At 64.9% G+C, this 108,630-nt stretch carries 120 protein-coding genes and 2 pseudogenes (2 of these 122 only partly in view); 54 read left to right on the top strand and 68 right to left on the bottom strand.

Annotated elements, in window-relative coordinates:
- A protein-coding gene (locus EN786_RS04645) for a DUF982 domain-containing protein (protein ID WP_245478377.1) crosses the window boundary here: on the top strand, positions 1–231 show its 3' portion. The gene continues 99 nt to the left of window position 1, outside the view; the window shows 231 of its 330 coding nt (coding positions 100–330); its start codon lies beyond the left edge, outside the window; its stop codon occupies positions 229–231.
- A 17-nt stretch (positions 232–248) separates the two neighbouring features.
- Here EN786_RS04645 and EN786_RS04650 read toward each other — a convergent pair whose 3' ends face one another.
- Positions 249–569 carry a hypothetical protein gene (locus EN786_RS04650; protein WP_127311066.1) on the bottom strand — a complete coding sequence of 107 codons (321 nt, stop codon included), beginning with the start codon at positions 567–569 and terminating at the stop codon, positions 249–251.
- Positions 570–729: 160 nt separating this feature from the next.
- Between EN786_RS04650 and EN786_RS04655 the strand changes: the two genes are divergently transcribed.
- Positions 730–1,047, top strand: coding sequence for a hypothetical protein (locus tag EN786_RS04655; protein ID WP_127311067.1), 318 nt, complete (start codon positions 730–732; stop codon positions 1,045–1,047).
- A 104-nt stretch (positions 1,048–1,151) separates the two neighbouring features.
- Here EN786_RS04655 and EN786_RS04660 read toward each other — a convergent pair whose 3' ends face one another.
- Together EN786_RS04660 and EN786_RS04665 are read right to left on the bottom strand one after the other, a co-directional pair.
- Positions 1,152–1,373 (bottom strand): hypothetical protein, encoded by a 222-nt coding sequence (locus EN786_RS04660; protein ID WP_127284199.1) that lies wholly within the window; start codon positions 1,371–1,373, stop codon positions 1,152–1,154.
- A gap of 218 nt (positions 1,374–1,591) precedes the next feature.
- The gene (locus EN786_RS04665) at positions 1,592–1,891 is read right to left on the bottom strand and encodes a DUF1236 domain-containing protein (RefSeq protein WP_127311068.1); all 300 of its coding nucleotides are present in this window, start codon (positions 1,889–1,891) and stop codon (positions 1,592–1,594) included.
- A gap of 225 nt (positions 1,892–2,116) precedes the next feature.
- On the opposite strand from EN786_RS04665, the gene EN786_RS04670 reads away from it, so the two are divergent.
- The 4 genes from EN786_RS04670 (at position 2,117) to EN786_RS04685 (ending at position 5,121) form a co-directional block, all read left to right on the top strand.
- Positions 2,117–2,872 carry a DUF1236 domain-containing protein gene (locus tag EN786_RS04670; protein ID WP_127311069.1) on the top strand — a complete coding sequence of 252 codons (756 nt, stop codon included), beginning with the start codon at positions 2,117–2,119 and terminating at the stop codon, positions 2,870–2,872.
- Positions 2,873–3,046: 174 nt separating this feature from the next.
- Positions 3,047–4,048, top strand: coding sequence for a diguanylate cyclase (locus tag EN786_RS04675; protein ID WP_127311070.1), 1,002 nt, complete (start codon positions 3,047–3,049; stop codon positions 4,046–4,048).
- A gap of 229 nt (positions 4,049–4,277) precedes the next feature.
- Positions 4,278–4,574: a GYD domain-containing protein gene (locus EN786_RS04680; protein ID WP_127284195.1), complete on the top strand. Its 297-nt coding sequence runs from the start codon at positions 4,278–4,280 to the stop codon at positions 4,572–4,574.
- Positions 4,575–4,794: 220 nt separating this feature from the next.
- Complete coding sequence (locus EN786_RS04685; protein WP_348627101.1) at positions 4,795–5,121, top strand: exopolysaccharide production repressor protein; 327 nt, start codon at positions 4,795–4,797, stop codon at positions 5,119–5,121.
- A 211-nt stretch (positions 5,122–5,332) separates the two neighbouring features.
- Here EN786_RS04685 and EN786_RS04690 read toward each other — a convergent pair whose 3' ends face one another.
- The 6 genes from EN786_RS04690 to EN786_RS04715 form a co-directional block, all read right to left on the bottom strand.
- On the bottom strand, positions 5,333–5,740 hold the full coding sequence (locus EN786_RS04690; protein ID WP_127311071.1) for a hypothetical protein: 408 nt from the start codon (positions 5,738–5,740) through the stop codon (positions 5,333–5,335).
- A 217-nt stretch (positions 5,741–5,957) separates the two neighbouring features.
- On the bottom strand, positions 5,958–6,794 hold the full coding sequence (locus EN786_RS04695) for a hypothetical protein (RefSeq protein WP_127311072.1): 837 nt from the start codon (positions 6,792–6,794) through the stop codon (positions 5,958–5,960).
- Between the two features lie 297 nt (positions 6,795–7,091).
- Positions 7,092–7,499 carry a TadE/TadG family type IV pilus assembly protein gene (locus tag EN786_RS04700; protein ID WP_127284192.1) on the bottom strand — a complete coding sequence of 136 codons (408 nt, stop codon included), beginning with the start codon at positions 7,497–7,499 and terminating at the stop codon, positions 7,092–7,094.
- Positions 7,489–7,929, bottom strand: a complete 441-nt coding sequence (locus tag EN786_RS04705) for a TadE/TadG family type IV pilus assembly protein (RefSeq protein WP_127284191.1) — start codon at positions 7,927–7,929, stop codon at positions 7,489–7,491. Before EN786_RS04705 ends, EN786_RS04700 begins: the two co-directional genes overlap by 11 nt.
- 5 nt (positions 7,930–7,934) lie before the next feature.
- Positions 7,935–9,179, bottom strand: a complete 1,245-nt coding sequence (locus tag EN786_RS04710) for a pilus assembly protein TadG-related protein (RefSeq protein ID WP_320254381.1) — start codon at positions 9,177–9,179, stop codon at positions 7,935–7,937.
- A 147-nt stretch (positions 9,180–9,326) separates the two neighbouring features.
- The gene (locus EN786_RS04715) at positions 9,327–9,563 is read right to left on the bottom strand and encodes a hypothetical protein (protein ID WP_127284190.1); all 237 of its coding nucleotides are present in this window, start codon (positions 9,561–9,563) and stop codon (positions 9,327–9,329) included.
- A 302-nt stretch (positions 9,564–9,865) separates the two neighbouring features.
- Here EN786_RS04715 and dinB point away from each other — a divergent pair, with 302 nt between their 5' ends.
- Positions 9,866–11,125 (top strand): DNA polymerase IV, encoded by a 1,260-nt coding sequence (gene dinB / locus EN786_RS04720; protein ID WP_127284189.1) that lies wholly within the window; start codon positions 9,866–9,868, stop codon positions 11,123–11,125.
- Between the two features lie 16 nt (positions 11,126–11,141).
- Here the strand turns inward: dinB and EN786_RS04725 are convergent, their stop codons facing one another.
- The 3 genes from EN786_RS04725 to EN786_RS04735 all read right to left on the bottom strand — a co-directional run bounded on the left by EN786_RS04725 (position 11,142) and on the right by EN786_RS04735 (position 13,313).
- Positions 11,142–11,393, bottom strand: coding sequence for an excalibur calcium-binding domain-containing protein (locus tag EN786_RS04725; protein ID WP_245478311.1), 252 nt, complete (start codon positions 11,391–11,393; stop codon positions 11,142–11,144).
- A gap of 334 nt (positions 11,394–11,727) precedes the next feature.
- The gene (locus EN786_RS04730) at positions 11,728–12,171 is read right to left on the bottom strand and encodes an SRPBCC family protein (protein ID WP_127284187.1); all 444 of its coding nucleotides are present in this window, start codon (positions 12,169–12,171) and stop codon (positions 11,728–11,730) included.
- 155 nt (positions 12,172–12,326) lie between these two features.
- Positions 12,327–13,313 carry an EamA family transporter gene (locus EN786_RS04735; protein ID WP_189340539.1) on the bottom strand — a complete coding sequence of 329 codons (987 nt, stop codon included), beginning with the start codon at positions 13,311–13,313 and terminating at the stop codon, positions 12,327–12,329.
- A gap of 228 nt (positions 13,314–13,541) precedes the next feature.
- Between EN786_RS04735 and EN786_RS04740 the strand changes: the two genes are divergently transcribed.
- Complete coding sequence (locus tag EN786_RS04740) at positions 13,542–14,273, top strand: class I SAM-dependent methyltransferase (RefSeq protein ID WP_127310502.1); 732 nt, start codon at positions 13,542–13,544, stop codon at positions 14,271–14,273.
- Positions 14,274–14,316: 43 nt separating this feature from the next.
- Here EN786_RS04740 and EN786_RS04745 read toward each other — a convergent pair whose 3' ends face one another.
- Complete coding sequence (locus EN786_RS04745) at positions 14,317–14,598, bottom strand: hypothetical protein (protein ID WP_127310501.1); 282 nt, start codon at positions 14,596–14,598, stop codon at positions 14,317–14,319.
- Positions 14,599–15,010: 412 nt separating this feature from the next.
- On the opposite strand from EN786_RS04745, the gene EN786_RS04750 reads away from it, so the two are divergent.
- A complete protein-coding gene (locus tag EN786_RS04750; protein WP_127310500.1) occupies positions 15,011–15,451 on the top strand; it encodes a hypothetical protein in 441 nt (146 codons plus the stop codon).
- 101 nt (positions 15,452–15,552) lie between these two features.
- Here the strand turns inward: EN786_RS04750 and EN786_RS04755 are convergent, their stop codons facing one another.
- Together EN786_RS04755 and EN786_RS04760 are read right to left on the bottom strand one after the other, a co-directional pair.
- A complete protein-coding gene (locus EN786_RS04755; protein WP_127286807.1) occupies positions 15,553–16,620 on the bottom strand; it encodes a glycosyltransferase in 1,068 nt (355 codons plus the stop codon).
- Positions 16,621–17,051: 431 nt separating this feature from the next.
- On the bottom strand, positions 17,052–18,719 hold the full coding sequence (locus tag EN786_RS04760; RefSeq protein ID WP_127286808.1) for an outer membrane beta-barrel protein: 1,668 nt from the start codon (positions 18,717–18,719) through the stop codon (positions 17,052–17,054).
- Between the two features lie 294 nt (positions 18,720–19,013).
- Here EN786_RS04760 and ade point away from each other — a divergent pair, with 294 nt between their 5' ends.
- Positions 19,014–20,723: an adenine deaminase gene (gene ade, locus EN786_RS04765; protein ID WP_127310499.1), complete on the top strand. Its 1,710-nt coding sequence runs from the start codon at positions 19,014–19,016 to the stop codon at positions 20,721–20,723.
- Positions 20,724–20,750: 27 nt separating this feature from the next.
- Here the strand turns inward: ade and EN786_RS04770 are convergent, their stop codons facing one another.
- The 4 genes from EN786_RS04770 to EN786_RS04785 all read right to left on the bottom strand — a co-directional run bounded on the left by EN786_RS04770 (position 20,751) and on the right by EN786_RS04785 (position 24,633).
- The gene (locus tag EN786_RS04770; RefSeq protein ID WP_127285193.1) at positions 20,751–22,130 is read right to left on the bottom strand and encodes a pyridoxal-dependent decarboxylase; all 1,380 of its coding nucleotides are present in this window, start codon (positions 22,128–22,130) and stop codon (positions 20,751–20,753) included.
- Positions 22,131–22,205: 75 nt separating this feature from the next.
- Entirely contained in the window at positions 22,206–22,934 is a 729-nt protein-coding gene (locus EN786_RS04775; protein WP_127285194.1) for a GNAT family protein, read from the bottom strand.
- Positions 22,935–22,948: 14 nt separating this feature from the next.
- Positions 22,949–23,683 carry a class I SAM-dependent methyltransferase gene (locus tag EN786_RS04780; protein WP_187331177.1) on the bottom strand — a complete coding sequence of 245 codons (735 nt, stop codon included), beginning with the start codon at positions 23,681–23,683 and terminating at the stop codon, positions 22,949–22,951.
- Positions 23,684–23,715: 32 nt separating this feature from the next.
- A complete protein-coding gene (locus tag EN786_RS04785; protein WP_245478298.1) occupies positions 23,716–24,633 on the bottom strand; it encodes a 2-dehydropantoate 2-reductase in 918 nt (305 codons plus the stop codon).
- 286 nt (positions 24,634–24,919) lie between these two features.
- Between EN786_RS04785 and EN786_RS04790 the strand changes: the two genes are divergently transcribed.
- The 3 genes from EN786_RS04790 to EN786_RS04800 all read left to right on the top strand — a co-directional run bounded on the left by EN786_RS04790 (position 24,920) and on the right by EN786_RS04800 (position 27,547).
- Positions 24,920–25,117 (top strand): hypothetical protein, encoded by a 198-nt coding sequence (locus EN786_RS04790; protein ID WP_135908026.1) that lies wholly within the window; start codon positions 24,920–24,922, stop codon positions 25,115–25,117.
- 433 nt (positions 25,118–25,550) lie between these two features.
- On the top strand, positions 25,551–26,906 hold the full coding sequence (locus EN786_RS04795) for a sensor histidine kinase (protein WP_127285203.1): 1,356 nt from the start codon (positions 25,551–25,553) through the stop codon (positions 26,904–26,906).
- Positions 26,903–27,547, top strand: coding sequence for a response regulator transcription factor (locus tag EN786_RS04800; protein WP_127285197.1), 645 nt, complete (start codon positions 26,903–26,905; stop codon positions 27,545–27,547). Before EN786_RS04795 ends, EN786_RS04800 begins: the two co-directional genes overlap by 4 nt.
- A gap of 129 nt (positions 27,548–27,676) precedes the next feature.
- On the opposite strand, the gene EN786_RS04805 is transcribed toward EN786_RS04800, so the two are convergent.
- A complete protein-coding gene (locus EN786_RS04805; protein WP_127310471.1) occupies positions 27,677–28,150 on the bottom strand; it encodes a hypothetical protein in 474 nt (157 codons plus the stop codon).
- A 519-nt stretch (positions 28,151–28,669) separates the two neighbouring features.
- Complete coding sequence (locus EN786_RS04810; protein ID WP_127285204.1) at positions 28,670–29,143, bottom strand: hypothetical protein; 474 nt, start codon at positions 29,141–29,143, stop codon at positions 28,670–28,672.
- A 611-nt stretch (positions 29,144–29,754) separates the two neighbouring features.
- Here EN786_RS04810 and EN786_RS04815 point away from each other — a divergent pair.
- A complete protein-coding gene (locus tag EN786_RS04815) occupies positions 29,755–29,859 on the top strand; it encodes a putative RiPP precursor (RefSeq protein WP_127285199.1) in 105 nt (34 codons plus the stop codon).
- 23 nt (positions 29,860–29,882) lie between these two features.
- Here the strand turns inward: EN786_RS04815 and EN786_RS04820 are convergent, their stop codons facing one another.
- Together EN786_RS04820 and EN786_RS04825 are read right to left on the bottom strand one after the other, a co-directional pair.
- Positions 29,883–30,770: a DMT family transporter gene (locus EN786_RS04820; RefSeq protein ID WP_127285200.1), complete on the bottom strand. Its 888-nt coding sequence runs from the start codon at positions 30,768–30,770 to the stop codon at positions 29,883–29,885.
- A 111-nt stretch (positions 30,771–30,881) separates the two neighbouring features.
- Positions 30,882–31,226, bottom strand: coding sequence for a low affinity iron permease family protein (locus EN786_RS04825; protein WP_127310472.1), 345 nt, complete (start codon positions 31,224–31,226; stop codon positions 30,882–30,884).
- A gap of 126 nt (positions 31,227–31,352) precedes the next feature.
- Between EN786_RS04825 and EN786_RS04830 the strand changes: the two genes are divergently transcribed.
- From EN786_RS04830 to EN786_RS04855, 5 genes are all read left to right on the top strand, one after another.
- Entirely contained in the window at positions 31,353–32,348 is a 996-nt protein-coding gene (locus EN786_RS04830; RefSeq protein WP_348627074.1) for a YihY/virulence factor BrkB family protein, read from the top strand.
- 556 nt (positions 32,349–32,904) lie between these two features.
- On the top strand, positions 32,905–34,044 hold the full coding sequence (locus EN786_RS04835) for an acyltransferase (protein WP_127310469.1): 1,140 nt from the start codon (positions 32,905–32,907) through the stop codon (positions 34,042–34,044).
- A complete protein-coding gene (locus EN786_RS04840) occupies positions 34,041–35,150 on the top strand; it encodes a glycosyltransferase (RefSeq protein ID WP_135908028.1) in 1,110 nt (369 codons plus the stop codon). Before EN786_RS04835 ends, EN786_RS04840 begins: the two co-directional genes overlap by 4 nt.
- A gap of 313 nt (positions 35,151–35,463) precedes the next feature.
- A complete protein-coding gene (locus EN786_RS04850) occupies positions 35,464–36,456 on the top strand; it encodes a glycosyltransferase (RefSeq protein ID WP_127311656.1) in 993 nt (330 codons plus the stop codon).
- A complete protein-coding gene (locus tag EN786_RS04855) occupies positions 36,453–38,231 on the top strand; it encodes an ABC transporter ATP-binding protein (RefSeq protein WP_189340665.1) in 1,779 nt (592 codons plus the stop codon). Before EN786_RS04850 ends, EN786_RS04855 begins: the two co-directional genes overlap by 4 nt.
- 67 nt (positions 38,232–38,298) lie before the next feature.
- Here EN786_RS04855 and EN786_RS04860 read toward each other — a convergent pair whose 3' ends face one another.
- From EN786_RS04860 to minC, 4 genes are all read right to left on the bottom strand, one after another.
- On the bottom strand, positions 38,299–39,714 hold the full coding sequence (locus EN786_RS04860; protein WP_127286994.1) for a hypothetical protein: 1,416 nt from the start codon (positions 39,712–39,714) through the stop codon (positions 38,299–38,301).
- Positions 39,715–40,194: 480 nt separating this feature from the next.
- Positions 40,195–40,467: a cell division topological specificity factor MinE gene (gene minE, locus EN786_RS04865; protein ID WP_127286476.1), complete on the bottom strand. Its 273-nt coding sequence runs from the start codon at positions 40,465–40,467 to the stop codon at positions 40,195–40,197.
- A complete protein-coding gene (gene minD / locus EN786_RS04870; RefSeq protein ID WP_127286477.1) occupies positions 40,464–41,279 on the bottom strand; it encodes a septum site-determining protein MinD in 816 nt (271 codons plus the stop codon). The genes minE and minD overlap by 4 nt, the downstream gene beginning before the upstream one ends.
- Positions 41,280–41,394: 115 nt before the next feature.
- Complete coding sequence (gene minC, locus EN786_RS04875; protein WP_127310578.1) at positions 41,395–42,153, bottom strand: septum site-determining protein MinC; 759 nt, start codon at positions 42,151–42,153, stop codon at positions 41,395–41,397.
- A gap of 368 nt (positions 42,154–42,521) precedes the next feature.
- Here minC and EN786_RS04880 point away from each other — a divergent pair, with 368 nt between their 5' ends.
- Positions 42,522–42,977 carry a hypothetical protein gene (locus EN786_RS04880; protein WP_127310579.1) on the top strand — a complete coding sequence of 152 codons (456 nt, stop codon included), beginning with the start codon at positions 42,522–42,524 and terminating at the stop codon, positions 42,975–42,977.
- A 21-nt stretch (positions 42,978–42,998) separates the two neighbouring features.
- Here EN786_RS04880 and EN786_RS04885 read toward each other — a convergent pair whose 3' ends face one another.
- Positions 42,999–43,511: a phasin gene (locus tag EN786_RS04885; protein WP_127310580.1), complete on the bottom strand. Its 513-nt coding sequence runs from the start codon at positions 43,509–43,511 to the stop codon at positions 42,999–43,001.
- A gap of 410 nt (positions 43,512–43,921) precedes the next feature.
- Here EN786_RS04885 and EN786_RS04890 point away from each other — a divergent pair, with 410 nt between their 5' ends.
- Positions 43,922–45,079 carry a sulfite oxidase gene (locus tag EN786_RS04890; protein WP_127310581.1) on the top strand — a complete coding sequence of 386 codons (1,158 nt, stop codon included), beginning with the start codon at positions 43,922–43,924 and terminating at the stop codon, positions 45,077–45,079.
- A 126-nt stretch (positions 45,080–45,205) separates the two neighbouring features.
- Here EN786_RS04890 and EN786_RS04895 read toward each other — a convergent pair whose 3' ends face one another.
- The 3 genes from EN786_RS04895 to EN786_RS04905 all read right to left on the bottom strand — a co-directional run bounded on the left by EN786_RS04895 (position 45,206) and on the right by EN786_RS04905 (position 46,434).
- Complete coding sequence (locus tag EN786_RS04895; protein WP_127286481.1) at positions 45,206–45,631, bottom strand: globin family protein; 426 nt, start codon at positions 45,629–45,631, stop codon at positions 45,206–45,208.
- Between the two features lie 133 nt (positions 45,632–45,764).
- Positions 45,765–45,950: a hypothetical protein gene (locus tag EN786_RS04900; RefSeq protein WP_127310582.1), complete on the bottom strand. Its 186-nt coding sequence runs from the start codon at positions 45,948–45,950 to the stop codon at positions 45,765–45,767.
- 34 nt (positions 45,951–45,984) lie between these two features.
- Positions 45,985–46,434 (bottom strand): hypothetical protein, encoded by a 450-nt coding sequence (locus EN786_RS04905; RefSeq protein ID WP_127286483.1) that lies wholly within the window; start codon positions 46,432–46,434, stop codon positions 45,985–45,987.
- A 561-nt stretch (positions 46,435–46,995) separates the two neighbouring features.
- Between EN786_RS04905 and EN786_RS04910 the strand changes: the two genes are divergently transcribed.
- The 4 genes from EN786_RS04910 (at position 46,996) to EN786_RS04925 (ending at position 48,434) form a co-directional block, all read left to right on the top strand.
- Positions 46,996–47,541, top strand: a complete 546-nt coding sequence (locus tag EN786_RS04910; RefSeq protein ID WP_127310583.1) for a group 1 truncated hemoglobin — start codon at positions 46,996–46,998, stop codon at positions 47,539–47,541.
- A gap of 208 nt (positions 47,542–47,749) precedes the next feature.
- Positions 47,750–47,935: a DUF3606 domain-containing protein gene (locus EN786_RS04915; protein ID WP_127310584.1), complete on the top strand. Its 186-nt coding sequence runs from the start codon at positions 47,750–47,752 to the stop codon at positions 47,933–47,935.
- Complete coding sequence (locus EN786_RS04920) at positions 47,932–48,117, top strand: hypothetical protein (RefSeq protein ID WP_127283931.1); 186 nt, start codon at positions 47,932–47,934, stop codon at positions 48,115–48,117. Before EN786_RS04915 ends, EN786_RS04920 begins: the two co-directional genes overlap by 4 nt.
- Positions 48,114–48,434 (top strand): hypothetical protein, encoded by a 321-nt coding sequence (locus EN786_RS04925; RefSeq protein WP_127310585.1) that lies wholly within the window; start codon positions 48,114–48,116, stop codon positions 48,432–48,434. Before EN786_RS04920 ends, EN786_RS04925 begins: the two co-directional genes overlap by 4 nt.
- A 14-nt stretch (positions 48,435–48,448) precedes the next feature.
- Here the strand turns inward: EN786_RS04925 and EN786_RS04930 are convergent, their stop codons facing one another.
- The 5 genes from EN786_RS04930 to EN786_RS04950 form a co-directional block, all read right to left on the bottom strand.
- A complete protein-coding gene (locus EN786_RS04930; RefSeq protein WP_127283929.1) occupies positions 48,449–48,670 on the bottom strand; it encodes a KTSC domain-containing protein in 222 nt (73 codons plus the stop codon).
- Between the two features lie 26 nt (positions 48,671–48,696).
- Positions 48,697–48,846, bottom strand: a complete 150-nt coding sequence (locus EN786_RS04935; protein WP_127283928.1) for a hypothetical protein — start codon at positions 48,844–48,846, stop codon at positions 48,697–48,699.
- Between the two features lie 46 nt (positions 48,847–48,892).
- The gene (locus EN786_RS04940) at positions 48,893–49,177 is read right to left on the bottom strand and encodes a PRC-barrel domain containing protein (RefSeq protein WP_127283927.1); all 285 of its coding nucleotides are present in this window, start codon (positions 49,175–49,177) and stop codon (positions 48,893–48,895) included.
- 120 nt (positions 49,178–49,297) lie between these two features.
- On the bottom strand, positions 49,298–49,492 hold the full coding sequence (locus EN786_RS04945) for a hypothetical protein (RefSeq protein ID WP_127310587.1): 195 nt from the start codon (positions 49,490–49,492) through the stop codon (positions 49,298–49,300).
- A 219-nt stretch (positions 49,493–49,711) separates the two neighbouring features.
- Positions 49,712–50,035 (bottom strand): DUF2934 domain-containing protein, encoded by a 324-nt coding sequence (locus EN786_RS04950; RefSeq protein ID WP_127283925.1) that lies wholly within the window; start codon positions 50,033–50,035, stop codon positions 49,712–49,714.
- 247 nt (positions 50,036–50,282) lie between these two features.
- On the opposite strand from EN786_RS04950, the gene EN786_RS04955 reads away from it, so the two are divergent.
- Complete coding sequence (locus EN786_RS04955) at positions 50,283–51,506, top strand: acyltransferase (protein ID WP_135908030.1); 1,224 nt, start codon at positions 50,283–50,285, stop codon at positions 51,504–51,506.
- Between the two features lie 143 nt (positions 51,507–51,649).
- A complete protein-coding gene (locus tag EN786_RS04960) occupies positions 51,650–53,032 on the top strand; it encodes an FAD-binding oxidoreductase (protein ID WP_189524270.1) in 1,383 nt (460 codons plus the stop codon).
- 83 nt (positions 53,033–53,115) lie between these two features.
- Here EN786_RS04960 and EN786_RS04965 read toward each other — a convergent pair whose 3' ends face one another.
- Positions 53,116–53,724, bottom strand: coding sequence for a TetR/AcrR family transcriptional regulator (locus EN786_RS04965; RefSeq protein ID WP_189340697.1), 609 nt, complete (start codon positions 53,722–53,724; stop codon positions 53,116–53,118).
- A gap of 216 nt (positions 53,725–53,940) precedes the next feature.
- Here EN786_RS04965 and EN786_RS04970 point away from each other — a divergent pair, with 216 nt between their 5' ends.
- Positions 53,941–55,065, top strand: coding sequence for an alpha-hydroxy acid oxidase (locus EN786_RS04970; protein ID WP_245494496.1), 1,125 nt, complete (start codon positions 53,941–53,943; stop codon positions 55,063–55,065).
- A gap of 8 nt (positions 55,066–55,073) precedes the next feature.
- Here EN786_RS04970 and EN786_RS04975 read toward each other — a convergent pair whose 3' ends face one another.
- Both EN786_RS04975 and EN786_RS04980 read right to left on the bottom strand, forming a co-directional pair.
- Positions 55,074–55,781, bottom strand: a complete 708-nt coding sequence (locus tag EN786_RS04975) for a BA14K family protein (protein WP_127283920.1) — start codon at positions 55,779–55,781, stop codon at positions 55,074–55,076.
- An 89-nt stretch (positions 55,782–55,870) separates the two neighbouring features.
- Positions 55,871–56,965 carry a KamA family radical SAM protein gene (locus tag EN786_RS04980; RefSeq protein ID WP_245478491.1) on the bottom strand — a complete coding sequence of 365 codons (1,095 nt, stop codon included), beginning with the start codon at positions 56,963–56,965 and terminating at the stop codon, positions 55,871–55,873.
- 468 nt (positions 56,966–57,433) lie between these two features.
- Here EN786_RS04980 and EN786_RS04985 point away from each other — a divergent pair, with 468 nt between their 5' ends.
- On the top strand, positions 57,434–57,643 hold the full coding sequence (locus EN786_RS04985; protein WP_127283918.1) for a cold-shock protein: 210 nt from the start codon (positions 57,434–57,436) through the stop codon (positions 57,641–57,643).
- 45 nt (positions 57,644–57,688) lie between these two features.
- Here the strand turns inward: EN786_RS04985 and EN786_RS38245 are convergent, their stop codons facing one another.
- Positions 57,689–57,922, bottom strand: coding sequence for a hypothetical protein (locus tag EN786_RS38245; RefSeq protein ID WP_189340710.1), 234 nt, complete (start codon positions 57,920–57,922; stop codon positions 57,689–57,691).
- Between the two features lie 164 nt (positions 57,923–58,086).
- Between EN786_RS38245 and EN786_RS04995 the strand changes: the two genes are divergently transcribed.
- Together EN786_RS04995 and EN786_RS05000 are read left to right on the top strand one after the other, a co-directional pair.
- Positions 58,087–59,022, top strand: a complete 936-nt coding sequence (locus tag EN786_RS04995; protein WP_127283916.1) for a hypothetical protein — start codon at positions 58,087–58,089, stop codon at positions 59,020–59,022.
- A gap of 95 nt (positions 59,023–59,117) precedes the next feature.
- Positions 59,118–59,453 (top strand): hypothetical protein, encoded by a 336-nt coding sequence (locus tag EN786_RS05000; protein ID WP_127283915.1) that lies wholly within the window; start codon positions 59,118–59,120, stop codon positions 59,451–59,453.
- Between the two features lie 122 nt (positions 59,454–59,575).
- On the opposite strand, the gene EN786_RS05005 is transcribed toward EN786_RS05000, so the two are convergent.
- Both EN786_RS05005 and EN786_RS05010 read right to left on the bottom strand, forming a co-directional pair.
- Positions 59,576–60,643 (bottom strand): cyclic nucleotide-gated potassium channel, encoded by a 1,068-nt coding sequence (locus EN786_RS05005; RefSeq protein ID WP_127310945.1) that lies wholly within the window; start codon positions 60,641–60,643, stop codon positions 59,576–59,578.
- Between the two features lie 170 nt (positions 60,644–60,813).
- Positions 60,814–62,370: a serine hydrolase gene (locus EN786_RS05010; RefSeq protein WP_127310946.1), complete on the bottom strand. Its 1,557-nt coding sequence runs from the start codon at positions 62,368–62,370 to the stop codon at positions 60,814–60,816.
- A 164-nt stretch (positions 62,371–62,534) separates the two neighbouring features.
- Here EN786_RS05010 and EN786_RS05015 point away from each other — a divergent pair, with 164 nt between their 5' ends.
- Both EN786_RS05015 and EN786_RS05020 read left to right on the top strand, forming a co-directional pair.
- Entirely contained in the window at positions 62,535–64,202 is a 1,668-nt protein-coding gene (locus tag EN786_RS05015; protein ID WP_127310947.1) for an acyl-CoA synthetase, read from the top strand.
- Positions 64,203–64,296: 94 nt separating this feature from the next.
- Complete coding sequence (locus EN786_RS05020; RefSeq protein ID WP_127310948.1) at positions 64,297–65,190, top strand: hypothetical protein; 894 nt, start codon at positions 64,297–64,299, stop codon at positions 65,188–65,190.
- Between the two features lie 34 nt (positions 65,191–65,224).
- On the opposite strand, the gene EN786_RS37595 is transcribed toward EN786_RS05020, so the two are convergent.
- Complete coding sequence (locus EN786_RS37595; protein WP_189340588.1) at positions 65,225–65,398, bottom strand: hypothetical protein; 174 nt, start codon at positions 65,396–65,398, stop codon at positions 65,225–65,227.
- Positions 65,399–65,511: 113 nt separating this feature from the next.
- Between EN786_RS37595 and EN786_RS05025 the strand changes: the two genes are divergently transcribed.
- Positions 65,512–67,050, top strand: a complete 1,539-nt coding sequence (locus tag EN786_RS05025; protein ID WP_189340589.1) for a FlgO family outer membrane protein — start codon at positions 65,512–65,514, stop codon at positions 67,048–67,050.
- Between the two features lie 187 nt (positions 67,051–67,237).
- Positions 67,238–69,865: an EAL domain-containing protein gene (locus tag EN786_RS05030; RefSeq protein WP_135908034.1), complete on the top strand. Its 2,628-nt coding sequence runs from the start codon at positions 67,238–67,240 to the stop codon at positions 69,863–69,865.
- Positions 69,866–69,940: 75 nt separating this feature from the next.
- Here the strand turns inward: EN786_RS05030 and EN786_RS05035 are convergent, their stop codons facing one another.
- The 5 genes from EN786_RS05035 to EN786_RS05055 all read right to left on the bottom strand — a co-directional run bounded on the left by EN786_RS05035 (position 69,941) and on the right by EN786_RS05055 (position 73,999).
- A complete protein-coding gene (locus EN786_RS05035; RefSeq protein WP_127310621.1) occupies positions 69,941–70,291 on the bottom strand; it encodes a hypothetical protein in 351 nt (116 codons plus the stop codon).
- Between the two features lie 97 nt (positions 70,292–70,388).
- On the bottom strand, positions 70,389–72,011 hold the full coding sequence (abc-f, locus tag EN786_RS05040; RefSeq protein ID WP_127284968.1) for a ribosomal protection-like ABC-F family protein: 1,623 nt from the start codon (positions 72,009–72,011) through the stop codon (positions 70,389–70,391).
- Between the two features lie 179 nt (positions 72,012–72,190).
- Positions 72,191–72,934: a 2OG-Fe(II) oxygenase gene (locus EN786_RS05045; protein ID WP_127310614.1), complete on the bottom strand. Its 744-nt coding sequence runs from the start codon at positions 72,932–72,934 to the stop codon at positions 72,191–72,193.
- Between the two features lie 104 nt (positions 72,935–73,038).
- Positions 73,039–73,563 carry a hypothetical protein gene (locus tag EN786_RS05050; protein WP_127310615.1) on the bottom strand — a complete coding sequence of 175 codons (525 nt, stop codon included), beginning with the start codon at positions 73,561–73,563 and terminating at the stop codon, positions 73,039–73,041.
- Between the two features lie 13 nt (positions 73,564–73,576).
- Positions 73,577–73,999 (bottom strand): OsmC family protein, encoded by a 423-nt coding sequence (locus EN786_RS05055; RefSeq protein ID WP_127310616.1) that lies wholly within the window; start codon positions 73,997–73,999, stop codon positions 73,577–73,579.
- A 184-nt stretch (positions 74,000–74,183) separates the two neighbouring features.
- Here EN786_RS05055 and EN786_RS05060 point away from each other — a divergent pair, with 184 nt between their 5' ends.
- Positions 74,184–74,855, top strand: coding sequence for a phytochelatin synthase family protein (locus EN786_RS05060; RefSeq protein ID WP_127310617.1), 672 nt, complete (start codon positions 74,184–74,186; stop codon positions 74,853–74,855).
- Between the two features lie 89 nt (positions 74,856–74,944).
- On the opposite strand, the gene EN786_RS05065 is transcribed toward EN786_RS05060, so the two are convergent.
- From EN786_RS05065 to EN786_RS05075, 3 genes are all read right to left on the bottom strand, one after another.
- Positions 74,945–75,394, bottom strand: coding sequence for a hypothetical protein (locus tag EN786_RS05065; RefSeq protein WP_127310618.1), 450 nt, complete (start codon positions 75,392–75,394; stop codon positions 74,945–74,947).
- Between the two features lie 42 nt (positions 75,395–75,436).
- Entirely contained in the window at positions 75,437–76,927 is a 1,491-nt protein-coding gene (locus EN786_RS05070) for an AMP-binding protein (protein ID WP_127310619.1), read from the bottom strand.
- Between the two features lie 82 nt (positions 76,928–77,009).
- Positions 77,010–77,834 carry a p-hydroxycinnamoyl CoA hydratase/lyase gene (locus EN786_RS05075; RefSeq protein WP_127284963.1) on the bottom strand — a complete coding sequence of 275 codons (825 nt, stop codon included), beginning with the start codon at positions 77,832–77,834 and terminating at the stop codon, positions 77,010–77,012.
- 103 nt (positions 77,835–77,937) lie between these two features.
- Between EN786_RS05075 and EN786_RS05080 the strand changes: the two genes are divergently transcribed.
- From EN786_RS05080 to EN786_RS05090, 3 genes are all read left to right on the top strand, one after another.
- Entirely contained in the window at positions 77,938–78,390 is a 453-nt protein-coding gene (locus EN786_RS05080; protein ID WP_127284962.1) for a MarR family transcriptional regulator, read from the top strand.
- A 296-nt stretch (positions 78,391–78,686) separates the two neighbouring features.
- Positions 78,687–79,889, top strand: coding sequence for a cytochrome-c peroxidase (locus tag EN786_RS05085; protein ID WP_245478320.1), 1,203 nt, complete (start codon positions 78,687–78,689; stop codon positions 79,887–79,889).
- 147 nt (positions 79,890–80,036) lie between these two features.
- Positions 80,037–80,267, top strand: coding sequence for a hypothetical protein (locus tag EN786_RS05090; protein ID WP_127391949.1), 231 nt, complete (start codon positions 80,037–80,039; stop codon positions 80,265–80,267).
- On the opposite strand, the gene EN786_RS05095 is transcribed toward EN786_RS05090, so the two are convergent.
- Positions 80,240–80,836 (bottom strand): dihydrofolate reductase family protein, encoded by a 597-nt coding sequence (locus tag EN786_RS05095; RefSeq protein WP_135908036.1) that lies wholly within the window; start codon positions 80,834–80,836, stop codon positions 80,240–80,242. The genes EN786_RS05090 and EN786_RS05095 overlap by 28 nt on opposite strands.
- Before the next feature lie 108 nt (positions 80,837–80,944).
- Here EN786_RS05095 and EN786_RS05100 point away from each other — a divergent pair, with 108 nt between their 5' ends.
- Both EN786_RS05100 and EN786_RS05105 read left to right on the top strand, forming a co-directional pair.
- On the top strand, positions 80,945–81,361 hold the full coding sequence (locus tag EN786_RS05100; RefSeq protein WP_127311242.1) for a helix-turn-helix domain-containing protein: 417 nt from the start codon (positions 80,945–80,947) through the stop codon (positions 81,359–81,361).
- 126 nt (positions 81,362–81,487) lie between these two features.
- Positions 81,488–82,213, top strand: a complete 726-nt coding sequence (locus EN786_RS05105) for a 3-keto-5-aminohexanoate cleavage protein (RefSeq protein WP_127311243.1) — start codon at positions 81,488–81,490, stop codon at positions 82,211–82,213.
- A gap of 25 nt (positions 82,214–82,238) precedes the next feature.
- Here the strand turns inward: EN786_RS05105 and EN786_RS05110 are convergent, their stop codons facing one another.
- Positions 82,239–82,745, bottom strand: a complete 507-nt coding sequence (locus EN786_RS05110; RefSeq protein WP_246688717.1) for a GFA family protein — start codon at positions 82,743–82,745, stop codon at positions 82,239–82,241.
- A 124-nt stretch (positions 82,746–82,869) separates the two neighbouring features.
- On the opposite strand from EN786_RS05110, the gene EN786_RS05115 reads away from it, so the two are divergent.
- Positions 82,870–83,340 (top strand): nucleoside deaminase, encoded by a 471-nt coding sequence (locus tag EN786_RS05115; RefSeq protein ID WP_127311244.1) that lies wholly within the window; start codon positions 82,870–82,872, stop codon positions 83,338–83,340.
- A gap of 50 nt (positions 83,341–83,390) precedes the next feature.
- Here the strand turns inward: EN786_RS05115 and EN786_RS05120 are convergent, their stop codons facing one another.
- Positions 83,391–84,449 carry a Gfo/Idh/MocA family oxidoreductase gene (locus EN786_RS05120; RefSeq protein WP_127311245.1) on the bottom strand — a complete coding sequence of 353 codons (1,059 nt, stop codon included), beginning with the start codon at positions 84,447–84,449 and terminating at the stop codon, positions 83,391–83,393.
- Between the two features lie 169 nt (positions 84,450–84,618).
- The gene (locus EN786_RS05125; RefSeq protein ID WP_127311246.1) at positions 84,619–85,404 is read right to left on the bottom strand and encodes a ThuA domain-containing protein; all 786 of its coding nucleotides are present in this window, start codon (positions 85,402–85,404) and stop codon (positions 84,619–84,621) included.
- Between the two features lie 278 nt (positions 85,405–85,682).
- Here EN786_RS05125 and EN786_RS05130 point away from each other — a divergent pair, with 278 nt between their 5' ends.
- The gene (locus tag EN786_RS05130) at positions 85,683–86,438 is read left to right on the top strand and encodes a DUF4239 domain-containing protein (protein WP_127311247.1); all 756 of its coding nucleotides are present in this window, start codon (positions 85,683–85,685) and stop codon (positions 86,436–86,438) included.
- 2 nt (positions 86,439–86,440) lie between these two features.
- Here the strand turns inward: EN786_RS05130 and EN786_RS05135 are convergent, their stop codons facing one another.
- The 6 genes from EN786_RS05135 to EN786_RS37600 all read right to left on the bottom strand — a co-directional run bounded on the left by EN786_RS05135 (position 86,441) and on the right by EN786_RS37600 (position 93,393).
- A complete protein-coding gene (locus EN786_RS05135; protein WP_127311248.1) occupies positions 86,441–87,688 on the bottom strand; it encodes a glycosyltransferase in 1,248 nt (415 codons plus the stop codon).
- Between the two features lie 291 nt (positions 87,689–87,979).
- A complete protein-coding gene (locus EN786_RS05140) occupies positions 87,980–89,452 on the bottom strand; it encodes a tlde1 domain-containing protein (protein WP_246688718.1) in 1,473 nt (490 codons plus the stop codon).
- Between the two features lie 491 nt (positions 89,453–89,943).
- Positions 89,944–91,188 (bottom strand): NAD(P)/FAD-dependent oxidoreductase, encoded by a 1,245-nt coding sequence (locus EN786_RS05145; RefSeq protein WP_127311585.1) that lies wholly within the window; start codon positions 91,186–91,188, stop codon positions 89,944–89,946.
- Positions 91,185–91,904: a methyltransferase domain-containing protein gene (locus tag EN786_RS05150; protein ID WP_127311584.1), complete on the bottom strand. Its 720-nt coding sequence runs from the start codon at positions 91,902–91,904 to the stop codon at positions 91,185–91,187. The genes EN786_RS05145 and EN786_RS05150 overlap by 4 nt, the downstream gene beginning before the upstream one ends.
- A complete protein-coding gene (locus EN786_RS05155; RefSeq protein ID WP_127311583.1) occupies positions 91,901–92,968 on the bottom strand; it encodes a type III polyketide synthase in 1,068 nt (355 codons plus the stop codon). The genes EN786_RS05150 and EN786_RS05155 overlap by 4 nt, the downstream gene beginning before the upstream one ends.
- A 263-nt stretch (positions 92,969–93,231) precedes the next feature.
- Positions 93,232–93,393 (bottom strand): hypothetical protein, encoded by a 162-nt coding sequence (locus tag EN786_RS37600; RefSeq protein ID WP_189340653.1) that lies wholly within the window; start codon positions 93,391–93,393, stop codon positions 93,232–93,234.
- Between the two features lie 242 nt (positions 93,394–93,635).
- Here EN786_RS37600 and EN786_RS05160 point away from each other — a divergent pair, with 242 nt between their 5' ends.
- Together EN786_RS05160 and EN786_RS05165 are read left to right on the top strand one after the other, a co-directional pair.
- Positions 93,636–95,144: a multicopper oxidase family protein gene (locus EN786_RS05160; protein ID WP_135908040.1), complete on the top strand. Its 1,509-nt coding sequence runs from the start codon at positions 93,636–93,638 to the stop codon at positions 95,142–95,144.
- Entirely contained in the window at positions 95,141–95,707 is a 567-nt protein-coding gene (locus tag EN786_RS05165) for a cytochrome c (protein ID WP_127311826.1), read from the top strand. The genes EN786_RS05160 and EN786_RS05165 overlap by 4 nt, the downstream gene beginning before the upstream one ends.
- Positions 95,708–95,725: 18 nt before the next feature.
- On the opposite strand, the gene EN786_RS05170 is transcribed toward EN786_RS05165, so the two are convergent.
- The 3 genes and pseudogenes from EN786_RS05170 to EN786_RS05180 form a co-directional block, all read right to left on the bottom strand.
- Positions 95,726–96,439, bottom strand: a complete 714-nt coding sequence (locus EN786_RS05170) for an ABC transporter permease (RefSeq protein WP_127311825.1) — start codon at positions 96,437–96,439, stop codon at positions 95,726–95,728.
- 97 nt (positions 96,440–96,536) lie between these two features.
- Positions 96,537–97,493 (bottom strand): annotated as a pseudogene (locus EN786_RS05175) (cation diffusion facilitator family transporter); the annotation flags it as partial.
- A gap of 11 nt (positions 97,494–97,504) precedes the next feature.
- On the bottom strand, positions 97,505–97,771 hold the full coding sequence (locus EN786_RS05180) for a metal-sensing transcriptional repressor (RefSeq protein WP_127286125.1): 267 nt from the start codon (positions 97,769–97,771) through the stop codon (positions 97,505–97,507).
- 113 nt (positions 97,772–97,884) lie between these two features.
- On the opposite strand from EN786_RS05180, the gene EN786_RS37605 reads away from it, so the two are divergent.
- From EN786_RS37605 to EN786_RS05200, 5 genes and pseudogenes are all read left to right on the top strand, one after another.
- Positions 97,885–98,031, top strand: a complete 147-nt coding sequence (locus EN786_RS37605; protein ID WP_189523004.1) for a hypothetical protein — start codon at positions 97,885–97,887, stop codon at positions 98,029–98,031.
- 78 nt (positions 98,032–98,109) lie between these two features.
- Positions 98,110–98,565 carry a hypothetical protein gene (locus EN786_RS05185; RefSeq protein ID WP_127311823.1) on the top strand — a complete coding sequence of 152 codons (456 nt, stop codon included), beginning with the start codon at positions 98,110–98,112 and terminating at the stop codon, positions 98,563–98,565.
- A 125-nt stretch (positions 98,566–98,690) separates the two neighbouring features.
- Positions 98,691–99,257: pseudogene (locus EN786_RS05190) on the top strand (dihydrofolate reductase family protein).
- A 30-nt stretch (positions 99,258–99,287) separates the two neighbouring features.
- On the top strand, positions 99,288–100,247 hold the full coding sequence (locus EN786_RS05195) for a squalene cyclase (protein ID WP_127311357.1): 960 nt from the start codon (positions 99,288–99,290) through the stop codon (positions 100,245–100,247).
- A gap of 581 nt (positions 100,248–100,828) precedes the next feature.
- Entirely contained in the window at positions 100,829–101,533 is a 705-nt protein-coding gene (locus tag EN786_RS05200; RefSeq protein ID WP_127311356.1) for an SOS response-associated peptidase, read from the top strand.
- Between the two features lie 31 nt (positions 101,534–101,564).
- On the opposite strand, the gene EN786_RS05205 is transcribed toward EN786_RS05200, so the two are convergent.
- Entirely contained in the window at positions 101,565–101,885 is a 321-nt protein-coding gene (locus EN786_RS05205) for a hypothetical protein (RefSeq protein WP_127286629.1), read from the bottom strand.
- A gap of 100 nt (positions 101,886–101,985) precedes the next feature.
- Here EN786_RS05205 and EN786_RS05210 point away from each other — a divergent pair, with 100 nt between their 5' ends.
- Positions 101,986–102,162: a hypothetical protein gene (locus EN786_RS05210; protein ID WP_127311355.1), complete on the top strand. Its 177-nt coding sequence runs from the start codon at positions 101,986–101,988 to the stop codon at positions 102,160–102,162.
- Complete coding sequence (locus EN786_RS05215) at positions 102,159–102,368, top strand: hypothetical protein (RefSeq protein ID WP_127286627.1); 210 nt, start codon at positions 102,159–102,161, stop codon at positions 102,366–102,368. Before EN786_RS05210 ends, EN786_RS05215 begins: the two co-directional genes overlap by 4 nt.
- 58 nt (positions 102,369–102,426) lie before the next feature.
- On the opposite strand, the gene EN786_RS05220 is transcribed toward EN786_RS05215, so the two are convergent.
- The 3 genes from EN786_RS05220 to EN786_RS05230 all read right to left on the bottom strand — a co-directional run bounded on the left by EN786_RS05220 (position 102,427) and on the right by EN786_RS05230 (position 106,630).
- A complete protein-coding gene (locus EN786_RS05220) occupies positions 102,427–103,866 on the bottom strand; it encodes an FAD-binding oxidoreductase (RefSeq protein WP_127311354.1) in 1,440 nt (479 codons plus the stop codon).
- A 213-nt stretch (positions 103,867–104,079) separates the two neighbouring features.
- On the bottom strand, positions 104,080–105,012 hold the full coding sequence (locus EN786_RS05225; protein ID WP_127311353.1) for a dimethylarginine dimethylaminohydrolase family protein: 933 nt from the start codon (positions 105,010–105,012) through the stop codon (positions 104,080–104,082).
- A 31-nt stretch (positions 105,013–105,043) separates the two neighbouring features.
- A complete protein-coding gene (locus tag EN786_RS05230; protein WP_128274496.1) occupies positions 105,044–106,630 on the bottom strand; it encodes an amidohydrolase in 1,587 nt (528 codons plus the stop codon).
- A gap of 82 nt (positions 106,631–106,712) precedes the next feature.
- Here EN786_RS05230 and EN786_RS05235 point away from each other — a divergent pair, with 82 nt between their 5' ends.
- Both EN786_RS05235 and EN786_RS05240 read left to right on the top strand, forming a co-directional pair.
- Positions 106,713–107,609, top strand: a complete 897-nt coding sequence (locus tag EN786_RS05235) for a LysR substrate-binding domain-containing protein (protein WP_126055475.1) — start codon at positions 106,713–106,715, stop codon at positions 107,607–107,609.
- Positions 107,610–107,737: 128 nt separating this feature from the next.
- On the top strand, positions 107,738–108,630 hold the 5' portion of the coding sequence (locus EN786_RS05240; protein WP_127311732.1) for an ABC transporter ATP-binding protein. It continues 202 nt past the right edge of the window; only the first 893 of its 1,095 coding nucleotides appear in the window; the start codon lies at positions 107,738–107,740; its stop codon lies beyond the right edge, outside the window.

The raw sequence follows: 108,630 nt of genomic DNA on the forward strand, positions 1-108,630 counted from the left end.
AAAGAATGGCCGCCTGCCGAAGACACACGGCTGCAGAAGATCGCTATCAAGGCGTGCGAGGCGGCGCGGGCCGGACACGTGACCATCGAGCAGACGCGACGCGCCTTCATGGCTTTCGCCAAGGCCGCGGGCATCGTCTGGACCGGCGTCGATCCGGTGACGACGCTGCGCCGGGCCAAGGTGCGGACGATCCGCGCGGCGCGCGCGCCGCACGAGCGTCATACGCGCTGAGCCGAGCCTCCCAATCACTATTGCTTCGGCGGCTGCGGCGGCACTTCGCCGGGCTTGATCACCGGCATGTTGCCTTCCTCGGGCGCCGGCTGGGCCATGCCCTGGTCGCCGGTCGGCGGCGGCTGCAATACACCGCCGCAAGGCTTGAGCTTGCCGGTCAGGCCATTGTCGCTGCCGCTGTCGGCGGCCGGTTTCTGCTCAGCGCTGCCCTGCCCCTGCGGCTCGGCCTGGCATGGGCCGGCGGACGCTTTGGTCTGGTCGGGGTTGTCCTGCGCGGCCGCCGGACCGGCCAGCGCCATCACCAGCAGCGCGCATGGCGCAAAGGCGAAAGGTTTCATGGTCTGGCTCCTTCCTTGTCCGGGAAAGAACGCCGGGGCCGATTGGTTCCCTGGCGGACCGGGGCGCCGCGCTGCAGCCGGTCGGGCGGGAACCGGTGGCAAGGCGGCGAGTTCAACCTTCGGAACAGATTTTCAGGTGCCAGCGCCAAGGAGGCCAGTCATGGAACCGCGCAAGAGACCGAACGACGAGGTCGAACCGTCAACGGCCGACGACCGGACGCCAAACGACGAGGTGGAGGCGCCCACGCCAAGACAGCAGGATTGGGACGCGGTGAAGGGCGCGAGGATCCTTCCCGACGAAAGCCTGCCGGAAGCGGATGTGCCGGAAAGCGCCGGCATCGAGAAGGAGGGCGAGTTACCGGAAGAGGACGACGACAACCCCTACCAGGAGAGCGACGAGGCATTGCCGGACGATGCCGAGGAAGCCGCCATCAAGCGCGACCCGGCAAGGCGTGGCGGCCCCTTCGACGAGGTATGAGGCTCGCGCCGACAGGCACGAGCGCACGCTCTCGCCCGCGAGGGCGGAACGGATAGGTTGGATGCTGACAGGGTGATGCTGGACCGGCCCGCGGCCGGCGGCGGTCAGTTCGGCGCGCTGTCGCCCACCGTCTCGGCGACGAAAGAAGCGGCGATCAGGTCGTCGGCATCGATGCTTAGAGAGCCGTCGGCGCCCCCCATGATGGCCGCGACCTTCTGGAAGGTCTTCATCTCATGTTCGGTGATGCTCGCACTTCGCATCCTGGCCCGCAGGTCGGCGACACGCATCCCCAATGCCGGGGATGTTCCGATTTCGCGCTTCGACATGGTAGCTGTGCTCCGTTCCCCGACCCGTTTCTGGTTGCCGCCGATTCGTTTGCCCGATCTGCCTCGCACAGCCTGCCTATTATTGAGGCAACACGAAGTCAGACGCGGCAACGCGTGGTGAGAGGGAAAGGTTCCTGCATGTATCGGCATATATTAGTCACGAAATAATACGAGCTGGCCCGCCCGCCGCTCTGGCAAGCGGCGGGCGCCATTTCAGGTCACTGGATGATCTTTACGATCTTGCGGGTGCCCGGATCGACAAGCACGGTCTGATTGTCGACGACCACATAGCGATATTTCACGTTGGGAACTTCGCGGAGTTCAACGGTGTCGGGAAGTGCGGTGCCGATATTGAGCTCCACGCCCGGAAGCTTGACCGAAGCGAGCGGCTGCTTGTGCACATACTCCCGGATGATGGTTTCCTGCTGCGGCTCGATGATGACGTCCTGAGCGGCCGCGGCGCCCATGCCGGCGAGCAGCAACAGGCCTGCGGCAGCTGTCTTGAGATGCAGTCTCATGATCGTCTCCTGTCTTTACCGACGACCTCCTCCACCACGCGCACAATGCCGTCCGCAGCCGGGCCGCCTCGGTCGTTAACGCCACCGCACAGGCCTTGTTCCTGGATTTTTTTGACTGGGTGGCCGATCCGATTTGGTCATGGAATCCCGCCCAATTTGCTTCGGAACAAAGGCTCCGAGCCGAAGTTACCCCAACGAAGGGACGACACTTCGAGGAGAGTTCTTATGAAACATATTCTGATGACCAGCATGCTCGCGCTCGGTGTCGGCTGTGGCGCCGCGATGGCGCAGGCACAGGCGCCGGCCGAGGTCCAGCCAAGCGGTGACAACAATTGCGCCGCCGGCACCGCCGATTGCCAGAAGGGCGGCAAGGCAGGCGAGCAGGCCCAGGGCAAGGCCAAGATGAAGACCGACGAGCAGGCGCAGGGCAAGGCCAAGGCGAAGACCGACGAACAGGCGCAGGGCAAGGCCGGCGCCACCACCGACGAGCAAGCCCAGGGCAAGGCCACGGTGAAGACCGACGAACAGGCGCAGGGCAAGGCCGGCGCCACCACCGACGAGCAGGCCCAGGGCAAGGCCAAGGTGAAGACCGACGAGCAGGCGCAGGGCAAGGCCGGCGCCACCACCAACCAGCAGGCCCAGGGCAAGGCCACGGTGAAGACCGACGAACAGGCGCAGGGCAAGACATCGACGCAGCCGGATCAGGGCTCGACCGCGTCCATCACCAACGTGACGGTCGAACAGAAGACCGAGATCACCAACGTGATCCGCGAGACGAAGATCACGCCGGTTGACCGGGTCGATTTCGACATCTCCGTCGGCATCGAAGTGCCGCGGCACAAGGTGCGGCTGCATCGCCTGCCGCCGCGCATCGTCAAGATCGTTCCGGCCTACGAGACCTACGAGTATTTCGTGCTGGCCGACGGCAGGATCGTCATCGTCGATCCGGACACGCTGAAGATCGTCATCATCCTGACCTGACGTTCACGAGCGTCACCAGGCCCGCCGCGCCGTATGGCATGGCGGGCCTCTCTCGTTCGCGATGCAGGAAACCGGCACAAGAGGGCCGCGACCGGCAGCGCGTTAATCCGGCGGCAATCCTTTCATATTAGCGTCACTGAATATTCCGGGGATTGCTGAGGGGGTCAGCGGCCGATGGCGATGGCATCACGTGGCGCGGCGGGCGCATTGGAAGCAAGCGTGCCGGCAAGCCCCGGCACGGCGGGCCTCGCCGAAGCGATCGGCCGGATGGCGCAGCTGGTCGAGCATTCGCGCGAACGGATCCGGTTGCTGGAGGCAGTGATCGAGAATTTCCCTGGCGGCGTCTCGCTGTTCGACCAGGACCTCAACATGGTCATCTGCAACCAACGGCAGCGGACCTTGCTCGACTATCCGGACGACCTCTTCGCCAACGGCTATCCGTCGATGGAGATGCTGTTTCGCTTCAACGCCGAGCGCGGCGAATACGGGCCGGGCGAAGTCGAGTTGCATGTCGCGCGCCGGCTGGCGCTGGTCAGGCAGCGCGAGGCGCATGTCTACGAGCGGACCCGCCCGAACGGGACCATCGTCGAGGTGCGCGGCATGCCGATCGATGGCGGCGGCTTCGTCACCACCTATTTCGACGTTACCGAGCAGCGCCGCGACCAGGCGACGATCGCCCACATGGCACATCACGACGCGCTGACCGACCTGCCCAACCGCATGCTGTTTTCCGACCGGCTGCACAGCGCGGTGGCGCTCGCCAGGCGCGGCGCGCTGATGGCCGTGCACTATCTCGACCTCGACAAGTTCAAGCCGGTCAATGACGGCTTCGGCCACAAGGCCGGCGACAGGCTTCTGATCGACGTCGCCGCACGGCTACGCGGCGCGGTGCGCGACCACGATACGGTGGCGCGGCTTGGCGGCGACGAGTTCGCGATCGTGCAGACAGGCATCGCTGAAAAGACGGATGCGGCCGCTCTTGCATCGCGCATCATCGACCGCTTCCGGGAACCGTTCACGGTCGCCGGCACCCCGTTCGTCCTCGGGCTCAGCGTCGGCATCGCGCTGGCGCCCGGCGATGGCGTGACGAGCGACGACCTGCTGCAGAAGGCGGACATGGCACTCTACCGCAGCAAGTCCGGCGGACGCGGAACATTCCATTTCTTCGAGGCCTAGACCCGCGGACTCCAGGGAAAACGGCTTTCCCAAATATTCGCCGGTGCTAATATGCCGCCGCGCGGGGAGAACACCCAATCTTCGCGTGGAGTGCCGGCAGAGTCTCCGTAAGCTGCCTCGGCCGGCATTCCTTCTCGCGTGCCGCCTGAACGGCACGATCTCGTCGGGAGAAACAACGGCCGCGGCGGAGACGCTTCCGCACGCCCCCCGACCGCGATGGGAGGAAATCATGTCGCATTACGTCATACTTGTGAACTTCACCGAGCAGGGCGCCAAATCCATCAAGGACACGGTGAAACGGGCCGAAGCATTCAAGTCGATGGCCGCCGATAGCGGAGTGAAGGTGAATTCGCTGCTGTGGACCCTTGGCCAGCACGACGTGGTAGCGGCCGTCGAGGCCAATGACGACATCGCGGCTACGGCCCTCAGCCTCTCCGTGGCATCGCTTGGCAATGTGCGCACGCAGACGTTGAAAGCCTTCGACGCCGCAGACATGGCGAAGATCATCGGCAAGATGGCGGTCTGACTGCAAGGGTGCCCGGCGATGCGTCACGCCGGGCACGCCAAAGGCGGCGCGCCTCAAATGCCGGTGCAGCAACCAAGACAACTCTTGCGCCGGGCGGCTCAAGGTCCTAAGTCCTAAGACATAGGTCGCATACAACTGGCCGAAAGGCAGAACAGAGCGCGGCACTGGTGCCAACTTGCGACCATGCGTGAAAGGTGCAACGCTCGAATAGGGTAGAGACATGGGCGGGCATTCCGGACCGCAACAAGATCCGGAGCGTTCGATCGGGCAAATGTATTTTCCGCAGTTTCTTGTGGGAATGTCGGCAACAATTCTCGTGGTCCTTGGCTGGACCTACGCGGACACGGGATCGTTGTGGCAAGCGCTGGGCTGGACATTTGTCGCCGCCCTGGTGCTGCAGGTGGGCTACTTCATCGCCGTGCTGCTCATCATCTACGGCCGCGCCTCGTCGGCCGCCAAGACCACCGAAAGTTCGCTGCCCGCCAAGGTGCCCGGACCGTTCGAGCGCGACGGCATCATCCACACCTTCCTGTCGCGACTGCTGTAACCGGCGATTGGCGAAAGCCTGAGACAGGCTCTTCTCCCGTGGGGAGATGGTCGGCAGACCAGAGGGGCGCTGTCCCGCCGGCCTGTCAGCAACTGTCCGGATCATTGAAGCTGATTGTGCAGGGGGCGGATCACGCCGAAGCTGGTGATCGTTCGCCCCTCTGTCCTGCCGGACATCTCCCCCACAAGGGGGGAGATTGGCAGTTTCGCCCTCAGCGAGGCGCCGACTGCAGGCCGGAGGCCGACGGCACCGGCTCGGGCGAGAACACCACAACGGCGAAGAGCAGGATGGCCGCGGCGACGATCAACGAGCCGCCGGCGACGATCGGCTCCAGTGCCGGGTTGCCGTGCAGCAGCAGGTAGAGCGCAGGCAGCATGATCACTAGGCCGAGCGTATAGAGACCGTAGTGGATCATCGCGATGCGCCGCGCCGCCTTGGCTGGATTGAGCGCGTAGTAGCCGCCGAATATCGCCGAGGTGACCCAGCCCAGCAGATTGATGTGGGCATGCGCGGGGAACGCGCCATGGTCACCCGATATGGCCATTTCCAGGCCGGCGGCGACGCCCAGAATGAGAAACACGATGGCTGTCTTGAAGAAGAGCTCCGAAACCCGTGGCATGTTCTTGTCCTCCCAATGCCTTTGAACCCCTAGACGCAGGAGATTACATTGGGAAGCGAAGATTTGCCATGCCGAACATGGGGTTAGCGGTGGTTTTCCCCGTCGGGATGAACGGAAGCGGGTAGTGAATAGGGAATTGGGTAGCAAGCGGTATACGGACGGGGCTGGCGGCATGCCGCCAGCCCCTACTATTTGCTACTCACTCGTCCCTACTCACTCATTCCGCCGTCTCGGTTTCCGTTTCCTCATCGGCCGGGTCGGTGGTCGTGTCGTCGGTCGTCGCCGCGGCGGCGTCCTGCTCCGCCAGCTTGGCGGCTACCTGGTCGATCTTGTCGTCGAGCACGCCCGTGGCCCATTCTGTGACCTCGTCGTCGACCGGCTTGTTAGCCATCTCGGCAAGCGCATCGTCGAGCGATGGGACGTCGGCAACGGCTTCGTCGGCCTTGGCCTGGGCATCGATGACCGCCTGGTTGGCGTCGTCGAGCGCGGCCTGCGCTGCATCGAGTTCGTCCTGGGTCGGGACCTCGTCGGGCGGAGTGGTCGGGTCGGCCGCCTTTGCATTCAGCGCGTCGAGTGCGGCCTGGGCGTCGATGACTGCCTGATTGGCGGCTTCGACCGCGGCCTGGGCGTTCTGGGCATTCGCGGAGGCCATCACATAGGCCTGCACTGCGGCGAAGTTCTTGCTCTTGGAGTTCATGTAAGCGTTGATGTTGCGCTGCAGAGAGTTGAGCCGGCCGAGCTTGGCGTGGAGGTTCTTCTCCTTGGGCGTGGCCGCGACTTCGACGTCATCGACGGTGACCGTCGCTGACTTCTTGCCCGACTTCGCCGACGCCGACTTGCCATGCGTGCTCTTGCCGGATTTGCTCTGGCCGGAATTGCCGTGCGTGCCGCTCTTGCCGGAATTGCCGCCGCCACTATTGCCATGGCTGCCGCCGCTATTGCCATGGCTGCCGCCATTGCCGTTGCCGCCGCCATTGCCGTTGCCGGCCAACGCGGGAGTGGCCAGGAGAGCGAACGCGGCCACCGCCGCCAACAGGGTTTTTCGGGTTGTCATAGTACCTCCTCGGGGATTCGCCACCTCGCCTACCCGCTATAACGCCGTCGTATGCAAATTTGCTAATTCGAAGAAGTAAACTTTAGACAAATATAGTAGCGATGCGCGACCGACGCGCCGGGTGACACAGATAAGATACTGAAATCAAAGACGATTATCGCGGACAGATGCCGGCTGAGCCCTTTGGGCCGCAGAAGCCCTATACTGATCAGACCTTAGTCCTAACTGATCGGGAGACGCAGTTACGCCAGCAACATCTTGCAGAACATCAAGTGAAACCTTTTGGCGGCAAGATGCTCAGCTTGCAACCAAGGGTACAGTGACTGTCGTTGCGTAACTGATCGGATACTGGTCGAAATACGGGAACTCGATGACGAAGGCATAGCTGGCGGTCAGATGCGCCATCTTGAAGCCGCCGCTGGCCGGATCGGTCGCTATCGTCACGACGACGTTCTTCAGGCCCAGCGCCAGCAGTTTCTGCGTGGCGATCGCCTGTATCTGGCTCTGCGTTAGCGTGTTGTTGAGCTGCAAGGCACGGGCCGAGGTTTCCAGCGTGTAGCGGACGGTCGAAGTGGCATTGAACGACCAGCCGAACGCGAAGATCCCGAACAGCAGCATCACCAGGAACGGCGCGATCAGCGCAAATTCCAGCCCGGCGCCGCCGGACCGGTCGCGGCGCCATCTGGCGATCCGTTCAGCGGACACGGATGACCTCCTGATGGGTCATCACGCGCGGATCCGGAAAGACGCCGAAATTGAACGGCGGCACCCAGGTGCCGGTGGCCGAGATCTGGACGAAGACATTCGGCAGCTTGGTACCGCCGCAGATCGTGGTCTCATCCACCACCGTGGTGCCGCATTTGTAGGATCTGACCAGCACGACCGCCGCATCTTCAGGCTTGTTGTTCCAGCTCGACAGCGCGACCGCCTGCGTTCCCGTGTCGTTGGTCGCGCCGGCCATCACCAGATTGGCCGCGGTTTTGACGCCAGCGCGCATCTGCAGGTAACTCGACACGTAGGACCAGCCGTCGGCGATGCCGAGGCAGACGAAGCACAGGATGGGCAGCACCATGGCAAATTCCACGGCGGCTATCCCGGCCTTGTCCCGGAAAATGCGCAGGGTCCGCCCAACCATGCGCGCTACTCGACGAGCTGAACGGACTGCGTCGCCGGAATGTCCTTCATCCCGAGACTGGTGCAGTCCTGCTTGATGGTCGTGCTGCCCGACCATTGGATGGTGTCGGCGACGACCTGGGTGCAGCCGCCGCTGCCGGAGAAGTTGCCGAGGTAGTTGACCTGCTGCTTGGGGAAATAGATGGCGCCGGTCAAGAGCGACGTCGCCGTGCCGTTGAAGGTGCTCTGCGCCGCGGTCCCCGTCCTGTCGCCATAGAACAGCATGCCGGAATAGGTACCTGAGGTCGGCGCGCTCAGCGTCACCGTGGCGGTGCCGTTCATGCTGACGGTGTTGCTGCCCGCCATGAAGATGGTTACCCCGCTGCCGGCGACGACTGCGTTTGCGTTGATCTTCATACCGCCCTGCACGACATAGACGCCGGGCTGCAGCGTTACGTTGCCCTTGAGATCCATGCCGCTGCAATAAGTGCCAGGCTGAAGCGTTTGCGACGTCTTGTTGCCGTTGACGTTCTTGCACGGGTTGCTCGCCGCGGGCGTCGGCAGGCTGGAGAACGGATCGGATGCGGGCAGGGCCTGGGTGAGGTTGGAACTGCAGGTCGTGGTCACCGGATTGTTCAGCACCATGCCGCCGACCGTGATCAGGCAGTCGGCCTTGAGCGTCGCCGATCCCTGCGTCCTGATGGCGTCCGCAGCAACCGAGTCCGACATGACGGAGCAGCCGGTGAGGTTGACGGTGGTGTTGCCGGAAAAGAGCGCAGCCTGGACCGCCGAAGGACTGAGCGCCAGCACGCAGGCCTTCGAGGCGTCGGTGATGCGCGCCACCGCCCTCGCCTGCTGCGGAACCGGGGTGCTGTTGAAAATGGCCGTGAAGTAGCGATCGAGGTTGTGCTTGACGATGACCTCAACCGCCTTCTTGGCGGTGTTCGGGCCGGACAATGGCGGCGTGTTGACCTCTATCGTGCCCGGCGCGACAAAGTCGTTCGAGGTCGCCGACTGCGTGGCGGCGGCGACGATGGTCGGGTTGTCGGAACCCGCGATCTTCTCGAGCGCGCCGGCATAGGCCGCGGCATCGGCCACCGCCTGCAGCTTCAGGCTGCTGTAGTACCAGAGCGAGGTCTCGACACCGAGGCCAGCGCCACCGACGACGACCGGTAAGGCGAATGCGAAGATGACGGCGACGTTGCCGCCCGCGCCGCTGGCTCCCAGCAGGCGGCGAAAGTTCCCCATGAAAAAACGGGTGCGCGATGCCATGCTTCCATATGAGCAAGCATGCATAAACGAATGGCTAAGATTTTCGCTCGACTTGTCACTTGCCGGGCCTGAAAGCCCAATTTTTCAATAAGTTGTGATGGACGCCACCCCCGAGCGGCGCCCAACATATAGCAGCGTATATCGGACTTACGGCGCCCTGAGGATGTCAGCGCCAGGCTGCTCGTCGAACAGCACAGCGCAACCGCGCTCGAGCGCCACGGCCGACAGTTCGTTCGCCGCCACCTCGTCCGGCGAGATGAAATCGCCGGTCAGCACACGCAGTTCCTCCACCGCCCGTGCCATCGACACGAGCCGCCCGGCGGCCCTTCCGGTGGCGCAAGCATCGACGATATAGACGAGGTCCGTGATCTCGAACTGGCCCATGTCAGGCCTCCCGCAAACGGCGTCCCTACCACGCAGTAACGCCGTCGGCCGGACGATGTTCCTGCCTCTCGGCATCGACCTTGGTCGATGCTGCACGTGCGCTCCCGACGCGTGCTCGACGTGGCAAAAAACGAGATTCCGGCTGGATCCCGCATCCTTGTGACAGGTCGCAGATCCCACCGTCGTCGGCGGTCCGATGCCGCTTGACAAGAGACCCCGTTTGTTCTCTTTTTGTTCGAGAACAATTCCTTCGAACAGATGTTGCTAATGCTGCAACGCCGCAAGGTGAATTGGCGCCACGGATGACGCAAAGTCAGGCGACAGCGGCCACCATCCTGCATGCCGATCTCGACGCCTTCTATGCCTCGGTCGAGCAGCTGCTCGACCCGTCGCTCAGGGGCAAGCCTATCGCCGTCGGCGGCGGCGTGGTGCTTGCGGCTTCCTATGAGGCCAAGGTTTTTGGCGTTCGCGGCGGCATGCCCGGCCGCAAGGCGCGCGAACTCTGCCCGCACCTGATCTTCGTCGGCGGCCGCTTCAGCGAGTACCAGCGGCTCGGCGACGCGGCGATCAAGGTGCTCGACGATTTCACGCCGCTGGTCGAACGCATCTCGATCGACGAGGCCTTCGCCGACGTCGCCGGCTGCACGCATCTGTTCGGACCGCCCGACGAGATCGCCCGCGCCATCCGGCGGCGGGTGAAGGCCGAGCTCGGCCTGCCAATCTCGATCGGCGTCGCGCGCACCAAGCACTTGGCCAAGATCGCCTCGCAGGTCGCAAAACCCGACGGGCTGGTGGTGGTCGAGCCCGGCACGGAGATCGCCTTCCTGCACGACCTGCCGGTATCGCTGATGTGGGGCGTCGGCCCGGCGACCCGGGCGCGGCTCGCCGAGATCGGCGTCGAGACCATCGGGCAATTGGCGCGCAGCCATGGCGGCGCGCTGAAACGCCTGCTTGGCCCGGCCGCCGGCGAGAAGCTCGCCGCCCTCGCCTGGAACCGCGACCCGCGCCGGCTGGAGACGCACCGGCGGGCACACTCGGCCGGCGCGCAGTCGGCGCTTGGCCGCAAGCCGGCGGAGGCGCGGGTGTTCGTGCCGACGCTGCTGCATCTCGCCGATCGTGTGGCGAGCCGCCTGCGCGCTAAGGCGCGGCCCGGCCGCACGGTTACGGTGCGAGTGCGCTTCGCCGACATGCGCGCCGTTACCCGCTCCGTGACGCTGGAGCAGCCGATCCAGGCAACAGCGATGCTGGCCGAGATCGCCGAAGAGCTGGTGCGCGGCGTGCTCGCCGCCAACCGGCATGAGCGGGAAATCTCCCTGCTCGCGATCTCCGTCTCGCATCTGGAGGAAAGTGCGGAGCTGCAGCTCGAACTGCCGCTCGGGCTTGCCGACGAGAGACTGAAGCCCGGCAGCCGCAAGGGCCTCGCCCGCTTCGGCGCCGACCGCGCGATAGACAGGATCCGCCAGCGTTTCGGCAAGGAGGCGGTCGGCTACGGCGCGGCGGCGCTGGAGGCGGCGCGCTCGGTGCCGGATGAGTTCCGCGAACTGGCGGAGAAGGAGCTGTAGTTGGCCAATTCCCACCCTACCGGCGACCGGTGCTCCAGTAGCGGTGGACCCTGACACCGCCGGCGCTTCCGCCGCGCCATGGCTCGCAGGCGATCCCGTCGCGGTCGGCGTCGTGCGTCGACCAATAGCCGGGTTGTCCGCGGCGCGCCGGAGCCAGACCAACGAAGCGAGCGGCGGTACAGTTCGGGAAAGCGGCAAGGTGCCTGAGGGCTGTCACCGGCGAGTCGATCCGGATGCCGACAAAGCCGTAGACGACGTAGCCGGACAACAGGATGACGGGTGCAAAGAGAGCTATCCATCTCAGCCTGCCCAGACCGTGATGGTGACGAGTTATAGGCCAACGCAAGAATGGCAAAAGCATTCTTGGCACGCCCCTGGTTAGTGCCCCAGAAAAGCCTAACCTAAGCCGCCCGCAGCGACAATGATGTCAAATCAGGCGCCACCCATGCGAGGTGTGCGGAGGCAGCGATCCCTTCTATGCTGGCGGGACAGCGCCCCCTGGTCTACCGACCATCTCCCCCACAAAGGGGGGAGATCAGCAGTTTCGGCCTCGGCGCCATCAATTCTTCTTTCCAGCTTTCGTGCCCGGCGGCTTTAAGCGCCTACTGATTGATCTCGGGCTCAACGAGCTTTGCCAGGTTGCGGAGCGACTCCTGCCAGCCGAGATAGCAGGCCTCGACCGGGATGGCGTCCGGGATGCCGGCCTGCGTGATATCGAGATCGGTGCCGCACGATACCTTCTTCAGGATCACGGTGACCTGGATCTCGCCCGGAAGGTTGGGATCGTCGAACCTGTCGGTGTAGCGCAGGCGCTCGCCCGGAACGAGTTCGAGATACTCGCCGCCAAATGAATGACTGTCGCCCGTCGTGAAGTTGCGGAAGGACATTTTGAACGTGCCGCCGACCTTTGCGTCGAAGCTGTGCACCGTGCAGGTGAAACCGTTCGGCGGAAGCCATTTCGCCAGCGCGTCCGCTTCCGTGAATGCGCGGTAGACCTTCTCCGGCTTGGTCGCCAGAACGCGGTGCAAACGTACGGTGCTCGGCATATCGAATGTCCTTTCTGATTGCTGTCCGATGCCCCAAGGACGGGCGGGGCCCGGCCAGTCCGACACAGGCTATCAGATTTTTTGAGGCGCGGGCCGCCGCCACCTATGCGGGCGGGATCGGCTTGGGTTTTGCGCGATTGCGGACCGGAACCGTCTCACGCCTTTCTTGGAATTGCGCCGGTTTTGACCACGGTGGCGAGCACGATCCCGGCTACGATGAAGGCCGCGCCAACGAGATCGTAGTCATGCAGGCTCTCGCCGAGCAGCAGGTAGGCGAGTATGGCGACGAACACGGTTTGCAGGTAGAGCAGCATGCTCGCCCTGCTCGCGCCGAGCGTTTCCACGCTTCGGTTGTAGAGATAGTACATCAAGGCGCCGCCCGGGCCCGCCAGATAGGCAAGCGCCAGCAAGCCGTCGCCATTCATGGCGGAGCGTTCGTCGTTGAACAATTCCCACAAATGGAAAGGCAAGGCGACCAGCGCGCCTGCCCCCAACAGGAGCACGACCAACGGCAGGAGCTCGATGCCGAATTTGGCGCGCCGCACGAGCACGGTGTAGAGGGCCCAGCAGAACGCGCTGCCGACGATCCACAATTCGCCGGGGCTGAAGCTCAGGCGAAGCAGCGCCGTCAGGTCGCCATGCGCGACGATGACCAGCATCCCGCCAAGGGCGGCCAGCGCGCCAAGCGACTTCCAAAGCCCGAGCGGCTCGCCAAGCACGAAACGGGCGAGCACCATCGTCATGACCGGCGACAGCGCCATGATGATGCCGGCGGTGCTGGCATCGGTCTCGTTGAGGCCGCGATAGATCATGCCCTGGCAGAGCGTGAGGCCGATGGCGCCGACGGCGACGATCTCCAGCGACCGCGCCCGCAGCAGCGCTATCATCGCGCCGTGGTGGCGATGCACGATCGGCAGCAGGATGGCGCAGGCGAGCGTCAGCCGCCAGAAGCAGAGCCCCCAGGGCGGCATTTCCGGCGCCACCCATTTGGCCGCGATATAGACGCCAGCCGACAGAAGCCAGCACAGCACGGCGGCCGGATAGCCGGTAAAGGATGACAAGGTCGGGGAGGATCCGGTCAGGGAGGATATGGTCCCGACCGCAGGTTGCTCCCCCGGATGCGATATCGGCACTGCCTGCATGTCGTGCCCCCTTCCACGAACGTCCGACCAAGGACGCGGCAGCAATATATCTCAATCTTGGGATGTTACATATGTCCGAGCATCGACGGCGATCGCGGAGATGCTTCTCTCACATGAAGTCCAGACTTCAAATGCGGGGAAGCACCTGGCGAATTTCCACGGGAACGCGAGGCTTGCCGGAGGCGTTGCACATCCTTGCGGGGTGCGGCGGTTACCGGAGAATACGACATGGAAGGGTTCAGGCCTGAAGACAGCTTTCGCGGCGACGTTGCGAAGCGCTACGACGATGAGCTGCGCGGCGACGAGGATGAGACCGTTCAATTCCTGAAGGAGATCGCGGGTGGACGCGACTGCCTGGAGCTTGCGGTCGGCACAGGACGGATCGCCCTGCCGCTGGCAGCCGTCGGCCTGAGGGTCGACGGCATCGAACTTTCGCCCGACATGATCGAGGTACTGCGGGAGAAGCCGGGCGGATCGGAGATCGAGGTCGTCAATGGCGACATGACGGCGGTCGACATGGGTCGCCGCTACGGCGTCGTATATCTCGTGTTCAATTCGATCGGCAACGTGATCACCCAGGACGGTCAGGTCAAGTGCTTCGAGAATGCGGCCCGGCACCTTGATGAGGATGGCGTTTTCCTGCTCGAATGCCGGGTCCCCACGGCGCCGAAGCGGGACGACGGCGGCTTCGTCGAAGTCTCACATCCCGGCACCGGATCGGTCCACATCGCGGCGTGCAGATATGATCCGGTCAGTCAGGTGCTCGACCTGTCACACATCGATATCGGCAATGATATGGTCCGCATGGTTCCGCTCAGGCTGCGGCTGGCCTATCCGCCCGAATTCGACCTGATGGCGAGATGCGCCGGGCTGAAGCTCGAGCAGCGATATGGCGGCTGGAAGCGCGAACCGTTTGACGCCCGCAGCTGGCGCCACATCAGCGTCTACCGGAAGAGATAGCCCGCAGGCGGCAGAGCCGGCATCGACACCGGCCTGGTCGAGATCAGTGCGATGCGCCGCTGGACGGGTGCAAAAGTTCCCAGGTCAAACCAATCCGGCCATGGAACTGCGATGCAAATCGTTCGGCTTCGACGTTCTCCAGGCCATCGTCGACGAGAGCCTCGATGCTTCGCCGCATCAAGGCGAGCTGCATCGCCCGCGCGTGCGCGGCGTCCGTCTCCCGCATGATTTCCGTGACATGGTAGGCGACGACCGGCTGGCCGAGACAGGACAGAAGCGCGCTGGCGTCGGCTGTCGCTGCACTGACTGCTTCTTCGATCTGCATTTGGCGCTCCTCATCAACGCTGATGATGGCGCCTCCCCGGGAGACAACGGTGTTCCGCTGCTTTTCTAGTTCCTCATCTCGCGCACCGACAAAGTGACAGTCGCGCTTGAGGGGCAATCGCTCTCTTGTTCGCTACCAAAACAGTATGCTCCAACATCCAATTAAAGGCGACCGGATAGTTAATCGATGGTTAACAAGGGCGGTCACATCTTAAGCGTTTCTTAGACGAGACGGCGCGGACCAGCGCCGCGCCTTCCTGTCTGGGCCGGTTAGCCGTGGCCGACCGCTCGCAGCCAGATTTAGGCGGCGTGCCTGGAACCAATGAGGAGCGAGACTGTTCAGCAGTAACCTTGATACGACGCTGACGAGCCCGGTCCGGCCGGGCAAGCGGCGATCATGAGGAGTTCTCATCATGAACATTTCGTCCGGAATTCGTTCAGTCGCGGTTGCCGTCATCGCCGCCGGGGCAGTCAGCGTCGCCAGCGTCGCGCATGCCGACAACGGCACGATCCGCTTCGCCATCTACAAGGCGGCCTTCTTCATCGGCGGTGCCGGAGGCGAAGGCACCCTCACCTTCCATGGTCGCCGTTATCCCATCTCGGTCGGCGCTGTCTCGGGCGGCCTCGCCTTCGGGGCTTCCAAGACCTATTTCCACGGCACCGTGCGCCACACTCGCCGCGCCCGGGACGTGACCGGAGTCTACGGTGCGGCAGGCGGTGGCGGGGCGCTCGGCAAAGGCGCCCAGGTCATCGTCATGACCAATGACAGGGGCGCCCAACTCGAACTCTCAGGCAAGCAGGTCGGCCTGCAAATCAATGCCGATCTCAGCGGCATGAGCATCGCGCTGAAGTAAGGGCCGTCTGCCGCCGCCGCGGGTCTTGCCAGATCAGCGACAGCACGCCATGTGGGCCGCAGAACCGCCGGCATGATCTTGCCGCGCCGTTTCTGCCGCCCCTACCCCATCGCCTGGCGGATGGTTTTGGCGAGGCGCGCCAGGAAGGCCGGCCTCGAGGCGGCGTCGAGCTTCCAGGACAGCACGGCGAGCGCCATCTTTCCGGGCAGCATGCCGACGGACAGGAACCAGGCGGCGAGCATGGCTCGGCGCCTGAGCGAGGCCGTCATTTCGAGGCTGGCGACGGCGCCGTGCGCGGCAAGCGCCAGTTTGGAATCATTGGCCACCGGGTGCCGGTCCCTGTCGGCGCAGAGCGAGGCCAGCCGCTCCTCCAGATGAAGCGTATCGTGAAGGACGGTCTCGGACGGCTCGACCGCCAGGCCGACGCCGGAGACCTGGCCGGACAGCGCCGCCATGCGGTGGAAATCATGCGCCACCCGCCAGCGCGCCCGCTCGGCAAGCTTGGCGCCGAAGACGGAATGGTTGGCGCCGTGGATGCGGTAGGCGCCGACGCATTCCTCGATCGACTGTACCTGGCCGTAGAGCGGGGCCAGCGTCGCCAGATAGCCATCGGCGCCCTGGCGGAAATCGGCTTCGGGAATCGGCATGATGGTCTCCAGCGTCGAGCGGTCGAAGGCGAGCCCGCTGGTCACCGTCGTCTGGTAGCGCCCCTTGTGCAGCAGCTTCGGCACCACGTCGCCGTCGTCGAAGGGAAGTTCCGGCGGCGGGAAGACATCCTTGACGTGCTGTTCTTCGTCGACGATGTGCAGCCGCGACTGCACTTGGGCGGTCGCCGGATCCCAGGCGTCGACGATCCTGGAGACGGCGTCAGGGTAGAGATAGTCGTCGGCGTCGAGGAACAGCACGATCCTGCCCGAGCTTGCCGCAAAGCCGGTGTTGAAGGCGGCGGCATGGCCGCCATTCCTTGGCCGCAGGCAGGCGCGAATGGAGTCGCCATAGGATTCTATGACCGCCGCCGAACCGTCGCTCGATCTGTCGTCGACGACGATGACCTCGACATCGTCATGGTCCTGGCCGAGCGCGCTGTCGACGCTGCGTTCCAGGAAGCGCGCGTAGTTGTAGTTCGGGATGATGATGGACACCGGAATCCGGCTGGGCATCGGATGCATCGCGTTTGACCTCGCGTCTTGCTTTGGTTTCAGCGGAACCCGCAGGAACAGGCCTCTAGCCCCACGAGTTTCCCGGGGGCAAAGCTTGCGCTTGCCCGGGGAGACGGGTTGCGTTGCGACGTCAGCTGAGCGGCCGCGATTGCCTTCGAGGGTCATCCGCCGCAGACATCGGCAGCGGCGCGAGGCGGTCGGGGATCCGGTCAGGCCGGCATGGCATGGCGGCCGGCCTCGACGGGAATTGTCCGTCATTCGATTTGGGACGGTCCGTCGCGCGCCCCGAAGGCATGGCCGGAGTGTGACCGCGAAATGCGGCCGCAACAAGCCCCGCGCGTCAATTGCGCCCGCCTTTCCGGCTGGAGCGGCGCGGCTCCAGTATTTGACTTACACAATTCCGGACGGAAAACCGCTACGCACTTTTCCTGGTATTGCTTCTAGAACTGATAGATGGCCGTCAGTCGCACTGTCTGGTTGGACATGTCGACCTTTGTGCCGGGGCTGACGAAGGAGTTGGTGGTGATGTCGCCGATGGTGCCACCGAAGCCGGCGCCGCCGACGGCGATGTCCAGCGACTTGTACTTGTCGTAGAGATATTCGCCGCGCAGTCGCAGGTTCTCGCTCACCTTCATCTCCAGGCCGCCGCCGATCGAGGCACCGTAGACGGTCTCGGCCATGTTGGATCTAAGCACGGTGGCGGCGCCAAGCAGCGGCGAGCTCGGCGAGTTGGCGACGAAGCCGAAGGCGCCGGCGCCGATCTGGTCGGGGCTCCTGCCAATGGCCAGGCCACCCGAAACGAACGCCATCAGGGCGGGCGTGACCTCATAGCCCGCCTTCAGCCTGACATGGCCGAGCGACTTGACGTCGGAGAAGATCAGCTGGGTGCCGATACATTCGGCATGGCCCGAGCCGAGCTGCTGGAAATTGATGAGCTGCGTCAGGCAGGCCGGGCCACCGGGGCCCCTCGGGTGATCGAAGACGTTGTTCAGCTCGACGTCGCCCTCGGCGCCGAAGATGAAACGCCCGAACTGGTGCTGGTACCCGGCGAGAAGATGGCCGCCGGTCGAATCGCCCTCGAATTCGTTGGACGGCTCGACCCGCAGCGAGCCCTGTGTGACGTTGTTGGTCATGTTGAGGAAGTTGGTGGCGTCGGGGAAACCCACCTTGTGGCGGCTCATCGAGAGGCCGCCGCCGAAATAGGCGCCCGACCAGTCGCTCTTCAGATAGTCGGGCTGCTCGGCCGGATCGTCGGTTTCCGAGAAGGAATAGATGGCCGCCAGACGCACCGTGTGGCTGGAATAGTCGACGCGGTTGCCGGGACTGGTGAAGGAGTTGGTGGTCAGCTCGCCGATGGTTCCGCCGAAGCCGGCACCGCCGACGGCGATGTCGTGCCCTTTGTACTTGTCGTACATATATTCGCCGCGCAGCCGGAAGCCGTGCCCGACCTTGACCTGTAGGCCGCCGCCGATGGTCCAGCCATAGATGGTCTCGGCCATGTTGGACCTCTGGACGGTGGCGGCACCGATCAGCGGCGTGCTCGGCGGAGAGGCCATCATGCCGCCGGCGCTGGCGCCGATCGTCTCCGGGCTCTTGCCGATGGCGAGGCCGCCGGCGACGAAACCGAGCAGGCTCGGCGTGATCTCGACGCCGGCGATGCCGCGCACATGGCCGAGCGTCTTGACGTCGTCGAAGAAGGTCGAGAGACCCACGCAGCCGAAATGGCCGGTGGTGAAGACGGGCTCATTGGCACAGGCCGGGATGCCTGGCGTGCGACCGTCCGAGAAGCTGGACCCGATCTCGTAATCGGCCTCGGCACCGAACACGAAGCGGTCCTTCTGGAAGAGATAACCGCCCAGCACATGCCCGTCGACCGTATTGCCCTCATGGGAGAGATCGGGGGTCTTCTCGAAATGCCTGATGCCCGGCGCGGTGGTGTCGTCCATGATCACCCGGTCCATGCCGTTCGGAAAGTCGACCTTGTGCTTGCGGAAGGACGCGCCGCCGCCGACATAGAAACCCGACCAGTCGCTGGCCATGGCTGGAAGCGCCACGCTCGCGAGGCAAGCAGCAGCAAACGCGGCTTTCGCCGACGATACGAAATGCATGAGATCCCCCCGGACCAATATTAAAGGTAGCTAATATCGGAGTAGCTGATATCACGTATTCGTGAACAGACGTATGGCCGAAATGCAACAGGCCATTGCATTTTGCGCGTCAAAAGGTTGCTTCCGGTTGCATCAGGATCACTACGGCCAGCCTCATGGCAGCGCTCTGCGCAGGCCTCAGCCTTCCATATGACAGACCTGCTCATCGTCATGTCCGCGTTCTGCTGATCGGCCCTTGACCGCTTCAGCACTTCAGCCGAGCGTGGACGAGCATCCCACCCGAGCGAGCACCCGATGGATTCGAAGACACTGCTGACCCGCATGATCCGCGCCGGCTCCGGCGAGGTGCCCGCCGATCTGGTGGTCCGCAACGTGCGGCTGCTCGATGTCGTCACCGGCACGGTGAGCGAAACCGATATCGCCATCGTCGCCGACCGCATCGTCGGCACCCATGCGCGCTATCAGGCGGCCGAGGAAATCGACGGTCGCGGCCGCTTCGCCGTGCCCGGTTTCATCGACACGCATCTCCACATCGAATCCTCGCTGGTCAGCCCGCTCGAATTCGACCGCTGCGTGCTGCCGCATGGCGTCACCACCGTGCTTTGCGACCCGCATGAGATCGCCAATGTGCTGGGAGTCGAAGGCATCCGCTATTTCCTCGACTGCGCAGAGCGGACCATCCTCGACGTGCGCGTCAACCTGTCGTCCTGCGTGCCGTCGACGACGTTCGAGACCTCAGGCGCGCGGCTGGAGGCGGAGGACCTCGTACCCTTCCGTTCCCATCCCAAGGTGGTCGGCCTCGCCGAGGTGATGAATTTTCCCGGCGTGCTCGCCGGCGACGAAGGCATGATCGCCAAGCTCGACGCCTTTTCCGACGGCCACATCGACGGCCACGCGCCGCTGCTCAGGGGCCAGCGGCTCAACGGCTATCTGGCGGCGCGCATCCGCACCGACCACGAGACCACGACCGCCGCCGAGGCGCGCGAAAAACTCGCCAAGGGGATGGCGATCCTGATCCGCGAGGGCTCGGCCTCCAAGGACCTTGACGCGCTGGCCGAGATCCTCGACGCCGACACGTCGAGCTTCGTCGCGCTCTGCACCGACGACCGCAATCCGCTCGACATCGCCGAGGAGGGCCATCTCGATTCCTCGATCCGGCGGCTGATCGCCAAGGGCCGGCCGCTGCATCACGTCTACCGCGCCGCCAGCCATTCGGCGGCGCGCATCTTCGGCCTCACCGACCGCGGCCTGGTGGCACCCGGCTGGCGGGCCGACATCGCGTTGCTCGACGACCTCGAGGACTGCCGCGTCAGCGACGTCATCGCGGGCGGCCGGCTGGTGAACCCGGCGCTGTTCGAGACGCGGCGGACGGTGGCGCCGGTCGGCCTCGGCTCGGTGAAGGCGAGGCCGGTCACGGCGGACGCCTTCCGTGTCGAGGCCAGGGCCGGCCGCAACCAGACGCCGGTGATCGCGATCAAGCCCGGCCTCATCATCACCTTCCGCGAGGACGCCGCCCTGCCCGTCCTCGACCAGTCCCTGCAGGCCGATCCCGAAGCCGACATCCTCAAGGCCGCCGTGGTCGAGCGCCACGGCAGGAACGGCAATATCGGCAAGGGTTTTGTGCGAGGTATCGGCCTCAAGCGCGGCGCCATCGCCTCCTCGATCGGCCATGACTGCCACAACATCACCGTGGTCGGCGCCACCGACGCCGACATGGCGGTGGCGGTCAACCGGCTTATCGCGATGGGCGGCGGCATGGCGGTGGCCGACAATGGCGTCATCACCGCCGAGCTGGCGCTGCCGCTGGCCGGGCTTATGAGCCTCGACTCCTTCGAGACCGTCACCCATGCACTGCACCAGTTGCGCGAGGCCACACGCGCGATCGGCTGCACGATCCCTGAGCCGTTCCTGCAGGTGGCGTTCCTGGCGCTGCCGGTCATCCCGCATCTCAAGCTGACCGACATGGGCCTGTTCGACGTCGACAGGTTCGGCTTCGTCGAGTGACATTTTGGCCGACTGGCGAACCTTACCTCAGTCGTTAACTTCGCCGGCCGCCGCGATCACCTCCGAGACGATTTCGAGCACATTGCCGTCCGTCGTGCGGTGGTTGACGAAGCACGCCCTGAGCGCGAACTGGTCGCGGACCGTCGCGTTCGACAGATAGACGCGACCGCGGGCATTCACGCGTCTCAGGATCGCCCTGTTGTCCTTGGCACGATGGCGAAAACAGACCGCGCTGAGCGGCACCGGCGCCAGAAGCTCCAGCTCCGGATGCGCCTCGACCGCCTCCGCCAGCAGCCTTGCATGGCGCAGGTCCTCGGCGATCGCGTCGCGAAAGGCGCGGCGCCCGTGATATTGCAGCGACAGCCAAAGCTTCAGTGCGCGGAAACGCCGCGACAGCTCGAACGATTCCTCGAAGAAGGCGAAACCTTCCGTCGGATCCTGACTCAGCAGGCCGACATAGTCGTCGCTGTGCGAAAACGTCTTGCGCGCGATGTCCGGGTGGCGATGCAGCAGGCAGCCGCAGTCCAGCGGCTGATAGAGCCATTTGTGCGCGTCGAGCGAAAGCGAATCCGCCAGCGCCAACGAATTGAGCTGTTGCGGCAGGGCCAGGGCGGCCAGTACGCCATATGCGCCGTCGACATGCAGCCATAGGCCCTCGCGCCCGGCGATGTCGGCGATCTCTGGCAGCGGGTCGATGGCACCGGAGACGATGGTGCCGACCGTGGCGACAATCGCGATCGGGTTTCGTCCGGCCGCGCGATCGGCGGCGATGGCTACCTGGAGGGCATCTGGCCGCATCCGGAACTGATCGTCGACGGGTATCAGGCGCAGGTTCGCCCTGCCGATGCCAATGAGCGCCACCGCCTTCGGAATGGACATGTGCACCTGCTCAGACGCGTAGATCACGCCGCCGCGCACCCCCGTCTCGTTGGCCGGCAGCTTAGCCTCGCGCGCCATCGCCAGCGCCATCAGGTTTGCCGCCGAGCCGCCGCCACAAAGGCTGCCTGTGAACCCGGCGCAGCCGACCGCCTGCGCCAGCCACCCCACGACGGCGTGCTCGATCGACGTCGCCGCCGGAGCCGATCGCCACGAGGCGACGTTCTGATTGAGCACCGAGGCCAGCAACTCTCCCAGCGCCCCGACCGGCTCGCCCGAGCCGAAGACATAAGCGAAGAACCTGCCGGCGGACGGTCGCGCACGCGCGGCGATCAACTCGAAGTCTTTGAGGACGTCGCGGCCCCTGCCCTCCTCGGCCCAGGGCCGCGAGAAAAGCTCGGTCGTCTCTTTGCCGCTGGTCGACGGATAGGCCGGTCGATCGTCAAGCGAGGCCCAGTAGGTCCGGGCGAGGTCCATCGCCTCATCCGCAAGCCGCGACAAGTCCTGGTTGGAGATTTCGAGCGCCCTCATAGGCCTGCCCCCTGCATGCGAAACCGCTGAGTTGATTAGCACGAAACCGGCATCGCTACCGGCAAGGGTTTTCGGTCAGAGCGGCAGCGGCGGATCCGCCGGCTCCCCAGGATCATGGCCGGCAGCCGCACGTATTTCGGTTAGCGACCAGATTTGCCGCCCATCGCGGAAGTTCGCGGGATCGAGCCAGGCCTCGAAGGCGGCGCGGCGGGCCGGCCATTCGCTGGAAAGCATCGAATACATGCAGATGTCGCGCGGCTCGCCCTTCAGGAACAGGCCCTCGCGCAGCATGCCTTCATAGACGAAGCCGAGACGGTCTGCCGCCCTGCGCGAGCGCTGGTTGGTCGAGGTGCAGGTCCATTCCAGCCGCCGGTAGCCGAGATCGTCGAAGACGTGGCGCAGGATGAGATAGAGCGCCTCGGTGGCGAGCCGGGTGCGCTGCAGCGGCGGCGTGTAGAGCACGTAGCCAAGCTCGATGACATGATGCGCGGGCCTTGCCTCCATCAGGCAGAGCCAGCCCAGTGGCCCGCCGTCGAGCCCGTCGACGGCGAAGAAGGCGCGCTTCGGATCCGCCACCAGGGCGGCGACATGCTCGGCGAAAACTCGTTCGGTGGCGAACGGCCCCACCTTCATGTCGATCCAGGTGGCCCGCGTGTGCTCGTCATGCGAGAGCGGATAGAGCCTTGCCGCGTCGCGCGCGGCGTCGAGCGGCCGCAGCCGCCCCCAGCGGCCGACAAGCTCGATTGCCGAGGGAACCGGCGCATCACCCGGTTCAATGTCGTCCGGCTTCAGTTTGGATGCCATGATCGCGCCCTTGGTCAGTTCCAGTACCGGAACATCCTACCCATTCTGTTCGGCATCACGAATATTTCCTCCGCATGGGAAAAGCCGGCTTCGCGCCCCATGCCGAGCCATCTCGCTGCGGTTTCCGGGAAATCGGCCAGAAGCATGTGCCGTTCCATGGCGGCGAACTCCTCGTCGGAGACGGCCGACCATTCATCGCGCAGCAAGGAAAAGCGCGCGAGCCAGGCAGCGCGATCCTCTCCCTCGAACAAAGCGGGCTCCCAGATGACGAACAGGCCCATCCCTCCCAAGGCCCTGCGGACGTTGCGCATCAGCCGGGCCTTGCCCTCGCTCGACAAGTGGTGCAGCGACATGCCGATCCAGATCACGTCGACGGGTTCCGACCACTTCGCCATCGCATGCACGAAATCGCTGCAGCGCAGCTCGACGGGGCAAGGCAGGACATCGAGCTCTCGGGCCGCAAGCCGCAGCGATGCTTCCGACAGATCGATGCCGACATAGTTGCCGATCGTGGTCGTCCTCAACGTCGCGGCCGAGGCGCCGGCATCGCCGCAGGCAATGTCGAGAAACCGGAACGACGCAGGCGCAAGCTCCGTGAGCACGTCGCGCAGCAGGCGATAGACCTCGCGATGGAACATCAGGTTCGCCGCCACGATCCTGCGGTAGGTCTCGAGCTCCTGGTTGAACATATTTTGGGAGCCTGTTGCCTCGCTCCCAGTCGTCACTGGCATGCCTTCGCTCGATGTCATGACGCCCTCCATGGAAGGTCGATGGGATGCCGTTAGGGGACGGCACCTGCTGCGCGGAGATGCAAGGCGCGGAAGACCGCCGTGTGGCCAGGGGTCGCGATGCCGAACTTGATGCCCAGTTCGTGCATCCGCCCGGACAGCCAGGCGACCTCGATCGGTTTCCCTCTTTCGAGATCGTTGGCCATCGACGATTTCACATGCGGGGGGAATGCGGACCATCTGGTCGTGACGCGTCCTTCGAACCCCTCGGCCAGCGGATGGCCGGCCGCTGCGGCAATCGCCATTCCCTCGTCGCGCAGCTGTTCGATGAAGACACGCGCCTCGGGGTCGTCAAGGATCGGACCGATGCCCGAGCGCATCAGCGACGTTCCGCCGGAGAAGGCAGCCAATGTCACGAACTTCTCCCACAGCACATTGTCGATGTCGGCAACCGGCTTCAGCTCCAGCCCGATAGCCCGATCGCATAGCGCCTGAAGATCCTTGATGAGAGGATCGCCATGCCCGCCGACGAGAATGTGAGGCAGCCCGCCGGCGTGGACGACTTCTCCGGGCTGCTTGATGAAGCCGGATAGATAGGTGGCGCCACCAATGACGCTGTCGCCGGGAATATGGCGGCGGAGAATGCCGACGCTGTCGATGCCGTTCTGCAGCGTCACGACGCGCGTTTTCCCGCTGACGAGCGGTCCGAGCGCGCCGGCGGCCTTCTCGCTGTCGTAGAGCTTGACCGCGAAGATCACGAGATCGACGGGACCGATATCGGCCGGCGAGTCGCTCGCGCACACATCGGCCAGAAAGACGTTGCCGATGTCGCTTTGAATCCGCAGGCCGCCCTCGCGCATTGCCTGCAAATGGGCGCCGCGAGCAATGAAGCTGACGTCGCCTCCCGCCTCGGCGAGCCTGGCGCCGACATAGCCGCCGATGCCGCCCGCACCTATCATTGCGATCCGCATGCCGTCCCCTCGACGGCAACCGCCGCCACTGGCCGCGCGAAGCTGCAAATGCTTGCATCGGCGCGATCAATATTAGCATTTCCTTGAGGACCCAGCCAGCCGGACCGGGCGGATGTCCGGCGGCAAGCAGATCGCACCGAGCCATCCGGCGCGGCCAACGGTGAGTGATACCGGCCCACGGGACGTAATTGCACCCAAAAGAAGTCAGGACATGCGCTTGAAAGCCCCAACTCGCGGGGCATATGAAAGATATAGAGAAGTATATGACTCGCTTCCGGGGGTAGCGGTGGCGCGCAATCAGATATCGGACAACAAGCGGCTTTCGGCCTTCGACCTCGACCTTCTGCGCGAGGCTTTCCAGAAATCGGCCCGTGAGCATGGCGTCACGGCGGCCGATTGGGCCGAACATGCCAAGCTGTTCATCGAGCGAACGGCACAAAGCGAACCCGGCAAGGAATTCACTGGGCGAAGCACCCCGCCATAATGGCCGGCGCAGCTTGGGGCTTGGGCTTCGGGGGGCAAGCCGCACCGGCCACTGCGGGTTCGGGTGTCGCACGCCCGCCGCGCCACGGACCCTACAAACATATTAGCAATCACTCAATTAAGCCTGAGTGCGTAGCCCACGAAGGGATGAGCCGGCATGCCAGCCATCGGCCTGTCTCGTCCATTTGACGGACGTCACCTCCCGGGGCTTCCCGAACCGTTTCGCCAGCGCCCGGTGCGGAAGCTGAAGCAGCCCGGAGTGACCGCATTGCGTCGCACCAAGAGACTGCACGATGCCAACGGGTGGCTCCCAGTGGCCCACACCAAGGTCGATGTCGCAAACGCCGGACTAAGTCTATAGTCTTCGCAGCCAGGGGAGAGGTGTGCGATTGTTCGGGACTTTCTTGGGGGGATTTTTGCGGCGATGGGGCAGGTTGTCGCTGGCGCTGCAGTTCTTCATTGCCAGCGGCGTCGGGTTGCTGGCCGCGATGCTGCTGGTCGGGCTTTGGGTGACTTCGCAGATCCGGGACGGCGTCATGCGCAATTCCGCCGCCACCACGGCGCTCTATGTCGACAGCGTGATCGCGCCGCTCTTGCCCGACATGCGCAAGAGCCGCGAGCTCAGCGACACCGTCAAGCGGGCGCTGGACGAGACGCTGGGCCAGGGCGCGCTCGGCAAGCGGCTGGTCTCGTTCAAGCTTTGGCGGCGCGACGGCATGATCCTCTATGCCGACGACGCCGAGCTGATCGGCAAGACCTTCCCGCCCAACCACAACCTGATTTCGGCTTTCGCGGGCAATGTCATGGCCGAATACAACGACCTCGACGACGACCCGGAAGCCGGTGAGGAGAAAACGGTGAACGCGCCGCTGTTCGAGATCTACAATCCGGTGCGCGAACCCTGGTCGGGCGAAGTCGTCGCCGTGTCGGAGTTCTACGAGATCGCCGACGACTTCCAGGAAACGCTGAACGCGGCGCTGTGGTCGACCTGGCTGGTGGTGGCTGGCGCCACGGCGGCGGCATTGGCGCTGTTGTCCGGAATCGTCTTTCGCGGCAGCCGCACCATCGAGACGCAACGCACGGCACTCGAGGCGAAGGTGACGGAATTGCAGTCGGCGCTGTCGCAGAACTCATCGCTGCGCCAGCGCGTGCAGCGGGCCTCGCGCCGCGCCACCGCCATCAATGAACGCTATCTCAGGCGAATCGGCGCCGACTTGCATGACGGGCCGGCTCAGCTTGTGGCGCTGGCCGCGCTCAGGATGGACAGCCCGCTGCTGCTCGATCCAGCCGCCTCGAGCGAATTGCGCGAGGCCGAGATATCGGGCATCCACAAGACGCTCGGCGAAGCGATGCGCGAGATACGCGGCATCTGCAACGGCCTGGTTCTGCCGCAGATCGAGACGCAGGCCGTAGTCGACATCCTGACGTTGGCGGTGAAGGAACACGAGCGGCGCACCAGCAGCAAGGTGGCGCTGACGCTTCCCGGCCGCCTGCCGGAACTCGGCACTTCCGAGAAGATCAGCATTTACCGTTTCGTACAGGAAGGGTTGAATAATGCGTGGCGGCATGGAAAGGGCAAGGATCAGGCGGTGCGGGCCGGCATGAAAGGCGGCAGGCTGATGGTGGAGGTGATGGACGGTGGTCCTGGCTTCGATCCCAGCAGGAGCGAGGGGCTCGGGCTCGCGGGCCTGAGGGAACGCATCGAAAGCATCGGCGGACAGTTCGAAACACTGTCCGGCCCGCAAGGCACGCGATTGGTGATCACACTATCTGTCGAGGAGCAGCCGTGACCGCATCCATCCGTATCGCCATTGTCGACGACCATCCGCTGTTTCGCGAGGGCGTGGCGCGCAGCCTCGGCGAGATCGGCGGGTTCGCGGTGGTCGGCGAAGGCGCCAGCGCCGACGACGCCGAAAGGCTGGTGCAGACGACCGCACCCGACATCCTGCTGCTCGACATCAGCATGCCGGGCGGCGGGCTCAACGCCGCGGCCCGGATCCTGTCCGGCCACCCCGGGCAGAAAATCGTCATGCTGACAGTGTCGGAAACCAATGCCGATGTCGCCCAGGCACTCAACACCGGCGTGCGCGGCTATGTGCTGAAGGGCGTCGGCTCCAAGACGCTGGCCGAAATCCTCGGCGAGGTCGCGGCTGGCCAGAGCTATGTCTCGCCGACGCTGTCGGCGAGGCTGCTGTCGGACCTTTTGCAGCCGGCGAGCCGCAAGCCCGACCCGCTCAGCCAGCTCACCGGCCGCGAGGCTGAGATCCTGCGGCTGGTGGCGGAGGGCCTCAGCAACAAGGAGGTCGCCGCCAGGCTGTCGTTGCAGGAAAAGACGGTCAAGCATCACATGACCAGGGTGCTGGCCAAGCTCAACGTGCGCAACCGCACGGAGGCGGCGCTACTGATGCATGAGGCGAAGGAGAAGAATTAGGTTGGTGAATGGTGAATGGATAGGCGCCAACACTATTCACCATTCACCCATTCACTATCTATTCACAAAAGTCACCCCCGCCCTCAGGACGGGGGTGCGTGAGGGACAGAAAGGGGTAGCTCCCTGCCCTCACAAGCCCAGCAGGCGCGCCTGATCCTCGGGCGTCGCCTGGCGCTCGACGATGGTTCGGCCAAGAGCATCCTCCATCTCGAAACGGCCGTTCCGGATTTCTTCCTTCATGCCGTCGGGATGGACGACCTTGATTGTGTCGCCATCGATTTCGACCTTGTCTCCGGTCGCCGCGTTGACGTGGCTGTTGTGGCTGGCGCTGTTGCCGCGGTTGCCGTTGTTGTTGCCTGAGTTGTTGTTACCGCTGTTATTGTTGCTGTTGCCGCCGCCGGAGCTTGAATTGCCGCCGCCGTTGCCGTTGCCGCCACCGTTCCCATTGCCGCCATTGCCGTTGCCGGCATCGGCATAGGCCAATGCAGGAACGATCCTGGCGGCGCCATAGAGCTTGACGTGGCAAGGCGCGATCGTCAGCGCCAGCACCGTCGAGGCCCCCAGGACAAGCCGGCTCAGCCGGTTCAAGGACAGTGTGAGCATCTCCTCTCCCTGCCGGTCTTCTCTCCGGTCTGGCAGACCGCGGCCGGCATGATTGAGAAGAGGAGAGCATCCATGCATGGGCACGCGCGCGAAAGCGGCCCACGACCCTTGCCCTGCCGGTTCGGACCTTTTTTACGCCTCTGCCGGACCTATGTCGCAATGCCGGCGCAATGCGACCGGCGCGACGAACGGCAACGCCAGGACGCGGCAGGGTTGCGGCGCGTTAACCAAACCTCTTGGAAAGCGCAACGCAATTCTCTAAGACTATAGCGCGCGTGAAAAATGCGGGGACCGCGCCAACGAGCCGCGATGCGCCAAGGGTTGCCCTGCGGGAATGCAAGGCGGACCCCAAAAAAATACCCCCGCCAGAAGGCGGGGGCAAGGTGAGCAACGAAAGTCCTGTCAACCGATGATCAAGGACTGAAGAGACGAAGCAAAAGGTGGCAACCTGATTTTGCAGCGCTGACCTTCGGTCCCGAAACGATCACTTCCAGATAGAACCTCGCTCTCACAAACCGTTCAAAAACTCTTCAGCCGCGCCACATCGGCAGCGGTTGCCCTTCTATCGACGATGGTGCGCCCGAGCGCGTCCTCCATCCTGAAGCGGCCGTTTTCGATTTCTTCCGTCATTCCGTTGGGGTGCGTGACCCTGATGCTCTTGCCGTCGACTTCGACCTTGTCGCCGGTTACGGCGTTGACATGATCGACAGTGGCATTCTCGCCGGTGCCTTTGCTGTTACCCTTGCCGTTGCCGCCGGCGTTGCTGTTGCCGCTGTTTCCGTTGCTGCTGCCGCCGCCGCTATTACCGTTCCCGTTGCCGCCGCTATTGCCGCCGCCGTTGCCGTTTCCGCCGCCATTGCCATTGCCGCCCTTGCCGGCTTGGGCCTTGGAAGCGACGGGACCGTCGATCGAGAGATGAAAAGGTGCGATAGTCAACGCCAGCGCCGCCAGCGCCCGCAAGACCAGCCTGCAGCCCATGCGCGGTACGCGCATCCCATTCTCCCCATGCCGGTCAACCGGCCCGAACCCAGCCGAAACCCCAACGGCATTGTCGATGCGAAAACATTCACAAATCGCAACGCCTTGCGGAAGTGGCCCACGACCCATGTCTTGACGATTCGGACTTTTGCACAAACGACGTCAGACCAAAGTCCTAGTTCAACCTCGGGATGTAGTCCTGCGAAGGCTCCCGCAAGCCGCAACGCCGCACCAACCCGGGCCCGGCGATCGACGAGTCAGGGCACTCGTTCGGCAACCATCGACCGTTTTCGGCGCTAGCGACCACCGGGCGTCCGGCAACGAATAAAGCCGGGCGACACCGACCTGGCCGAAATCGCCGGACAGCTAGCCGCCGACGGCCTGACCGCCTGAAAGCCATAGAGGCAAGGCTGCATGCCGAGCATTTCAGCCAGAGGCATATCCGCGGCCCGAGCCTTGAAACCCCGCAACCTTGCTGGCAAAAGTAGACATAAAAACAATTGCTTAATTGCAACTGCTGAAGCAGCCTAAGCGCAAGTCTGACTTGGCCAGCCGGGCAAGGCGAGCCGGAAGTTGACAGGCTCGATTGGTCTGGCAAACTCGCTCGACAGTTTTTGGAGTGTGGGATGAGCAAGAAAACCTACGCAAAGCCCGAGCTCGTCAAGAAGGACAAGCTCTCGCAGGTCACCGCGGTCAATGGCGGTTCCGTGATCATCAACGGGGCCGGCTGACAAAGCCAGCAACAAGCCGATATCTAGGCTGGCGACGGCACCGGCGGCCTTGCCGTGATCGCCGTGCCGAAAGCGGCGAGGATTACAGCCGCTATGCCCGCGCATTGCAGTGCGGTCAGACGTTCGTGCAGGAAAAGGAAGCCGATCAGCGCGCCCAGCGCCGGCTCCAGGCACGCCATCATGCCATAGACCCTGGCCGGTATCCTGGTCAGCGCCATCATCTCCAGCCAGAACGGCAGCGCGCAAGAGAGCAGACCGACTATGACGGCCAGCGCCAGCACATGCGGCTCGGCGATCTTGGGTACGATGTCGGTCAGGCCGAAGGGCAGCGACAGGGCGGCGGCGATCGCCATGCCCCAGGCCGTGGTGCGGCCGCCGAGCTCGGCGCCGGCCTTCTGCGCGAAGACGATGTAAAGCGCCCAGCACCCGCCGGCGGCAAGTGCCAGCAGCACGCCTATCGGATCGAGCGCCTGGCGCACATCGGCGAAGGGTGACAGAAGCACGACACCGGCCAGCGCCAGCGCCACCCAGGCCAGATCCCTTGCCCGGTGCGACGTCAGCGTCGCGACCAGCAGCGGGCCGGTGAATTCGAGCGCCACGCAGATACCGAGGGGGATCCTGGTGAGCGCGGCATAGAAGAGAAGGTTCATGAAGCAGAGCGTGACGCCATAGGCGATGAGCCAGGGCAACACCGCGCGGGAGGGCCTTACCCGCCAGGGCCTGAGCACCATCGCCAGCATCAGCGCGCCGGCGACGAGCCTCAACGTCGTCGTGCCCTGGGCGCCGACGACCGGAAACAGGCCCTTGGCGAAGGCAGCGCCCACCTGAACCGACAGCATGGCCGCCAGCAGCCCGAGGACGGGCAAGGCGCCGGCTTCGGCTCGCGTTTTGGTGATTGGCGCCGACGTCACGGTTCTCCCCTGCCTCTTGAGCGATGGGCCGGAGATAGGGTCAAAAGGCCTGCCTGTCGTGAGGCACGGACGCATGGTTGATGGGGCAGGATGCCAATCCCCCCAGCGCTGCTAGGCCGCGCCCGATCTGCTCTTGGCGGCGCCGGCTGCCCGTTGCTCGATGGCTTCAAGCTTGGCGGAGATCTCTTCCGGCGAACCGTGCTCGAGGCCGACGACCTCGTTTCTCGCGGCATCCAGCGCCACGATTATCTCGTTGAGCTTGGCCTGCATGGCCGAGGTGTCACGGTAGTTCTGGATCAGCACGACCCCGGTCAAGGCAATGGCCGAAATGGAGAGGATGTAGGTCCCGACCGTCGAACTCGCCACGAGGGCGCATGAAAGGGCGGCGGCGAGCATGAGATAGAAGCCCGGCGGCTTCGAAAAGAACTCGGCAAGAAAATAGAGCGGCCGCTCCATGATTGTGTCTCCCATTGTTGCCTTCAATGCCGCAAAGGCAGTTCGGTTGCCTCGGGAACAAAATGGCAGACGGCAGATTGAGGATCAGGCCGGCTGCTTTGCCGGCGTGCCAGGGCGTTCATGTCGATGATCTGGGCTTTGCTGAAAGAGAGCGCGACCGGCTTCGTCAACGACAATGCCTTGAGCCGGGGAGCCGCGCTCGCCTTCTATGCCGCGACCTCGCTGGCGCCGATCCTGCTGATCGTGGTGGCAATCTCAGGGATCGCGATCGGGCACCAGGCGGCGGAACTCGCGCTGTCGGCGCAAATCTCCGGGCTGATGGGCTCACAGAGCGCGGAGCTTTTCCGCGCCACACTGGAGTCGGCGTCGAACCAGACAAGCGGAACATGGGCCGCACTGGCTGGATTGGTGACGCTGATCGCCACCGCATCCGGGGTTTTCGGCGAAATGCAGCTTGCGCTTAACACCATATGGAAAGTCCCGCCGACCGACACGTCCCTGTCGAGGATGGTAAGGGCGCGCGCCGCGAGCCTCGGGCTGGTTGGCGCGTTGGGCTTTCTTTTGCTGGTCTCCCTGATCGCCAGCGCGGCGATCTCGGCGTTGGCGGCGATGCTGAACGCGTATCTTCCATTTGGCGAGACGATAGCCAGCGTGCTCAACACGGTCCTGTCGTTCATTTTGACGACGGTGCTGTTTGCGGCGATCTACAAGGTCTTGCCGGACAGGTCACTGGCGTGGCGCGATGTCGGCCTGGGCGCACTGGTGACGGCGGCGCTGTTCACGGTCGGCAAATCGGCGATCGGATGGTACCTGGGCGCCAGCACGATCGCCTCATCCTACGGCGCCGCCGGCGGCCTCATCGTCACGCTGCTGTGGGTCTATTATTCCTCGCAGATCTTCCTGTTCGGCGCCGAGCTGACGCGCGCCTATTCGATCCGCCGCGGGACGAGACCGGACTTGGGCCCGGTCGTAGCGCAGGCCGTGGCCGCTGAAAAGGCCGTTGCCGTCGCCGAACCCGAGCAGCCATCTCGCGGCATCACCTGGGTCTCAATCCTGATTTCGGCCTGCGCCGGCTCGATAGTCGCGCTCATGCTCGACCGGGACCGCCGGGCTGATCAATGAACGCGCCGCCAATTCTGTCTCATTGCGAAGGCCGTGCTGAAAGAGGCAAACGGCAGCCGCCGCCTCGCCTCCGTTCTGCGCGACAACATTTGTTATAGCTCGCTCGGCGGCATGCTAGTAGCTTCGGTTCGCACCATATCTTGCTGCGTTGCACAACGTCGCACTGCCCTTGACCCATTCGCCAAGGCAACCATCCGGAAATTATGATCAAATATCAAACAAGCACTCGCACAAGTTGCGCGCAACTTACTCAGAACTAAACCTTGAATACTTATAGACGAAACAGAACAAGCGTCGGATTTCAGCACGTCTCCCGACGCACTGGCGCGCGCAATTGGCAAAAAAGGCGAAAAATGGGCGAATCTGTGCCTTTTGTCGGGTCCGAGATCACAGTTTTATTTCAACACGGTAAACATTTTGTGTTGCGGCGCAGCATTCCGTGCTACATTCGTTAGCAGTTGCGAATGTGCCGTGGAGGAGCTGAGCAGTTGGGCCTTCTGCTAACCGGCATTGATTTCTATCCAGCCTTAGCGGATGACGTCGGCGGAAGCCGCTGATGGCGAACGCGCGCGACATACAGCTCGATGCGCTGCGCGCCGTCGCCGTGACGATGGTGCTCTATGCGCATTTCCTGGCGCCCGGCGGGACGTCCTTCCTCGGCCATCTCGGCGTCCGGCTGTTCTTCGTTCTCTCCGGCTTCCTGATCACGCGGCTGCTGCTCGAAGCGCGCAATGACGCCGCGTTCGAGGCCGGTCCGGCGCTGCGGGCCTTCTACATCCGCCGCATGCTGCGAATCTTCCCGCCCTATTTCGCGGTGCTCGGCCTCGTCTGGCTGGTTAACCCGGACCAATCGTCGAGGGGATCGCTGGTCTGGCATGCGCTTTACCTCTCCAATTTCTGGTACGCGCTGCACAATGAATGGAGCCCTTGGGTCCTCTCCCATCTCTGGAGCCTGAGCATAGAGGAACAGTTCTATCTTGCTTGGCCACTGATTGTCTTGCTGGCGCCACCCCGGCGCCTCGGGTCGATCTGCATTGGCGTCATTCTGTTATCTCTGTCGTTTCGCTTCTATTGGCCGATCGTCGGCACCCCTGGCCCTGCACGCGACCTGCTTCCGCCGGCGTCGATGGATGCGTTGGCATCGGGTGCGCTGCTCGCCGCTTGGCGATCCAGAGCCGCCGACTTGCCGAAGTGGCTGCGGCTTGGCTGGCCGGCGCTCGCGGCCGCGTTTTTCGTCTTGCAGTGGTTTGGTCCGGTGCCGGAAAATCCCGTGCAGGAATGGGGCCGCTGGTTGCTCCTGGAAGTGTTGCCTCTCGCGCCGCTTTTAATGGTCGTTGCAAGCTGTTCGTCCGGCGTTGGCGGTTATCGGGGACGGCTTCTCGACCTTTCACCGCTGCAGGCCCTCGGCCGGATCAGCTACGGTGTTTATCTGTACCACAACATAGTCTTGGCGCTTGCCGTCATGTTTCAGCCCTGGATCCCCCTCAATGTCTCAGAACAGGGGCCGGGGCGGTTCCTGGTCGTGGGAACGGCCACTGTCATCGTGGCTTCAATGTCGTGGATGGTTTTCGAAAAGCCGCTCAATGGCCTCAAGCGGCATTTTCCCTATGTCGCGCGCGGGCGCAGCGCGACGTGGTCCGGACGGCCGGCGGGCGGCCCTGTGCCGTCGCTGCAGCGAACGGATGCCAGACAATGACCGCCGCGCCGCTCGTTTCCGTGCTTTTGCCGGTCTACAATGCCGGGCCCTATCTCGCTGCCGCGATCGGCTCCATCCTGCGGCAGGACTATGTGCGCCTCGAAGTGATCGCGATCGACGACGGCTCGAGCGACAATTCGCTGGAAATCCTCGAACGCCACCGCAAGGCCGACAGCCGCGTCACCCTGATCTCGCGCGAAAACCGCGGCCTCGTCGCCACCCTCAACGAGGGGCTGAAGCTCGCCCAGGGCGAGTTGGTGGCGCGCATGGACGCCGACGACATCGCCTATCCCTGGCGCCTGTCGCGCCAGGTGGCGCTGTTCGCCGACCGGCCGGAGCTCGGCTTCTGCGGCGCCGGCATAGACATGCTTCAGCACGGCCGCATCAAGAGCGGCGAGCTCGATCCGGTGTTCAAGATCGGCCGCATCCCGATCCTGTCGCAGTTCTTCACCATCTTCATGCATCCGACCGTGGTCTACAACCGCGAGGTCATCGGCGAAGACAGCCTGTATTACGATCCCGGCTACCGGCACGCCGAGGATTTCGACCTCTTCCGACGGCTGGCCGCTCGCTATCCGGCGGCGATGATGCCGGAGAACCTGCTCGTCTACCGCATCCATCCGGGCAGCGTGACCAGCCGGCATGCCAAGGAGATGCGCCGCACGCATCTCAGGATCGTGGCCGAAAACCTCGAACGCGAAGGCCTGGCAGAAGCGACGCGGGACCTTCGCGACATCGGCGAGGACGTCTCGTTCGACACGGTCGCCCGCGCGGCCCGGTTCATCGTCGCGCTGGAGCAGCGGATCGCCACGCTACCGGACGAGACGCGGCCAAGCTTCGCCGCCGGCGCGCTCAACCTGTTCTATTTCCTCTACCAGCTCGTCGGCGACGAGAATAAGGCGCCGCTGACGCATGAACTCTTGACGCGGACGGCGAAGTGGGACGCCATCCGCCGCCGCGAGAAATACGCGCTCAGTCCCGGGCACTGGGCTCCCTGGCTCAGCCTCGCCTCGATCACCGCCGGCAAGAAGGCCGACTGGCTGGCCTACTATCTCAAGACCAGGCCGGAAGCCGAAGTGCTCAAACCGTATCGGGTGGGGGCATGAGCGCGTCACTAAAACCGCCAATCTCTCCGGCGCTGGCGATTGGCGAAAGCCGGTGTGACGGCCAATCTCCCCCCTTGCGGGGGAGTTGCCCGGCAGGGCAGAGGGGGGTGCTGTCCGGCCGGCGTGTCAGCCATGGGCTTTCGCGGCGCAAGCCTGATCTTCGGTTGGAAAAAGCCAACGTCGAAGACCAGCGTTCCTTCCCACCCCCCTCTGGCCTGCCGGCCATCTCCCCCGCAAGGGGGGAGATCGGCGGCTTCGCCGTCGGCGCCCTCTTTACGATCGGCAACCATGACCACCCTGCGGGGGGCGCGGCATGAACGAACGACTGCCCCCGCACGCCCCTGCCCGCCATCGGCCGGAGGTTTCCTTCGTCGTCTGCACGCGCGACCGCGTCGACGTGCTGGAGGCCTGCATCGCCTCGATCCAGGCGGCCTGCCTGGCTTATCCGGCCTTTCCGGCCGAGCTGGTGGTGGTCGACAATGGCTCGCGCGACGGCACGCCGGAACGCCTGGCCTCGATCGCCGAGAAATCGCAGGTCCCCATCACCGCCCTCTCCGAGCCACGGCCCGGGCTGGCGGCGGCGCGCAATGCCGGACTGGCGCGGGCGCGCGGCCGCGTGCTGGTGTTCGTCGACGACGACTGCAAGCTCGAGCGGACCTATCTGCGCGACCTGCAGCGGCATTATGCGAGCGGCGAGAAATGGCTGATCCGCGGCGGCCGTGTCGAGCTCGGCGACGCACGCGACCTGCCCTTCACCATCAAGCGCTGCGAGCAGCGCCAGCGGCTGACGCCGGCCGTCCATCCGGGCGGCTTCGTGCTCGGCTGCAACATGACCATGCACCGCGACGTCGCCGCCCGCATCGGCCCCTTCGACGAGCGCTTCGGCGCCGGCGGCGCGCTGCGCTCGGCCGAGGACACCGACTATCTGGTGCGGGCAATGCTGCTCGGCATGCCGGTCGAATATGTGCCTGACATGACAATCTTCCACCATCACGGCCGGCGCGACCGCAAGGCGATCGACCGGCTGCACCGCGACTATCATTTCGGCAATGGTGCGCTCTGCCTGAAGCATATCCGCCGCGCGCCCTGGCTGCTTAGGCATTTCTATTGGGCGGTGCGCGCGGCGCTGCGCGAGCTTGTCGGCGGCCCAAGATTCGATCCCGAGCTCAGGCTGTCGCACTGGCCCGTCGTCGCCATGAACCTGGCGGGGGCGGCGAAATTCGCGCTGCTTGTCATCACCAGGCGGCCGGCCCCCGAACCGCTGCGGCGCGCCGAGCCCGGCGAAGCCGAGGCCAGGGCGCGATGATCCGGCCGCTGCCACCGGCGCTCTCGATCCTGCGGCGCGCGCTCGGCGGCGGGCTGCGGCGCCTGCTGCCGATCGTGGTGCTGCTCGGGCTTGCCGGCGCCGCGCTGGAAGGTCTCGGCATCGGCCTGATCATCCCGCTGCTCGGCATCATCATGGGTCATGGCGACGCTTCCGGCATGGGCGGTCTCTCCGCCTTGCTGCAAAAGGTCGGCGCCGGTCTCGGCGAGCGCGAGCGGCTGATCGCCATCTCGGCGGCGATCCTCGGCTCGATCCTGCTCAAGAACCTGCTCGGCTTCGCCAATACGGTGCTGACCGCCCACATCTACGGCAAGGCGAGTTTTTCCATCCGCAGCGCGCTGTCGGAACAGCTCTTGAGGGTCGGCTATCCCTTCTTCCTGCGCGAGAGCCCGGGCCGACTGCTCAACATCATCTCCAATGAATCCTGGCGCGCCTCCGACGCCATCCAGGCGCTGCTCGGCTCGATCGTCAGCGCTTCGGCGGCGATCATCCTGCTCGCCTTCCTGCTGCTTCTGTCCTGGAAGATGACGCTGCTGGTGACGCTGGGGCTGGCCCTTGTCCAGGTGGCGCATGCGATGCTGTCAGCCCAGCTCAAGGCGCCGAGCCGCAGCGTCGCCTCGCGCAACAGCGCGCTCGCCTCGCAGATGCTGCATCTGGTGCATGCCGGGCGCCTCATCCGCATCTTCGGCCAGGAGGCGCGCGAGAAGGCGGCGTTCGACAGGGCCTCCGACGGCGTGCGCCATGCCGCCTTCGTGCTTTCGACCCGCCAGGGCGCGCTGCCGCCGCTGACCGAGGTTCTGCATGCCATGCTGTTCCTGGCGACGGTGATCGGCGCCTGGCTGGCCGATGTCAGCTTCCCGCTGACCGCCGCATTCCTCATCCTGCTCTACCGGCTGCAGCCGCATATGCGGGCGCTGCAGATGTCGTGGAGCCAGTTGCAGGGGCTCTCCGGATCGCTGGAAGAGGTGACCTGGTTGCTCGACCCCGCCGGCAAGCCGGCGCCGCCGCAGGGCAGCCTGCCGTTTCCGGGGCTTAAGGAACGCATCGCTTTCGAGGGCGTCAGTTTCACCTATGCCAGCGAGGAGCAGCGCGCGGCGGTGCTGCATGCCGCTACCTTCGACATCCGGGCGGGCAGTTCGACGGCGCTGATCGGCCGCTCCGGCGCCGGCAAGACGACGATCGTCAATCTTCTGTGCCGCTTCGTCGAGCCGGACGGCGGCGAAATCCTCATCGACGGCACGCCGCTTGGCGAGATCGATCCGTCCGACTGGCGGCGTCACATCGCTCTGGCCAGCCAGGAGCTGGAGCTGGTCGACGGCACGATCCTCGACAACATCACCTATGGCCACGACACCGCGTCAGTCGAAGACGCCGAGCGCGCCGCGCGGCTCGCGGAGGCGCATGAGTTCATCGAGCGCCTGCCGCAGGGCTACGGCACCGTCGCCGGCTATCGCGGCGTCAACCTGTCGGCCGGGCAGCGACAGCGCATCGCGCTGGCGCGCGCGCTGGTGCGCGACCCCGACATACTGATCCTCGACGAGGCCACCAACGCGGTCGACGGGCTGTCGGAAGCGGCGATCGTCGAAACGCTGAAATCGCGCGCCGGACGGCGCACGACACTGGTCATCAGCCACCATCACTCAACGATCTCGTTCTGCGACGACGTGGTGATCCTCGACCATGGCAGGGTGAAGAAGCAGGCGCCGTTCGCCACGCTGGCCGCGCTCAGCATGGACGAGCTTTACCAGCCGGAGTGAGGGCGACGCTGAAACTGCCAATCTCTCCCCCGCGGGGAGATCGGCAGCTCTGCGGTTTTCGCCAATCCTAAGAGGCGTGCAGCCGGCGGCGCGCGCGGCGGCGGTGGGTGGGGTGCGCGGGGTCGGCGACCACGCCGGCGATCTCGACGACATTGTCCTCGCGTGTCCTGGCGGCGGTCACCCGATGCAGGCGCTCAAAGGGTAAGAGCTCCTTGATGCGGGCATTGAGCGTCGCGACCTCGGCGCGCAGGTCCTCGCATTCCTGCTTCTGGATATCGAGCTCGATCTGCTCGGAGGCCTGCTGCAGCGACAGCTGCGAGAGATTGGCGTTGACGGCCGAGAGGTTCATTTTGTCGCTTTCGCTCTCGCTCCTCAGCACGGCCAGCTTCTCGTCGGCGATCTGCTTTTCGGCGAGCGCGTCGCTGGCCTGCGCCTTGAGCCTGGCGATCTCGCTTGCCGCCTCGCCGTTCTCGTTCGCGGCACGCTCCAGCCGCGCCTGCAGGTCCTGGATCTCGGAACGCAGGCCGCGCATCTCGGCCTGGCCACGCGCAAGCTCGGCCTCGCGATCGGCCTCGGTGAGGCTGGTCGCCTCTGCCGATTCCTGGAGCCTCGCCTGGGCGCTCTCCAGCGCCTTCTGCAGCCGCGCCTCCTCCTTCTCGCTCCTGCCGAGCGCGGCGGCCAGATCGGTGATCCGCGCCATGTCGGTGGCGTGCATGGCCGCGACCTCGTCCATCTTGTGGCGCGCCTCGGCTTCGCGCTTCTGCGACTGGTCGAGGTCGACCGCCAGGCTGACCTGCTTTTCGCGCAGCATCTTGCTCTCGCTGGCGCTTCGGTTGGCCTCGACGGCTTTCGCCGAAAGCTGCTTGGCGATGTCGCCGAACTCGGCCTCGCGCCTGGCGCCGGCATTGGCCGCCTCGACGAGCTCGAGCCTCGCCGCGGCGAGCGCGGCACGCAGCGCCTCGCGCTCCTGCACCAGGCTCGCCTCGCGCTGCTGCAGCGCCTCGAACGCGCCGTCGCGCTCGCGCTGCTTGCGCGCCGCCTCGACCAGTTGCTCCGACAGCGCCCGCTGCTCGCCGGAAAGCCCGGCATTGGTAAGTTCCATCTCGTTGGCGCGCAGGATGTCGCCATGCAGAATGCCGAGGAACTCGCGCGTCAAATGCTGCGAGGTGGCGATCTCCGAGAGCTTGCCGCTGATTTCCTCCAGGTGCCCCTGCGCATCGCGGAACAGCCCATCAAGGGCGCCAAGCGCGGCAAGCCTGGTCTGCGTGTGCGGGGTCAGGCGCTGTGGATTCTCGCCCGCTTGCACTTCGGCCTCCGGCCCTGGAGCGTCCTCTTCCGGCACGGAATCCGGCCCCGCGGCGCTGACCTCCTCCGACGATTCTTCGTCGAGGCACGCATCGAATGCTTCCGCCAAATCCGTCTGGAGCTCCTCGAAAGCTCTGTCCACCTCATCGGCACGCTTGATAAGTTTCTTGAAGTTCATGACCGAACACCTCCAACTCAAACGCACTTCGGATAATTAACGATTAGCTAATATGGGCTTCTACATCCCTCGCTTCCGCTAGGGAAGTCCCCCGATAGGACTAGCGCGCACGGCAAGAACGGCGCGACAGCGCCCGGAGGGGGAATCCGGCTGTCATGCCTGCCTGTCGCCAATTCATCGTTTGAGGAGTGAGTTGCTCGAAGTTTGAGGAGTGAGTTGCTCGAAAAGCTTCGATCTAGGGCGCAGGGGCCGGCCGACCAGAGGGGGGTGCGAAGGATCGCAGGAACCGCTGGGGAGCTCTGGTTCCTCGCCCCCACGAAGGTGGGGGAGAGGTGGCTCGGCGAAGCCGAGACGGAGAGGGGAGATGCGCCGGCCTTGAAATCGATCAGAGGGAACCCGCCGGCGTCGCAGGCCCCCTCTCCGGCCGCTGCGCGGCCACCTCTCCCCCGCCTCTGGCGGGGGCGAGGTAAAGCACCTGCCCTACCCCGCTAGCGCCAGCGGCGTGGCGCTCTTGTTGGGGATCTGGATGTCGATTTCCAGCGTCGACATGGTCTTGCCGCGCTCCATCGAGACCTGGAGGTAGTCCTGGTCGATCTGCACATGCTTGGCAATGACCGCCATGATCTCCTCGCGCAGGATGGAGACCAGATCGGGCTGGCCGCGGCTCTGGCGCTCGTAGGCGAGCAGCAGCTGTAGCCGCTCGCGCGCCACCGGCGCGCTGGTGCGCCGCTTGAAGAGGTCGAGAATGTTCATGCCGCCCTCCTTCCGAGCAGACGGTTGAGCAGGCCCTTGCGCTCGAAGGGCACCACCACCGGCAGGTCCTCGCCTTCCAGCCGCCTTGCGGCGTCGATATAGGCCTTGGCGGCGACGTTGGCCGGATCGGCCAACGTCACCGGCGAGCCGAGGTTCGAGGCCCTCAGCACATCCTGGCTTTCGGGGATGATGCCGAGCAGCGGCGTCGACAGGATCTCCAGCACGTCGTTGATCGACAGCATCTCGCCGCGCGCGGCGCGCGCCGCGTCATAGCGCGTCACCAGCACGTGCTTGGCGATCGCCTCGCCCTGCTCGGCCTTCATGGTGCGGGCGTCGAGCAGGCCGATGATGCGGTCGGAATCGCGCACCGAGCTGACCTCCGGGTTGGTGACGATGACCGCCTCGTCGGCAAAGCGCATGGCGAGCTGGGCGCCGCGCTCGATGCCGGCCGGGCTGTCGCAGAAGACATAGTCGAATACCGAGCGCAGCCGCTCGATCACCTCGCCGACGCCCTCCTCGGTCAGCGCATCCTTGTCGCGCGTCTGCGAGGCCGGCAGCAGGAACAGCGTCTCGACCCGCTTGTCGCGGATCAGCGCCTGCGAGAGCTTCGCCGTGCCCTGGATGACGTTGACGAGGTCGAACACGACGCGCCGCTCGGCGCCCATGATCAGGTCGAGGTTTCTCAGGCCCACGTCGAAATCGACCAGCGCCACCTTCTTGCCGGTCTTGGCGACCGCGGCGCCCAGCGCCGCCGTCGACGTCGTCTTGCCGACGCCTCCCTTGCCTGAGGTGACCACCACTACCTTGCCCATGAATTGCCTCCGTTTGGCGATTGTTGTTTCGGCCGTGCCAGGCACGGTGTTGCAGGACCATCGCACGCGAAACCGGTCCCAGGCTTACGATTGCGCCGCCCCAAATCGGCCGGGGTCAGCCGAGCGGCACCACACACAGCACGTCGTTCTCGAGGAAGGCCTGCACCGCCTTGCCGCGCGAAACCTTTTCCATCTCCTCGGCGGTGGTGTACCAGCCGTCGACCGAGATCAGCTCGGCCTCGTTCCTGCGGCAGAAGACGCGCGCCGCAATGTTGCCGAGCGCGCCGGCGGAAGCGCGGCCGCGCAGGGTGCCGTAGACATGGATGGAGCCGGCGGCGACGATCTCGGAGCCGGACGCGACCGAGCCGAGAACGATGACATCGCCATGCGCATGGAAGATCGACTGGCCGGAGCGGATCGGCGTGCGTACCATCAGCGTGTCGCCGCCGGGCAGCGCGGGCTTCGCCGGCGCCTTGCCGTCCTCGGGCTTTTGCTCGTCAGCCTTGCCCTCTTCCGCCTTCTTGCGGCCGGGATGCAAGAGCAACCCGTCGCTGGTCGCCTCCTTGGCGCCGATCAGCTTCGGCGGCAGATGCGAGCCAAGCTCGGCGCCGCCATCCATCTCGATGGCATAGACGCGGATGCCGCGCTGGCCGAGCACGCCGACCAGCGAATCGATCGCCGCGACATCGGGCTTCAAGGTGTTGAGGTCGAGCACCACCGGCCGCCCGGCAAAATAGCCCGGCGAGTTGCCGATCCAGCGGTCCAGACTCTCCAGCCAGACATCCAGGGGCGCTTCGGGGGTGAGCGTGAAAGCGACGAAAGAACGGGCGCGAAAACGGATGGATTTGGTCTCGACGGGGGCTGCGAAGGTCACGGGAAGCGATTCCTTACTGATAGGTAAACGCTAGGGGCCGAATGGTTAACGAATGGTTAATTTTGGGGGTAAGGACCGTTAAGAGCCGGCTTGGCTAACCTTTTGTGGCGGGGCGGCCACACGGGCGTCCGCGCGGCGGCGCCTGCTCAAAATCATAAGATCGACGGCCGCAAAATCCGGCCCATATGCTGGGCGCCGCGCGAGGGCGCGCGGCCAGGCTCGGCTTGGACACGTCCTGGCAGCTTTCAGCATCTTTGACGCGGCCCGATGAACGGCTGCAGCATGTGAAGTTCCTAATATACGCAGGTATGCCGCACCGGGCACAGTCTGGCCCGGCTGATTTCCACCTTTTCGGAAGGAGACGGGGCATGCGCATCAATCAGGCAGGCAGCAGGCGCGAAGGCAGCAAGTGGGCAGGCAGAGCGAGCGCAACAATTGGCGCGCTGTTGCTGGCATCCCTTGCAGGATGCATGACGTACCGGACGAGCGGCAGAGATACATTCCAGACCAGCGGCATAGATGCATGGTTGACCGCGGCCAATGCCGACGCGGTCATCAATACGATGGCAGCGAAGGGGCTGATGCCGGCTACCATCGACTGCCGCTTCGACCACACCGTTCCGGGTCAGGTGGCTTACGTCTCGAAGTTCACCTGGCAGCGCGCTCCGACAAACACACGCTATCATTGGGAAGTCGGCGATCCGACCTACCTCGCCAGCAAGGAAGTCAAATCCAACCGTGTTGGCCTACACCGCATCGCCGCGAAAACCGTCCGCGACCCCGCCACCGGCCAAAAGGTTGCATGCTCGATCTGGACGAATTAGGCCACTACGAATGGCCGGCGGCTACCAGGCGCCGAGCCGGCGCGAGGCGCCGGCTCGGGTTGCCTCGAGCAAACAGGCCGCCTTGCGTTCCTTCAGGGCCTTCTCAAAGGCATCCTTGATCGGCTTGGATACGTCCTCGGTAGCCTTCAGCATCAATGCCTGGAGCGCCTTGGCCTGCTCGGCGGACTTTTCGATCTGCTTTTGCAGGAAAGCGGTCTGCAGTTCGAGGAACTCGGCCGGCGACTTCACGGCCACCAGTGCTTCGAGGTGCGCGAAGGAGGCCTCTGCATTCGTGCGCAGAGCGGCAATCATCTGCAGGGAGACCTCGTTGCCGGTGGTCTTGGCCATCTCGAGGGTCGACTCAACGGCCTTTTGAGTCGTTTCGGCTTCCGAACTCAATTTGGAAAATACTTCCTTCGACTGCTCGACGCTCTGTTCGGCGACAGCGCGGACTTGCTCGACAGCCTTGGACGGGTCGAAGGCAGGGGATTCGACGTTTTCGATGGTTTCGGTCTTGGCGGGGAGCTTGGACATTATTTCCATCCTTTTTCCAGGGGCGGCGGCCTCAAATCAGAACCGCCCCCTTGACGTACGAGACCGTCGCAACGGATTTATGAAGCCCGCATGAATTTGGGCGAGCGGGCTGCGTCCGGCGTTGCGCAAACAGATGCCATACCGGGTGTCTAATGCCACAAAGTACAATGCCACAAAGTGATCATGTCACGTCCAAGTTGTGGACACGTCCTCTTCATGGGCGCACTCTTGGATTGCGAAACGCAGTCTAGTTTCGCCCAACGCTTCACATGCTTGAGGTGCGTCGGTGATTGTCTCACCCGCCGGATACTTTCGGCTGGGCAGAGTTTTCATTGTGTCGCATATCCGCGGTCAGGCTACGGCCTAACGCACGTTGCAGCCTGCTCCGGAATCAACTGGGAGGTAACAACATGCATAGCCTTCAACGCAGAGAACTTCTCGTTCAAGGAAGTGCGGCTCTTGTCGCAATCGCTGCTCTCCATGCCTCGCGTCGGGCTTACGCTTTTCCAGCACAGGCGGGCGAGGAAACCATTCCGTGGCTGGATCAGCCGACCGAAAATCCCGATCCGGTAGGTATCCAAAGCCAGCTTGTCTGGGAGGATCTGGATAGCTGGATAACGCCAAACGACAAGTTCTTCAGCATCTCGCATTTCAATCGACCAACGATCGATGAAAAGACGTGGTCAATGGAGATCGGAGGGCTGGTCAAGAAGCCGTTAAAGTTGACGCTCGCCGACATCAGGGCGCGACCGCGCCAGGAGGTCGTGTTCACAGTGGAATGCTCAGGCAACCACGGGTTTCCTTTTTTCACCGGCGGCATCGGCAATGCACGCTGGGCAGGGACGCCGCTCGCGCCGATCCTCGAGGAGGCCGGCGTTCTGGAGAAGGGCATCGAGGTCGTCTTCTTCGGGACTGACGAAAGCGAGATCCCGATACGCGACGTCAAGATGAAGCAGAACTTCGCGCGCAGCATGTCGCTCGCCGACGCCATGAATCCCAACAATCTGCTCTGCTATGAAATGAATGGCGTCGCGCTGCCGGCGGCCAACGGTTTCCCGCTACGGCTCATTGCTCCGGGCTGGTATGGGATCGCCAACGTCAAGTGGCTGAAGCGCATCGAGGTTCGCGACACCAGGTTCATGAGCCTTCTGATGGCCCGCGACTATGTCACCATCCGGGAGGAAGACCACAATGGCGAGACCGTGTGGACCGAGAACTCGGTGGGCCGAGCGCTGCTGAAGTCGGCGCCCGCGAAGGTCACCCGGAAAGGCTCGGACTACTCGATCATCGGGGCCGCCTGGGGGGCACCCATCGACCGGGTCGAAGTGCAGATCGATCAAGAGCCTTGGGCGCCAGCGACTATCGACCACAGCGAGGAGGCCGAACACGCCTGGGAAATCTGGTCCCTGACATGGGCAAACCCCTCGCCGGGAGAACACACGGTGACTTCGCGCGCGGTCAGCGCCACGGGCCAGATCCAACCAGCAATGGATGATCCCTTGATCGCCAAAAAGCATACGTACTGGGAGAGCAATGGCCAGGTGACGCGGCACGTCAAGATCGCTTGAGGAACATCGAAACCCACAGAGTCGGAAAGCCCGCAGGAGGCCAACGACTTGGCGAAAATGGTCATGCCGACGCAGCTGCGCGGCATGACCATTCGGGACGTCCTCTGCAGTGCATCGCGCACCCCCTCAGGCGGCGATCTGCACCTCCCTCGCTGCCTCGATCATCACGCTCGCCAGCAAGCCATAAGCCGCCTCCCAGGCCTCGCGCACCGGTGGCGTGAAGGCGTCGCCGAGACCGGCAGCGAGCGTCTCGATCAGGGCCTGGCCGACGATCGGGTAGTGATGTTCCTCGACGCCGTAACCGACGTGGCGCCTGGCGAGATCGCGCACGGTGGGCAGGATGGTCTCGGCGCGGTCCAGCCCGTGCACGACGAAACCCAGCGCCGCCATCACCTTGGCGCCCTGCTTGGTCATGTCGCGCTCCGGAAACAGCGCCCGGAGATCGCCGTCGATGGCGAACAGGCGTTCATAGAACAAGGCGGCTGCGGCCACGCGGATCGGAACGACCTCGCGAAAGCTGTCCTGGACAAGGCGTATCTGGTCGGGTGTCATCGGCGTACTCCTGGGATTGGTAAGCGATGACTTTCCCTCCGGGGCGTTTCGCAGGAATGCCGCCGCTGTCGGCGACGTGTTTCAGCGCTGTCTCAATCCGGTATCAGGCAGGCTGCCGCTTTTCGCGGCGGGATCAGATGCCGTTCATGCCCCGCTGCTCCCTGTCGCGTCGGTTGAGGAGGCCCACCAGATCGTCGGCCTCTTCGATGGGCATGTCGATCAGGGGGACGCCGTCCTCGACGACCGGCAAACCGGTGAAGACGTCGACGATGTCCCACGTGCCTTCAGGTGTCTCTTCTATGCCGTAGCGTTGGGGCATGGCGCGGGTATCTAGGGCAGGCGCGAAGGGCTGGCTAGGTGCCCTTTGCCGCCTCCTCGATCAATTCCGCGACCAGGTTGCGGAACTTTGCGTCAGACTTGTCGCCTATGTTTCCGACGTCTTTCGCTACCATCCCGGGGGCCGACACGGACACCGCTCCGCTCACCTCGACACTGACTGTGAACATCCTTCTGACCGCATTTTCCGATTGCCGCTTCCTGTAGATCTCGAACCGCATCGACGGTGTCGATGCTTTGACCAAGCGATCGGATGCGGTGTCTATGTCGAAAGCCACCTCGCCAGCGACCTCGGCATTGGCCGCTTGCAACGATGCAACCACGACGTCATCCAGCCAGGCCCTCGCTTGCGCCTCAAAGTCCGCCACAGGCACATTTCGCTCCGCAGCCCTCGCATTGTCGGCGCCTCTCCTCTTCTGATTCCGGGCTTCCTTTCCGCGCTCAAGAGCTTCTTTGAACTTGGACATCCCGATGCCTCCGATCTTTCAGCGCATGAGGCCGGCCCGTCAGATCGGGCACGGTCCTCCCAATAGAACGCATGTGATCAGCGCACGTTGCGTCATCGTTTTTCCAACCCCGCGCCCACCGGCACCCATAAAGCCTTGGGATAGCTTGGGGTGAACGAGAAAGGCAGACTTCGCGTGATCCGCCGCCGGGTCGACAGGGCGCATGAACCCAGGGCGGCCTGATGCCATCACGCCGACCGGGTGAGACTGCCGGATACAACGTCACGATGCGGGGAATCGCCGCGCAATCGGAGCTGCGAAGCCAGCGGTGCGGTTGGTAGGCCGGGACCGTTTCGAGCCCCAACCGCGCCGGCATGGTCAAATGCCGCTTGCAAACATGCCCCTCGCCTTCGCGCTGCCGGTCCTTCGCCCAGCCGGCTCAAACGGAACTAGTCGGGCGCGGCGCTCGTTAATGCCGCGGACCATGCCGGGTAAGGCAAAGTGGACATATCCGAAAATCAAATCATTGACGCCGCCAGACCAGGCCGCGGCTTGCTCTGGCCCAACGCGAAGGAACCAGAGATGAAAACGGCTGTTTCGACCTCTCTCACAAGACGAAGCGTCGTCGCGCTGGCGGTCGCCGCCGCATCGACGACTGTAGTGGTCACCAACAACGCGCTCGCGCAGGAGCAGGCCAAGCCTGAGAAAAGCCTGTACGAGCGGCTGGGCGGCGTGTTCGCCATCGCGGCGGTGGTCGATCACTTCAGCGACGCCATCGTGAAGAACCCGATCGTCGGCCAGAAATCCAAGAATGCGCAGCTGCGGAAATGGCACACCAAGAACCTCGAACGGCTGCCCGGCCTCAAATTCATGCGCACGCTGTGGGTCTGCGACGTTTCCGGCGGCCCGCTCAAGTTCGTGGCCACCAAGCCCGGCACGACGCCGCTCGGCCTCGAGGAAGCCCATCGCGACCTGCGGATCTCGCCGGCGGAGTTCGATGAGGTCGCGGCCGAACTCGGGCGGACGCTCGATCACTTCAAGGTTCCGAAGGCCGAGAAGACCGAGGTGCTTGAAGCCTTCGCCGCACACAAGGGCGAGGTTACCGCCGGCTACGACAAACAGGGCTGAAGCCCGGCCCGCAAGGTGATGCCCATTATGTTGTCGCCGATGGCTTGCAGAGTGCGTCGCGCGCCGTCGCCAGTTCTGTTGCGGGAGATCACGGCTCCGCCGCTCAAGGGGTGCCTGGCCGGCCACCACCGGCCCGCGCATGGAACCGGAGTCCGGGGTGCCGGCTTATATTAGCCAGAGCGCAGCAACGATATCTCGGGAGAAACCAATGGCCGACGACAAAAGCAACCGCGGCTTCCGCGACCAGGGTCGCGTCTCAGCCGACGAGGAGTACGAGGTCAGATATTTCGCCAAGCAGAACCGCATCACGCCGGATGAGGTCCGCGCGCTGATACGCGAGCACGGCAATGACCGGAAAAGGCTGGCGCGGGAGGCCAGGAAGCTGCGCGGATGACGAATCTTTCCGATCTCGGGCCGCCCAACGCCGGCACCCGGCGCGGAAATCCTCCGGACGGATATCCGGCCTGTCATTTCTATCTTTGCCTCGGATGCCCCCAGCCGGTCGACATGCGCGACCTGCGCCAGGTGATCTGGCATCAGCCAGTCCAACATGAGCGGCTGGACATCGACGCATGACAACCAGGCGACCCGCGAGAGGCGTTGGCGTCGGCGACGAGGTTGCCATCCATGCCACCGTACTGCGGCGGATCGACGAGGAACGAGTAAGCGTCAGCATTCCGACCTATGGGCATCCGCATTCGATAGCCGACCGCACGGCCAGGAACGGCCAGAACATCGAGCTGATAGGGGAAGTCACGCGCATCGATGAGCAGGCCGGCAAGGTGACGGTGAACCTGCGGCCGGTCGTGACGGTCGATCTGGACCAGGTGAAGCTGGTGACGGGATACGAACCGCCCCGTCCCCCGGTGGCGCGTAACGACAAACCGGACTGAAGCCGGAGCCGCGGTCATTCGGGATCGGCGTTGCCGCCGGGCACGAGACGGTGGCTGAAGCGATTGCGGATGTGGTCGTTGAAATACCGGCCCTTGGCGAAGGCGGACCGGAATGCCGCGAACGTCTCCGGCGGAACACCCTGAAACTCATAGTGCTTGCCGCTTGCCACGAACCATACCGAGAGGATGCGGCGTTCCGGATCGTAATCCGTCTTGCGTATCGAGGTTGACGGCATGCCTGCCAATTCCTGGTCTTGCCCGCTCAATGCCGCTTGAAATACTGCACCTCCCGCTCGTGCTTCTCGGCCGCCTCGCGGCTGTCGAAGGTGCCGAGGTTACGGCGGCGGCCGGTCTTTTCGTCCTTCTTGCGCGAATAGAGCCGGTACTTTCCGGATTTGAGTTTTCGGATCATCGTGTTTCTCCCGAAGAGGAAGGCCCGGCCGTGCCGGGCCCCTCTTTCAGTCCTGGTGCTCGGGCATGTCCTCGAGCTGGTCCTTCGTCCAGAAGGTGACGGCGTGGACGTCGCCGTCTTCGTCGCGCATGAAATCGAGCTGCATGGCGGGAACCGCGACGGGTTTGGCGCCGATGCCAAGGAAGCCGCCGACGTCGATGACGACCTGGCTGCCATGCATGTGGTCGACGGAGCCGATCTTCTCGTCGTCAGGGCCGTAGATGGTCGCGCCTTCGAGGATGGCCGGGGTCAGCTCGGCATTGGTGAGCCTTACGTGGTTGGTGTGATCCATGGCGTGGTCTCCTTCGGGGTTATGAAGGATGAACCTGCGAAGGCACCAAGAGTTCCGACAGAACAGAGGACGGGGTCAGCACGGGCCAAGGCGGCCCCGCCGGCCACCGGCGAAAGGCGGCTAGCGGCGCGGTTGCGGTCTCGCCACCGTCTCCAAAGGGCTCTCCGAGAGCCGGGCCGAGCGCTGCTCACCAAGCCGGGACGACCTCTTCTTCGGTTTCGGCTCCGCTTTGGGGATCGGCGCCTTGGCGATCAGGTAGTCGGCCCGATTTGTCCGGTAGTCTTCCTTGTGCACAGACGTTTTCGGCATAGACATTTTTGATCTCCTTGCTGAGATCAACGCACAGCGACGCCACCCTGTTCCCGGTTTCCTCAGCAAGCCGAAGCTATTTGTTCGTGCGTAGTTGCGGGCGGAAGGCCGTCGCTCATTTTTCCTGAGTTGCAGGACGGAAAACCGCCGCGCATTTTCCTGGAATTGCTTTCGACAAGCGCTATTCCGGACGAAAAACCGCCACGCACTTTTCCTGGAATTGCTTTAAAGCCGCCGTCTCGCCTTGAGGCTGCGGGCGGCGGCCTCGATCGCGGCGCGGTCGCTGCCCAGCCTGTCGATCAGTTCTTGCGCCTCGTCGCCGGTTATGCCGGTGCGCATGGCCAGTTCCTCGACCGTCAGTATGTCGGTGCTGGCGATCTTGCGGGTTTCCGGCAGGGCGTCATCGGCCGTCAGCGGCAAGGCCGCCTCGCGGTCGATTTCCGCCTCGGCCTGGCTCCAGTGCCGGTCGTGATTGCCGAACAAACGGCCCTCGCGTTCCCAGATTTCATAGGCACGCTGCCTGATCTTCTCCAGCCGATCGTCACCCATTGTCGGTTCCTCCATTTCAGCTTTTGCTCAAACGCCCGGCGCGGCCGAACGATCCCAGGAATCTACGCAATCATCGGTTGATGCCCGGATGATCCAGCATCCGAAAGCGGTAGCGCGGTGCATATGGGTATATACCTATGCGCCTGTTCTTTTCCCGGCGCGACACGCCTAGAGTCCGGCTACGGTGTGGCAACCCGGCGGAGCAACACGTGCCGCTGCATAAAGCACGTGACCCTGGACTGACCCGATGAGGGCTGTGTTCGCATTCGTCACCCTGGGGCTAGCGGCGCTGGCCGCAAGCATGCTCTTCATGCTTCTTCTGCGGGCTTATCCGGCCCTCCATGGTGACCGGGGCCGGCTGCCCGGCTCGCCGCTGCCGGGGACGGCGAGCAATCGAGTGGCGGGGGTCTCGTCACGGATCGGCGAGGAATACGAACTCACCACCAGGCAGATTTCGGCGTCGCGGGAAAAGCTGTTCTGGAACAATATCCAGATCCTCAGGCTCATAGCCGCCTATGGCATCGTCTACGTCCATCTCGAGCCTGTCTTCATCGCCATCGGCGCCGGGTCGACCATCGTCGATATGCTGCGCTTCGGAACCGACCTGTTCCTTGTCGTGTCGGGGTTCCTTTCGGCACATGTGCTCAGTCGGCCGGGCAGGACGGCGCCGGCCTATCTGCGCGACCGGGCCATTCGCATCCTGCCGCTCTACTGGCTGTTTACGCTGGCGGCCTTCTTCGCCAAGGACTGGGTGACGGGCTACGGCACGCCGACCGTGCGCGAGCTGGTGATGTCGATGCTGTTTATCCCCTATGGACCTTATCCGATCCTGCATCCTACCTGGACGCTGGTGATCATCGTCCAGTTCAGCCTGATCATGGCCGCCTGCCTGGCGGTGAGCCGTCGCAATGCCGCTTACCTGGCCTCGGCCTTCGTCGTCCTGCTCGTGCTGCTCGGCAGGATATTCCAGCCGGAGAACCCGGCGCTTGCGGCCTACACCGATCCGATCCTGATCGACTTCGCCTTCGGCGTCCTGATCTACAAGGCGCTTGGAGGCGAGCAGCGCTGGCCGGCGCAGGATCGCGCCGTCGGATGGGCGCTGCTGGCGCTCGGCATCGGCATGGCGGCGGTGGTGCTGAGGCCGATGTTCTGGGCGGACCTGCCACGGCCCGTCGGGCTTGGCCTGCCGGCAGCGCTGCTGCTGTTCGGTACGGTGATCCTGGAGCGGTCGGGCCATGTCGTGCGGTCGGCGTCGGTCAATTTCGTCGCCAGATGCACCTTTGCCATCTATCTATGCCACCAGTTCGTCAATGGTGCGTCCGAGAAGATCGTGTCGCTCGACCCGACCTCGCGCGTCGTTCATGTCCTCGTCCTGGTGGCCACACCCCTGCTTGTCACCATCGTCGCCGTATTCATCTTCAGCTATGTCGAAGCGCCTGTGACACGCCATCTCAAAGGGCATTTGGGCTAGCCTCGGCCTCAGATGATGATTGTCGTCGGCATTCTACTTGGCTAAGCCACCGGTCAAGTGTGAGCGGCCAGCGCATCACAGCCCAGCGCGGTTGTGAATGTGAGGTCATTTGCCGTCAGAGCGCCCAAACCCCTGGAGCCTGCATGTCCCTCCTGCCTTCCCTCCGCGCCGCCTGCCCCAACGCCACCGTCTGGGACTCCACCGAGCTCGCCTCCCGCGATCCTGGCTTCGATGCCCGCAATTTCGGCGCCACCGCGCTGGTGCGGCCGGTCGACACCACAGGCGTCGCGGCGCTGGTCAAATTCTGCGCGGCGCGCGGCCTCAGCCTCGTCGCCCAGGGCGGGCGCACCGGCCTGACGGGGGCCGCTGCGACTGTGGAAGGCCAGATCATCTGCGACCTCGGCGGCCTGAACAGGGTGGAAGAGATCGACCCGTTCGCGCGTGTCGCCATCGTCGGAGCCGGCACGCCGCTCTCGGTGCTGCAGGAGGCGGCGGCCGCGCATGCGCTCGATCCCGGCATTGACCTTGCGGCGCGCGGCTCCTGCACCATCGGCGGCATGGTTTCCACCAATGCCGGCGGCATCATGGCCTTTCGCAACGGCACGATGCGCCATCGCGTGCTCGGCCTCGAAGCAGTGCTGCCCGACGGCAGCATATTTTCCGACCTGACGCGGGTGCTGAAGACCAGCGCCGGTTACGATCTTAAGCACCTGTTCATCGGCGCCGAAGGCACGCTCGGCATCGTCACCCGCGTCGCCTTGCGGCTCGATCCGGTGGCGGGCGCCAGCGCCACGGCGCTGGTCGGCGTGCCGGACGCGGCCAGCGCGCAGCGCATCGTGCGGCATTTCCTGGAGCGTACCCAGACGCGGCTCAACGCCGCCGAGATCCTGTGGCAGCGTTTCGCGGCCGCCATGAACCGCATGCTCGGCTTCGCGCCCGGCCAGTTGCCGCTGGATGCCCCCTGCCTGCTGGTGCTCGAGCTCGGCGCCGACAGCGTCGAGGCCGCGCGAGAAGCGCTGGAGGATGGGCTGGCGGCGATCTGGGAGGAAGCCGGCATCGTCGACGGGCTCATCGCCAGCTCGGTCGCGCAGGCCGAGGCGATCTGGCGGCTGCGCGAGGAGACCGAGATGATCGAGCGCATGCACCATCTGCCGCCTTCCTTCGACGTGTCGGTGCCGGCGGGCGGGCTCGATGCCTATGTGGCGCGCATCGAGGCCGGGTTGAAGGCAATCGACGCGACTTACGCGCCCTATGTGTTCGGCCATCTCGCCGACGGCAATCTGCACATCTCGATCAACACCGACGGGCCGGTCCCGCACGCGCTGCACGAGGCGATCGAGGACGTGCTCTATGAAGGCTTGCAGGCAAGCGGCGGCTCGTTCTCGGCCGAGCACGGCGTCGGCCTCGACAAGCGCGACGCCTATGAGCGCCACGTCGACCCGGTCAAGCAGGCGCTGGCCAGGGCGATCAAGGAGATGATCGATCCGGCTAATGTGATGAATCCGGGGAAGATTATCGCCGGCTGAGGTGGTGGGCGTTGCGCTCTGGGAAGCCGGCGCGAGGCACCCCCCCCTCTGGTCTGCCGATTATCTCCCTCTCAAGGGGGAGATTACGCTCCATCGATTTCGCCAATCGCCAAGGAACCTGCCGGCTGTCCCATCACCAGCCGCTTCGCGGCCTCCGCTGCCGCCGTGCAGTAGTCGCGGTCGCCGTGTACGAGGATCATCACCATGGCGCCCTCGACCAGCAGGAACAGCTCTCGCGCCCGCTCGCCGGGCGACGGCACCTTCGCCTCGGCAAGCAGGCTCGCCAGCTGCCGTTCCATCAGCGCCTTGTGCTTGCGCGCCATAGAGCGCGCGGGATGGCCGTTAAGGTCGGCGAGCTCGATCGCGAGGCGAGTGAAGCCAGATCCCGCCCAGCGCGGCTTGGCCGACCATGTGGCCAGTCCCTTGAACAGCTTGTCGATCAGCTGCTCGGCGCCGCCCGACAGGTCGATGCCGTAGGTCTGGAACTCGGCGAAGGCGCGCTCGTGCTGCGAGGCGAGCACCGCCGTCAGCAGCGCGTCCTTGCTGTCGAAATGGTAGTAGAGCGTCTTCTTGGTGACGCCGGCGGCGACCGCGATCTCGTCCATGCCGACGCGGAAGAACCCGCGGCGGCGAAACAGCTTGTAGGCCGCCTGCAGTATCGCTGGTCTGGTCTGGTCGGACGATCGGGGCACGGGGCTGGGAGCGCTCGAATGTATACTCGCTAGTGAGTTTACATCGCCGGCGACGGCGCATTCAATGGGCCCGCACTATCAGCAGTGGCTAATATTCGTTGGGAGACGACGATGGACAGGCTGATCACCGCAGTACCCGAACTCCAACAATCGAGTGAAGCAGCAGTGGTTCGCGACCGGGCCAGGGCGTCACCCGCGGCGGCGCCGCTCAAGGGCATGACCTGCATCGAGGACCTCAGGCAGGCTGCCCGCCGGCGCGTGCCAAAGGCCTTTTTCGACTATGTCGAGGCCGGCGCCTATTCCGAGCAGACGCTGCGCGCCAACCGCGCCGATCTCGAGCGGCTCACCTTCCGCCAACGGGTGCTGGTCGATGTCGCGCAACGTGACACCGCGACGACGATGTTGGGCGAAAAAGCCGCGCTGCCGATCGCGCTGGCGCCGATCGGCTTAGGCGGCATGCAGTGGGCCGATGGCGAAATCCTCGCCTGCCGCGCCGCGCAGACCGCCGGCGTGCCTTATACGCTCGGCACGATGTCGATCTGCTCGATCGAAGACGTCGCCGAGGCGGTCGCAAAACCATTCTGGTTCCAGCTCTATGTGATGAAGGATCGCGGCTTCGTGCGCTCGCTGGTCGAGCGCGCCATCGCCGCCCGCTGCGGCGCGCTGGTGCTCACCGTCGACCTGCAGGTGCTGGGCCAACGCCACGCCGACATCAGGAACGGGCTTGCGGTGCCGCCGTCGCTGAAGCTGCGCAACATCCTCGACATGGCGGCGAGGCCGGGCTGGGCCTGGCGCATGCTCAGCGCCAGGCGCTGGACCTTCGGTAATCTCGCCGGCCATGTGAAAGGCGAGCGGGGCGTCAAGGAACTGGCCGACTGGGTGTCGCACCAGTTTGACGCGACGCTCAACTGGAGCGACGTCGAATGGATCCGGAGCATCTGGCCGGGCAAGCTCATCATCAAGGGCATCCTCGACGCCGAGGACGCACGCACCGCCAGCAAGGCCGGCGCAAGCGCCATCGTGGTGTCCAACCATGGCGGCCGCCAGTTGGACGGCGCGCCGTCGACGATCTCCAAGCTGCCGCGGATCGTCGAGGCGGTCGGCTCAGAAACCGAGGTGCTGTTCGATGGCGGCGTGCGCTCGGGCCAGGACGTGATGCGGGCCCTCGCCCGCGGCGCCAGCGGCTGCCTGGTCGGACGGGCCTATATCTACGGCCTCGGCGCCGGCGGCGAGGCCGGTGTGGCGACGGCCATCGAGATCCTGCGCAAGGAGCTATCCGTCACCATGGCGCTGACCGGGACGAGAAGCATCGACGAGATCGACGAGAGGGTGCTGGATTAGCGGGGCGCTTACTCGCACTGCTGGCGCGGGCCGCCGTCGTAGGGCTGGTAGCTGTTGTCTTCCGGGCGGTAGGAGCGGTAGCGGCTGAAGCAATAGTCGATATGGTCGGCGGAAACCCCGGCTGACGCGCCCTCGCCCGACGTGTCGTCGCCCGGCCAGCCCTGGTAGGTGGTGGCGAAGCCATCCATCGCGGCGGCCTTCATGGAAGTGTCCCGCACCTTGACGTAACCCTGGTCGGCGGCGCCGGCATCGAGATAGGGCGAGATGCAGGGGCGCTGCTCGCCGCTGTAGGACCTGTAGCTATTGTCGTCGAGGCGATAGGAGCGGTAGCGGCTTTCGCACCATTCGACATGGGAGGCCGGCAAGTCCATAGTGGCCTCCGCGCCTTCCGCGGCTGCGGCCGGCGCCTCGCCAGGAGCTTGACCGTCGTCCGCCGGCGGCTCGATCGAGGCGGTCACCTCGGGCCCGATCTCGGGCTTTGCGGCATCGGCGGGCTTGGGGTCGGCCGGAACCGGGCGGGCGGGAACGCGCTCGAGAGCCTGCTTGGCCGCGCCGACCCGCTCGGCGTTTCTGGTCCAGAGCTCGGCCACGCTTTGGCTCGGCGCGACCACGCCTACCGGTTTGGCGGCCAGCAGCCAGGTGGCGAAGGCCAGTCCACTGGCGAAGATCGTGAGGGTCAGCACGAAGCCGCCCAGAATTCCCAACAGAGGTTTCACGCCACGCTTCCTTCAGCCCCCGCTCATAAAATGCGGAGCCGTAAGGCTGGTTCCAACGGAGGAGCCAGAGGCAAGCGCTTCCAGCGAACTTACTCCCTCACCACCTCCCTGTACGCCGTCGCCTTCCCATCGTGTCCGCGGATGCGCCAGGTCTCCCCGTCACACCCCTCGATGTGGCTCGGTCCCAGCGGCACCTTGCCGCCGCCTTCGGGCAGGTCGATGACATAGGTCGGGTTGCAGATGCCGGAGAGGCGCGCTCGCAGCGCGCTCACCAGCGCCTGGCCTTCGGCGATGGTCGTGCGGCGATGCGCCATGCCGCGCGCGAGGTCACCGTGGTGGAGGTAGTAGGGCTTGACGCCGAGCCGGTACATCAGCTCGCGGCAGAGCTCCTCCAGCACCTCGACACTGTCGTTGACGCCTTTGAGCAGGACGCTCTGGTTGAGCAGCACGAAGCCGGCCTGCCTAAGCCGGCGGCAAGCGGCTTCGGTGGCGTCGGTGATCTCGCGCGGGTGGTTGAAGTGCGTCACCACCGTCACCATCAGCCTGCCGTCCAGCGCCCCGACCAGCCCGGCGGTGATGCGCGAGGGCAGCGCGACAGGCACGCGGGTGTGGATGCGCAACAGCCGCACATGCGGGATCGCCTCGATGCGGGCGCGGATTTCGCCAAGCGCCTTGTCGGGCAGCGACAGCGGGTCGCCGCCGGTCAGGATCACCTCGCGGATCTCAGGGTGATCGGCAATGTAGGCGAACGCCTCTTCGAGCGCTTCTCGGGTGTAGCCGCGGCCGATCGCGGTCAGCGACTCCTTGCGGAAGCAGAAGCGGCAATAGACCGCGCATTGATAGGTCGGGAACAAAAGCACCCGGTCGGCATGGCGATGCGTCAGCCGCGGCACCGGGCTGTAGGCATGGTCGGCGATCGGATCGTCGAGCTCGCCTTCCGCCTCGACCAGTTCGTCCGGCGACGGGATCACCTGCGCGCGGATCGGGTCGCCTGGGTCGTTCCAGTCGATCAGGTCGAGATAGGGTTTTGGGATGCGCACCTTGTGGTTCACCGCGGCTTCCTGCGCGGCCGCGCGCTCGGCGGGCGACAGCGGCAGCGCGGCGAGATCGCGCACATGGCGCACGCCGGCGCGGACATCGTCCTGCCAGGCGGGATCGGCGGCGCGCTGATCGCTTGCGTTCATGTCGTTGAATTTGGCGTCTGTCGTCATCGGGGAGTTGCTCGGTAGCGGTTCGCGCGCAGCTATCGAGCGTATGGCCGGCCGGGTCAACTGCCTGTCGCTGCTGTTGGTCGATCGCCGCGATCCTTCGCGCCTCTCTCCGCCCTGCGGGCATCTTCCGAGCTTGGGGTAGATTGACAGCCTGGCTGGTGTCTCCGACCCCTGGCCCATGGTGGCCGAGTCACTCCAGGCGAATGAAAATAGCCAAACCGAAACCGGCCTATCTTTTTGAGAAAAAGAATTATTTTCACACTACGCCTTGTTCGCGGACCCACAACGCTCTATGTTGCAAGTATCGATCTTGCTTGTTGAACCTTGTTCTGGCGCAATCCGCGCTCTCGGCGATCTTCCTCTCAAAATCGATCTGAAATCGTTTGCCGCGCAGGCTGTGCGGCGAGCAGTTTATCTATGGATGATTGAAAGGATATCGTCGTGAATACTGGAACCGTGAAGTTCTTCAATGCCACCAAGGGTTTTGGCTTCATCGAGGTCGGCAACGGCCAGCCCGATGTTTTCGTGCACATCTCGGCCGTCGAGCGCGCCGGCATGCGGTCCCTCGTCGAGGGACAGAAGGTCAGCTTCGAAATCGTGAAGGACAACCGCAACGGCAAGAGTTCGGCGGAGAACCTTCAGGCTGCGTAAGGAGATTGCGCTTCTGGTCGTTGACCACGGATGTACTGGCACCGATCATCGAGGCGCATAGGAGAGGCCGGGTTTCGCCCGGCCTTTTTTCTTTTCATCATTGGAGACCGTCATATGCGACAACAGCCGGTACCCGAAGGAATATTCAAGCCGAAGCCGACTGCCATCGAAACGAAGCAGGACGCCACGACCAGGGCGGCCCGCCAGATCATCGATGGTGAAGCGGCCGAACGCGAGCGAAAGACCGAACGCTTGAGGCAGGCCAGGCTTGCCATGCAAGCTGTCGAGGCAGCCAGCCCCGCGGCCAGGTCGCCCGCGAAGAAGCGAACGGGCAGGCGCAAACAGGCGTAGGCGGTACAAGTCGGGCGACGAAGCTGCCCTGCCCATAGGTATTTGAGCGAAATGGTATTAATCTGCGCAGGCTGGGCTTTCGGGGCAAGCCAATGGATTTCAGCGCAGGCCATGGCTACCTTCTCATCGGCGGCCTCATCCTGGTTGGCGCCGGGCTGCTGATCCTGTCGCTGATCGTCAATCTGCGCGTGGCGCACAGCGTGCGCGACGACGTGCGCCATCGTGAAAAGCTGCTGGAATATTACCGCAACATCTTTTCGCAGCTGGGCGTGATCCTGATCGGCATCGGCGTGTCGCTGTTCATCTTCTTCTTCCAGCAGAATTATCAGGACCAGCGCAGACGCGAGACGGAACTGCAGCAGGTCATGGCAAAATTGGCGGCGCGCCTTGCGCGTGGCGCGCCCGTCGTCGAAACGCTTGGCGAATTCGACGAGGTGCTGGATGAAGGCGGCGCCTATGTCAGTCCCGAGCTCGGCGGCAAGAACGCCGCGATCAGCGCCGAAGGACCCGAGCTTGGCAAGCAGGTCGCCAAGATCCAGCTCGTCGAGCGCGACGTCGATGTCCGCGACTTCGACATCCTGAACCTGTCGCGCGACTTCGAGACGTCGTTCGTCGTCAACGAGCTCGATCCGACGCTTTGGTTCAACATCGTGCGCGACGAGAACGAGATCAAATACGCCACCACCCAGCTCGCCCTGGACTACAAGGATCTGCAGGATGCTATCGGCGGCGAGGCGATCGAGGCTGCCGTGGCCAATCCCGACAAGGAGAGCAAGATCAAGCATGAGATGCTCGACATCCTCTACGATGCCGACCTGCTGCGCCAGCGCAGCAGGCGATTTCTCGCCCGCGCCTGCTGGCTGTTCAGCAAGGGCAAGGGCTTCGTCGCCCTTGCCCCGGTCGAGGCCATCGAGGCCGATGCAAGGTCGCAGCAGGAATGGATCGAGCGATCGAAGCCGCTGCTGGCGCAGACGAAGTCGGGCAGCGGCGATTGCTTCAAACTGCTCCGCTACGGGCAGGCGTCGTGAGTGGACGACCGGCGGGGGCATGCTATTTTCAGTGAAGCGTCACCTGCACATGGACGCGCGAGCGAGCAGCGCCCGCCGAATGCGTGAGGAACGCCATGCGACGGCTCATCTTCTCGGCAATATGCATCGCCGCCACGACGGGCGCCAACGCGCATGACTGGTACGAAGACAAGATTGACCCGCTGACGAAATTCAAGTGTTGCGGTGGTCATGATTGCCGCGCCATACCTCAGTCCTCGGTTCGGTCAAGGACCGACGGCGGATACACCTACCTGCCGCATGGCTTCAACATTCCGCGCGAGCGCGTCCAGGAATCCCCGGACGGCCAATACCACATCTGCGAGAATACATACGTCATAACCAATCAGCCGTATTTGCGATGCTTTTTCGCGCCTCGCGTCAAGGTCTCCTCCCTGCTGCTCCCACGTTGAAGCCAATACTACGTGTCGCAGCAAGGATCTGCATCGGCATGCAATTGGCAACCTTCCCGTCGCATCCTCTTCGTGAGGACTCAGGATCGATGAAACAGTCCGGGACTGCACACCTGGTGCGGTCAAGCCATCGGTGCCGCGCCGCGCCGCTCGAGCGCGGTCTTGCGGATGATCTCCGCGATCTCCGGGCTGCTGCTGCACAGCATCTGGAAATCCGCCGAGTGCAGCGACAGGAGCGAGACCGCCGTTGCGGCGCTGACGGTTGCCATACGCGGTTCGCCGCTGATCAGCGCCATCTCACCGAAGAAGGCGCCAGGGCCAAGCTCCACCGGGCTCGGCGTCGCGACGCTGACGCGCCCCTCCGCGACGAAGAACATCTGATCACCAGGCTCGCCAATGCGGCAGATCACGGCGCCCGCGGGCACCGTGCGCGGTCTTAACGCGCGCACGATCTCGATCAGCACGGCCGGGCCGAGTTTCTGAAACAACGGCACGGCGGCGACCAATCGCCAATTGCGGACGAAATCCTCGCGACGGACTTCCTGATAGAAGCCGGTGGCAAGAATGCCGGCCCAGAGCGCGAAGATACCGATGCCACTCATCATGACCAACCCGGCAAGGACGCGGCCGGCGAGGCTTTCCGGAATCTCGTCGCCGTAGCCGGTGGTGGACAGCGTAACCACCGCCCACCACATTGCCTGGGGGATGCTGCCGAACTTTTCCGGTTGGATGTCGCGCTCGATGACATAGGCCGCGAGCGCGACGCCGAACAGAACGACGCCGAAGAGCGTGGTGACGCCGATCAGATTGCGCGCTTCGTTGGCCAGCACCCTGCCCAGCACCGGGAAGAAAGTGGAGTCGCGCAGCGGTTTCAGCAGCCAAACAGCACAGTAGAGGCTGCGGTCGGGCGTACGGACGAGCAGAAATGCGGCGAGTGGAACCAAGACCGCGAGCACATCGATGGCGATTTCAGGCGTCCTGTTCCGCACGTCTCCCGCCCGGCGCTTGAGCAGCGTCCCAGCCAGTTGCAGAAGATAGGCGCCCCAAATGACAGCGAGCACGGCAGCCAAGGCCAGTCTGCTGCGTCCGGACATGTCGGGTATCGTGAGCGCAGCCACCGCCAGAAGCCCAGGCGCAGCCAGCACCGCGTTGAGCGGCGCGTAAATTCTCAGGAAAGGCAGTACCGACATTTTATGCCCACGAGCCGCTACCACCCTGCAAAATAGAATGCCTTCAAGGCAAGCGCAAAGGTGCCTGCTATCGCTGCGACGTGCATCAACACGGTGAACCAACAGTCCGCGATTGCTTCGCGACCCGGCGTGAACAGGCAGGCCGACGAGGATGACCTGTCTCGGCCAATCTAGTCGCCCACCCGCCGCAGCGTGCCGAGATGATTGTCGTCGAGAAACCCGATGGTGATCGCCGATGCCTTGCCGTCGGGGTCGACGGCAAAGCTGACGCCCGTCGGCCTGTCCGGCATCTCGGCATCGGGGTAGGTCAGGAACAGGTCGTTGTCGAAATGCGTCAGGGAATAGGACCGGGCGCCGGCCGGCCCGACCTTGAGGACAAGGCTGTCTCCCGCGCTCGACACGTGCGCTTCGCCGATGAAGTCGTTGGCGTAGCGGCCGGCATAGGCGCTGGCCGGTCGGGCCGGCCTCGAGGGCGACGGCGGGACGGCAAAGGTGGCCTTGGCCGCCTCGACCACCGGACCGAACATGCCGGAATAGATCGCGTCCCATGCCTTGACCCAATCCTTCTCGACCGAACCGTCGAAGGCGAGATCGGCGAAGCTGTCGGACAGCCCTTCGGGGACGCCGGTCGGAAAAGCGTTGGCGAGGATGACGATGCCAAGTTTCTCCTTCGGGAAGATCGTCACCAGGGTACGCGCCCCGACGCTGAAGGCGCCGGCATGGCCCCAGCTCAAACCGTGCCGGCCGAATTCGACGTTCCAGCCGAGGCCGTAGAAGGACTCGCCGCCGGACACCGGGTTCTTGCCGCGCGTCATCAGCGGCACATGCGTCTGGTCCAGCGCATCGGCGGCAATCAGCGTCTTGCCGGCATAGACCCCGTCGCCCAGCAGCAGGCGCACCCATTGCGCGAGATCGCGCGCGGTGGAGCTGACGCCGCCGGCGGGCGCCTGCGCATCCGGATCGCGCCTGATCTTCGCGGCCCAGGCGCCATCGACCCTGACGTGGAGTGCGGCGCGGTTCGCGTGCTTGACGAAATCCGCATGACGCGAGCTGGTCGAGGCCATGCCGAGCGGACGGTAGAGTTTTTCCTCGGCGACCTCCTCCCAGGACTTGCCTGTCGGCATTGCGGCCGCGACGGCCCCCTCGGTCAGCCCGAAGTTGCTGTAGGAATAGCCGGCGCGAAAGCTCGACGACGGCGGCACGAAGCGCAGGCGGCGCAGGATCTCGGCGCGGTCGTAGCCGATGTCCTCGAGATCGTCGCCGGCGGTGCCCGGTAGGCCGCTGCGGTGTGAAAACAGGTCGCGGATGGTGAGCTCGCTGGTCGGATAGGGCTCGGCCAGGCGGAAAGCCGGATCGAGATCGGCGATCTTGGAGTTCCAGGACACGGCTCCATCGCTGACCAATGCCGCGACGATGGTGGCGGAGACCGGCTTGGACAGCGATGCGATCTGGAACACTGTGTCGGCGTCGACGGATTCGGGTTTGCCGGCCTCGCGATGACCGAACCCCTTGAGGAAGATCACCTCGTCGCCATGCACGACGGCGATGGCCAGACCGGGGACGGCACCGTCCGTCACGGCGGCCTCGGCCAGCGCTTCGAGCTTTGGCAAGGAAGCGGCGATGCGCTCGGGCGTGATGGGGCCGGCCGACGCTGCACAGGGCAAAAGCGCGATCACGGCGATGGCGGCCCATATCCTCAAATGACAGAGATTCCGATCAAGCCGCATCGCGCCCCTCCCTCCCTGCATTCACCGGGCCATGCTACAGGCCAGCGCTGGCGAGGCCAAGCCGCGATCGACTTTCGCCGCAATCGACCCCGGCGCGGATTTCGGGCAATCTCCACCGAGCGGCCTGCCATGGAAAGATGGCAAGCCGTTGAGGGAGGATTGCGATGACCAAGACGCCAGCGGCGGCCGGCCTGCCGCGCTACGAGGACGCCGTCGAGCGCTTCCGCATCGAGGATGAAGTCGCCCGGCTGCATGGCGATCCGGCGACTGGCATCAATGCCTATGTCGAGTGCTGCGGCCGCTACACCGGCGAAAACCGGCTGGCGCTGCGCGCCATCTCGGCGGGCGGGGAGTTGCGCGAGTTTACCTTCGACGATCTCGCCGACATGTCGGGGCGCGCCGGCAATATGCTGAAGGCGCTTGGCGTCGGCCCCGGCGACGTCGTCGCCGGCATGCTGCCGCGCATTCCCGAGCTGGTGGCGCTGATCCTGGGCGCCTGGCGCATCGGCGCGGTCTACCAGCCGCTGTTCACCGCCTTCGGGCCGAAAGCGATCGAGCATCGCCTGAGCTACAGCAAAGCAAAGCTGGTGGTCACCAATCCGGCCAACCGCGGCAAGCTCGACGAGGTGGAGAACCATCCGCGTATCGCCACCATCCTTGGCGCGGGCGAGGCCCTGCCCGCCGGCGACATCGATCTCCCCGCTGCCGTTGCCGCCGCCTCCCCCGATTGCCAGCCAGTGATGCGCAAAGGCTCGGACCTGTTCATGATGATGTCGACCTCCGGCACGACCGGCCATCCAAAGGGCGTGCCCGTGCCGCTCGGCGCCCTGCTCGCCTTCGGCGCCTATATGCGCGACGCGATCGGGCTGCGGCCCGGGGATGTGTTCTGGAACATCGCCGATCCCGGCTGGGCCTACGGGCTCTACTACGCCATCACCGGCCCCTTGCAGCTAGGCATCGCCACCACCTTCTACGAAGGCGCCTTCAACGCCAAAAGCACCTACGACATCATCGAGCGGCTGGGCGTTACCAGCCTTGCCGGCTCGCCCACCGCCTATCGCCTGCTGATGGCGGAAGGCGCCGCGGCTGCCGCTCGCGTCAAAGGTAAGCTGCGCGTGGTGAGCAGCGCCGGCGAGCCGCTCAACCCGGAAGTGATCCGCTGGTTCGATGCCAACCTCGCCGCGCCGATCCACGACCACTACGGCCAGACCGAGAACGGCATGATGGTCAACAACCATCATGGGCTGGCGCACAGCGTGCGCGCTGGCTCGGCCGGCTTCGCCATGCCGGGCTACCGCATGGTGGTTCTGGACGAGGCGGGTAACGAGCTTGGCCCGAACCAGCCGGGCATCCTCGCCGTCGACATCGCCAAATCGCCGCTGCGCTGGTTCGAAGGCTACCACCAGGCCGAAACGCCGGCGATCGCCGGCGGCTATTACCGCACCGGCGACACGGTGGAATACGAGCCGGACGGTTCGGTCTCCTTCATCGGCCGCGCCGACGACGTCATCACCTCGGCCGGCTACCGCATCGGGCCGTTCGACGTCGAGAGCGCGCTGATCGAGCACCCGGCGGTCAACGAGGCGGCGGTGGTCGGCGTGCCCGATCCGCAGCGTACCGAGATCGTCAAGGCGTTCGTCGTGCTGGCGTCGGCCTTCAAAGGCAGCGAGGCGCTGGCCGAGGAGCTTGCCCAGCATGTGAAGAAACGGCTCTCGGCGCATGCCTATCCGCGCGAGGTCGAGTTCGTCGCCGAACTGCCGAAGACGCCGAGCGGCAAGATCCAGCGGTTCCTGCTCAGGAAGGCGGAAGTGGAGAAGCGGAAGGCCGGATAAAGAATTGGCGATCCGCTGATTTCCGCCACGCAAAAGCCGCCAAGTCGGGCGAAGGCTCGCAAGGGCTTTTGATCGCTAACTTGGGGGCTATGTCATGCGGTTGATCTGGACACTTCTCTTCATGCTTGCGGGCAGCGCGGCACTCGCTGCCTCGCCGGAGGACGACTATATCGCCGCGCGTGACAAGGCGATTTCGGACATCGCAGCACAGGAAAGCGCGAACGCTGCCGTGGAAACGCTCGATGCCCAGAATACGAAGGCGATGGCCGATCTCCAGACGCGTCTTTCGGCCCTGCTGGGCCCGCTGGCGGTCAAGGATTTTCCGGCAGCCGGCACGATCAATCTGCAGAGCCTCAGCGACTCCGATATCGGTTTCGGCATGCTCGACGGGCTGAGATACACTACCAGCGACGACGGCCCGAGCCTTGTCGCGACGACGCGCGGGCTTGCCGAGCGGTGGCTCAAGTCCAGGGCCGACGAGACCGATGAGAACCTCAGGCTGCCGGCCGGCATCGACGCGGCGCTGAAGCTCGACGCCTTCTACACCCAGGCCATCGGCGCCGACGCCGCCTTCGTCAGCACGCTCGACTTTCCGCTGAAGAAACCGGAAGGCGCCGACATGGCGTTCGCGCGGCTTGGCGGCTGGACCCAGGATGTCGGGCCGATCTACGACCAGCAGGTCATCGTCACGCTGGTCAAGGGCGATCGCGTGCTGATCGCCGAGGCGCCTGCCGCACCGCCCGTCCCGAAGATCGCGGCCTGCGATGCCTTGTGGACCGCGGCCGACGCCGCCGCCCAGAAATTTCAGGAGGCCTACCAGGCTTCGGAGCTCAAGGACGAAAAGGCCTACGATGCCGCCAACGCCGCCTGGGAAAAAGGCGACGGCGACTACCGCGCCTGCATGGGCGAGCACCTGCCCGGCGACCCGGCCTTCCCTGCCCTGCTTGCCCACGCGCAGGAGCTCGCCGATCACATGGCGGGAAAGTAGGCGCGGCGCTCAGCGGCCACGGACAGTTTCGCATCTATTCGGACGAATTCCTGGCCTCGGCGCAGCGTTTCTGGTGAGTGATGTAGTCCGCCATATAGCGGTCGAGGGCGGCGCGGAATTCTTCTTCGCGTGGGCGCTTGTTGCTCACTGGAACCGTTTGCTCGGTCTCCGTCTCAAACCCGATAGGGTGGGAAACAATGGCGGACATTTCGGCTCTCCTGTCTCGAAACGCAGTGACAGAATGAGCCGGACCGACGGTTTTCGTCCCTGGCGCGCGGCCGAATAGTTCCGAAAAGCTCCGAAAAGATGCTAGTTTGCGCCATGGTGGGGAAACGGTTCGTCTTCGGCCCGTTCGAGCTCAACCCGGAGGCGGGAACGCTGCTCCGGCAAGGTATGCCCGTTGCCGTCGGTTATCGCGGCGTGCTGCTCTTGGCCGCACTCGTGGAGCGGCCCGGCGAAGTGCGGTCCAAGGCCGAGCTGATGAATGCGGCGTGGCCGCATGCGGCGATCGAGGAAAGCAACCTCTCCGTACAGATCGCGTCGCTGCGAAGGCTGCTTGGGTCAGGGCCAGATGACGGCGAATGGATCGCGACCATCCCGCGGATCGGCTATCGCTTCGCTGGCGTGGTGGATTGCCTCGACAGGGCCGCGCCGCCATCCGAGAGCGCGGCGGCCGGGCCATCCATCGCCGTGCTGCCTTTTGCCAATCTCAGCGAAGATGCCGAGCAGCAGTATTTTGGCGATGGCCTCGCCGAAGACATCATCACCCGGCTTGCACGGCTGCGCTGGCTGTTCGTCTCGGCCCGCAATTCATCGTTCACCTATGGGGGCAAGGCGGTCGACGTGAAGCAGATCGGGCGCGAACTCGGCGTGCGCTATGTGCTCGACGGAAGCGTGCGCCGTTCCGGGCAGCGGCTCAGGATCAATGCCAGGGTGAGCGACGCCGATACCGGGCGCCAGATCTGGGTGCAGCGCTACGATGCCGAGATCGCCGATTTCTTCGCGCTGCAGGACGAGATCTCCGAAAGCGTGATCGGCGCCATCGAGCCGAGGCTCTATGTGGCCGAGCACGAGCGTTTCCAGGGCCGGTTGCCCGGCAATCTCGACGCCTGGGGGTTTGTTATGAAAGCGATGCCCTATGTCTGGACCTGGGCTTCCGTGCCGGATTTCGAGATCGCTGAGCGGCTGTTGAAAAAGGCCATCGACATCGATCCCGACTATCCGCGCGCCAACTGCCTGATTGCCTGGGGCCTGGCCGCAAAGGCGATGCTTGGGCTGGCCGACGCCGAAGTCGCCTTGCCGACCGCCCACGACATGGCGCAACGGGCGATCCGCAGCGACCCGGAGGACCCCTGGACGCACTTCGCCACCGGCTTCGTGCATATGGCGTCGCGTCGCTTCGAGCCAGCCGTGAAGGCCCTGTCCGAGGCGATCACCCTCAATCCGAGCCTCGCCTACGCGCACATGATCCTTGGATCGACCTATGCCTATGCGGGCATGCCAGACGACGGCCTGCACCAGGTCGCCCTGGCCGACCGGCTAAGCCCACGCGACTTCACGCAGGCCGGCAGCCTTTCCGTCGCCGGGCTCTGTCATTTCATGGCCGGGCGTTATGCAGAGGCCGCCGATTTCGAACGGCGGGCGGTGGATCTCAGGCAGAATTTCGGCACCGCCTGGCGTACATACGCCGCTTCGGCCGGCATGGCGGGCGATCACGCCGCCGCGGTCCATGCCCTGTCGCAGGCACGGCGCCTGCATCCTTCCGTGTCCGTGGATTGGGTCGAGAAATACCACCCCATCGTCCACGACAAGGATCGCGCCCGCTATATCGAGGGACTGCGCGTCGCCGGGCTCGACTGACCGACAGGACTTGTGCGCCGCATTTCCGCAGCCACGGGCCTTTGGCGGGGCACGGGGAAATATCCGTATGACCTGCGTCACGATAGGCCAATACTGAAACTTCTGGCCTGCATGGAAGTCTAAATTTAAGCACTTTCTACTAAGTTCGACCGATGGGCTATCGTCCACGAAAGGCATTTGGGTCGAATTGGCCAGAACGGATTTCAGCATAGGCCGCGTCAGGCAGGCCGTTTTTTCCCCCGCCAACTTGCCGGCGGCGATAGCCTTCGTCGTGCTTTTGGTCTGCGCCGTCGTTGCCGACCAGCAGAACAGGAAGGTCTCCGATCAGCTGGCGCGCGCCGATGTCCTGGCCAAGGTCAACATCATCCGGGCCAAGCTCGAGGGCAACATCAACGGCAATCTTCAGCTCACCCAGGGCCTGGTATCGGCCATCGTCACCGAGCCGTATCTGGGCCAGCAGAGATTTGCCTCGCTTGCCGGGAATCTGTTCGAGCAGAAGTCGCAGTTGCGCAACATCGCCGGCGCGCCCGACCTCATCATCTCGCTGATGTACCCGATGAAGGGCAACGAGAAGGCGATCGGGCTCGATTACCGCAAGAACGAGGCGCAACGCACGGCAGCGCTGCGGGCGCGCGACCGGCGCGAGCTGGTGTTCGCCGGCCCGGTCGATCTGGCGCAAGGCGGGCGCGGCTTCATCGGCCGCATCCCGGTCTTCGTGCCGACGGCGGGCGGTGGCGACCGCTTCTGGGGCATCATCTCCGCTGTGGTCGATGTCGACCGGCTCTACGCGGCAAGCGGCCTTACCGACCCCGCCATAGACATCGATGTGGCGCTGACCGGCAAGGACGCGCTTGGTGGCAGCGGCGAACGTTTCTTCGGTGGCAGCAATGTCGTCGCCGGCAATCCGGTGACAGCCGAAGTGGAGGTGCCGTCAGGCTCGTGGCGGATCTCGGCCATTCCCAAGGGTGGCTGGCCAGCGGCGCCGAAGAATGAGCGGACCTTGCTGGCCCTCATGGCGCTCGCCGGCGTCCTGGTGGTGCTGCCGATCCTGGTGGCCGGGCGGCTGTTCGGCGAAAGGCAGAAGAACTATGCCGAGTTGCGGCGCCTGTCCGGGCGGCTGGAGCTGGCGCTGGAGGCCTCGGGCATCGGCGTCTGGGAGCACGACCTCGCCACCAACGAACTGGTGTGGGACGAACGCGTCAACGAGATCTACGGCAAGGCCGCCGGCAGCGAGCCGCGCGGCTATGATGACTGGGCGGGAACGATCCACCCCGACGACATCGAGCGCGCTCGACGGGATTTCGACCTGGCTGCGGCGACCAGGGGCCTCTACTCCTCGCAATACCGCCTCATCCATCATGACGGCGACGTCCGCCACGTCCGCACGCGCGCCACGTTCTTCCAGGACACCGGCGGCACGCCGAAGATGATCGGCGCCGAATGGGACGTGACGAGCGACGTGCTGCTCAACGAAAATCTGGAGCGCGAGCGGCAGCTGTCGGAATCGAAGAACGCCGAGCTGGAGATCGCCAAGGCGCGCATCGAGCATGTCGCGCTTCACGACTCGCTGACCGGCCTGCCCAACCGCCGCTATCTCGACGAGATGCTGGCCGAAAGCGGTGAAAGCGGCCGGCGCACGGCGCTGCTGCATCTCGACCTCGACCGCTTCAAGCAGATCAACGACACGCTCGGCCACGCGGCTGGCGATGCCATGCTGATGCACGCCTCGAAAGTCATCAAGGCCAACGCCGGAATCGCCGATTTCGTGGCCCGCATCGGCGGCGACGAGTTCGTGGTGGTCGCCCATGGGGATGGCGACGACAAGTTGGCCGAACTGGCCAGCCGCATCATCGAGGAGATGCGCCAACCGGTCACCTACCAGGGCCACCAGTGCCGGTTTGGCGTCAGCATCGGCATCGCCGCCAATGACGGCGTCGACGCCAGGCAGTTGCTCGTCAATGCCGATCTCGCGCTTTACCGGGCGAAAAGCCATGGCCGCAATCGCTACGAGTTCTTCAACGAGGAGCTGCAGAGCGAGATCGTCCGGACCAAGCAGATCGCCGACGAAATCCTCGGCGGGCTGGAGCGGAACGAGTTCGTCGCCTATTACCAGCCGCAGTTCGACGCCAGGACGCTGGAGATCGTCGGCGTGGAGGCGTTGTCGCGCTGGAAGCATCCGCGCCGCGGCATCCTGGCGCCCGCCGCCTATCTCAAGGTGGCCGAGGAGCTGAACGTGGTGGCGCTGATCGACCGCACCACGCTCAAGCAGGCACTGGAGAATTTCGAGCGCTGGTCGCATCTCAACATTCCGCGCGTTTCGGTCAACGTCTCGGCCCGGCGCCTCGAGGACAGGGACCTGATCAAGGGTTTGCGCAAGCTCGCCATCAAACAAGGGACCGTGTCGTTCGAGCTGGTGGAGTCGATCTTCCTCGACGAGAACGACGACTTCGTTTCCTGGAACATCGAGCAGATCAAGGAACTCGGCATCGACATCGAGATCGACGATTTCGGCACCGGCTATGCCTCGATCGTCAGCCTGCTCAAGCTGCAGCCGCGCCGGCTGAAGATCGATCGCCAGCTGATCACGCCGATCACCGGCTCAAAGGCGCAACGGCGGCTGGTGTCGTCGATCATCGAGATCGGCAAGTCGCTCGGCATTGAAGTGGTGGCCGAAGGCGTCGAAACGATGGAACATGCGCGCATCCTGAAGGAATTGGGCTGCGACATCTTGCAGGGCTACGCCTTCGGCCGCCCGATGGACGCCAAGACCTTCAAGGCCTTCGCCCAGTCGCGCAAATGGCTGGCGGTCGGCTAGCGCCCCTCGTCCACGACGGCTACGCCCCATCTGAGCCCTTTACGGGCACCCAGTCTCCAAGCAGGGCGATCCCGGCTATGGATATTTCGTCGGGGCCTGTGGGCTTGACTCGCCCTGCAACGCCTTGGGCAGCGGAAGGCTCGAGCATTGCATGTGCACCTCGCGGGCGAGCGCCTTTCGCTGCTTCTGCTCGTGCTCCTTGACGGCTGCTATGATCCCCAACCCGTACGGGCCGAGCACGACGAACCCCCAGCCCGGGTGGTTCTTTTCGCGAGCGTCGTAATCCGAAGCGTCCGCGCGGGCTTGCTGGCATTGCGGCGACGCCCATTTCTGATCCTGCTGCGAAAGCGACGCTTCATAATCGACCGGCGAGGTCGCGCATCCGGCCACTGTCGCGGCCAACGCGACCGACATTGCAATTCTCATCCCGAAGCCTCCCCTGAAGGATCGTGGAGGGTACACGGAATTCTTCTTCCGGCAATCGCGTGCCGGATGACTGTAGCGGGTCATGGCCGCCGTCTCCCTAGCTCCTCAGCCCCGGCGCTTCCTGCCCGGTGCGTTCGACATATTCGGTATAGCCGCCGCCGTAGGTGTGGATGCCGTCGGGCGTCAACTCCAGCACGCGGTTGGACAGCGCCGCGAGGAAATGGCGGTCGTGCGAGACGAACAGCATCGTGCCTTCATATTGCGAAAGCGCGTTGATCAGCATCTCCTTGGTCGCCATGTCCAAATGGTTGGTCGGCTCGTCGAGCACCAGCAGGTTGGGCGGGTCGAACAGCATCAGCGCCATCACCAGCCGCGCCTTCTCGCCGCCGGAGAGCACGCGACACTTCTTATCGATCTCGTCGCCGGAGAAGCCGAAACATCCGGCGAGCGCGCGCAGCGGCGCCTGGCCGGCCTGCGGGAAATTGTCTTCCAGCGTCTGGAACACGGTGCGCTCGCCCTCGAGCAGCTCCATGGCGTGCTGGGCGAAATAGCCCATCTTGACGCTCGGACCGCGCGCCACCGTGCCCTGGTCAGGCTCGGAAGCACCGGCAACCAGCTTCAGAAGCGTCGACTTGCCAGCGCCGTTGATGCCCATCACGCACCAGCGCTCGCGCCGGCGCACCTGGAAGTCGAGGCCGGCATAGATGCTGCGGCTGCCATAGCTCTTGTGGATGCCCTTCAGCGTCGCCACGTCCTCGCCGCAGCGCGGCGCCGGCTGGAAGTCGAAGGTCACCGTCTGGCGCCGCTTCGGCGGCTCGACGCGATCGATCTTGTCGAGCTTCTTCACCCGGCTCTGCACCTGAGCGGCGTGCGAAGCGCGCGCCTTGAAGCGCTCGATGAAGGCGATCTCCTTGGCCAGCATCGCCTGCTGGCGCTCGAACTGCGCCTGCAACTGCTTGTCGGCCAGCGCCCGCTGCTCCTGGTAGAACTCGTAATTGCCGGAGTAGGAGGTGAGCGAGCCGGCGTCGATCTCGACGATCTTGGTGACGATGCGGTTCATGAACTCGCGGTCGTGCGAGGTCATCAGCAGCGCGCCGTCATAATTCTTCAGGAATTGCTCCAGCCAGATCAGGCTTTCGAGGTCGAGATGGTTGCTCGGCTCGTCGAGCAGCATCACGTCGGGCCGCATCAGCAGGATGCGGGCGAGCGCGACGCGCATCTTCCAGCCGCCGGAGAGTTTCGCGACGTCGCCGTCCATCATCTCCTGGCTGAAGCCGAGGCCGTCCAGGACCTCACGGGCGCGGCCGTCCAGCGCATAGCCGTCGAGCTCCTCGAAGCGGTGCTGCAACTCGCCGTAGCGCTCGATGATGGCGTCCATTTCGTCGGCGCGGTCGGGGTCGCCCATGGCATGCTCGAGTTCGCGCATCTCGGCGGCGACCGCGCTCACCGGCCCGGCGCCCTCCATCACCTCGGCAACGGCGCTCATGCCTTCCATGTCGCCGACATCCTGGCTGAAATAGCCGATAGTGACGCCGCGATCGACCTGGACCTGGCCTTCGTCCGGCAGTTCCTGCCCGGTGATCATGCGGAAGAGCGTCGTCTTGCCGGCGCCGTTCGGGCCGACGAGGCCAACCTTCTCGCCCTTCTGCAAGGCGGCCGAGGCTTCGATGAAGACGATCTGACGGCCGTTCTGCTTGCCGATGTTTTCGAGACGGATCATAGGACGGTCCGGATAAATGCGCTGATGTGGCGGGATTTGCCCGAGCGCTTACCCGAATGAAGGCGGCGAGGGAAGAGGCAGAAGCGCCGCAGATGAGACATTGGAGATTGGCGAAGGGCGGCGGCGACAGCCGATCTCCCCCCTCGAGGGGGGAGATCAGCAGCTTCGGCGCCCCGTCTTTATTTCGCGTCGTGGAAGATGATCCCGACCGTATGCCGTTCCCCCGAGCGCAAGCGGCTGACGCCGTGGCGCAGGTTCACGCGATAGTGCCCCTTCTTGCCTTGCACCGGCCGATTGTGGACGGCGAAGATCACCGCGTCGCCTCGCCTCAGTGGTACCACCTCGGCGCGGCTCTGCATGCGCGGGCGCTGTTCGGTGAGCACGAATTCGCCGCCTTTAAAATCCTCGCCTGGCTCGGACAACAGGACCGCAACCTGCAACGGAAAGGCGAGCGCGCCGTAGAGGTCCTGGTGCAGGCAGTTGAAGTCGCCAGGGCCGTATTGCAGCAGGAGCGGCGTCGGCTTCGTTTGGCCCTCGTCATGGCAGCGCTTCAGGAAGGCGGCGTGGTCGCCGGGATAGCGCAGCGCCACCCCCATCTTCTCGTGCCAGTCGTTGGCGACGGTGGCCAGCCGCGGATAGAGCGCGGTGCGCAGGCCTTCGATCAGATCGGGGAGCGGATATCGGAAATAGCGGTACTCGCCCATGCCGAAACCGTGGCGCGCCATCACCACATGGCTGCGGAAATGCTCTTCATGCGGATAGAGCGCGGCGATTTCGGCGCATTCGTCGGCGGCGAGAAGCGCGGGCATGACGGCACAGCCATGGGCGTTCAGTTCACCGGTCAGAGTGCGCCAGTCCTGGGCTGCGACGCGCGCTTCGGCAGAGCGGATTTTACGATGCGAGCTTATCGAATGGATGGTCACTGGTGCCTCCTTTGATGGGATCAAGGTGGGGCGGGTGAAAGGTGGCGGCCACCCGATTCCTGCGGAGGTGGGCTCTCCCTTCTCTCCTGTGGGAGATCGCGCTTTCACCGCTTGCGATACCCCTCCAGCTCCGGATCGAGATCCACCCGTACCGCATTGGTGAACAGGCAGGTCGCCACCATGATGCCGGCGAAGGCGACGAGGTTGACCAAGAGCGTGTCGTCGTAGCGCGCCTTGAGCGCGGCCCAGACTTCCTCCGGAACAGCATTGGCATCGGCTGCGACCGCCTTGCCGAACTTTATCAGCAACGCCTCGTCGGCGGTCGGCTCGATCGCCTCCGGATCGAAGCCGGAATCGATCAGCGCGCGGCGGAAGAAGGTGACGGGGATCTCGGCGCGGCAGGTCTCGGAGATCGCGTGCGACAACAACCAGATGGCGCGGTCGTCGAGCGCGGGCTTGAGCAGATCGCGCAGCGTGAACCATTCGGCATAGATGCGATGGGCGGCCGGCGAATGGAGCAGGATGCGCTTCATGTTGGTCATGCGGCCGCGCAGGCTGAGCTCCCTGTCGTGCTCGGCTCGGATTTCTTGCGACGCCGTCGAATAGTCGATGGGCGGGATCATGGCCATGGGAACGGTCGCCTCACCGAAGCGTCGTGTGCAATTCTGGCGTTGCGCGCAGCGTGTTGGAGACGGTGCATATCGCCTCTGCGTCCTCGACGATGCGCTGCTTGGTCGCCGTGTCGAGATCGCCTGAAATATCGAGCCTGATGTTGAAGCGGACGACGCGGGACGGCTCGTCCGCCGCCTTCTCGCCGCCGACCTCGGCGCGCACCTCGCCGAGCTGCGCAGCCACGCCGAGACGCATGGCAGCGATGCGGGCGCTGATCACCATGCAGGCGGCGAGCGAGGCATAGAGCAGGTCGAGCGGGTTGAAGCCCGGCGCGCTGACGCCGGTGACGACATCGACCGTGCCGCCGGTCGGCGTGGTGACGACCGGCAGGCCGCCCGGCTGCAGGACGGCCGTTGCGCCAGTGACGCGTGTCCTCACCTTGAGCTCACTCATCGCGGTATCCCTTTCGGCCGGCGGCACGCCAAAAATCGAGGGCGCAGCCGCCGCGGCGCACGCCCTGCCCCGCTATATGGTACGCGAGGGGCCGACGTCGCAACATCGACTGATGTCTCTGGTTCCGCTAGGCTGCAACATCTTGTTGCATTGTCCTGTTGCTGCACTGTCTCGAGGTTCGGCAATGAAGCGCGGTCTCGCTTTCGCTCTGATTGCAGGCATTGCCGGCGTCGGCCTGCTCGGCGGCGGCGCGCTTTTGACTATCGGTCAATCCGCCGTCTCGCAGGACGCTATCCAGTCGTCGGTTATCCGCACCCCGGCATTGATCGACAGCGCCTGGAAGCTGCCGGTGGCCGCCTCGTTCAAGGCCGACCTCGACTGGCAATCGAACAGCTCGCGATGCGGGCCTGCAAGCGTCGCCAACACATTCCGCTCGATCGGCGAAGAAGAGACGACCGAGGCCGAAGTGCTTGAGGGCACCGGCAAATGCTGGACAGGTTTTTGCATCATCGGGCTCACGTTGGACGAGGTTGCCGAGGTCGCTCGAACGAAAACCAGCCGGGAAGTCTCGGTGCTGCGCAACCTGAGCGCCGAAGAGTTCCGCGAGCACTTGAAGCGCGCCAACGATCCGAACCGCCGCTACATCATCAACTTCACACGCGAGAAGATTTTCGGCGCCGGCAGCGGCCATTTTTCTCCGATCGGAGGGTATCTGGAAGCCGAGGACATGGTTTTCGTGCTCGATGTCAACGAGCGCTACAAGCCCTGGCTGGTCGAGCGTGAACGCCTGTTCTCGGCCATGGACACCGTCGACAGCGATGGCGACAAAAAGCGGGGCTTGCTACTGATCGAGTAGATCGGGTCGCGCGCTGCTCCGCCCGGAAATCGAGGAGCTTTTGCCGGCTCGCGCTACATCCAACCGAGGTCGATCGACGAACGATGGCCTCAAAGATGCTGCCAGATAGCCTTCAGCTGCGAGCCGATTGCCTGCTCGATCCTCCGCAATTGGTTGGTTTCCAACGAGGTCTCGTCGGGATTGACGACCGTAAACGCACAACTGCCGAATGCGGCTGGCCATACATAGCGCAGATCGTTGAGCGATGTGGGCCCGTGACAGCAAGGCGTTACGGCCGCAAGGTCTTCAAAGCCCGATGACGCCGCCCGGTCCATCGCCTCGCCCCACCAGTCCTCGAGATCGCTGCCACACAGGGGGCAGTTGATGCTTTCCGTGTTCGCGCCGGCGTCGAAGAATGTCACCCCTTCTTCGAATTCGACCCCGATATGTTCGGCCCGCGGAAACAAATCTCGCAAGATCGTCACCGCCTCCCTGGCTGCCGCCTCGCCGGGGCGCCAGTGCGGATCGTACGAAACCAATCGCAGGTAATTGTCGGACATCGTGTTCAAAGCAAGATGTTATGGGACCGAATTCCGGACTGTCTATTTCAGCGCCCGCAACAGATGCTTCTGGATCTTGCCCGATGCCGTGCGCGGCAGGGCTTCCACGGCCAAGAATTCCTTGGGCACCTTGTAGCGGGCGATGCGCGCGGCGCAGTGGCTGGCGAGGGTCGCCGGGTCGAGCATGCGGCCGGGTTTCAGCACCACAAAGGCGCGGCCGACCTCGCCCCAGCGCTCGTCGGCGACACCGATCACCGCCACCTCGGCGACATCGGTATGGGCAAGCAGCGCCATCTCGACCTCGGCCGGGAAGACGTTCTCGCCGCCGGAGATGAACATGTCCTTGCGGCGGTCGACCAAAGTGACGAAGCCGTCTTCGTCGCGCTTCGCCATGTCGCCGGTGCGGAACCAGCCGCCCGCGCTGAAGGCGCGCGCCGTCTCCTCCGGTCGGTTCCAGTAGCCCGGCGTGATGTTGGGGCCGGCGAGCCAGATCTCGCCCGCCTCCCCCGGCGCGACTTCGTTGCCGGCATCATCGACGATGCGCAGCGAGACCATTGGTGCCGGCAGGCCGGCCGAGCCCGCCTTGGCGGCGATACGCTCGGCCTCCAGCGGCATGCCGAGCACGGTGCCGGCCTCGGTCATGCCAAAACCGTCGACCATCGGCACGCCCTGCTTGAGCCACCACGTTATGTCGGCGGCAGGGTTCGGCGCACCGCCGGTGAAGAGCGCCACAAGCGATGTCCAGCGCGCAGGCTCAAAGCCGGCATGTTCGCGCAGCATCCTCGCCATTTGCGGCACGCAGAAATAATGGGTGACGCCGAGCGCCGAGTCGGCGAGCCGGCCGTTGGTGACGCCGGGCTCGAAGCCGGAGGAGACCAGCACGGTGCCCCCCTTGAGCAGCACCGGGCGCAGATTGGTGATCAGGCCGATGACATGGAACATCGGCGCGTCGCAGAGGACGACGCTGTCATGGCCGACGCGGCCGATGACGCCGAAATTGACCGCGGTGGCGAAGGCATTGGCCTCGGTGACGATGACGCCCTTCGGTTGGCCCGACGTGCCTGACGTGTAGAGGATGATCGACGGCCGGTCTGCTTCCGGCAAAGGGCGACGCGGCGCTGGCTCGGCCTCTTCCACGGCCGCCTGGAAGCGCGCGACGTCGAGCGGCGCGCAGCCGGTAGGCGGCGCCACATCGAGCCCGGTGTCGTGGACCAGAAGCGCGGGATCGCAATCGGCCAGGATCGCCTGCCGCTCGGGCGCGGCGAGCCGCCAGTTGACCGGCACGAAGACGGCGCCGAGGCGCATCGCCGCCTGCTGCAGGATGACGAGGTCAGCGCTGTTGCGGGCCAGCGCGGCGACCCGCTGCCCCTGCCCTACGCCATGGTTTTCGAGCACCGCGACCGCGCGCTGGATGGCGTCGTCGAGCGCGGCGTAGGTCCAGCGGCGTCCGGACGCCAGGTCGACGCAAGCAAGGCGGTCCGGCTGCGCGCGGGCATGCAGGGCAATGGGGTCCGGTGTCGTCCATGCCGGCATTGCGATCTCCTCCCGTGTCACGCGCCGTATCGGGTGCCAGCCGGCATCGATCGCCGGCCGGTGTCAGGTCACATCGACCGGATCATCTCGCCTTGTCGTAGGCGCCGAGGCCGGGCTTGTAGCTCTTTTCGTCGATGAACTGGCGGATGCCTTCCTTGCGGCCTTCATTGTCGAAGGAATTCGCCGCCTCCTGCGCCCGCACCAGATAGTCCTCGGCATTGTCGTAGGTCATCTCGGCGACGCGGCGGATGGCGTCCTTGGTGGCCTTGAGCGCGACCGGGTTCTTCTTCAACAGGATCCCGGCCACCTCGGCGACACGCGCCTTGAGACCTTCCAGCGGGTGGCTTTCATTGACCAGCTTCCAGGCCGCCGCCTTCCTGCCGTCGATCAGTTCGCCGGTCAGTGCATGATACATAGCGTCGCGCATAGACAAGAGATCGACCACCACCTTGGTGGCGCCGCCGCCGGGCAGGATGCCCCAGTTGATCTCGGAGAGCGCAAACTGCGCCTCGTCGGCGGCGAAGGCGAGATCGCAGGCAAACAGCGGGCCATAGCCGCCGCCGAAGCACCAGCCATTGACCATGGCGATGGTCGGCACGCGATACCAGCGCAGCCGCCGCCACCAGCCATAGGCCTCGGCTTGAGCCTTACGCACGGCGCCCTGGCCCTTCGCCTCGGTCTCACGGAAATATTCCTTGAGGTCCATGCCGGCCGACCAGGCGGCGCCTTCGCCGGAGAGCACGAGAACGCCGACATCGTCGCGGAATTCAAGTTCGTCGAGCACCTGCATCATGCGCCGGTTGAGCGCCGGGCTCATCGAATTGCGCTTGGCCGGCCGGTTGAAGCGGACCCAGGCGATGCCGCCCTCGACATCGAAAGCGACGGTATCTTCGATTTCCTCTGCCATGGTCAACTCCTCCGATATCGCTATGCTACATAGCTTTTATCTTCGCTATGTCGCATAGTATTTTTGTCTTGACAAGGGGCCGGATCGCGGCAATCGATCGGACATGGACGAAACCGGCAACGACCTCGCCGAGGACGCGCTCGACGCGCAGATCGGCTACAATCTGCGGCGCGCCTCGGCGCTGGCGCTCAACGATTTCGCCATCGAGATGGCGGAAGCGGAATTGCGCCCCGTCACCTACGCCATGCTGGCGCTGATCGACGAACGGCCGGGCATCCGCGCCGCCGGGCTTTGCCGGCTGCTCGCCATGAAGAGCGCCAACATGGCGCCGCTGCTGGCCGAGCTCGAGGAGCGCGGCCTGATCGAGCGCGACGACCATGCCAAGGATCGGCGCGTGCAGGAGCTTCGGCTGACCGAGGCGGCCAAGGCCGCGATGCCGGCCTGGCGGCGTCAGGTGCGCCTGCACGAGGACCGCTTCCTGCATCGGCTGACCAGCAAGGAGCGCGCAACGCTGCTGCGGCTGCTGCGGCTGATCTGGGTGGATGAGGCGGAGTGAGCGCCGGCGCGCTCCCAACTCTAGGCAAAACAATCCGATAGCTGCGCATCCTGCCGGATTGATTCATCTGTTCTGCAGGGGAAGCGGCGTAACGGGCTTCCTTCCTTCACGCCCTCAGCGCGTCAGATCGAGCGCCACTGTCACTTTTGTGACATTCTCCCCGCGAACACGGTTGCTGAGCTTCGCGACCGGTCATCAATCCGTTGCACTGGGCACCTAGCCCCGGCGCAAACCGGACCATGCCTATGCCGACAAGACGATGGAAAGGCCTGACAATCGCGATCGCCACGGCGGCGATGTTCGGCTTCGCCTTACCGGCGACCACCGCGGGCAGCACCCATCCCGGCCCGCTGTCGCGCGCGGAGGCTTTCGCGCGAGCGCAGGCGCTGACGGCGCTCGGCCGGAAAATGTTCTTCGATCCGTCGCTGTCGGCCTCGGGCAAGCAGGCCTGCTCCTCCTGCCATGATCCCAACCACGCCTTCGGGCCGGCCTCGGCGGCACCGGTCGAGATGGGCGGGCCCAATCTCGACCGGCCGGGCCTGCGCGCGGTGCCATCGCTGCGCTACCTGCAGGCGGCGCCCGCCTTCACCGAGCACTTTTACGATTCCGAGGATGAGGGCGACGAGAGCGTCGACAACGGTCCGACCGGCGGACTGACCTGGGACGGCCGCGCCGATCGCGGCCAGGAGCAGGCGAAGATCCCCCTGCTCTCGCCCTTCGAGATGGCCAACAAGGATGAGGGCGCGGTTGTGGCGGCGTTGCGCAAGGCGGCCTATGCGCAGGAGTTCCAGGCGGCGTTCGGCGACGGCGTGTTCGAGCGGCCGGGCGACGCCTTCGATGCCGCCGCCGAAGCGCTCGGCACGTTCGAGCAGAGCAGCGCCGATTTCTACCCCTATTCCAGCCGCTACGACGCTTTCCTCGCCGGCAAGGCGACACTCTCGGCGCAGGAACTGCGCGGCCGTGCCGTGTTCGAGGACGAAGCCAAGGGCAATTGCGCCAGCTGTCATCTGAGCCGGCCCAGCAACAAAGGCGAGCCGCCGCAGTTCACCGATTACGGGCTGATCGCCATCGGCGTGCCGCGCAACGCAGCGATCCCGGCCAATGCCGATCCGGCCTATGTCGATCTCGGCCTGTGCGGCCCGCTGCGCACCGACCTCAAGGGACACGCTGAATATTGCGGCCTGTTCAAGACGCCGACCCTGCGCAACGTGGCGTTGCGAAAGAGCTTCTTCCACAACGGCTGTTTCCACACGTTGCGCGATGCCGTCGCCTTCTACGCCAGCCGCGACACGGATCCGGGCCGCTGGTATCCAAAGAGCGCCGACGGCACGATCAACCAATATGACGATCTGCCAAGGGCTTACCGGGGAAACCTCAACACGGATCCGCCTTTCAACGGCAGGAAACCAGGCGACAGGCCGGCGCTAACCGACGCCGAGATCGACGACATCGTCGCCTTCCTCGGCACGCTGACGGATGCCGATCAAGCCGGGCATTGAAGGCGGGCACAGTGCATGCCGCGGACCGGCGGATTTTCCTCCGGTCAGAAAAATATCGGTGAACAGTCTTGCCTGTGTGGCCTCCGTCACAGGGTCGCCGGAAAGTTCCTGCTATATTAGCATCTTCTTCTGAGAGCGGGGGCTCGAATGAGGTTTGTAGCGGTGCAGGAGCCGCCCCATCATAGCTGGGCGGTGTTTGATACAGTCAGGGACGAGCCCGCCGCCTATGCCGGGCGCGTGCTCATCGGCCTGACGTCGCACGAGGCCCGGTGCTTCACGGCCGCGGCCAACGACGATGCGGGAAAGTGGCGGGCGAACAAGCCGTTGCGACGGCGTGCTGCCGGCCTGATTCAGGTCGCGCGCCCGGTCGGCGCGTAGCGGTTCACCACCATGCCGCAGGCATAGGCCTTCGAGCCTATGAGCTTCAGCCTGGCGAAGCCGCCCTGATCGAATATGCGGCGGCCGCTGCCCAGCACCGCCGGGTTGATGAAGAACTGGAACTCGTCGACCAGCCTGGCGGCGATCAGCGCCGAGGCGAAGCCGGCGCCGCCGAAGACGGCGATGTTGCCACCCTCGCCCACCTTCAACGCATTGACCTCGCGCGGCAGGTCGCCGCTGGCGACCCGCGTGCGCTCCCATCGCGAAGTCCTCAGCCTGTCGCTCAACACCACTTTCTGCGCTTCGACGATGCGCTGGGCGAAGGCGTAGAAACGGTCCTTCGGGAATTTCCTCGCCGCATTGCCCCAGGGGGTGAGATAGCCCTCCTCGGCCATCTTGCGGCTGAGCAGGATGGTGTCGACGGTTTCGAACACAGCGTTGAAGTCCTGCTTCAGCGCATCGTCCCAGTCGCTGTCGTCGCCCCATTCCCAAAGCTGCCAGCGATGGTCCTCATCGGCGCCGACGAAGCCGTCGACCGACATCTGCATTTGCAGGATCAGCTTTTTCATTGCGCGGTCCTCTTCGCGTTGCTCACATACGGTTTACTTTTGGAACCAGTTGACGCGAAGGAACGAATGATGTCAATTGTAAAGTGATTTACAAATGGAAGCAAATCAATGTCGACCAGGGAAAGGTCCGGCTGTCCGATCAGCCTCTCGCTCGAACTGCTAGGCGACCGCTGGACGCTGCTCATCATCCGCGACCTGGTCTTCGCCGGGAAAAAGCATTTTCGCGAGTTCCTGCAATCTGACGAGGGCATCTCGTCGCGCACGCTCGCCGAGCGGCTGCAGACGTTGCAGGACGAAGGCATCCTCACCCGCAGCGAAGACCCGACGCACGGGCTGAAGGCGATCTACCGGCTGACGGAGGCCGGCATCGACCTCCTGCCGGTGCTGGCGACGCTCGGCGCCTGGGGCAGCAAATATCGCAAGGCGGACGAGAGCCTGGCTCGAATTGCCAGGGAATTCGCGGCGGATGGCGCGCCGGCATTGGCGCGGATGAAGGAGAGGTTACGGAAGGAGCATCTGGGGTAAGGCTCGGCGGGGCTGGGGGCGCGAAAAGTCGCGGCGCCACCGGGATCACCCTGTAGCGCTTTCATTACCGCCGTTCCCGCTGACCCCGCCCTGCGCTAGACTGGCATTGCAACCGGATTGCCAGTCATGATCGTCCAGGCCTGCATCAATGGCGCCCGTTCCGCCGATTTCCATCCCGCACTGCCGCTCGACGCCGACGCCATGGCCCGCGACGGCGCGGCTTCGGTTGCGGCGGGTGCTGCCGAACTGCATGTCCATGCGCGCGGCGCCGACCGACTGGAGAGCCTCGCGCCGGCAGCAATGGACCGCACCGTGCTGGCGCTGCGCCGCGCCTGTCCGGGCACGCTGATCGGCGTTTCCACCGGCGCCTGGATCGAGAAGGACGACCTGCGCACGCTGGTCGCCATCGCCGGTTGGCATGAGTTGCCCGACTATGCCTCGGTCAATCTCAGCGAGACGGCGGCGCCTGTCGTGATGGAAAGCCTGCGCCAGCGCGGCATCGGCATCGAGGCGGGCCTGGCCTCCATCGCCGACGCCGAGCGGCTGGTCAGCCTCGACCATGGCGGACGGGTGCTGCGCGTGCTGATCGAGATTTCCGAGCAGGCACTGGACGAAGCCTACGCCGTCGCCGACGGCATCGAAAAGGTGTTGGAGCGCGCCGGCATCCGACGCTCGATCCTGCTGCATGGCGAGAATGCGACGGTTTGGCCGTTCGTCGAGCGGGCGGCGGCGCGGAAGCTTTCGACCCGCGTCGGGCTGGAGGACGGGAAGGAATTGCCGGACGGCGGCATCGCGGCCGGCAATGCGGCCCTGGTGGCGGCCGCGGTGACGATTTATCGGGCAGGGCAATAGCGGCGCGAAGAACGCTCGCAAGAAGTCAGCCGATTTTCGCCAGAGGCTCGGCGCTAATCTCCACCCACTCACAGCGCCGGCTGTCGTGATAGAAGGACTGGAACGGCGGCGGGAAGGACGGGTCGGCGAAGGCGCCCACCGGGATAGCGATCACGCCGGGCTGGGTGTCGATCCGGTAGTGGACGGTGGTGCCGCAATCAGGGCAGAAGCTGTAGCTGACGCGGCCGCCCTGCTCGCCGATGCGGGTGAAATCCGCCGCCCGTCCCTGGATCGATACGTCACCTTCCTTGAAGCGGACATTGTAGCTGAAGGCGCTGCCGGTGCGCCGTTTGCAGTCCAGGCAGTGGCAAACGGAAATGCGAACGATCTCGCCCGAGCAGACGGCTGAAAGCTGGCCGCAGGAGCATTCCGCGCGACGGGTGATCATGACCGCTCCTTTCAGCTCCGCCCCTGCCTTGTCCGGGACAGCGCAGGTCGGCACCTTATTGAGTTCGGCGGCGCGGCGGAAGGACGCTTGCGCCTCGCCTGCCACGGAGCGCGGCGGCCCTTGGCAGGCCTGCCTGGCGGCGGTTAGCCCTTGCCATTCGTGACACTTGGCAGCAATCTCGGCGCAACAGCCGCTCCTCGGCTGGATGTCGGCATGATTGGGTATTGCCATGACCCGCGATCAAATGCTCGCCCACCTCCGATCCGCCGACGCCGTCGCGCGCGAGGCGGCAGCGCATGGGCATCATCCGTTCGGCTGCGTGCTGGTAGGGCCCGATGATCGCGTGCTGATGCGGCAGGGCAATCTCAACACGGTGCGCCATGCCGAGACCGAGCTCGCGCGCCGCGCTGCCGAGGCGTACGAGCCGGAGTTCCTCTGGCAATGCACGCTGGTCTCAACCGGCGAGCCCTGCGCGATGTGCACGGGCACGCTCTATTGGGCGAACATCGGCCGGCTGGTCTACGGCTTCGAGGAGGCCGAACTCCTGGCGCTCACCGGGGATCACGCGGAGAACCCGACGATGAGCCTTTCTTCGCGCACCGTGCTCGATTCCGGCCAGAAGAAGATCGAGGTCTTTGGCCCCTTCCCCGAAATCGCCGACGAATTGATCGCGCCGCACCGCGATTTCTGGAAACGCTGACCCCGGTCCTGCGACGACTTTGCTCCCGGCGGAGATCGGCAGTTCGACCCTCACTGCGTGTCCGCGTGCGCTCTCAGTTCGGCGCGCTTCTCGTCGGATACCACCGAGAGATCCAGCACCTTCTGCAATTCGGCGGCGTGGCGGAAAGACGGCTCGGGCTGGACGCCGCTCTTCACCGCATCGACGAAGCGCTGGTAATTGGTCGGCACCGTGCCGGCGTCGAGCACCTCCCATCTGGCGTTCTCGACATTGTCGCCAACGCAGGCCTTGAGCAGCGAGCCGTCGAGATTGTGCACCACCTCGATGCCGCCCTTGTCGCCGTAGATGCGCAGCCTCAACTCGTTCAGATGCCCGCTCGCCCAGCGGCTGGCGTGCACCACGCCGAAGGCGCCGTTGGAGAAATCCAGCGTCATGGCGAAGCTGTCATTGGCGTCGAGTCCATATTCGCCGATGCGATTGCCCGGCGCCTTGTCGAAGGCGCGCAGGCGGCAGAAGACATGGTCGATGTCGAGCGCCGCGCCATAGCTGGCGAAATCGAGGATGTGGATGCCGACATCGCCCAGCACACCGTTCGAGCCGTGGCCGCGCGACAGGCGCCACAGCCATTTCGGATCGGTGCGCCAGTCGCCCCAGAATTTCGACACCAGCCAGCTCTGCAGGTAGGAGGCCTCGACATGGCGCACCGTGCCGATCTCGCCGGCCTGCACCATGGCGCGCGCTTTCTGCAAGGGGGCGACATTGCGGTAGGTGAGGTTCACCATGTTGACGATGCCGGCGGCTTCAGCCGCATCTGCCATCTCGCTTGCCTTGCCGAAGTTCTCGGCCAGCGGCTTCTCGCACAGCACCGGCTTGCCGGCGGCGATCAGCGCCATGGTGGTCGGGTGGTGGATGCGGTCCGGCGTGACATTGGCGACGGCATCGAATTCGCCCCATTTCAGCGCCTCCTCCAGCGAAGTGAAGCGGGTGGGGATCTTGAAGCTGTCGGCGAATTCGCCGACCCGGGCCGGATCGACATCGACGGCGCCGACGATGTCGACGCCATCGATAGCGCTGAAACGGCGGGCATGTTCCTGCGCCATCCAGCCGGTACCGAGTATCAAAAGCCGCATTTTTTGCTCCTCCGAGCGGATTGGTTCGATTCAATGATATGAGCGACTGTGGTCTAAGCGCGATTCTTACGCAATCCCAGAAGGAAAAAACGCCGCCTTTTCCGGAACGCTTTCTGTTGCGCGCGCAATTCCGGACGGAAAACCGCTGCGCACGTTTCCTGGAATTGCTTTAGCGGAAGCCGGCTTCGCCCGCCGCGTGCAACTTGCCGCCGCGCTCGACGATCGGCTCAAGCGCCTTGTCGACCGGCACATTCGGCGCGTCGAGTATGGCGGGCTTTGACCCTTGCGGGTTATGCGCCCATTTCACCGCATTGCGCAGCACCTTGTGAACGGTGGCGTCGTGATAGGTCGGATAGGTCTCGTGGCCCGGCCTGAAGTAGAAGATGCTGCCGGCGCCGCGCCGGTAGGTGAGCCCGGAACGGAACACCTCGCCGCCCTGGAACCAGGAGATGAAAACCGTCTCCAGGGGCTCCGGCACGGCGAACTGCTCGCCATACATCTCCTCGTTCTCCAACTCGAAGAATTCGCCCACGCCTTCGGCGATCGGGTGGCTGGGGCTCGTCACCCAGAGCCGCTCGCGCTCGCCGGCCTCACGCCATTTCAGCGTGCAGGGCGTGCCCATCAGCCGCTTGAAGATCTTCGAGAAATGGCCGGAGTGGAGGACGATGAGCCCCATGCCCTCGAAGACGCGGCGCGCCACGCGCTCGACCACTTCGTCGACGACGGCGCCATGGTCCTTGTGGCCCCACCAGACCAGTACGTCGGTCTCGGCCAGCCGCGTTTCGGGCAAACCGTGCTCGGGCTGCTCCAGCGTCGCGGTCGAAGCCTGTATGCCGGGGTCGGCCTTCAGCGCGTTGGCGATTGTGGTGTGCATCCCCTCGGGATAGATCGACGCGACCACCTCATTGGTGCGCTCATGGATATTCTCGCCCCAGACGACAGCGCGTATTGTCATGACATCCTCGTGGTGAAACCGGAACCGACCCGCCCCGGTCATACATAGTCCGCCCAGGCGCGAATGGAAACGTTTTCGATGGTGATGTTCTGTCCCAAGGGCGCGAGGAGGCGTTGCGCGGAACGAGAACCGAGGCGAGCCTTGCCGCCCCTCCAGCGTAAAGTTCCGGCCTCGAAAACCCTTCCAAACCAGCGCAATAGGCGCCCCTCCTCCGACTCTGAATCAACCCGACCCGGCAACCCTTTGGCAAACGCCGCGTCTCGGTTACAATATCAGCCATGCGCGAAGCGTTGCTTGGGGTCGCGATCTTTGTCTGCCTGGCCGGAGCGTCGCTCACCAGCCTGCTGATCCATGGTCGCTTTCCGCCGCATCACCGCCAGGACGATACCAGCGCGATCGTGCGGCTCGCCGCCAATTTGTTCGTGGTGATGACCTCGCTGGTGCTCGGCCTGATGATCAATTCGGCCAAGAACACATTCGAAGCCATCGACCACAATCTGCACGCCTATGCGACCGAGCTGATCCTGCTCGACCGGTCGCTGCGGCAATACGGCCCCGAGACGCAAGCCGCGCGCCAGCCGCTGATCGCCTATGTGCAGCGCGTCGTCGACGCCACCTCGCCAAGCCAGCAATCGCCGATCGTCGCCAACCGGCTGTCTGAGCTGCTGCTCGACAATGTCGGCGACCAGGTGAGCGTGCTGACGCCGCCCGACGACAGGCATGCAGACATGCTGCGGGATGCCCGCCAACAGCTGCAGAAGGTGATCGAATTGCGCTGGGTGCTGGCCGAACAGTCGGAAGGCGCGATCCCTGGAGCGCTGATCGCGCTTCTTGTCGCCTGGCTGATGCTGATCTTCGCCAGCTTCGGCTTCAGGGCGCCATGCAACGCAACGGTCGTCGCCACCTTCGTCGTGTCGGCGGCCCTGGTCGCCGCCGCGCTCTATCTGATCATGGACATGGACATACCCTTCTCCGGCCCGATCCAGATCTCGCCAGCGCCGCTCGAAAGGGCGCTGGCGGAGCTGAAGCAATGAGGTCAGCTCCCGCCCCGGCCTAGGTCAGCGAGCAGCAGCCTGGCGGCCACCGCCGCTCCGTCGCCGCGGATGGAGCCGGCGAGCGCGACCGCCCGGGCGCGGGTTTCCGGCGCGAGCGCCGTCGCAAGGGCTGCCGACAATGTCGCCGTGGTCGGTATAGGGCCGTCATGCGCCGCCCCTATGCCAAGTTCGGCCACCCGCCGAGCCCAATAGGGCTGGTCGCCGATCTGCGGCACCACGAGCTGAGGCGCTCCTGCCCGGGCAGCGGCGACGGTCGTGCCGGCGCCGCCGTGATGGATGACGGCGGCCATCCGGCCAAACAGTGCCTGCTGGTTGACGTCGCCAACGGCGAAGCAGTCGTCGCGGTCGTCGATCAGGCCGAGCTCGGCCCAGCCAGGCGCGAGCACAATACGGCGACCGTGAGCCCGGACCGCCTCGATGGCCGCGCGGGCAGATTCGCTGGCGACCGCTATGGAGCCAAAGCCGACATAGACCGGCGGAGAGCCGGCTTCGAGGAACGCCTCCAGGCCGTCGGGCAGCGGCCGTTCGTCCGGCAGAATCAAGGCGCCGGTCTGCACGGCGTCGATCAGATCCGACGGCTGCCACGGCCCCAACGTCGCGTCGCAGGCGAGCAGGACGGGATCGCCGTAGACATAGTCGCGGACATTCGCCACCGGCGGCAATCCGAGCGAGGCGCGGTGGCTGTTGATCGCACCGCCGAACAGTGCGTTCTTGGTCAGGATGTCCGTCTGCCACAGCAGCCGGTTGTCGGTTACCCCGGCTGGAAGAGGATGGCCCGGATATTCATGCGGCCGGTTGTGCGCCGAAGGCAGCCAGATGGGGCAGAACGTGCCAAGCATGTAGCGCATGCCCCGCTGCTCCGCGACCAACCGCGCGGCGGCGCAGGACGGAAACAGACCGAAAGCCACCACCGCGTCGCAGCCTTCTGCGGCTGCCGCCAGCGCATCATACTGCCTGGCGACGATCTCGGCCGCCTGGCCGGAGACGAGCGCTGCCACGCCCTCGGGCGATGCCGATCTCCTGCGCCGGATCATCTCCTTGGCCCATTCGCGCACCGGCGAAAAGGCCGGCGCCAGTGGGACGCCGGCGCGGGCACACAGAGCGGCGAACTCCTCATCGCCGGGGGCACTTACCCGCACCTCGGCGCCGACGTCCTGCAGCCGCGCGCCGAGCGCCACCACCGGTTCGACATCGCCACGCGAGCCATAGGTCGACAGTAAAATCCGCATGCAAACTCCCTTTCCTAAACTGAGGTCAAGGGCAGCGTACATACGGCATTGCCGGGGGCTTGCCGCAAGCCCGGGCTGCGCCATATATGCTTTCTGGGAGGGGGAGTTCCCCCTTTCCTCATCCGCAATTCGATGGAACCGGTCACTGCCGCTGTTGCAAGAGACGTGGCGAAGACATCAAGCGCGTGCGTCGACCGCGCCGTGCGTCAACGGCGGTAAAGACCGCAAACCGTTAAGAGATCAAAGGCAGCCTACCGGCAACTAGCTGCTGCCGGCATAGTGGCGGGCGGGTCAGCCCTGGCGGCCTTCCTGGGCGACCTGGGTGGGCGACCCGTTCAGGCGCGGCACAACGACCAGGCGCTTGATCTTCCCCTTCTTGAAGGCAGAGAGGAAGCGGCCATAATCCTTGAAGGCCACGCAGCCGCTGGATTGGGCTGGGGAGCCGCGCAGCAGATAGGTATGGGCGAGCAGACCGTTGCGGTTATATTTGTTCCTGCCGCTGGTCGGCGTCAGCCGGATCGCCTCGACGCCGTGGAAGCGCGATTCACGCATCGACAGATTGTAGGTGTCGGGCGGCGTCGGGCCGGAATTCTTGCGGTTGGCGAAGCGCGGCTGGTCGGCCATGGCGCCCTTCCCCGAATGCGCCTCCAGCTTGGAACCATCGGGCATGTAGACCGTCGCTGTCGAGATGTCATAGACGGCGACGCCGTTGCCCACGCTTGGCCTGTTGCTGAACAGGTTGCCGAACACGCCGCCCGCGCCGCGCTCCGGCATGTCGGGCTTGGCGTAGGCGAGCATCTCCGCGTCCTGGGCCTTCGACCGCTTGCCCGGCTTGGCCGGCTTGCCCTGGCTGGCCTGCACGCCCGGGAGGGTCGGCACGGCCGCCTGCTCCGAGCTGCGCGGCGATAGGATCGACGCCTTCCCGGACGGCGGCACATCGGCGGCCTTGGCCGACTGGGCCTTGCCGGTCCTTGCCGCCTGTGGCGTCTCGGTCCCTGGCGCATCAGTCCTGCTGGCCTGGCCCTTGGGAGCCAAGGCCTTGGGGGCCGGCTGATCGATCTCGGCCTGCGGCCGGCCGGTTGGCAGCGGAACTGCGTCCGGCATCTCGTCTTGCGGCGGCAGCGAGGCGAGCTGAACTTCGGCCGGCTCCTGCCCAGCGTCAGGCCCGGCCATAGCCACCGATGGCGGCGGCGCCAGCATGTCGACCTCCGGCATTGCATTGGCGAGCGCCAGGGCCAGTCGCGACGAGCGTTCGATTTCCGCCACCTGCGGCCCGAAGCGCACCGATGCCGGGCCCTGCTGGTCGGGCAGGCGAACCGGTTCGGCGAAGCGGGCATCGGCCGGCAGGCTGGCCAGCAGGGCCGGCTTGTCCTGCGCGCGGGCGAAGGCCTCCGCCAGCTTTTGCGGCGACAGCTTTGCCCTGGCGACGACGCTGTCGAAGCGGTCGGTCGAGGCTGCGTGCGCCACGGTTTCCGGCGCGGCCATCTTCGGCGTGATGCTATCGGGGTGGGCGGATGCGAGGCGGGCCATCTTGCCGGCATTGCCGGCAGCGGCGAAGCTCGAGGCCTGGCGCACGCAGCCCGCATCGCAGCGCCCGAGCAGCGCCTGCCGATGCGGGGCGCCAACCGGAAGCTGCAGCATCCAGGAACTGGCAGTCGCGCGGCGCGGATCGGCGAGCGCGATGCTGCCCGGCGCCAGCAGGCTCGGCGGCAATCGGTTGGAGGCGGCGGTGAGCGAGGTGCCCACCGAATAGAGGCCAGCCATGGTCGCCACGGACCATAGAGCAAGGGCGGCGCCGACAGCAGGCACCGCAACCCAAAGACCACCAGATTTCTTCGAAGTTACTCCCTCTTCAGGAGCATTACCCCGGCTTTTCAAACGCAAAGACGCCATACAACCACTCTCAATCGGCATGCCGGTTCGCGGACCTGGCACCCGTCACGATCACAGTTCGCCTGGTGCCCCCTGCACCTTCACGCGTCTGTTGCCGATTGATTCAAAAGATGGACAAAGATGGTTAACCAATCCCTCCAGCGACCGCCGATTGCACTGCGGTCGACACGAAAAAAGAGCCCTCCACAGTCTCCGCTATGGTAAAAATGCTCTCCCTCACTTGCCTTGCTGCCCGTTTTTCCGGCCTGTGTCAAGAAAACGTGAAGACCGGAACCGCAACGTCTTCAGCCGGCTAGAGGCGGATTAGGGTTAAAATGCGGCGTGGCGACAGGAAGCTCCGGCCATCCGAAAAAACTGGCCAGTCAGCCAAATCCGGGAACTCGCCTTGTCTTGCCGCTCAGCTGCGCGCCCAATGTCAGCGCTTGCGGAAGATTCCGGACAGCCACCCTCATCAAGGCTGGACCGCCGGGGCAAAATGCAAGCCGGGCGATGCCCGCGGCTGCGTAGACCCGGGTCGAGAACAATCCTCTCCAGGTGGCCTCGTAGCGTCTGCCGACCGCTTCGCGGCCCGCCTGGCCCGTTGGCGCCCCGCCGAGCTCCGAAGCCAGCAGCCAGCCGGACTGAAGCGCCATCGAGATGCCTTCGGCGATGATGGGATGCGATTCCCCGGCCGCATTGCCGACCCGGAAGATATCGTGCTCGTAGCAGGCGCGGATGCCGGGCCGGATCGGTCCGGCCGCAAGCCATGGACCGTCGAGGCGGGCTCCCTCCAGGACATCGCTCACGCCCCGGCAGGATGACATGAGGTGGCGGCAGACCGCATCGGCCGCAGATAGGTGGCCATTCTCCTTGGGACCATCCTGTTCGGGGGGATGGTTGCCGCGCAGCCGCGCGAGCACGTCGCGCCTGATGCAGCAGGAGATCGACAGCCGGCCATGGTCGGCGAAGACCATGCCGCCATAGCCGCCAGGAAATACCAACAGCGGCATCAGATCAGTTGCGAGCGACGATCCGATGAAATGCGCTTTGAAGCCGAGCAGGTCCGACGGGCGGCTGGACTTTGCGAGTTGGCTTGGCAGGGGGCCCGGTTCCCAGGAACCGTGCGCCGCGACGATCACCGGCGCCCGCAACATCGTGTGTTCGTCGCTGACATTACTGGCTTGAATACGTACCGTCTGCATGTCGCCATCCCGGTCGATGGCGACGGGCCAAAAGGGCTGGAAGATTTCGGCGCCCGCCGAGCACGCCGCCTGCAAGAGCAGAGCGTCGAGCACGTCCCGGCCCAGCGCCCGGCCGAAGCCGTCATCTGCACTGCGCCCTGCTCTTGCCGGAGGCATTGCCGCCTCAACGCGGGTATTGCCGGAGAAGAAGCCGACGCGGCGGATTTGCGGGCCTGCGCTGGCGCGCCAGGCGTCGCCTATCTCCAGCCGGTCGAGAAGCGCGATATTGCTTGCCGAGATGTATTCGCCGCAGACCTTGCGGCGCGGGAACAGCCGCTTTTCCACGATCGCTACCGCCCATCCGCGCCGGGCAAGCGTCAGCGCAACGGATGTTCCCGCCGGCCCGGCGCCGATGATGATCGCATCATGGGTCGACAGACGTGTCATCGGTCCAGATCGGAACCGCTACCGGCGCCGACGAAGACGTGGGAAAACGGACCGGCACGCCGTTCCTCGAGTGGCATGCCGTTGACCTTAAGCCAGAGAGCGGAGAGCTCGTTGCCGCGAAAGCCGGCGCGTACGCTCTGGGCCGCATCGTGCCGGGTGACGTCGTTGACGCCGATCGCCGGCAGAAGGCCGGCAGCGACGAGCGCCGGCTTCGATCTCAGCGGTTCGGTTGCCAGGAGCAAAGGCGCTTTGGGCGCCAGCAGGGAGAACAGACGCAGCAGCCCGGCGTCATCGAAATGATGCAGGAAGAGGTTGACGGTGATCGCGTCGTAGCGGCTGCCGCCGGCCTGTTCCGCCCAGTCGAAGACGTCGGCGGTGATGCCTGCAACCGTCCACCCCAGACTGTCGAAATCCACCGAGAGTTCGGCGGTGAGAACGTCGACACGGTCGAGCAGCGTCAGTTCCACCCGCGGCCACTGCTTGACCATGCGCCGGGCCACGGCCAGCATGAAGGTGCCGTCGCCGGCGCCGATCTCCAGGATGCGGCCCGGCGGCTTCGGCACGAATTTCCTCAGCAATGAGGCCATGATCCGCGCCTGGAGCATCAGCGCGTTGATGCGGCGGAGGTCACGGCGTGAAGCGCGCGCCCGTGGATCGTCGGCGGCGAGCCCATCCAGGATTTCCGGGATAAGGCTGCGCTGCGCGAGGGCGGTCATGAGACGGTCCTGAACAGCATGGTCTCGGCCGTCAGGCCGGGTCCGAAAGACATGCCGCAGCCCAGCAGTCCGCCGGGCTTCTTCAGCATCTTCTCCATCACGAACATGACCGTCGCAGACGACATGTTGCCGTAGCCGCGCAGCACCTCGCGCGACGGCTCGAGCGCGGCCGGTTCGAGATCGAGCGCCCTTTCGACGGCGTCGAGAATGCTGCGCCCGCCGGGATGCACGGCCCAGAGGTCGATCGCCTCCGGCGGCCGGCCACCAAGGATGGCGTCCTGGCTGCTTCGCAACACTTCCTGGACCGCCCCCGGGACCTTGCCGGAAAGAAACATGTCGAAGCCGTGGTCGCGGATATCCCAGGTCATCAGGTCCCGCTGCTCGCCGGCGACGGCGCAACAGAAGGAGTCGAGCGCGATGCCGGGCGGCTCGGCGGTCACGAGCGTCGCCGCGCAGCCATCGCCCCAAAGGCAGAAAGAGAGCAGCTTTTCCAACTCGTCGGTCTCCCTGATGTGCAAGGTGCATATTTCGATATTGACCAGCAGGATCCTGGCTTGCGGGTTGGAGCGGACGATGTGGCGGGCAAGCTTGAGGCCGCTGACTGCCGCATAGCAGCCCATGAACCCGACTATCGTGCGCTCGATGCCATCCGGCAGGCCGCAGCGCTGAACCAGGTCGAGGTCGATGCCGGGCGCGGAGAAACCGGTGCAGGTAGTGACGATGAGGTGGGTGATGCGCGACGCCTCATCGCCAAGATGCAGCCCGTCGACGCCGCTTTGCGCCAGGATGGGGGCGGCTTCGCTGAACATCGCCATTCTCACGGCCGTTCCGGGAAACGCGCCGCGCCTGAAGGTCCCGGCGAAATCGGCCGACGGCCCTTCGGGTTCGAGGGCGGGCGCGAAGCAGGAAAAGCGGTGCTCGATGCCGGCGAGGCCGGCCATGCGTTCGAATATTCGCCTGCGATCGGAGGCCAGCATCGAGGCTGCATAGCGCAGGTAGAACTGGTGCACGTCGTGCTGCGGCACCGCCGTCGCGATCCGGTTGATATAGGCGTTGGCGGACACGTTTCTGCCTCCCTGGGCTCGGGCGCGATGCGCACTGTGCCGGAGGGATTTTCCGCTACTGACAGGCGCCAGGCGTTGAGCGTTGCCTATTCGATAAACGTTTCGAAAAACCTGTTTCTTCCTGGCGCGATCCAAAACATTCTGAAAGGATCATACGCAAAATCAAAGTGTTACGGTCTCGTCGGCGCGCGAAAGGCGCGCCGGCCACAAGCGCATCAAGCCGGCGTGAATCTTCGGTCCGTCAGGCAAAGCTTCGGGCCGATTCACTCGCTGCCTTGCACCCCTCCGGGCACGATCAAGGCTCCCTGGTCGCGCTCCGAATATCTGAAGCCGATAAAGAACAAGGCGATGATGATGAGGCAGATCGCCAGCACGGTGGCGAGGATCCTTCCCGGGTGGTTTTCGGCAGGCTGTTTGTCGTCCATGGCGGTTCGCCTCGCTTATAAACCCGACCGGAGCGGAAAGAGTTCCAGGCTCCGGAGCGCAACGCCGGATTGAAGAAGCCGATCGCCGCGATCACGTGACGTCGACAACGACCATCAGCCCGCCGCCGCCCTTCCGTTGAATTTCCGACTTCAGCCCTCGATCCGGCTTGACCTTCCAGCAACTGGAACCCTTAGCGTGGAGAAATCCGGCGGCGGACTCCCTCGATATCCAGGAGCAAACGATGAATCGACGCGGTTTTCTGGCGGCAGGCCTGGCGACGGTTCTGGCGAGCCCACGCGCGCTGGCGCAGATGAAGATCGACGACATGTCCGGCATGGACATGAGCGGCCATGCCGGGCACGACATGGGCGGGATGGCCGAAGGCGCCGTCGCCCTGCCCGAGGGCGAGGTGTTGCGCGACCTGCCGCTGCTCGCCAACGCGGCCGGCCGGCCAGGCCTGTTCAAGGCACGGCTAACGGCGGAAGCGGCCGTCACGCGCTTCGCCGAAGGGCTGGACACGCCGATCCTCGCCTATAATGGCACGAGCCCGGGGCCGCTGATCGAGGCCTTCGAGGGCGACCGCGTCGAGATCACCTTCGCCAACCGGATCGAAGGCGAGGCCAGCACCATCCATTGGCACGGCATGCCGGTGCCGGCCGATCAGGACGGCAATCCGATGGACCCGGTGGCGGCGGGCACTGACCGCGTCTACGCCTTCGAGCTTCCGGAAGGGTCGGCCGGCTCCTACTGGTATCATCCGCACGCCCACGGCACGACCGCCGAGCAGGTCTATCGCGGCCTTGCCGGCGCCTTCGTCGTCAAGGCCAAGGCCGATCCGGTGCCGGCCGAATATGGCGATACCGTACTGGTGCTCACCGACCTCAGGCTCGCCGCCGACGGCTCGATGCCCGCCAACACCATGACCGACCTGATGAACGGCCGCGTCGGCGACCATGTGCTCGTCAACGGCCAGAAGAATCCCAGGCTTGCCGTGACGAAAGGCGCGGTGCGGCGCCTGCGTCTCTACAACGCCACCAATGCGCGCTTCCTGAAGCTCGCCTTCGAAGGTGCGGCGATGACCGTCATCGGCACGGATGGCGGATTACTGGCGGCGCCGGTTGCGGCCGACGAGATCCTGCTCAGCCCGGGCGAGCGCATCGAACTGGTCGTCTCCTTCGGCCGGCCAGGCCTCGTCACCCTCGCCACGCTTGACTACGATCGCGGCTGGATGGGGCCCGGTCGCCCGGCAGACGGTGGGCTGACACTGCTGACCATCGACGTCTCCGAAGAGGCCGGAGGAGCGATGCCGCCGCCGCCGGCGAGCCTGCGGCCGATCGCGCCGCTGCCTGCCCCCGCCTTTAGCCGGCGCCTGGTCTTCAGCGAAACCATGGCGATGAACGCCACCGGCATGGAAATGGGCTTCCTGATCAACGGCAAGGCCTTCGACATGGCGCGCGTCGACATCGTCGGCAAGGCCGGCGAGACCGAGCTCTGGGAGATCGTCAACCAGGCCGACATGGACCATCCCTTCCATGTCCACGGCACGCAGTTCCAGGTAATCGAGCACGAGCGCGACGGCAAGATCTCCAGGCCGCCCTTCCTTGCCTGGAAAGACACCGTCAACGTGGCGCGCGGCGAGACGCTGCGGCTGCTGCTGCGCCAGGAGCAGCCTGGCCGGCGCATGTATCACTGCCACATCCTCGAGCATGAGCAACTCGGCATGATGGGCGTTCTCGACGTCACGGCATGACGGCGGGCATCGCATCCCGGGTGGCGATGCTGGCGCTTACCGGCTCGCTCGTTATGTCCTCGCCGCTGGCCGTGGCCTCGGGCGACGCGGTCGTTGCTGCCCGCCAGGCTTCAATGAAGGCGATGGCGGCGGCGGCGAAAACCGTTGCCGAGATGTTCGACGGCAAGCGAGCCTATGACGCTGCAGACTTCCGGACGGCGGCCGATACGCTTCGTACCCGCACTGGCCCCGTCCTGATCGCCGAATTTCCGTCAGGCACGCTCGGCGCGCCCTCCGGCGCCAAGGCTGAGATCGATCAGGCGCGGCCTGAATTCGAGGCGCTCGCCCGCCATATCGGCGGGCTCGCCTCGGCGCTGGCCGCAAAGGCCGAAAGGGCGCCGGCGCAAATCACCAGCGACATGCGCATGGGCGCGATGCTGCCGACGGATGGCGGCAGCCTGCTCGGCAAACGGCCGAACGCCGTGCATGTCGATCCTGCCAAGCTGCCGGCGGAGCATCTCCTGCATCTCATCCTGCAGGATTGTTCGAGCTGCCATTCGAAGTTCCGGCGGAAGGTGAAGTGACACAGGCGACCTATCTCTTCAATTCGACGTAACCTGCCAGATGGCAACGCCGGCCAGAACAAGGCCGGCAACGCCCTCGATGCCGCGCGAGAGGAGGTCGAACAGGCGCGGCCGGCTGTCGAAGAGATGCACGAGCCGCTCGCGAAACAAGATCGACAGCACGGCAACGCAGGACAGCGTCAACGCAACGCCGACCATCATGGTCAACGCAAAAAGGATGCCGGCGCCGGGGACGCCGCGCGATATGGCGAAAGTCATGACGAACAGCGTAAGCGGGCACGGGATCAGGCCGGCCATGAAACCCACGACCTCCCCTTCATGCTTGTGGCTATGCCCATGGCCAAGCGCGCGCCAGACCATCCACGCGCCGATCACGCCGAGCAGCGCGCGGCTGACATCTTCGAGCAGCGGCGCCCGACCGACGCTTCCCAATGCCAGCGACACAAGCGGCAGGGAGAGCACGGCGATCAGCACCGCTATCGTCACATGCGTGGCGGAAAGAGCGATCGAGGCAAGCAGACCGCGCGACACCTTCGTATCCGAGCCGGCGAGATAAGTGGCGAGCACCGCCTTGCTGTGTCCTGGCGTCAGTGCGTGAGCGGCGCCAAAGACGACGCCCATCGGCAGGAAGGAGAAGAACGCCAGCCAACCGCCGCCTGCCGCCAGAAGCTTGATCTGGTCGGCGAGCGCCAGGTAGATCGTGCGCTGGAACTCGACAAGGGTCTGAAGCATCGGGCGGGACTATAGCCGCCGGACTCGGCGAGCGTCAGTGCCGATGTCCGGCATGGTCGCCGTGGCCATGGTGATGCTGGTGCGAGTGATCGTGCCGCTCGAACCGCACATTGGCCGCTGCCAGCGCCGGCATGTGCTGGAAGAGTTCGTCCTCGAGCATAGCCGCGAGCCTGTTCGCCTCGGCAAGCGGCAGGGTCTCATCGGCGGCAATGGCGATGTCGGCATGCAGCCTGTGGCCGATCCAGCGCGCCCTCGCATCGACGAGCCGCACTCCCGGCACATGTTCGGCCGCATGGTGAATTTCATCGACGATGCCGGGCTCGACACCGTCCAGCATGCGCGTCAGCACGGCTTTGGAAGACTGCCACACAATGGCGAAGATAGCGATCGTGATCAGCAGGCCGATGATCGGATCGGCGAGTGGAAAACCCGCCCAGACGCCGATGGCGCCGAGGACGACCGCCAGGCTGGTGAAGCCGTCGGTGCGGGCGTGGTAGCCGTCGGCGATCAGCGCCGCGCTATTGATCTCGCGGCCGACGCGGACGCGGAACACGGCGACCGCTTCGTTGCCGATGAAGCCGATGAGGCCGGCGATCGCCACCCAGCCCAGGAGTTCGATCGCCCTTGGATGGATCAACCTGTCGATCGCCTCGTAGCCGGCGACGATGGCGCTGAACAGGATGATGAGCACGATGATGATGCCGGCAAGGTCCTCGACCCGGCCGAGGCCATAGGTGAAGGTCTTCGACGGCTTGCGCCTTGCCAGCATGAACGCGATCCAGAGCGGGATGGCGGTGACCGCGTCGCCGACATTGTGGATGGTGTCGGCAAGCAGCGCCACGCTGCCCGACAGAAGGACGACGACCAGCTGCAGCGCGGCCGTGATTGCCAGCACCACGAAGGACCATTTGATCGCCCAGATGCCGCGCGTCGTGGTGGCGATGGTGGGGTCGACCACGCCATGCGTATGGCCATGAGGGCCGTGACCGTCATGATGGTGGCCATGCCCGGCGTGATCGTGCGAACCGAGGCCGAACCAGTCGAGAACGCGTATGCCAAAACCGCTCATAGATATTTCGCCAATTGCTTGAGCTCGGCGAGCGCGTCATGCGAGCCCCCCTCGGCGCTGTCGTTCAGGCAGTGCTCGATATGATCGTGGATCAGCTCGCGCTTGGCGCTGCTGATCGCACTCTCCACGGCGTGGAGCTGCTGGGCAAGGTCGACGCAGGGGCGTTGCGCCTCGAACATCGAGAGCACCGCGGCAAGGTGGCCCTGGGCGCGTTTCAAACGCTTGACGATGGCGGGGTGTGAGGTGTGGATGCCTTCTGACATGGGGCGGGGAATATCCCCCCGGGGAGGATAGAGTCAAGCAGGCTGGAGGGCTTTCGGAGGCTGGTGCCGCCGGGGTTTGCAAAATATTAATTTGTTCAGCCGACGCTAATATGATGACCAAGAACCTCCACAACGCCACGCGGAACTCTCCGATCCAGGAGATCAGGCCTTCGCTGCTTGGCAAGGTGGCGCCGGCGCTGTTTCCGTTGGTGGTTGTGGCGCTCGGCTATTTCGTCGGACGGCAGTTCTTCGGATTTTGAGGCCGGCGCGCCAGCCTTCCATCCCACCTTCCCAGGCCCGCCCCCTGCCCTAGCTTCTCCGTGGAAGGAGAAAGCGGCATGGCGATCTATGGTCTCAGGGTGGTGAGCTTCATCTTCGCGGCGCTGGCGTTCGTACCGGCCGGCGCGCATCTGTTCTCGATGCTCAACAAGCTGAAGCTCGACGGCACGAGCTATCTCGCCGCGCAGCGCGCCTATGACGGCTGGAGCCTGTTCGGCAGTCTCGTGCTGGGCGCCCTGCTGTCGAGCGCGGCACTTGCGGTCGTGCTCTACCGCTCGGGCGGCGCCTTCGGCCTGGTGGCGCTTGCCTTCATCGCCATCGGCGCCACGCAATTCGTGTTCTGGAGCTTCACCTTTCCGGCAAACCGGGCGACCCGCAACTGGACCATGCTGCCCGACAATTGGGAGATGCTCAGGCGGCAATGGGAATATTCGCACGCGGCCGCCGCCTGCCTCAACGCGCTGGCGCTGCTGTTGCTGTTCCTCGCGGCGCTGCGCCGCGACGCGGGGGTTTGACGGGCTCCGCCCGCGCCGCGAAGCCAAATTCCATCAGTCAGTGGTAAAACTGATTGCAATATGCAATTGGTCATGCATGCTGGCGAAGCGGAACGGAGACGCCGATGGCCAGGATCGTCTATTCCATGCTGACGTCGCTGGATGGCTGCATAGAAGGGCCGGACGGAAATATCGGCTTGCCGGTGCCGGAAGGCGAGCTGCACCGGCATTTCAACGACGAGATGAGACGTACTTCGACCGTTCTCTGCGGCCGCAGGATGTATGACGCGATGCGCTTCTGGGACAGTCCGGAGCGAGAGACCGCCGACGACGAGGTCGAGCGCGACTTTGCCCACGCCTGGCGGGAGACGCCGAAAATCGTGTTCTCGACGACGCTCGGCGAAGTCGGCCTCAACGCCCGGCTGATGCGCGGCGACGCCTAGGCCGTTGCAAGGTCGCTCAAGGCGGAGACGGGCGGCGAAATCAGCGTCGGCGGCGCCGACCTTGCCGCTCATCTGGCGCGCGCTGGCCTGATCGACGAATACCGGCTCTACATGCATCCGGTCGTGCTTGGCGGCGGCAAGCCGTACTTCCAGGTCGGGCTGTCGCTGGGGCTGGAGCCGCTCGGGACGGAAAGCCTGTCCCAGGGCGTGACGCTGCTGCGCTACGCGCCCATCAACCTCGCACCGGGCAAGGGAAGCGGCTACAAGTGAATCATCGATCTCCCGCCGACAGGCTCGCTCATGACTGACCCAGTCATCGAATGGCTCCTCGCTTCCGATCCGTCGATCCGCTGGCAGGTGATGCGCGACCTGCAGGACGCGCCGGAGCCGGTATGGATGGCGGAACGCGCCAAGGTGGAGAGCGAGGGCTGGGGCGCCCGGCTGCTTGCCTGCCAGGACGAGGACGGGCAATGGGCTGGCGGCGCCTTTGTGCCTGCCGGCTTCACCCCCGAAGAGTGGCGCGAGCACGGCCAGCCGTGGACGGCGACGTGCTTTTCGCTGTCGCAGTTGCGCGAGTTCGGCCTCGATCCCGCCTCGGACCGGGCCAGGCGCGCCGTCGATCTGGTCGGCGCCAATTCACGCTGGGACGAAGGCGGCCAGCCCTATTGGCAGGGCGAGGTCGAGGAGTGCATCAACGGCCGTACCGTTGCCGACGGCGCCTATTTCGGCGTCGACGTCTCCGCCATCGTCGAGAGGCTGGTCGGCGAGCGCCTCGACGACGGCGGCTGGAACTGCGAGCGGGCGAACGGCTCGCTCCGCTCCTCCTTCGCCAGCACGATCAATGTGCTGGAGGGCCTTCTGGAATTCGAGCGCGTCACGGGCGGCACGGACCAGTCGCGGCAGGCGCGACGGTCGGGCGAGGAATTCCTGCTCGAGCGCAAGCTGTTTCGCCGCCTCGCCACGGGCGAGCCGGCCGACGAACGGTTCCTGCGCTTCCTGCACCCGAACCGCTGGCGCTACGACATCTTGCGCGCGCTCGACCATTTCCGCTCCGCCGCGATATATGCCGGCACCGATCCCGATCCGCGGCTGGGCGAGGCCATCGACCACCTTCGTTCCAGACGCCTGGAAGACGGCACATGGCCTCTCGACTGGACCCTGCCGGGGCGGGTGTGGTTCGAGGTCGACGAGGGAGAAGGCCAGCCCTCGCGGTGGGTGACCCTCAGGGCGATGCGGGTGCTGAAATGGTGGGAGCAGTAGCCCGGCTGGAAAGCGCCGCCAGCCGCCGCTTGCGGACCGGGAAGCCGGTACACGTTGGTCCTAGGCCCTAGGTCGCTATTGCCCAAGTATTAGCATGAGCGCATGTTCAAGCAGCCGGCGAGGTCGCAGAAGCCGGTCAGGCCCGGCGGCCAACCCATACATCACCCCCCCTCGGCGGCCGGGCCACCTAACTTCCCGAAAGTGATATGAGGTACGATCCAGGTCGCCGGAGAGTTGCGGCGGCGGAGGGACTGGCGGTGCAAATCTTCTGGCGCCGGGGGCCAGCCGGGGGCGCGAAAGATCGATGCGGAGGCAACAAATGCCTCAGCGCTTCGTCGAAGCAAAAGCCTTTGGCTCAGGGAGCCTTAGAAACGGTGGTGGCGGCGAGCGCCCCGAGCTTGCCCGCCTTGAGCAGTACCGGCCTGGCGTAGGTCTTCTTCACGGAATCTCTCCTTCAGCAGATGCCAAATCTTCCGCTGCTTCGCCGCTTCTGTCAACGCGGCGGGGTTTGCGCGGCCGGCTCTGGCGCTTTGCCGAGAAATGCGCGAACAATTCCTCCCTGGGAGACGGCGGGCTGCATCATGTGCAACCTCTACAACATCACCACCAGCCAGGAGGCGATCCGCCAGTGGACGAGCGCCCTGCGCGACGTCATCGGCAACCTCGAACCCTCGATCGACATCTATCCCAACCAGTTCGCCCCGGTGGTGCGCAACGCGGCGGGCGGGGCGCGCGAACTTGCCAATCTGCGCTGGGGCATGCCGACGCCACCGGAGCGCATGCGCGGCAATGCCGACCCCGGCACCACCAACATCCGCAACCCGCAATACGCCCACTGGATGCCTTACCTCGGCGTCGAGAACCGATGCGTGGTGCCGGTGACGAGTTTCGCCGAGCCCTCGCCCCAGCCTGGCGACAAGGACCCCGAGACCGGGGTGCAGAAGAACTTCTGGTTCGCGCGCGGCGAGGACCGGCCGCTGTTCTTCTTCGCCGGTCTGTGGACGCCCTGGCAAGGCGTGCGCAAGGTCAAGGAAGGTCCGGGCGACCATCAGCTCTACGGCTTCCTGACCACCAAGCCGAATGCGCTGATCGCGCCGATCCACGAGAAGGCGATGCCGGTGATCCTGACCACGCCGGAGGAGACCGAGACGTGGCTGACCGCGCCATGGCCGGAAGCGCGGAAGCTGCAGCGCCCGGCGCCGGACGACGCGCTGGTGATCGTCGACAAGCCGGCGACGCAGATCAAGTTTCCGGCGGAGCCACCGGCGCAGGGATCGTTGTTCTAAAAACCAAAGCTGGCAATGGCCGCCCGCCTTCTTATTGCTCATCCCGCCACACGACACGCCGCACCGTCCTTATTTCGGCAAGTCGCCTCACCCGGATGCCCTGCCTTTCCAGGGCCGACGGGCTTTGCGTCTCGGCATGCATGAATTCGTTCTTGCCGCAGCGCTCGCAGCGCATCTTGCTGCCCACGAGGTCAGGTTCAATGTCGCCGAAAATCGTCATGAGGTCGTCGGGCTGATACCAGCGCTTGACGTTGCACAACCCGCAGCGGACGAGCACGAGCTGCCCAATCTCATGGGCGTTGCTGAGCCGCCGTCCGCCGCCGCGCTTTCGTCTTCCGTCAGTATCAGGCATGCCTAATAATAGGAACGCATTCCTCTTCCGGTCAATTCGCCCTTGACAATTTTGTACCCTTTTTGTTCACTTCGCACACGATATACGAGGAGGTGTCGGGATGGACCAGATCGTGAGGCTGGACAGCCGCCAGGAAGCGGCGCTTCAGGCCGTAGCCCACAAGTTCATTGCGCTCCACAAGGGCGATGCGGTGAAGGCGCTGAAGGAGATGATCGTACTCAATGGGCATCTACAGGAGCGCCTCGATGGGCTGCAGGTTTCAAGGAGGCGGCCATGAGCATCTTGCATCTCGACGCCGAAGCGCAGGCTGAATTGCAGGCCGAGGCCGAGAAGCTGATCGCCCGCTACGCGAGCCCGCTAGAGACGGTGAAAGCGCTGATGGCCTACAATTGCGAATTGGAGACACAAATCCTCGCGCTCGCTCACCGCCACCCGGAGCTGGTGACCGTGAGCTATGATGATACACCGGCGGTGATCGGCTGAGCCCCGTTGGCGCGACGACGCGGTTGCCCGCGCCGTCGCCTCGGCGGATGCCTGGCCGTCATGCCGCCCGCAGACCCTCCTTCGGACGCAGGTTCTGGTTCATGCGGAACAGGTTCTGCGGGTCGTAGCGCTGCTTGATCTCCAGCAGCCGGCGATAGTTGCCGCCATAGGCAGCTTCGACCCGGTCGATCTCGTCCTCCGGCATGAAGTTCACGTAGGCCGTACCGACGGCAAAGGGCCTTGTCGCCTCGTAGACACCGCGGGCCCAGTCGATGCAGGCCTTGTCCATTGCCGGTTCGCGCCAGCGGGCGTGGACGTTCATGACGAAATGCGAGCTGCGCTGCGGGAACGCCGTGGCGTCCGCCGCCACACGACCGGCCGCGCCACCGATATGGGCGAAGAACACCTCGCATTCGGGGCCTGGCAGCTTGGCTATCGCCGCCGTGGTGATCTCGATCGCGCTGTCGGAAAGCTCGGTGAAGTCATGGCTCTTCCAGTAATTGCGGGCGCCGGGCGCAAGCAGCGGGTCGAAGGCCTGCTGCCAGCCGGTGAGCGGATTGGGCCCGACGACATCGGCGATCGGCGAGCCGATGGCGCGCAGCTTCCGCGTCGCCTTTTCGCCGGCCTCGATGTCGCCGCAATAGCACATGGCCAGCACCAGCACCTCCTTGCCGTGCCATTGGGCCGGCAGGAAGGGCAGCGGCGGCGCCTGCCGCATGACGACCCAGCAGGTCAGTTCGTCGGGCGCGGTCTCCAGTGCCTCGCGATATTCGCGCAGCACTTTCTGGGCATCGGCGAAGGGATGGACGACGAGGCCCGACAGCACTTGCGGCCCGAATTGGTGAAGTTGGAACTCGAACGCCGTGACGATGCCGAAATTGCCGCCGCCGCCGCGCAGCGCCCAGAACAAATCGGGATTTTCGCTCTGGCTGGCGCGCAGCAGCTTGCCGTCGGCGGTGACCACATCGGCGGAGACGAGATTGTCGATGGTCAGGCCGAATTTGCGGGTGGTCCAGCCAAAGCCGCCGCCCAGCGTCAGGCCGGCAATGCCTGTGGTCGAGTTGATGCCGACCGGCACCGTCAGTCCGAAGGCCTGTGTTTCCCTGTCGACATCGACGAGCGTGGCACCCGGCCCAACCCAGGCGCGGCGCGCCGCGACGTCGACTCGCACCGACTTCATCAGCGACAGATCGATCATCAGACCACCGTCGCAGACGGCGCTGCCGGCGATGTTGTGGCCGCCGCCACGCACGGAGACGAGGAGCTTGTTCTCGCGGGCGAAGTTCACGGCGGCAACGACATCGGAGGCGCCGACGCAGCACACGATCAGCGCCGGCCGCCGGTCGATCATGCTGTTCCAGATGCCGCGGGCGTCCTCGTAGGCGTCGTCGCCGTCCCGCAGCACCGTGCCGCGTATCCGTGCAGAAAGGGCTTCGAGGGCCGCAGCGTCGACGGTCGCCTTAGCGCCGTCAAGGGTGGTGAAGCTCATGGCATTCATGCTTTCCTCCCGATCTTGTTGGTGAGCCCCCCAGAATTTTAGTGTGCGCTTATGTTGGATTTCTCGCAAGTTTTCGTCGGCAACGAGCTTGCGCGGCAGAGCAATAATTCGAGCTAGATGAAGCCGGATAGCTCACGACCCGGCGACGCATCCCCTGTCCCACAGAACAAAGGATGCCAGGATTGAGCCAGCCGGCTCCTGTGACGCCGCCTCTTACGCTTTCTCGCGCTTCAGCGCCTGCGCCATGCAGTGGATGCCGCCGCCAGTCTTGGAGATCTCGCTCATGTCGATCGCCGCGACCTCGAAGCCGCGCGCCCTCAACTGGCCGATCAGCGTCTGGCTCGACGTCGGCGCGATCACCCTGTCCTTGCCGAGCGACATGAAGTTGCAGCCGAGCGCCATCGTGTCCTGGAAGGGCACGTCGATGATCTCGTGGCCCTTGCCCTTCAGCCAATCGACGATGCCGGGTTCGGTGCAGGCGAGGCACACCGCGGTGAGCTTTTCGGCGATCGGCACGACCATCAGGTCGATGTGGACATAGTACTCGTCGATGAAGGCAATGCGCGTCTCCCAGCCCTCCTTATCGAACCAGGCTTGCACCTGGCGCGCGCCCTCCTCCTGGGTGCGGGCGCCGCCGCAGCCGATCAGCACCACGCCGTCCTCGATGACGTTGAAGTCGCCGCCTTCGAAAGTGCCGGCGGTGACCATGTCGTAGATAGGGATGCCGAGCTTTTCATAGGTGCGGATCGCGGCGTAGTTCTCGCCGCGCCGCCACCAGTTGGCCATGGCGGTGATGAAGGCGCCGTAGGGAGTCATGACGCTGGAGTCGCGCGAATAGACCTGCATCGGCAGTTCCGGCGTCGGCTCGTGCCAGTGGATGTTGACGCCGAAATGCTCGTAGGCGGCGACCAGGTCCTTGTGCTGCGCCTGCGCGATCTGGACGTTGCAGGGCGCCTCGCGCAGATGTTTTCTGGACAGCGAGCTGGTCGACAGATGGCGCAGGAAGTTCGGCGAGCCGAGCAAGACGTCGGTCAGCACATCGGTCTCGTTGGCGAAGCCCCAGGCGGTCAGCGGCTTGGTGCCGCCGTTGGGGTTGCGGCGCTGCAGCGAGAACGGCTCGGCGACGATGCGGTCATGGACGGTCATGGTTGTTCTCCTCGAGGTGGTCTGCTTGAGATCATTGGCTGCTTGGTATCCACCAGTCGCGCCCACGCGCGGTGGTGACATATTCCGGCCAGCGGAAATTGATCGGCGGCTCGTAGTCGCAGAGCGGCGCGATCCAATTCGCGCCGCCGATGCCACCGCCGGTGCGGGCAACGAACTCGTCCATGGCGGCATCGCGCGCGGCCTTGTCCTCGAGCAGGCGCAGCGCCGTCAGCGCGACGGTCTTGGAAGCACAGGTCACCATCGGGTCGATCGTCGCGGCAATGCCGCCCAGCGCGTTCATCACCCAGCCTGGCCAGGCATGGCCGATTGCCGAGCGCAGCGCCGGGCGCGCGACATAGAAACGCGCCGTCGGCGTATGCCAGCTCATGTCGGTGTAATCGTCGGAGGTCGAGTTGACCTGCGAAGGCGGCAGATCGCGACGCAGGATCGCCTCGGCCTCCCGTGGCGAAATCAGCCGCTCCAGCTCGTCGATGAAAGGGTTTTCGGTCGCGACGCCGCCGGCATTGACCTGGATTTCCCGAGCGACGGCTCTCGCTTCTTCGTCCCAGCGCGGCGGACCGACCGTCGAAAGCGCCGCGTAGGTGATCTCGGCTATGGCATGGTTGGCGAGGCCTGGCCGCGACTTCGACACCCAATGGCGCTCGTGGCGACAGCCGCTCATCGTCGCCGCCGCTTCCGCGTTGCGGTCGAGTACGGCGGTGACCTGCTCGGCCATGGCAATGGTCGGCACGCGGATCATGTACTGGATCTCGGCCAGTCCGGCCGGCAGATTGTCGGCGGTCGCCTGGCCGGCCGTCAGGATCGCCTCGCTGATCGACCAGCCGCCCTGGTGCGGCAGCATGGAATCACGCAGCGCCTTGGAAGCCATGTACATCAGCATCAGCGCGTCGTTGGCGCCCGGCGCCCTCACCGCCGAATGCGCCTGCGGGATGGGAGCGCCATCGCCTGCGCGAACCCAATTTTCCGGCTCGTCGCAGATGAAGCGATAGATCATCGCGTAGGCGGCGCCGCAATGGGTGTCCCAGCGCGCGGTGTTGCAGAGCGGCAGCATGTAGAAAGGATGGAAGGAGATCATGCCGGCAAGGCCGTCATAGTAGCCCTTGGCGGCATGGATCGGCTTCGAGCCCCTCACCTTCTCGGCCGGCTCGCCGGTGAAGCGCAAAGTGCCTGGAATGCCGTGGCGTTGCATCGCCGCCTTGGTGGCGAGCAGGCCGCCTAGGCTGGCGATGCCGAGCCCCGAATGCGGATCGGTGTGGCCGCCGGCCTCGACACCGAGGCCTGGGCGCGGTCGCTTCACCGGCTCCGCATCCTGGCAGTTGCCGGGCACGGCGTCGTACTCGGCATACATGCCGACGGTTGGGCCGGCGCCGTTGGTCCAGTGGGCGCAAAAGGCGGTCGGCATGCCGCCCGAGCCTTCCTCGACCGAAAAGCCTTCGCGCTTCAGGCGTTCGACATACCAGGCGGCCGACTGGTACTCGCGCCAGGCGGTCTCGCCGAAGTCGAAGATGGTGCGCGTCCATGCCGACAGTGACGGCTGGATGTCGTCGAGGCAGGCAAGCGCGGTCGCTTGCGCCGATGTCGTCGCCGGTTGCTCCATGGTGAGAAGAAAGCAGTGAAGCGGCTTTTCAAAAAGTGATATGTTTTCCCGGCTCGTGCAAATTCGGTTCACCTGAGGTCCCTTGCGCATACCTTCCACACAAGCCCTGCGTGCCCTCGACAGCTTCGCCCGTCACGGCAGCGTGTGGCGCGCCGCCGACGAACTGCACCTCACCCGCAGCGCCGTCTCGCACCAGCTCCGCCTGCTCGAACGCGACCTCGGCTTCGACCTTTTGGAGCGCATCGGCAAGGGAGTGGCGCTCACTCCGCGCGGCCAGCGCTACGCCAGCGACGTGCGCAAGGCGCTGACCGTTCTCGGCGACGCTGTGGGGCGCAACGCCGGCACCGGCGTCGGCGGCTCGTTCGCCGTCTCCTGCACGCCGGGCTTCGCCTCGCTGTTCCTCTGCACCCATATCGGCGAGTTCCGGCAGATGTACCCGGATGTCGCGCTGCACATCCTGACGCCGAGGCGGCTCGACGACGTCAGCAATCCCGACGCCGATGCCTTCATCGCCTTCGGTGTCGGCAACTGGCCGAACCGCGCGGCCGAGCTCCTGTGCGAGATCTCGTTCACGCCGCTCTGCAGCCCGACGCTGCTCAACAAGGTCGGCGGTTTTTCCAAGCCCGCCGACGTGCTGCGCGCCAACCTCCTGCATCTCGGCGATACCGAGGACTGGGCGCGCTGGCTGGCGCTGTCCAAGGTGGAGAACCCCGACACCGAAGGCGGCATCTTCTTTTCCGACATGAACCTCGTCTTCTCGGCGGCGATCGCCGGCCAGGGCATAGCCATGGGTGACGAATTGACCAGCCGCAAGGCGCTGAACGAGGGCCGGCTGGTGCGCCCTTTCGACATCGCGATCAAATCGCCGCGGTCGTATTTCCTGGTGTCGGAGCACGCCAAGGCCAACCATCCGGTGCTGCAGGCGTTCGGCGGATGGCTGCGATCGAAGCTGTCGGAGAACCGGGTCGGGCCGTATTGAGGCGGAGCGCCATTTCCGCCTAGTCGGCCCAGACGTGAATCAAATTTGCCGATCAGACGAAAACTATTCGATTGCGGTGAACGCGCGCCGTGCCTACGATTTCAACCGAGACTGAGGAAGAGGCAGGAATGCAGCAACCCGGCCGGGCAGCAGAAATCAAGGCGAACGGGATCGGCAAGAGCTTCGGCTCGTTCCGGGCGCTGGACAATCTGACGCTCGATATCGGCCGCGGCGAGTTCCTGACCCTGCTCGGGCCGTCGGGCTCCGGCAAGACCACCTTCCTGATGATCCTCGCCGGCTTCGTGCAGCCGAGCGAGGGCCGCCTGTTCAGCGACGGTGTCGACATCACTCAACGGCCGGCCGAGCAGCGCGCCGCCGGCATGGTGTTCCAGGGCTATGCGCTGTTCCCGCATATGAGCGTCGAACAGAACATCGCCTTCCCGCTCAAGGTGCGCAAGAAAACGGCCACCGAGATAAGGCAGCGCGTCGGCGAGATGGTCGAGCGCGTCGGGCTGAAGGGCCACGAGAAGAAATTGCCGGCGCAGCTTTCCGGCGGCCAGCAGCAGCGCGTGGCGCTCGCCCGCGCACTGGTGTTCGAGCCGGGCGTGCTCCTGCTCGACGAGCCGTTCTCGGCGCTGGACAAGAGCCTGCGCGGCCAGATGCAGGCCGAGATGAAGCGGCTGCACCAGGAGACCGGCACCACCTTCGTCTTCGTCACCCACGACCAGAGCGAGGCGCTGGCGCTGTCGTCGCGCGTCGCCATTTTCAACCATGGCAAGCTGTTGCAGGTCGGCGCGCCGGATGAGGTCTATGACCGGCCCGCAAACCGCTTCGTCGCCGAGTTCCTGGGCGAGATCAACATGCTGCCGGTGAAGGGCGTCAAGCCCGCCGACAATGGCGCCATCGGCCTGTGCGAAGACCGCGCGGTCAACATGCGCTGCAAGGCCGAGACGGTCAAAGGCGACGCCTTGCTGGCGATCCGACCGGAGCACATGTCGATCGCGCGCGAGGCGGCGGTGGG

Source organism: Mesorhizobium sp. M4B.F.Ca.ET.143.01.1.1 (assembly GCF_004792275.1).
In the GTDB taxonomy this organism is placed as follows: domain Bacteria; phylum Pseudomonadota; class Alphaproteobacteria; order Rhizobiales; family Rhizobiaceae; genus Mesorhizobium; species Mesorhizobium abyssinicae.

Coding starts and splice junctions, on each gene's coding strand:
- EN786_RS04650 (WP_127311066.1), bottom strand. CDS start 569: ATGAAACCTTTCGCCTTTGCGCCATGCGCGCTGCTGGTGATGGCGCTG.
- EN786_RS04655 (WP_127311067.1), top strand. CDS start 730: ATGGAACCGCGCAAGAGACCGAACGACGAGGTCGAACCGTCAACGGCC.
- EN786_RS04660 (WP_127284199.1), bottom strand. CDS start 1,373: ATGTCGAAGCGCGAAATCGGAACATCCCCGGCATTGGGGATGCGTGTC.
- EN786_RS04665 (WP_127311068.1), bottom strand. CDS start 1,891: ATGAGACTGCATCTCAAGACAGCTGCCGCAGGCCTGTTGCTGCTCGCC.
- EN786_RS04670 (WP_127311069.1), top strand. CDS start 2,117: ATGAAACATATTCTGATGACCAGCATGCTCGCGCTCGGTGTCGGCTGT.
- EN786_RS04675 (WP_127311070.1), top strand. CDS start 3,047: ATGGCGATGGCATCACGTGGCGCGGCGGGCGCATTGGAAGCAAGCGTG.
- EN786_RS04680 (WP_127284195.1), top strand. CDS start 4,278: ATGTCGCATTACGTCATACTTGTGAACTTCACCGAGCAGGGCGCCAAA.
- EN786_RS04685 (WP_348627101.1), top strand. CDS start 4,795: ATGGGCGGGCATTCCGGACCGCAACAAGATCCGGAGCGTTCGATCGGG.
- EN786_RS04690 (WP_127311071.1), bottom strand. CDS start 5,740: ATGCCACGGGTTTCGGAGCTCTTCTTCAAGACAGCCATCGTGTTTCTC.
- EN786_RS04695 (WP_127311072.1), bottom strand. CDS start 6,794: ATGACAACCCGAAAAACCCTGTTGGCGGCGGTGGCCGCGTTCGCTCTC.
- EN786_RS04705 (WP_127284191.1), bottom strand. CDS start 7,929: ATGGTTGGGCGGACCCTGCGCATTTTCCGGGACAAGGCCGGGATAGCC.
- EN786_RS04710 (WP_320254381.1), bottom strand. CDS start 9,179: ATGGCATCGCGCACCCGTTTTTTCATGGGGAACTTTCGCCGCCTGCTG.
- EN786_RS04715 (WP_127284190.1), bottom strand. CDS start 9,563: ATGGGCCAGTTCGAGATCACGGACCTCGTCTATATCGTCGATGCTTGC.
- dinB (WP_127284189.1), top strand. CDS start 9,866: ATGACGCAAAGTCAGGCGACAGCGGCCACCATCCTGCATGCCGATCTC.
- EN786_RS04730 (WP_127284187.1), bottom strand. CDS start 12,171: ATGCCGAGCACCGTACGTTTGCACCGCGTTCTGGCGACCAAGCCGGAG.
- EN786_RS04735 (WP_189340539.1), bottom strand. CDS start 13,313: ATGCAGGCAGTGCCGATATCGCATCCGGGGGAGCAACCTGCGGTCGGG.
- EN786_RS04740 (WP_127310502.1), top strand. CDS start 13,542: ATGGAAGGGTTCAGGCCTGAAGACAGCTTTCGCGGCGACGTTGCGAAG.
- EN786_RS04745 (WP_127310501.1), bottom strand. CDS start 14,598: ATGCAGATCGAAGAAGCAGTCAGTGCAGCGACAGCCGACGCCAGCGCG.
- EN786_RS04750 (WP_127310500.1), top strand. CDS start 15,011: ATGAACATTTCGTCCGGAATTCGTTCAGTCGCGGTTGCCGTCATCGCC.
- EN786_RS04755 (WP_127286807.1), bottom strand. CDS start 16,620: ATGCATCCGATGCCCAGCCGGATTCCGGTGTCCATCATCATCCCGAAC.
- EN786_RS04760 (WP_127286808.1), bottom strand. CDS start 18,719: ATGCATTTCGTATCGTCGGCGAAAGCCGCGTTTGCTGCTGCTTGCCTC.
- ade (WP_127310499.1), top strand. CDS start 19,014: ATGGATTCGAAGACACTGCTGACCCGCATGATCCGCGCCGGCTCCGGC.
- EN786_RS04770 (WP_127285193.1), bottom strand. CDS start 22,130: ATGAGGGCGCTCGAAATCTCCAACCAGGACTTGTCGCGGCTTGCGGAT.
- EN786_RS04775 (WP_127285194.1), bottom strand. CDS start 22,934: ATGGCATCCAAACTGAAGCCGGACGACATTGAACCGGGTGATGCGCCG.
- EN786_RS04780 (WP_187331177.1), bottom strand. CDS start 23,683: ATGACATCGAGCGAAGGCATGCCAGTGACGACTGGGAGCGAGGCAACA.
- EN786_RS04785 (WP_245478298.1), bottom strand. CDS start 24,633: ATGCGGATCGCAATGATAGGTGCGGGCGGCATCGGCGGCTATGTCGGC.
- EN786_RS04805 (WP_127310471.1), bottom strand. CDS start 28,150: ATGCTCACACTGTCCTTGAACCGGCTGAGCCGGCTTGTCCTGGGGGCC.
- EN786_RS04810 (WP_127285204.1), bottom strand. CDS start 29,143: ATGCGCGTACCGCGCATGGGCTGCAGGCTGGTCTTGCGGGCGCTGGCG.
- EN786_RS04815 (WP_127285199.1), top strand. CDS start 29,755: ATGAGCAAGAAAACCTACGCAAAGCCCGAGCTCGTCAAGAAGGACAAG.
- EN786_RS04825 (WP_127310472.1), bottom strand. CDS start 31,226: ATGGAGCGGCCGCTCTATTTTCTTGCCGAGTTCTTTTCGAAGCCGCCG.
- EN786_RS04830 (WP_348627074.1), top strand. CDS start 31,353: ATGATCTGGGCTTTGCTGAAAGAGAGCGCGACCGGCTTCGTCAACGAC.
- EN786_RS04835 (WP_127310469.1), top strand. CDS start 32,905: ATGGCGAACGCGCGCGACATACAGCTCGATGCGCTGCGCGCCGTCGCC.
- EN786_RS04840 (WP_135908028.1), top strand. CDS start 34,041: ATGACCGCCGCGCCGCTCGTTTCCGTGCTTTTGCCGGTCTACAATGCC.
- EN786_RS04850 (WP_127311656.1), top strand. CDS start 35,464: ATGAACGAACGACTGCCCCCGCACGCCCCTGCCCGCCATCGGCCGGAG.
- EN786_RS04855 (WP_189340665.1), top strand. CDS start 36,453: ATGATCCGGCCGCTGCCACCGGCGCTCTCGATCCTGCGGCGCGCGCTC.
- EN786_RS04860 (WP_127286994.1), bottom strand. CDS start 39,714: ATGAACTTCAAGAAACTTATCAAGCGTGCCGATGAGGTGGACAGAGCT.
- minE (WP_127286476.1), bottom strand. CDS start 40,467: ATGAACATTCTCGACCTCTTCAAGCGGCGCACCAGCGCGCCGGTGGCG.
- minD (WP_127286477.1), bottom strand. CDS start 41,279: ATGGGCAAGGTAGTGGTGGTCACCTCAGGCAAGGGAGGCGTCGGCAAG.
- EN786_RS04880 (WP_127310579.1), top strand. CDS start 42,522: ATGCGCATCAATCAGGCAGGCAGCAGGCGCGAAGGCAGCAAGTGGGCA.
- EN786_RS04885 (WP_127310580.1), bottom strand. CDS start 43,511: ATGTCCAAGCTCCCCGCCAAGACCGAAACCATCGAAAACGTCGAATCC.
- EN786_RS04890 (WP_127310581.1), top strand. CDS start 43,922: ATGCATAGCCTTCAACGCAGAGAACTTCTCGTTCAAGGAAGTGCGGCT.
- EN786_RS04895 (WP_127286481.1), bottom strand. CDS start 45,631: ATGACACCCGACCAGATACGCCTTGTCCAGGACAGCTTTCGCGAGGTC.
- EN786_RS04900 (WP_127310582.1), bottom strand. CDS start 45,950: ATGCCCCAACGCTACGGCATAGAAGAGACACCTGAAGGCACGTGGGAC.
- EN786_RS04905 (WP_127286483.1), bottom strand. CDS start 46,434: ATGTCCAAGTTCAAAGAAGCTCTTGAGCGCGGAAAGGAAGCCCGGAAT.
- EN786_RS04910 (WP_127310583.1), top strand. CDS start 46,996: ATGAAAACGGCTGTTTCGACCTCTCTCACAAGACGAAGCGTCGTCGCG.
- EN786_RS04915 (WP_127310584.1), top strand. CDS start 47,750: ATGGCCGACGACAAAAGCAACCGCGGCTTCCGCGACCAGGGTCGCGTC.
- EN786_RS04920 (WP_127283931.1), top strand. CDS start 47,932: ATGACGAATCTTTCCGATCTCGGGCCGCCCAACGCCGGCACCCGGCGC.
- EN786_RS04925 (WP_127310585.1), top strand. CDS start 48,114: ATGACAACCAGGCGACCCGCGAGAGGCGTTGGCGTCGGCGACGAGGTT.
- EN786_RS04930 (WP_127283929.1), bottom strand. CDS start 48,670: ATGCCGTCAACCTCGATACGCAAGACGGATTACGATCCGGAACGCCGC.
- EN786_RS04935 (WP_127283928.1), bottom strand. CDS start 48,846: ATGATCCGAAAACTCAAATCCGGAAAGTACCGGCTCTATTCGCGCAAG.
- EN786_RS04940 (WP_127283927.1), bottom strand. CDS start 49,177: ATGGATCACACCAACCACGTAAGGCTCACCAATGCCGAGCTGACCCCG.
- EN786_RS04945 (WP_127310587.1), bottom strand. CDS start 49,492: ATGTCTATGCCGAAAACGTCTGTGCACAAGGAAGACTACCGGACAAAT.
- EN786_RS04950 (WP_127283925.1), bottom strand. CDS start 50,035: ATGGGTGACGATCGGCTGGAGAAGATCAGGCAGCGTGCCTATGAAATC.
- EN786_RS04955 (WP_135908030.1), top strand. CDS start 50,283: ATGAGGGCTGTGTTCGCATTCGTCACCCTGGGGCTAGCGGCGCTGGCC.
- EN786_RS04960 (WP_189524270.1), top strand. CDS start 51,650: ATGTCCCTCCTGCCTTCCCTCCGCGCCGCCTGCCCCAACGCCACCGTC.
- EN786_RS04970 (WP_245494496.1), top strand. CDS start 53,941: ATGACCTGCATCGAGGACCTCAGGCAGGCTGCCCGCCGGCGCGTGCCA.
- EN786_RS04980 (WP_245478491.1), bottom strand. CDS start 56,965: ATGAACGCAAGCGATCAGCGCGCCGCCGATCCCGCCTGGCAGGACGAT.
- EN786_RS04995 (WP_127283916.1), top strand. CDS start 58,087: ATGGATTTCAGCGCAGGCCATGGCTACCTTCTCATCGGCGGCCTCATC.
- EN786_RS05000 (WP_127283915.1), top strand. CDS start 59,118: ATGCGACGGCTCATCTTCTCGGCAATATGCATCGCCGCCACGACGGGC.
- EN786_RS05005 (WP_127310945.1), bottom strand. CDS start 60,643: ATGTCGGTACTGCCTTTCCTGAGAATTTACGCGCCGCTCAACGCGGTG.
- EN786_RS05010 (WP_127310946.1), bottom strand. CDS start 62,370: ATGCGGCTTGATCGGAATCTCTGTCATTTGAGGATATGGGCCGCCATC.
- EN786_RS05015 (WP_127310947.1), top strand. CDS start 62,535: ATGACCAAGACGCCAGCGGCGGCCGGCCTGCCGCGCTACGAGGACGCC.
- EN786_RS05020 (WP_127310948.1), top strand. CDS start 64,297: ATGCGGTTGATCTGGACACTTCTCTTCATGCTTGCGGGCAGCGCGGCA.
- EN786_RS37595 (WP_189340588.1), bottom strand. CDS start 65,398: ATGTCCGCCATTGTTTCCCACCCTATCGGGTTTGAGACGGAGACCGAG.
- EN786_RS05025 (WP_189340589.1), top strand. CDS start 65,512: ATGGTGGGGAAACGGTTCGTCTTCGGCCCGTTCGAGCTCAACCCGGAG.
- EN786_RS05035 (WP_127310621.1), bottom strand. CDS start 70,291: ATGAGAATTGCAATGTCGGTCGCGTTGGCCGCGACAGTGGCCGGATGC.
- abc-f (WP_127284968.1), bottom strand. CDS start 72,011: ATGATCCGTCTCGAAAACATCGGCAAGCAGAACGGCCGTCAGATCGTC.
- EN786_RS05050 (WP_127310615.1), bottom strand. CDS start 73,563: ATGGCCATGATCCCGCCCATCGACTATTCGACGGCGTCGCAAGAAATC.
- EN786_RS05055 (WP_127310616.1), bottom strand. CDS start 73,999: ATGAGTGAGCTCAAGGTGAGGACACGCGTCACTGGCGCAACGGCCGTC.
- EN786_RS05060 (WP_127310617.1), top strand. CDS start 74,184: ATGAAGCGCGGTCTCGCTTTCGCTCTGATTGCAGGCATTGCCGGCGTC.
- EN786_RS05065 (WP_127310618.1), bottom strand. CDS start 75,394: ATGTCCGACAATTACCTGCGATTGGTTTCGTACGATCCGCACTGGCGC.
- EN786_RS05070 (WP_127310619.1), bottom strand. CDS start 76,927: ATGCCGGCATGGACGACACCGGACCCCATTGCCCTGCATGCCCGCGCG.
- EN786_RS05075 (WP_127284963.1), bottom strand. CDS start 77,834: ATGGCAGAGGAAATCGAAGATACCGTCGCTTTCGATGTCGAGGGCGGC.
- EN786_RS05080 (WP_127284962.1), top strand. CDS start 77,938: ATGGACGAAACCGGCAACGACCTCGCCGAGGACGCGCTCGACGCGCAG.
- EN786_RS05085 (WP_245478320.1), top strand. CDS start 78,687: ATGTTCGGCTTCGCCTTACCGGCGACCACCGCGGGCAGCACCCATCCC.
- EN786_RS05090 (WP_127391949.1), top strand. CDS start 80,037: ATGAGGTTTGTAGCGGTGCAGGAGCCGCCCCATCATAGCTGGGCGGTG.
- EN786_RS05095 (WP_135908036.1), bottom strand. CDS start 80,836: ATGAAAAAGCTGATCCTGCAAATGCAGATGTCGGTCGACGGCTTCGTC.
- EN786_RS05100 (WP_127311242.1), top strand. CDS start 80,945: ATGTCGACCAGGGAAAGGTCCGGCTGTCCGATCAGCCTCTCGCTCGAA.
- EN786_RS05105 (WP_127311243.1), top strand. CDS start 81,488: ATGATCGTCCAGGCCTGCATCAATGGCGCCCGTTCCGCCGATTTCCAT.
- EN786_RS05115 (WP_127311244.1), top strand. CDS start 82,870: ATGACCCGCGATCAAATGCTCGCCCACCTCCGATCCGCCGACGCCGTC.
- EN786_RS05120 (WP_127311245.1), bottom strand. CDS start 84,449: ATGCGGCTTTTGATACTCGGTACCGGCTGGATGGCGCAGGAACATGCC.
- EN786_RS05125 (WP_127311246.1), bottom strand. CDS start 85,404: ATGACAATACGCGCTGTCGTCTGGGGCGAGAATATCCATGAGCGCACC.
- EN786_RS05130 (WP_127311247.1), top strand. CDS start 85,683: ATGCGCGAAGCGTTGCTTGGGGTCGCGATCTTTGTCTGCCTGGCCGGA.
- EN786_RS05135 (WP_127311248.1), bottom strand. CDS start 87,688: ATGCGGATTTTACTGTCGACCTATGGCTCGCGTGGCGATGTCGAACCG.
- EN786_RS05140 (WP_246688718.1), bottom strand. CDS start 89,452: ATGGCTGGCCTCTATTCGGTGGGCACCTCGCTCACCGCCGCCTCCAAC.
- EN786_RS05145 (WP_127311585.1), bottom strand. CDS start 91,188: ATGACACGTCTGTCGACCCATGATGCGATCATCATCGGCGCCGGGCCG.
- EN786_RS05150 (WP_127311584.1), bottom strand. CDS start 91,904: ATGACCGCCCTCGCGCAGCGCAGCCTTATCCCGGAAATCCTGGATGGG.
- EN786_RS37600 (WP_189340653.1), bottom strand. CDS start 93,393: ATGGACGACAAACAGCCTGCCGAAAACCACCCGGGAAGGATCCTCGCC.
- EN786_RS05160 (WP_135908040.1), top strand. CDS start 93,636: ATGAATCGACGCGGTTTTCTGGCGGCAGGCCTGGCGACGGTTCTGGCG.
- EN786_RS05165 (WP_127311826.1), top strand. CDS start 95,141: ATGACGGCGGGCATCGCATCCCGGGTGGCGATGCTGGCGCTTACCGGC.
- EN786_RS05170 (WP_127311825.1), bottom strand. CDS start 96,439: ATGCTTCAGACCCTTGTCGAGTTCCAGCGCACGATCTACCTGGCGCTC.
- EN786_RS05180 (WP_127286125.1), bottom strand. CDS start 97,771: ATGTCAGAAGGCATCCACACCTCACACCCCGCCATCGTCAAGCGTTTG.
- EN786_RS37605 (WP_189523004.1), top strand. CDS start 97,885: ATGACCAAGAACCTCCACAACGCCACGCGGAACTCTCCGATCCAGGAG.
- EN786_RS05185 (WP_127311823.1), top strand. CDS start 98,110: ATGGCGATCTATGGTCTCAGGGTGGTGAGCTTCATCTTCGCGGCGCTG.
- EN786_RS05195 (WP_127311357.1), top strand. CDS start 99,288: ATGACTGACCCAGTCATCGAATGGCTCCTCGCTTCCGATCCGTCGATC.
- EN786_RS05200 (WP_127311356.1), top strand. CDS start 100,829: ATGTGCAACCTCTACAACATCACCACCAGCCAGGAGGCGATCCGCCAG.
- EN786_RS05205 (WP_127286629.1), bottom strand. CDS start 101,885: ATGCCTGATACTGACGGAAGACGAAAGCGCGGCGGCGGACGGCGGCTC.
- EN786_RS05210 (WP_127311355.1), top strand. CDS start 101,986: ATGGACCAGATCGTGAGGCTGGACAGCCGCCAGGAAGCGGCGCTTCAG.
- EN786_RS05215 (WP_127286627.1), top strand. CDS start 102,159: ATGAGCATCTTGCATCTCGACGCCGAAGCGCAGGCTGAATTGCAGGCC.
- EN786_RS05220 (WP_127311354.1), bottom strand. CDS start 103,866: ATGAATGCCATGAGCTTCACCACCCTTGACGGCGCTAAGGCGACCGTC.
- EN786_RS05225 (WP_127311353.1), bottom strand. CDS start 105,012: ATGACCGTCCATGACCGCATCGTCGCCGAGCCGTTCTCGCTGCAGCGC.
- EN786_RS05230 (WP_128274496.1), bottom strand. CDS start 106,630: ATGGAGCAACCGGCGACGACATCGGCGCAAGCGACCGCGCTTGCCTGC.